76 protein-coding genes (2 of these 76 cut by a window edge) are annotated in these 115,343 nt (G+C 42.2%); 45 read left to right on the forward strand and 31 right to left on the reverse strand.

Going from position 1 to position 115,343, the window contains the following annotated elements; genetic code table 11:
• Both ACXZ1K_RS06235 and ACXZ1K_RS06240 read right to left on the reverse strand, forming a co-directional pair.
• Nucleotides 1-2,227, reverse strand: partial view of a TonB-dependent receptor domain-containing protein gene (locus tag ACXZ1K_RS06235; RefSeq protein WP_458972521.1) — the 5' portion only. It extends 539 nt beyond the left edge of the window; the window shows 2,227 of its 2,766 coding nt (coding positions 1-2,227); it begins with the start codon at nt 2,225-2,227; its stop codon lies beyond the left edge, outside the window.
• A 34-nt stretch (nt 2,228-2,261) separates the two neighbouring features.
• Entirely contained in the window at nt 2,262-2,822 is a 561-nt protein-coding gene (locus tag ACXZ1K_RS06240) for a carboxymuconolactone decarboxylase family protein (protein ID WP_458972522.1), read from the reverse strand.
• 179 nt (nt 2,823-3,001) lie between these two features.
• Here ACXZ1K_RS06240 and ACXZ1K_RS06245 point away from each other — a divergent pair, with 179 nt between their 5' ends.
• The 3 genes from ACXZ1K_RS06245 (at nt 3,002) to ACXZ1K_RS06255 (ending at nt 5,229) form a co-directional block, all read left to right on the forward strand.
• A complete protein-coding gene (locus ACXZ1K_RS06245) occupies nt 3,002-3,721 on the forward strand; it encodes a 3-keto-disaccharide hydrolase (protein ID WP_458972523.1) in 720 nt (239 codons plus the stop codon).
• A gap of 175 nt (nt 3,722-3,896) precedes the next feature.
• Entirely contained in the window at nt 3,897-4,283 is a 387-nt protein-coding gene (locus tag ACXZ1K_RS06250; RefSeq protein ID WP_458972524.1) for a DoxX family protein, read from the forward strand.
• Nucleotides 4,284-4,428: 145 nt separating this feature from the next.
• Nucleotides 4,429-5,229, forward strand: coding sequence for a murein L,D-transpeptidase catalytic domain family protein (locus tag ACXZ1K_RS06255; protein ID WP_458972525.1), 801 nt, complete (start codon nt 4,429-4,431; stop codon nt 5,227-5,229).
• 4 nt (nt 5,230-5,233) lie between these two features.
• Here ACXZ1K_RS06255 and ACXZ1K_RS06260 read toward each other — a convergent pair whose 3' ends face one another.
• The 3 genes from ACXZ1K_RS06260 to ACXZ1K_RS06270 form a co-directional block, all read right to left on the reverse strand.
• Nucleotides 5,234-6,784 (reverse strand): L,D-transpeptidase scaffold domain-containing protein, encoded by a 1,551-nt coding sequence (locus tag ACXZ1K_RS06260; protein WP_458972526.1) that lies wholly within the window; start codon nt 6,782-6,784, stop codon nt 5,234-5,236.
• 27 nt (nt 6,785-6,811) lie between these two features.
• Nucleotides 6,812-8,131 (reverse strand): PQQ-dependent sugar dehydrogenase, encoded by a 1,320-nt coding sequence (locus ACXZ1K_RS06265; RefSeq protein ID WP_458972527.1) that lies wholly within the window; start codon nt 8,129-8,131, stop codon nt 6,812-6,814.
• Between the two features lie 74 nt (nt 8,132-8,205).
• The gene (locus tag ACXZ1K_RS06270) at nt 8,206-8,892 is read right to left on the reverse strand and encodes an arylesterase (protein WP_458972528.1); all 687 of its coding nucleotides are present in this window, start codon (nt 8,890-8,892) and stop codon (nt 8,206-8,208) included.
• A gap of 44 nt (nt 8,893-8,936) precedes the next feature.
• On the opposite strand from ACXZ1K_RS06270, the gene ACXZ1K_RS06275 reads away from it, so the two are divergent.
• The 4 genes from ACXZ1K_RS06275 to ACXZ1K_RS06290 are packed head-to-tail and all read left to right on the forward strand — an operon-like array spanning nt 8,937 to nt 15,724.
• Complete coding sequence (locus ACXZ1K_RS06275; RefSeq protein WP_458972529.1) at nt 8,937-9,647, forward strand: ABC transporter ATP-binding protein; 711 nt, start codon at nt 8,937-8,939, stop codon at nt 9,645-9,647.
• Nucleotides 9,628-12,177: an ABC transporter permease gene (locus tag ACXZ1K_RS06280; protein ID WP_458972530.1), complete on the forward strand. Its 2,550-nt coding sequence runs from the start codon at nt 9,628-9,630 to the stop codon at nt 12,175-12,177. The genes ACXZ1K_RS06275 and ACXZ1K_RS06280 overlap by 20 nt, the downstream gene beginning before the upstream one ends.
• 30 nt (nt 12,178-12,207) lie before the next feature.
• Nucleotides 12,208-13,185: a GlxA family transcriptional regulator gene (locus ACXZ1K_RS06285; RefSeq protein WP_458972531.1), complete on the forward strand. Its 978-nt coding sequence runs from the start codon at nt 12,208-12,210 to the stop codon at nt 13,183-13,185.
• A gap of 46 nt (nt 13,186-13,231) precedes the next feature.
• Nucleotides 13,232-15,724, forward strand: coding sequence for a hybrid sensor histidine kinase/response regulator (locus tag ACXZ1K_RS06290; protein ID WP_458972532.1), 2,493 nt, complete (start codon nt 13,232-13,234; stop codon nt 15,722-15,724).
• Here the strand turns inward: ACXZ1K_RS06290 and ACXZ1K_RS06295 are convergent.
• Complete coding sequence (locus tag ACXZ1K_RS06295; protein ID WP_458972533.1) at nt 15,709-17,037, reverse strand: sigma-54-dependent transcriptional regulator; 1,329 nt, start codon at nt 17,035-17,037, stop codon at nt 15,709-15,711. The two genes, ACXZ1K_RS06290 and ACXZ1K_RS06295, sit on opposite strands and share 16 nt — an antisense overlap.
• Nucleotides 17,038-17,144: 107 nt before the next feature.
• Between ACXZ1K_RS06295 and ACXZ1K_RS06300 the strand changes: the two genes are divergently transcribed.
• The gene (locus ACXZ1K_RS06300; protein WP_458972534.1) at nt 17,145-17,576 is read left to right on the forward strand and encodes an RrF2 family transcriptional regulator; all 432 of its coding nucleotides are present in this window, start codon (nt 17,145-17,147) and stop codon (nt 17,574-17,576) included.
• Between the two features lie 6 nt (nt 17,577-17,582).
• Here the strand turns inward: ACXZ1K_RS06300 and ACXZ1K_RS06305 are convergent, their stop codons facing one another.
• The gene (locus ACXZ1K_RS06305; protein ID WP_458972535.1) at nt 17,583-20,114 is read right to left on the reverse strand and encodes an NACHT domain-containing protein; all 2,532 of its coding nucleotides are present in this window, start codon (nt 20,112-20,114) and stop codon (nt 17,583-17,585) included.
• Between the two features lie 269 nt (nt 20,115-20,383).
• Here ACXZ1K_RS06305 and ACXZ1K_RS06310 point away from each other — a divergent pair, with 269 nt between their 5' ends.
• The 4 genes from ACXZ1K_RS06310 to ACXZ1K_RS06325 all read left to right on the forward strand — a co-directional run bounded on the left by ACXZ1K_RS06310 (nt 20,384) and on the right by ACXZ1K_RS06325 (nt 36,257).
• Nucleotides 20,384-32,296: an Ig-like domain-containing protein gene (locus tag ACXZ1K_RS06310; protein ID WP_458972536.1), complete on the forward strand. Its 11,913-nt coding sequence runs from the start codon at nt 20,384-20,386 to the stop codon at nt 32,294-32,296.
• A 48-nt stretch (nt 32,297-32,344) separates the two neighbouring features.
• Nucleotides 32,345-33,340 (forward strand): PorP/SprF family type IX secretion system membrane protein, encoded by a 996-nt coding sequence (locus ACXZ1K_RS06315; protein WP_458972537.1) that lies wholly within the window; start codon nt 32,345-32,347, stop codon nt 33,338-33,340.
• An 18-nt stretch (nt 33,341-33,358) separates the two neighbouring features.
• A complete protein-coding gene (locus ACXZ1K_RS06320; protein WP_458972538.1) occupies nt 33,359-35,359 on the forward strand; it encodes an OmpA family protein in 2,001 nt (666 codons plus the stop codon).
• Between the two features lie 358 nt (nt 35,360-35,717).
• On the forward strand, nt 35,718-36,257 hold the full coding sequence (locus ACXZ1K_RS06325; protein ID WP_458972539.1) for a GAF domain-containing protein: 540 nt from the start codon (nt 35,718-35,720) through the stop codon (nt 36,255-36,257).
• Between the two features lie 15 nt (nt 36,258-36,272).
• On the opposite strand, the gene ACXZ1K_RS06330 is transcribed toward ACXZ1K_RS06325, so the two are convergent.
• Nucleotides 36,273-39,416, reverse strand: a complete 3,144-nt coding sequence (locus ACXZ1K_RS06330; RefSeq protein ID WP_458972540.1) for a DUF2341 domain-containing protein — start codon at nt 39,414-39,416, stop codon at nt 36,273-36,275.
• A 140-nt stretch (nt 39,417-39,556) separates the two neighbouring features.
• Here ACXZ1K_RS06330 and ACXZ1K_RS06335 point away from each other — a divergent pair, with 140 nt between their 5' ends.
• Nucleotides 39,557-39,709, forward strand: coding sequence for a PID-CTERM protein-sorting domain-containing protein (locus ACXZ1K_RS06335; RefSeq protein ID WP_458972541.1), 153 nt, complete (start codon nt 39,557-39,559; stop codon nt 39,707-39,709).
• On the opposite strand, the gene ACXZ1K_RS06340 is transcribed toward ACXZ1K_RS06335, so the two are convergent.
• The 4 genes from ACXZ1K_RS06340 to ACXZ1K_RS06355 are packed head-to-tail and all read right to left on the reverse strand — an operon-like array spanning nt 39,699 to nt 46,101.
• Entirely contained in the window at nt 39,699-40,553 is an 855-nt protein-coding gene (locus ACXZ1K_RS06340) for an N-acetylglucosamine kinase (protein ID WP_458972542.1), read from the reverse strand. The genes ACXZ1K_RS06335 and ACXZ1K_RS06340 overlap by 11 nt on opposite strands.
• 18 nt (nt 40,554-40,571) lie before the next feature.
• Nucleotides 40,572-41,888: a TolC family protein gene (locus tag ACXZ1K_RS06345; RefSeq protein ID WP_458972543.1), complete on the reverse strand. Its 1,317-nt coding sequence runs from the start codon at nt 41,886-41,888 to the stop codon at nt 40,572-40,574.
• A 4-nt stretch (nt 41,889-41,892) separates the two neighbouring features.
• The gene (locus tag ACXZ1K_RS06350) at nt 41,893-45,012 is read right to left on the reverse strand and encodes an efflux RND transporter permease subunit (RefSeq protein ID WP_458972544.1); all 3,120 of its coding nucleotides are present in this window, start codon (nt 45,010-45,012) and stop codon (nt 41,893-41,895) included.
• Between the two features lie 3 nt (nt 45,013-45,015).
• Nucleotides 45,016-46,101 (reverse strand): efflux RND transporter periplasmic adaptor subunit, encoded by a 1,086-nt coding sequence (locus ACXZ1K_RS06355; protein ID WP_458972545.1) that lies wholly within the window; start codon nt 46,099-46,101, stop codon nt 45,016-45,018.
• 158 nt (nt 46,102-46,259) lie between these two features.
• Between ACXZ1K_RS06355 and ACXZ1K_RS06360 the strand changes: the two genes are divergently transcribed.
• Complete coding sequence (locus tag ACXZ1K_RS06360; RefSeq protein WP_458972546.1) at nt 46,260-48,050, forward strand: M61 family metallopeptidase; 1,791 nt, start codon at nt 46,260-46,262, stop codon at nt 48,048-48,050.
• A 92-nt stretch (nt 48,051-48,142) separates the two neighbouring features.
• Here the strand turns inward: ACXZ1K_RS06360 and ACXZ1K_RS06365 are convergent, their stop codons facing one another.
• Nucleotides 48,143-48,613 carry a hypothetical protein gene (locus tag ACXZ1K_RS06365; protein ID WP_458972547.1) on the reverse strand — a complete coding sequence of 157 codons (471 nt, stop codon included), beginning with the start codon at nt 48,611-48,613 and terminating at the stop codon, nt 48,143-48,145.
• A gap of 90 nt (nt 48,614-48,703) precedes the next feature.
• Nucleotides 48,704-48,868 (reverse strand): hypothetical protein, encoded by a 165-nt coding sequence (locus tag ACXZ1K_RS06370; RefSeq protein WP_458972548.1) that lies wholly within the window; start codon nt 48,866-48,868, stop codon nt 48,704-48,706.
• Between the two features lie 194 nt (nt 48,869-49,062).
• Between ACXZ1K_RS06370 and ACXZ1K_RS06375 the strand changes: the two genes are divergently transcribed.
• Nucleotides 49,063-50,529: a sensor histidine kinase gene (locus ACXZ1K_RS06375; protein ID WP_458972549.1), complete on the forward strand. Its 1,467-nt coding sequence runs from the start codon at nt 49,063-49,065 to the stop codon at nt 50,527-50,529.
• Here ACXZ1K_RS06375 and ACXZ1K_RS06380 read toward each other — a convergent pair.
• On the reverse strand, nt 50,526-51,290 hold the full coding sequence (locus tag ACXZ1K_RS06380) for a hypothetical protein (protein ID WP_458972550.1): 765 nt from the start codon (nt 51,288-51,290) through the stop codon (nt 50,526-50,528). The two genes, ACXZ1K_RS06375 and ACXZ1K_RS06380, sit on opposite strands and share 4 nt — an antisense overlap.
• A 104-nt stretch (nt 51,291-51,394) precedes the next feature.
• Between ACXZ1K_RS06380 and ACXZ1K_RS06385 the strand changes: the two genes are divergently transcribed.
• On the forward strand, nt 51,395-52,729 hold the full coding sequence (locus tag ACXZ1K_RS06385) for a vanadium-dependent haloperoxidase (RefSeq protein WP_458972551.1): 1,335 nt from the start codon (nt 51,395-51,397) through the stop codon (nt 52,727-52,729).
• A 105-nt stretch (nt 52,730-52,834) separates the two neighbouring features.
• Entirely contained in the window at nt 52,835-53,302 is a 468-nt protein-coding gene (locus ACXZ1K_RS06390; RefSeq protein ID WP_458972552.1) for an Lrp/AsnC family transcriptional regulator, read from the forward strand.
• Nucleotides 53,303-53,315: 13 nt separating this feature from the next.
• On the opposite strand, the gene ACXZ1K_RS06395 is transcribed toward ACXZ1K_RS06390, so the two are convergent.
• Nucleotides 53,316-55,817, reverse strand: coding sequence for an alpha-L-rhamnosidase-related protein (locus ACXZ1K_RS06395; RefSeq protein WP_458972553.1), 2,502 nt, complete (start codon nt 55,815-55,817; stop codon nt 53,316-53,318).
• Between the two features lie 120 nt (nt 55,818-55,937).
• Between ACXZ1K_RS06395 and ACXZ1K_RS06400 the strand changes: the two genes are divergently transcribed.
• The 3 genes from ACXZ1K_RS06400 to ACXZ1K_RS06410 all read left to right on the forward strand — a co-directional run bounded on the left by ACXZ1K_RS06400 (nt 55,938) and on the right by ACXZ1K_RS06410 (nt 61,004).
• Nucleotides 55,938-56,318 (forward strand): DoxX family membrane protein, encoded by a 381-nt coding sequence (locus tag ACXZ1K_RS06400; protein WP_458972554.1) that lies wholly within the window; start codon nt 55,938-55,940, stop codon nt 56,316-56,318.
• Nucleotides 56,319-56,383: 65 nt separating this feature from the next.
• Nucleotides 56,384-59,626 (forward strand): SusC/RagA family TonB-linked outer membrane protein, encoded by a 3,243-nt coding sequence (locus ACXZ1K_RS06405; protein ID WP_458972555.1) that lies wholly within the window; start codon nt 56,384-56,386, stop codon nt 59,624-59,626.
• 7 nt (nt 59,627-59,633) lie between these two features.
• The gene (locus tag ACXZ1K_RS06410; protein ID WP_458972556.1) at nt 59,634-61,004 is read left to right on the forward strand and encodes a RagB/SusD family nutrient uptake outer membrane protein; all 1,371 of its coding nucleotides are present in this window, start codon (nt 59,634-59,636) and stop codon (nt 61,002-61,004) included.
• 24 nt (nt 61,005-61,028) lie between these two features.
• Here the strand turns inward: ACXZ1K_RS06410 and ACXZ1K_RS06415 are convergent, their stop codons facing one another.
• Together ACXZ1K_RS06415 and ACXZ1K_RS06420 are read right to left on the reverse strand one after the other, a co-directional pair.
• Nucleotides 61,029-63,677, reverse strand: a complete 2,649-nt coding sequence (locus tag ACXZ1K_RS06415; protein ID WP_458972557.1) for a DUF7133 domain-containing protein — start codon at nt 63,675-63,677, stop codon at nt 61,029-61,031.
• A 112-nt stretch (nt 63,678-63,789) separates the two neighbouring features.
• Nucleotides 63,790-64,416, reverse strand: a complete 627-nt coding sequence (locus ACXZ1K_RS06420) for a DUF6266 family protein (protein ID WP_458972558.1) — start codon at nt 64,414-64,416, stop codon at nt 63,790-63,792.
• Nucleotides 64,417-64,780: 364 nt separating this feature from the next.
• Here ACXZ1K_RS06420 and ACXZ1K_RS06425 point away from each other — a divergent pair, with 364 nt between their 5' ends.
• Nucleotides 64,781-65,095 carry a PKD domain-containing protein gene (locus ACXZ1K_RS06425; protein ID WP_458972559.1) on the forward strand — a complete coding sequence of 105 codons (315 nt, stop codon included), beginning with the start codon at nt 64,781-64,783 and terminating at the stop codon, nt 65,093-65,095.
• A gap of 23 nt (nt 65,096-65,118) precedes the next feature.
• On the opposite strand, the gene ACXZ1K_RS06430 is transcribed toward ACXZ1K_RS06425, so the two are convergent.
• Nucleotides 65,119-65,721: an RNA polymerase sigma factor gene (locus ACXZ1K_RS06430; RefSeq protein ID WP_458972560.1), complete on the reverse strand. Its 603-nt coding sequence runs from the start codon at nt 65,719-65,721 to the stop codon at nt 65,119-65,121.
• A 193-nt stretch (nt 65,722-65,914) separates the two neighbouring features.
• On the opposite strand from ACXZ1K_RS06430, the gene ACXZ1K_RS06435 reads away from it, so the two are divergent.
• Together ACXZ1K_RS06435 and ACXZ1K_RS06440 are read left to right on the forward strand one after the other, a co-directional pair.
• Complete coding sequence (locus ACXZ1K_RS06435; protein ID WP_458972561.1) at nt 65,915-66,847, forward strand: hypothetical protein; 933 nt, start codon at nt 65,915-65,917, stop codon at nt 66,845-66,847.
• Nucleotides 66,848-67,024: 177 nt separating this feature from the next.
• A complete protein-coding gene (locus ACXZ1K_RS06440) occupies nt 67,025-67,189 on the forward strand; it encodes a hypothetical protein (protein WP_458972562.1) in 165 nt (54 codons plus the stop codon).
• A 116-nt stretch (nt 67,190-67,305) separates the two neighbouring features.
• Here ACXZ1K_RS06440 and ACXZ1K_RS06445 read toward each other — a convergent pair whose 3' ends face one another.
• Nucleotides 67,306-67,812: a DUF6169 family protein gene (locus ACXZ1K_RS06445; RefSeq protein ID WP_458972563.1), complete on the reverse strand. Its 507-nt coding sequence runs from the start codon at nt 67,810-67,812 to the stop codon at nt 67,306-67,308.
• Nucleotides 67,796-67,948 carry a hypothetical protein gene (locus ACXZ1K_RS06450; RefSeq protein ID WP_458972564.1) on the reverse strand — a complete coding sequence of 51 codons (153 nt, stop codon included), beginning with the start codon at nt 67,946-67,948 and terminating at the stop codon, nt 67,796-67,798. The genes ACXZ1K_RS06445 and ACXZ1K_RS06450 overlap by 17 nt, the downstream gene beginning before the upstream one ends.
• Nucleotides 67,949-68,785: 837 nt before the next feature.
• Here ACXZ1K_RS06450 and ACXZ1K_RS06455 point away from each other — a divergent pair.
• The 6 genes from ACXZ1K_RS06455 (at nt 68,786) to ACXZ1K_RS06480 (ending at nt 79,335) form a co-directional block, all read left to right on the forward strand.
• Nucleotides 68,786-69,991, forward strand: a complete 1,206-nt coding sequence (locus ACXZ1K_RS06455; RefSeq protein WP_458972565.1) for a FecR family protein — start codon at nt 68,786-68,788, stop codon at nt 69,989-69,991.
• 209 nt (nt 69,992-70,200) lie between these two features.
• Nucleotides 70,201-73,515, forward strand: a complete 3,315-nt coding sequence (locus ACXZ1K_RS06460; protein ID WP_458972566.1) for a SusC/RagA family TonB-linked outer membrane protein — start codon at nt 70,201-70,203, stop codon at nt 73,513-73,515.
• A gap of 8 nt (nt 73,516-73,523) precedes the next feature.
• Nucleotides 73,524-75,011, forward strand: a complete 1,488-nt coding sequence (locus ACXZ1K_RS06465) for a RagB/SusD family nutrient uptake outer membrane protein (RefSeq protein ID WP_458972567.1) — start codon at nt 73,524-73,526, stop codon at nt 75,009-75,011.
• A 53-nt stretch (nt 75,012-75,064) separates the two neighbouring features.
• Nucleotides 75,065-76,339: a DUF255 domain-containing protein gene (locus tag ACXZ1K_RS06470; RefSeq protein ID WP_458972568.1), complete on the forward strand. Its 1,275-nt coding sequence runs from the start codon at nt 75,065-75,067 to the stop codon at nt 76,337-76,339.
• Complete coding sequence (locus ACXZ1K_RS06475) at nt 76,336-78,933, forward strand: alpha/beta hydrolase family protein (protein ID WP_458972569.1); 2,598 nt, start codon at nt 76,336-76,338, stop codon at nt 78,931-78,933. Before ACXZ1K_RS06470 ends, ACXZ1K_RS06475 begins: the two co-directional genes overlap by 4 nt.
• 21 nt (nt 78,934-78,954) lie before the next feature.
• Nucleotides 78,955-79,335, forward strand: a complete 381-nt coding sequence (locus ACXZ1K_RS06480; RefSeq protein ID WP_458972570.1) for a hypothetical protein — start codon at nt 78,955-78,957, stop codon at nt 79,333-79,335.
• A gap of 67 nt (nt 79,336-79,402) precedes the next feature.
• On the opposite strand, the gene ACXZ1K_RS06485 is transcribed toward ACXZ1K_RS06480, so the two are convergent.
• Nucleotides 79,403-80,245: a hypothetical protein gene (locus ACXZ1K_RS06485; protein ID WP_458972571.1), complete on the reverse strand. Its 843-nt coding sequence runs from the start codon at nt 80,243-80,245 to the stop codon at nt 79,403-79,405.
• Between the two features lie 357 nt (nt 80,246-80,602).
• Complete coding sequence (locus ACXZ1K_RS06490) at nt 80,603-81,076, reverse strand: pyrophosphohydrolase domain-containing protein (protein WP_458972572.1); 474 nt, start codon at nt 81,074-81,076, stop codon at nt 80,603-80,605.
• Between the two features lie 113 nt (nt 81,077-81,189).
• Between ACXZ1K_RS06490 and ACXZ1K_RS06495 the strand changes: the two genes are divergently transcribed.
• The 10 genes from ACXZ1K_RS06495 to ACXZ1K_RS06540 all read left to right on the forward strand — a co-directional run bounded on the left by ACXZ1K_RS06495 (nt 81,190) and on the right by ACXZ1K_RS06540 (nt 94,318).
• Entirely contained in the window at nt 81,190-82,965 is a 1,776-nt protein-coding gene (locus tag ACXZ1K_RS06495; protein WP_458972573.1) for an AMP-dependent synthetase/ligase, read from the forward strand.
• A complete protein-coding gene (gene ggt / locus ACXZ1K_RS06500) occupies nt 82,940-84,646 on the forward strand; it encodes a gamma-glutamyltransferase (protein WP_458972574.1) in 1,707 nt (568 codons plus the stop codon). The genes ACXZ1K_RS06495 and ggt overlap by 26 nt, the downstream gene beginning before the upstream one ends.
• Before the next feature lie 135 nt (nt 84,647-84,781).
• Nucleotides 84,782-86,116 carry an OmpA family protein gene (locus ACXZ1K_RS06505; protein ID WP_458972575.1) on the forward strand — a complete coding sequence of 445 codons (1,335 nt, stop codon included), beginning with the start codon at nt 84,782-84,784 and terminating at the stop codon, nt 86,114-86,116.
• Nucleotides 86,117-86,242: 126 nt separating this feature from the next.
• Nucleotides 86,243-86,701, forward strand: a complete 459-nt coding sequence (locus ACXZ1K_RS06510; RefSeq protein WP_458972576.1) for a MarR family winged helix-turn-helix transcriptional regulator — start codon at nt 86,243-86,245, stop codon at nt 86,699-86,701.
• Complete coding sequence (locus ACXZ1K_RS06515) at nt 86,682-89,042, forward strand: 3-hydroxyacyl-CoA dehydrogenase NAD-binding domain-containing protein (protein ID WP_458973240.1); 2,361 nt, start codon at nt 86,682-86,684, stop codon at nt 89,040-89,042. Before ACXZ1K_RS06510 ends, ACXZ1K_RS06515 begins: the two co-directional genes overlap by 20 nt.
• Nucleotides 89,043-89,091: 49 nt before the next feature.
• Entirely contained in the window at nt 89,092-89,451 is a 360-nt protein-coding gene (locus ACXZ1K_RS06520) for a four helix bundle protein (protein WP_458972577.1), read from the forward strand.
• Nucleotides 89,452-89,499: 48 nt separating this feature from the next.
• Nucleotides 89,500-90,678, forward strand: a complete 1,179-nt coding sequence (locus ACXZ1K_RS06525; protein WP_458972578.1) for an acetyl-CoA C-acyltransferase — start codon at nt 89,500-89,502, stop codon at nt 90,676-90,678.
• A gap of 210 nt (nt 90,679-90,888) precedes the next feature.
• Complete coding sequence (locus tag ACXZ1K_RS06530; protein WP_458972579.1) at nt 90,889-92,679, forward strand: acyl-CoA dehydrogenase family protein; 1,791 nt, start codon at nt 90,889-90,891, stop codon at nt 92,677-92,679.
• Nucleotides 92,680-92,931: 252 nt separating this feature from the next.
• Nucleotides 92,932-93,420 (forward strand): FKBP-type peptidyl-prolyl cis-trans isomerase, encoded by a 489-nt coding sequence (locus ACXZ1K_RS06535; RefSeq protein WP_458972580.1) that lies wholly within the window; start codon nt 92,932-92,934, stop codon nt 93,418-93,420.
• A 1-nt stretch (nt 93,421) separates the two neighbouring features.
• On the forward strand, nt 93,422-94,318 hold the full coding sequence (locus tag ACXZ1K_RS06540) for an FKBP-type peptidyl-prolyl cis-trans isomerase (protein ID WP_458972581.1): 897 nt from the start codon (nt 93,422-93,424) through the stop codon (nt 94,316-94,318).
• A gap of 1 nt (nt 94,319) precedes the next feature.
• On the opposite strand, the gene ACXZ1K_RS06545 is transcribed toward ACXZ1K_RS06540, so the two are convergent.
• Both ACXZ1K_RS06545 and ACXZ1K_RS06550 read right to left on the reverse strand, forming a co-directional pair.
• Nucleotides 94,320-95,627: a cryptochrome/photolyase family protein gene (locus tag ACXZ1K_RS06545; RefSeq protein ID WP_458972582.1), complete on the reverse strand. Its 1,308-nt coding sequence runs from the start codon at nt 95,625-95,627 to the stop codon at nt 94,320-94,322.
• Nucleotides 95,627-96,532, reverse strand: a complete 906-nt coding sequence (locus ACXZ1K_RS06550; RefSeq protein WP_458972583.1) for a TIGR01777 family oxidoreductase — start codon at nt 96,530-96,532, stop codon at nt 95,627-95,629. The genes ACXZ1K_RS06545 and ACXZ1K_RS06550 overlap by 1 nt, the downstream gene beginning before the upstream one ends.
• 156 nt (nt 96,533-96,688) lie before the next feature.
• Here ACXZ1K_RS06550 and ACXZ1K_RS06555 point away from each other — a divergent pair, with 156 nt between their 5' ends.
• From ACXZ1K_RS06555 to odhB, 4 genes are all read left to right on the forward strand, one after another.
• Nucleotides 96,689-97,969, forward strand: coding sequence for a DASH family cryptochrome (locus ACXZ1K_RS06555; RefSeq protein ID WP_458972584.1), 1,281 nt, complete (start codon nt 96,689-96,691; stop codon nt 97,967-97,969).
• 137 nt (nt 97,970-98,106) lie between these two features.
• On the forward strand, nt 98,107-98,985 hold the full coding sequence (locus tag ACXZ1K_RS06560) for a MerR family transcriptional regulator (RefSeq protein WP_458972585.1): 879 nt from the start codon (nt 98,107-98,109) through the stop codon (nt 98,983-98,985).
• 66 nt (nt 98,986-99,051) lie between these two features.
• Entirely contained in the window at nt 99,052-101,847 is a 2,796-nt protein-coding gene (locus ACXZ1K_RS06565; protein WP_458972586.1) for a 2-oxoglutarate dehydrogenase E1 component, read from the forward strand.
• A gap of 13 nt (nt 101,848-101,860) precedes the next feature.
• Complete coding sequence (odhB, locus tag ACXZ1K_RS06570; RefSeq protein ID WP_458972587.1) at nt 101,861-103,102, forward strand: 2-oxoglutarate dehydrogenase complex dihydrolipoyllysine-residue succinyltransferase; 1,242 nt, start codon at nt 101,861-101,863, stop codon at nt 103,100-103,102.
• Nucleotides 103,103-103,168: 66 nt separating this feature from the next.
• On the opposite strand, the gene ACXZ1K_RS06575 is transcribed toward odhB, so the two are convergent.
• Both ACXZ1K_RS06575 and ACXZ1K_RS06580 read right to left on the reverse strand, forming a co-directional pair.
• Nucleotides 103,169-104,836, reverse strand: a complete 1,668-nt coding sequence (locus tag ACXZ1K_RS06575; RefSeq protein ID WP_458972588.1) for a M1 family metallopeptidase — start codon at nt 104,834-104,836, stop codon at nt 103,169-103,171.
• 2 nt (nt 104,837-104,838) lie between these two features.
• Nucleotides 104,839-106,710, reverse strand: a complete 1,872-nt coding sequence (locus ACXZ1K_RS06580; protein ID WP_458972589.1) for a CocE/NonD family hydrolase — start codon at nt 106,708-106,710, stop codon at nt 104,839-104,841.
• A gap of 145 nt (nt 106,711-106,855) precedes the next feature.
• Here ACXZ1K_RS06580 and ACXZ1K_RS06585 point away from each other — a divergent pair, with 145 nt between their 5' ends.
• Together ACXZ1K_RS06585 and lpdA are read left to right on the forward strand one after the other, a co-directional pair.
• Nucleotides 106,856-108,526 (forward strand): ArnT family glycosyltransferase, encoded by a 1,671-nt coding sequence (locus ACXZ1K_RS06585; protein WP_458972590.1) that lies wholly within the window; start codon nt 106,856-106,858, stop codon nt 108,524-108,526.
• 73 nt (nt 108,527-108,599) lie between these two features.
• Nucleotides 108,600-110,006, forward strand: a complete 1,407-nt coding sequence (gene lpdA, locus ACXZ1K_RS06590) for a dihydrolipoyl dehydrogenase (protein ID WP_458972591.1) — start codon at nt 108,600-108,602, stop codon at nt 110,004-110,006.
• Nucleotides 110,007-110,037: 31 nt separating this feature from the next.
• On the opposite strand, the gene ACXZ1K_RS06595 is transcribed toward lpdA, so the two are convergent.
• The 4 genes from ACXZ1K_RS06595 to ACXZ1K_RS06610 form a co-directional block, all read right to left on the reverse strand.
• On the reverse strand, nt 110,038-110,859 hold the full coding sequence (locus ACXZ1K_RS06595; RefSeq protein WP_458972592.1) for a hypothetical protein: 822 nt from the start codon (nt 110,857-110,859) through the stop codon (nt 110,038-110,040).
• 91 nt (nt 110,860-110,950) lie between these two features.
• Entirely contained in the window at nt 110,951-114,145 is a 3,195-nt protein-coding gene (locus ACXZ1K_RS06600) for an efflux RND transporter permease subunit (protein WP_458972593.1), read from the reverse strand.
• A gap of 6 nt (nt 114,146-114,151) precedes the next feature.
• Nucleotides 114,152-115,219, reverse strand: a complete 1,068-nt coding sequence (locus tag ACXZ1K_RS06605) for an efflux RND transporter periplasmic adaptor subunit (protein WP_458972594.1) — start codon at nt 115,217-115,219, stop codon at nt 114,152-114,154.
• Nucleotides 115,216-115,343: the end of a TolC family protein gene (locus ACXZ1K_RS06610; RefSeq protein WP_458972595.1), read on the reverse strand. 1,216 nt of this gene lie beyond the right edge of the window; the window shows 128 of its 1,344 coding nt (coding positions 1,217-1,344); its start codon lies beyond the right edge, outside the window — the gene reads right to left on this strand; its stop codon occupies nt 115,216-115,218. Before ACXZ1K_RS06610 ends, ACXZ1K_RS06605 begins: the two co-directional genes overlap by 4 nt.

The following is a 115,343-nucleotide window of genomic DNA, read 5'->3' on the forward strand; positions in this document are numbered from 1 at the left end:
TAGCGGTAGGCTTTATCACTACAGTGTTGAGTAGGAAGTTGGTATAAGAACTGTGGTAATAATTAAGGTCTACCAATAATTTCTCATTGATCAGGCTTTTGTAACCAAATTCATAAGCTTTCTGTTGTTCGGGCTTAATGTAAGCCACATTTGATTTAACCAATAGCTGTTTGTTTTGGTTAATGGCATTTGGAGGTGTCGCGCCTCCAGCAATCGCTGCACCAACAGCGGGGCCGAACAGGTTAACAGATGCCGCCGTGAAAGAGTTCTCATAAACGTTTAAGCCTGCACTATTACTCGGAGCACCACCAAGAATCGTAATCGGCCCAACATTCAGGTGAATGAACTGATCAACAGGAGTTGGATTTCTGAAGCCTGTTTGGTACGAAGCCCTGAAATTGTGAACTTGATTAACAGTATATACACCAGAGAAACGAGGGGTAACACTTCCTTTAAAGTTCTCATTTTTATCATAACGGATGGATGCACTTAGTTTTAGTTTCTCATCCAAAAGCTTCTTACCTGCCTGCAGGAAAGCGCCATATTCTTTGATACCGATCTTGTTAGTCTTGTCGTCAAACAGACTTCCATTGGTAAACATTTTATAATTGCGGAAACTTCCTCCTGCAAGTAGTTCAACTACTTTAACGGCATTTGAAAAATCATACTGTGCGTCTGTATGGTAGAATTTACTGTTACTGAATACACCAGCACCACTTAGTCCGTAGTTGTGGATGGAAGCATCTTTTGATTTTTCGAAAGCATCCGATCCAGGCAAAAATCTTCCCTGATCTGCGAATGTGCGGGCTGCGGAATGATTGTTTCCTACAACTCCGGGTCTTGTTCCGTTAAACGCCGCGGTATATCGTGCAAACCAGGTGTCGTCTGCAAGGTTAGGGGCTACTGTATTTCCGTTGAGGTCTTTTACCCAATCACGGTTAATGAACTGAGCCAACGAACGGGTATTGTAAGAGTCGTGGGAGTTTTCTGTAACTACATAGCTGCGGACAAAAAAGTTACTTCCCTTCAATTCCAATCTATGATTTTGAAGTACAAAATTGTTAAGGTCAAAGCGGCTGCTGCCAGTGTAGCTTGCAGTACCTACTCCATAGTTGTATTGATAGATGGCCTCCAAGCCATTGGAAATGCGATAGTGCAATGCACCGTTTAACTTAAGGCTATATACATTATAGTTCATTAGGTTTTGCTCCTCATAACCTGTACGTGATACCACTCCAATACCAGGCAGGTTTCTTGAAGCCTCATCGCCGTATATATTCAGCCCGTCCTTTGCCGGATTATTCGGGCCTCGCAGTTCTGGAGCGGTAGTTGAACTTATGTCTGTGTAATCATTGGCGTACCAATCTACTCCCTGTAAATAGGATGCATTGATCTTTACCGCAAAGCGATCGTTAAAGGCATGTGCATATCTCAAAGCAAAATCATTGAGCTCCTTAGATCCTCCTTGATTTGAACCCAGGTGATTTATTCCAGTTTTTATCTGATAGGATAGGCCCTGATAAGTGAAAGGATCTTTGGTTTTGATGTTTAATAATCCATTAAATGCTACCGGACCATAGAGTGCTGAAGCAGCTCCCGGAATAACTTCCGCAGATTCGATGTCGAGGTCCGATGCGCCAAAAAGATTTCCCACTGAGAAATTTAGCCCCGGGGTTTGGTTGTCTACTCCATCTACCAACTGGAGAAATCTGGAATTCCCGGTAGTGTTGAACCCCCGGGTGTTAACCTGTTTGTAAGTAACACTACTGGTTACCGCCTCCATGCCTTTAAGACTTTGCAATCCATCGTAATAAGTAAATGAAGGATTCTCTTTAATCGTTTTAAGCGACATCTTTTCTATGCTTACAGGTGATTGCAGGATACTTTGGCTAACGCGGGCGGCGGATGTTACTACTTCGTTAAGCATAACAGGCTGCGGGTTTAAAGCTATCGTTGAGATTTGGCCGGCTGAAGATACTTCAATCTCTTTAGTTTCAAAACCTATTGCGGAAACGATCAGTGTCAGCGGGAGCTTGCCATTATAGTTTAACGTAAATGCTCCGTTGCTGTTGGTGGTGGTACCAGCTATTTTGTTTTTCACCTTCACGCTGGCACTAATGATTGGAGTATTATTTTCAGTTGAGTTTACGGATCCGGTGAGTTTAATGTCCTGTGCCAGGAGGTTAATTGAGCACAGTAGTAATACAAAAAGTAGAACTTTCTTCATGTTGTCTGATTTGGTTGGTTTATATTGGTTGTTGTTATTTTTTAAGGTGATCGTAGCCCTGAGGCAGCCTGGTATAACCATGATTAACCAGTCGATCGGCTAAAACATCGTAATACGCTGGATCCGCAGGCAGTGAGGTTCCCAGCCCATCCACGTATCGGTTATACAAACAGAAAAGAGCTGCGATGAGTACCGTATCATGTATTTCAATATCAGTTGCTCCTTCAGCTTTAGCTTGCTTGATGTGTGCATCGGTAACCTGTTTGCCGCCTTTTCCAGTTGCCTTGGCAATGTGAAGAAGGGCTTTCATTTTCTCAGTTACAGGTGCAGTATCAATGTCTTCTTTAACTTTCTGAGCAGTATGCGATTCCCCGGCAAGTAAATCTGCAGCGGCAGTGTGTGCCGTAGTACAGAATGTACACGCATTGCCATGAGAAACTACTGTAGCAATCAGTTCTCGCTCTGCCTCAGTCAGAGAAGAAGGCCCGCGTAATAAAAATTGGGTGAGATCGCGTATTGGCTGTGCAGTGGTTTTACTAAACTCCAGCAATCCGGTTATTCCAGGAAGATGGTCTTCAAGTGCAATAAATGGCATACAGTTGGTTTGGTTTAATTTGGTTATTCTAAAATAGAATATTATTTTTAATAATTCCAAATTATATTAACAGAATCGAAAATACTTTTATCCTTCAATACCTATTGAGTGTAAAAGTCGTTACATGGATAAAATATTGTTTTTTTGAATTACCTTAGTATTCCTAAATTTAATTACACATGAAGAAATCATTTACCGCTGTTGTAGCCTTGATGCTGCTATGTACTGCATCATTTGCGCAGCAGCCTAATTCCCTTACTAAAAAAGAAAAAAAGGAAGGCTGGAAATTATTGTTTGATGGCAAATCCACCAAAGGATGGCATACTTACCTGCGTGATACCGTAGGGTCTAAGTGGCAAGTTGTTGATGGTGCAATTATGTTCGATCAGACTAAACCAAGAAATGGAGGAGGAGACCTGGTGACTAACGAGGTTTATGAGAACTATGAACTGAACCTGGAATGGAAAGTTGCAAAAGGAAGTAACAGTGGGCTGATTTTCGATATTCAGGAAGATCCTAAATACGGAGCGACGTACACAACTGGTCCTGAAATGCAAGTTTTAGATAATATCAATGCAGATGATAACAAAAAAGAAAACCACCTTGCCGGTTGTCTTTATGACATGGCAGGTGATGCATCAGTGTCAAAACCTAAACCAGTAGGAGAATGGAACAAAGTTAGATTGATCCAGAATAAAGGCCACCTTACTTTTTACTTGAATGGCATTAAAACATTTGAAGGACAAATAGGTAGTGATGAATGGAACAAACTAGTAGCTAACAGCAAATTTAAAGATGCTTATTTTTCTGATTTTGCTAAAGTTGCAAAGGGAAAAATTGCACTTCAAGAGCATCCTGGTTCCAGCTATTGGAGAAATATCAAGATTCGTACGCTTTAATTTTAAGATATAAATTGCTTGCTGCGGCAGTAATGATTACGCAAATGCTAATTATTACTGCCGCATTTTTTGTTGCAGTTGTCGTAACCTACCCCATAAATTGTCGTTCATACCCTCATTAATTTTGGTTTTCGGTTCCTAATTTTGTTATATTCAAATTAAAACCAAAAAAACCATGACTAGAAAAAGCACAAAAATTATTTATTGGATTACTACAGGACTACTTGCGTTATTCATCCTGCCAGGAATCTTCTTTATGAATAGCCCCATGGCGCAGGAAGGAATGCGTCACATGCAAATTCCGCAATGGCTAGGAACTACGGTCGGTATTGGACAGTTTATCGGCGGTTTGATATTGATTATCCCAAAATTGCCGGTAAGGCTAAAAGAATGGGGTTATACTGCCATCGGTATTGTTTATGTTAGTGCCTTCATTGGCCATATTTACCTTGATGGATTTGGTAGAGACGCCATTACAGCAGTGATTTTATTCGCAGTATTACTGGTTTCATACATCACCTACCATAAAGTTTATGGTTACGATAGAGATGTCACAGTATAGTAAAAGACATAAAAGGGACATTTTGTTTTGTAACAATTTCGTATATTTGTTATACTTTTAAATATTAACATTCAACAAAACCCATCTATTTGACGCAAACTTACCTAATAAAGTATAAACACACAGAGTTACAAAAACAGATTCTATGAGAAAATACATTTTAGGCGGAGCAGGTGTTCTCTTAATCACTTTTTCGCTATTTACATTAAGCTGGAAGTCTCCTGTTGAGACAAGCCCAATCGTGCGTACTGCATCAGAAGATTCCTTATACAATAAATACGTAAGTGATCTTTATGATTCCGTTCATTTGGAAAGTTCTGGGTTAAGCAAAGTCGTGTTTGAGAAAGCCATCACGGGTTATTTCAATTTGAAAATGATGGGCAAGGTTTCAAATTCTAAATCAGTGATCAGTATTGCCGACATGGATAGACCAAGTACTTCAAAAAGGCTGTGGATTATCGATCTTGACAAGAAGTCATTGTTGTTGAATACCTGGGTTGCACACGGACAGGGAAGCGGATCCGATATGGCTACACATTTTTCCAACGTGAATGATTCTTTTCAAAGCAGTTTGGGCTTCTATGTTACTGGAGAAATTTACAGTGGCAAGCACGGCCGGTCTTTAAAACTTGACGGAATGGATGATGGTTATAACGATAACGCACGTAAACGCTCTATAGTCGTTCACGGCGCATCCTACGTAGGTCAGGGAACTATTAATGCGCTAGGAAGATTAGGTCGAAGCCAGGGTTGTCCTGCAGTAGCTCCTGAACTGGCAAATGAAGTGATCAATACCATTTCAGATAAAACCGTTCTCTTCATAAATGGTAGCGATCAGCGTTATGTTTCCAAATTTTTAGATACACATTTGGCGGCAGATCTTGCTCATGCTAACCCATCAAAAAACGCAGACAGTTTAACTAGAAGTGTTATTGCCAGTAATTAACAGGCTATAATTTTGCCGTTAGCCTTTGCAAATAACTATCTAATACGATATCAAGACCATAAACATCTTTTCTAAACTGTAAGGTGCCGTTATCATCTGACCACGCCGTTACATAGGTTAAGTACACTGGAACCTGAGGCTTAAGCACAATGTCTTTAGCCTCGGGGTTTTCACTTTGCATCTGGCTACTGATTGTTTTAAATTTATCTCCTTCACCAAATAATACCCTTGCTAATTCAAGCGGTTTTTCAAGACGTACGCAACCATGACTTACAGCTCGCATAGGGAGATTAAATGCTGCTTTCGCCGGAGTGTCATGCAGATATACGCTTTCGTCATTTTGGAAAAGGAACTTAATTTTTCCAAGAGAATTATCATCACCCGGTCTTTGCTTGAAGCTGTACTTGGTTCCGGCATCAGCTGCAGAAAAATCTATCGTTTCGGGATCTTCAACAATCTTACCATTTAGGTATACATCGATATTTTTGCTCGAAAGATAAAACCTGTCATTAGCAGCATACTTAACGATTTCTTTTGTTGCAATACTTTCTGGGATATTCCATATCGGATTGACCTGAACACTGTGGATCTTGCTATTTAACTGAGGTGTCTCTCTTGAAAATGGTCTATCCTTGCTCAAACCGGTTTCATCGTATTCTTTAAGTGAAGCGGTAAAATCTTTATTTCTTCCTTCTCCAACACATACTTTCATCTTTAGGGCTGATTTTCCATTTTCTATTACATCCAGACTGAAATCAGCGATATTTACTATCACGTATTTATTTTCTTTTGGCTTGTTTTTCCAGCGTAACCGTTCCAGGTTCGCTTTTAAGATACGGCTGCCATCCTCTGCCGATAGGCCAGTACCAGAAATCCCCGTCTGCAATGCCTTTTGTAGTGCAATGTATTGTGGGTCTTTGGGTTGGATGCTATCTAAGAAATTATGTATGTTATTTACTTCAAACACCTTCATCATGCTCACACTGTCAGGTCTCTTGGTTTCTGTGTAATAATTGGCGTAAATTTTCCTGGGGCTAAGTACTCCGAATTGCAATGCATTACTGTAGTCGATCAAAGAGTTGGCTATTAAAATTTCCAGATGTGCAAGGTCTTTATATGCCTCTTCTGGGGTTTTAATTGCTTTCTTGTCATAAAATTTATTTACGAGTTCCGAAATTCGGACTGCGTTAAATAGTCGAGGATCCAAACCATGTTCGGCCGACTTACTTAAAAACTCCGGCACATTTTTTAGTTCGCCCTTTGGGAAATGTTTAAGGACCAATTTAGGCTCAAAGTCGTTAGCGGTGTAATATGCAGTAATCAACTTTGGATTACCCAGCTGGGCTTTTTCTTCAACCAGCAATTTTTCCATAACTACTGCAAACGTATCGGCATTTAGATTCTTGAATGCTTTGTTTTTTGTCTCTGCAAACAAAACTTTTGAAATGTCAGACCTAACTTTTTTCTTACACGAAGTTAAAAAAGAAGTTGCAGCCAGAATAATAATGAGAATTGTTTTAATGCCGGAATAATGCGGCTTGCTTGATTTGATCATACCCTTTGTTACGAAAAATTATGCCACTTATTTCATAGCTACCCGCCACACGGTGCTGCTTACATCATCGGCAACGAGTAAAGCGCCATCTGGTGTAACGGCAACACCTACCGGTCTGCCATAAACTTCCCCTTTCTCTTCATCCGCAATAAATCCTGTTAAGAAATCTTGTAATGTTCCGTTTGGCTTTCCATTGCTAAAAGGCACGAAAGCTACTTTATAACCAGATAGCTCAGATCTGTTCCAAGAGCCATGCTGTCCGATAAAAGCGCCATTATGATATGGTTTTGGAAAACTTTGTCCTGTGTAAAATGTAAGTCCAAGAGAAGCGGTATGTGCGCCTGTTGCAAAATCAGGTACAATCGCTTTGGCTACGAGTTCAGGCTTTTGTCCTTTTAATCTAGGGTCCTGGTGTTGCCCGTAGTAGGAATATGGCCAGCCGTAAAATCCCCCTTGCTTAACACTCGTGATGTAATCTGGCACTAAATTATCGCCTAAACCGTCTCGTTCATTAACTGCAGTCCATAATGTTTTTGTACCGGGGGCCCATGCCATACCAACTGGATTACGAAGGCCACTTGCATAAATCGTCTCTCCTGTTCCGTCAGGATTAATCTCCAATATATTTGCCCTCCTCAATTCATTTTCCATCCCATTTTCTGCGGCATTACTTCCCGACCCAACGGAGACATAAATTTTTGAATTGTCGCTATTTGCAATTAGGTTTCGTGTCCAGTGATTATTATACCCCCCTGCCGGTAAACTCAATATTAGCTTGCCTTTCGCCGTGATCTTCGTATCTCCTGTTTTATAGGGGAACATCATTAGGCCATCTGTATTTGCTACATATAGCGCATTCCCGATAATTAAAATACCAAAGGGTTGGTTGAGTCCTTTAATTAAATCTGATCGCAATTCTGGTTTCCCATCATGGTCTAAATCGCGAAATAATACAACGGTATTTTCGCTCGCTCCCGCCACTTCAGATTTTGATTTTCCGGTAACTGTACTCACAATTTTTTCCTTCACTGAGCGCTCTGAATTGGAGAGAACAACAAGGATGTCCCCATTGGGTGCAACGTAAATGTTTCTTGGACTTTTTATGCCGGAAGCAAACTTTGTTACTGTAAAGCCTGCCGGTGCCTTTGGAGTAACGCCATCCGGCCACCCTATAACTTTGCTGAATTTCGTCTTTGCAGCATTGGTGTCCGGTGCGGGAAGTGCTAATTGTGCTGCGCTCTTTTCTGTCGATATAGTGTCCGCAACATCTTTAGGATTGGTCTTATTGGTATTGTTACATGCGCCTGCAATTGCGGCCGCTGCAAATAGGAGGAATAGCTTTCTCATAAACTTTGGTTGTTTCAAGATGTAAAATCTATAACACACTTATGATAAAGATGTTTTCCAGCGTGAAAAATCTGCTAGAGTAAATCTTTGAGCTTAGACCATACGTTTTTTGCGACAATGATTTGCCCCTTTGCTGTGGGGTGAATACCGTCGGCCTGGTTCAAGGAAGGAATGCCCGCAACATCCTGTAGTAGAAATGGCAAAAAAGCCATTTGATTTTCCGCGGCCAACATTTTGAACATATTCCTAAAATCTGTAGCGTACTTTTCGCCCATATTAGGTGGTACTTCCATACCAGCAAGCATTAATTTGGCATTTGGGTATTTTTGTTTAACCTTATCGATGATGTCTTGCAAATTTACAGTGGTTTCTTTAACTGGTACGCCCCGCAGGCCGTCGTTAGCACCGAGTTCCAGTACAAAAATATCAATGTGCTTCTTTAACATCCAATCAATTCTATTTTTTCCAGCTGCAGAAGTTTCGCCACTTAATCCCGCGTTTATCACCTCGTATGGTAGATTTAATGAGTCTATTTTTTTCTGGATCAACTGTGGGTAAGCTGCATCTATAGATTCAAGGCCATAGCCAGCAGTTAAACTTGTTCCAAAGAATAAAATTGATTTACGGGAAGCCACCTGATTTTCATTTTTCATCGTATCTGATCCTGTGTTTGGCTTTTCTTTTTCACTTTTCTTTCCACTACAGGCGAAAAGCATATTTAAAGCTAAAATTAATACTCCTAAGGTGCTGAGACGTGACATATTGGTGTGATAAAAGTATAAATTTACATTTTAACAATTAGATATTGAGTAAGTCAAATACTATGCCGTCAAATAAGATCCTAGAAATTGAACACGTAACGAAAACATATAAAAGTGCTGGTAAAAGCTTAACTGTTTTGGATGATGTCAACTTTACAATAAACGCAGGTGAAACTGTCGCAATTACAGGGCCGTCAGGTAGTGGGAAAACTACTTTGCTCGGACTTTGTGCCGGTCTGGATAGTACCTCCTCCGGCTCGGTCACTTTAAATGGTATAACATTAGATTTCCTCTCGGAGGATGAACGCGCAGCAGTTCGAAATCATCATATTGGGTTTATTTTTCAAAACTTTCAGCTCATTCCAACATTGACGGCGCTTGAAAATGTAATGGTTCCGATGGAGCTTCGTGGAGAAAGGGACGTAAGTGGCTACGCCTTGGATTTGCTGGATAGAGTGGGCCTCGCCAACCGATCTCATCATTACCCATTACAACTCTCTGGTGGAGAGCAGCAAAGGGTTTCACTAGCAAGAGCATTTTCCAATCGTCCGGCAATTTTGTTTGCCGATGAGCCCACAGGCAACCTCGATGCGGAAACCAGTGAAAAAGTGGAGCGATTGATGTTTAATTTAAATAGTGAAGCAGGGACAACGCTGGTTATTGTTACTCACGATCCAGAGCTTGCTAGCCGTACCGGCCGGGTGATCAAACTAAAGGGGGGTAAAATAATTGCTGATGGATCCGATGCAAAATAATCATTTGTCTACAACCCACAGTAAGGTCGGCTTTAACTGGCTACTTAAAATGGCTTGGCGCGACGCACGAAAAAATCGGTCGCGATTACTGTTGTTCGTTTCCTCAATTGTTCTTGGAATTGCTGCGCTTGTAGCCGTATATTCCTTTAAGGATAATATGGAGCAGGACATTGACGATCAGGCGAAAACCTTAACGGGAGCTGATTTAACGGTTGAGTCCCGCAAACCTGTTTCTGCAAAGACCATGCAGGTCCTGTCAAAATTAGGTGATGAAACTGCAACGGAGCGAAGCTTTGCTTCTATGGTTTACTTTCTGAAAACGGATCAGAGCAGGCTCGTGCAGGTAAAAGCGCTTGAGGGTAATTTTCCATACTATGGCAGTTTAGAAACTACACCTCTAAATGCCGCAGGTAAATTCAGGAGTATGGAAAGGGGCGCATTGGTTGACCGCACAGTAATGCTTCAATATAATGCCAGGGAAGGTGATTCTATTAAAGTTGGATCGCTCAGCTTTTTAATATGCGGGTCGTTGGACAAAGCACCCGGACAGTCTGGAATTTCCTCGACTGTCGCCCCCATTGTTTATATTCCATTAAGGTATTTGGAGCAAACAGGTCTCACTAAAATCGGAAGCAGGATTCAGTATAAATTTTACTTTAAGTACAATAGTGATATACAGCTTAAGAACGATCTAAAAAGGCTCCATCCTTTGTTTGAAAAAGAAGGGCTCGATACCGAAACTGTCGCTTCAAGAAAAGAACGGATAGGCAAGTCCTTTCAGGATGTTAGCAGATTCTTAGCACTATCCGGCTTCATAGCCCTTTTACTTGGATGTATAGGAGTGGGGAGTTCAATTCAGGTTTACATCAAGGAAAAATTGACTACAATTGCCACACTCAGATGCCTGGGTTTACGAACCCGGGAGGCTTTTTTAATCTATTTGATCCAAGTCATAGTGTTAGGGTTGATTGGCGCTCTAATTGGCGCCTTTTGCGGAACGATGCTCCAGTTTGTTCTTCCCGTTGTTTTTAAAGATTTCATTCCTGTTGAATTGAGTATGCAGGTTTCCTGGTCGGCAGTAGTTCAGGGAGTATTTTTGGGAGCCTTTATTTCCGTATTGTTTGCGTTGCCGGCATTGCTGGCAGTAAGAAGCATTTCGCCGCTAAACGCCATCAGGCAGTCCCTGGAAAAAGAACGGAAAGGAATGGATTACCTTTTGATAGTTGTGTACCTGGGTATCGGCCTTTTTGTACTTGGTTTTTCTCGTCTCCAAATGAACAACTGGATTGATGCGCTAGCTTTCTGCTTGGCTATTTTGCTGGCCTGTTTGGTGTTATATGGCATTTCAAAATTGCTAATGTTCCTTGTTAGAAAGCTGGTTAGCAGGTTTTCCTCTTATTTATACAGACAGGGATTTTCAAATCTTTACCGGCCAAACAACCAGACCCTAATGCTTACAGTTTCCATCGGTCTGTCAACAACATTAATATGCACCCTGTTTTTAATACAGCAAATACTGGTTCAACGGGTTCAGGTATCTTCTTCAAAGAGCCAGGCAAATATGATTCTATTCGATATTCAGAGCAGTCAAAAAGATGCAGCGGCCACGCTCGCAAAGAAGTTTGGACTGCCGGTAATTGCGCAGGTTCCAGTAGTCACGGTTAGGATTGATAAGATTAACGGCCGTACCTCAAAAGGAGAGGGGCGAGAAGCAAGAGCATTACAGGGAGAATTACGCGTCACGTTTCAGGATACACTCACTTCCGCGGAGAAGATAGTTAAAGGCAAATGGCAAGGGAATGTCGAAAAGGATGGGAACGTATTTGTTTCCCTGGAAGATGGCTATGCAAAGCGCATTAATGTAAAGATAGGAGATACCGTACTTTTTAATGTTCAGGGATTACCCATCTCAACAATTATTGGCAGTTTTCGAGAAGTAAACTGGACCAGGATGCAAACTAACTTTAGAGTAGTTTTCCCCAAAGGGGTCTTGGAAGATGCACCACAGTTCCATGTATTGATGACAAAAGTTCCATCCGAGTCTGTGTCAGCAAAGTTTCAGGGAGCGGTAGTAAGGAATTTTCCAAACGTTTCAGTAATAGATTTGGGATTAATTATAAAAGTGGTGGAGGACTTACTTTCTAAAATTACTTTCGTAATTCAGTTCATGGCCTCATTCAGTATGGCCACTGGATGGGTTGTATTGATATCTGCCGTGCTCACAAGTAAAAGTCAGCGCTTAAAGGAAATTGTCCTACTGCGGACTTTAGGGGCAAGTAAACGGCAAATTATCATTATCACCGTCGTGGAATATGCTTTTCTTGGGGTATTTGCTGCAGGTACCGGGGTTTTACTGTCATTATTTGCCAGTTGGGCATTGTCCATATTTGTATTTGATGCAGTATTGGCCGTACCGATTATACCTGTGATGATTATATTCTTATCTATATGCTTAATTATTGTATTAACTGGTGTAATGAGTAGTCGGAAGACACTCAATACACCACCCATTCAGATCCTGAATGCTTAAACAATGCAAATATTTCCCTAATTTTAAGTTATGAAGCATATTTCTATACTTGTTCCAAAGGGTGCCATTTTGGGTAGCCTTGAAGGCTCAAGACAGGTTCTTAGCCAGGTTAATTCATTTTACCAAATGCGGGGTTTAGATCCAATTTTCAAGGTGGAACTTATTGGCCTTGCCAGGGAGACTCCGGTAAGCGGTGGCTTATTTACCGTTAATGCAGACCGCACAATTGCTGACGTAAAGAAAACGGATTTGATTATTATTCCGGCTTTGGATGGGGACCTCAATCTCGCCATAGAAAACAATAGGGAATTTATTCCATGGATCATCAGCCAGTATAATTCGGGAGCCGAAGTGGCAAGTCTTTGCCTGGGCGCATTCCTATTGGCTTCTACTGGATTGCTGAACGGGAAGAAATGTGCTACACATTGGTTAGCCGAGAATGACTTCAAAAAGTTATTCCCAGAGGTGAGCCTGGTTACTGAAAAAATCATAACAGATGAACATGGCTTGTATTCCAGTGGGGGAGCCTTTTCTTATTTAAATCTTATTCTATACCTTATTGAGAAATATGCCGGCCGGGAAATCGCTGTGCTTTCGGCTAAAGTGTTTGCAATTGAATTGGATAGAGACAACCAACTCTCATTTACCGTTTTTCAAGGGCAGAAAGAACATGAAGACGAGTCGATTAAAAAGGTACAACAGTTTATTGAAACCAATTTCCAGGATAAAATTACCATTGATCAACTGGCATCTATGCTGGCAATTGGTAGAAGAAATCTGGAAAGGAGATTTAAAAAGGCAACTTCAAATACCATTGCCGAATATATTCAGCGGGTAAAGGTGGAGGCTGCTAAAATTAGTTTAGAATCTTCCAGGGAAAATGTCAACGAAGTGATGTACAAAGTGGGCTATACAGATAATAAAGCGTTTAGAACAACCTTCAAAAGGTTAACAGGTTTATCGCCAATTCAATATAGAAGTAAATACTATCGGCAGCAAGCAGGGTAAAACACAATGCCTGAAATTCCGTTATTAATGAAACTACTTTTGATTGATGCCCGAAAAAAGACAGTTCTTCAAAGGAATTAAAGGAAAAATCATATTGGCGCTGCTACTCGCTTGCGTATCACTATTGACCGCCTGGAGTGTAAGTAAATCAGTCTTCAAGGAAATGCTAACTACTGTAGATAATGTTTCCGCACCGAGCAGCAGGTTAGCACTTGTAAACTCCATTTCCAGAAATATTGGCACATTGGACCAGCAGCAGAAAAGCCAGGCCATATTGGAGCCAGGCAACTATAGCAAAATTTTTAAGGCATCAGCCCAACTGCGCAAACTTATTGATTCGCTCGCGATTCTTTACGCGACAGATTCAATTCAAACTTCCAGAATTGCCACTATAAAAAGATTGCTTATTGAACGCGACAAGCAATTTCTGAATTATTTATTGATCAGGGGCAGATTGATGAATAACAAGCCGCTGGCAGACAACATGAAGCAGCTGAGCATCGCCGTAGCAAGTCCGGGAAAAAAAGACAGCACTATTCTAGCTACCGAACAAAAAACCTCCACTACAACTTTTTTGCCTGATGATCAGAAACCAAGGAGTTTTCTGGACAAAATATTTGGTAAAAAGAAGGAGGGTAGAACCGGTCAGTCTTTTGTGATCAGGAGTGAAGAACGGATTAAACGGGATACCATAGCACTTGCTGCGCAAGATGCAATGATTAGGCGAATTGAGAAATCATTCAAAAATATAGAAGTAGAACAGCGACAAAAAAATGCGAGCTTCTTAAGTAGGGAGGCCGATTTGGCTCGGGTGAATAGTAAACTAACTGCCCAAATGCTCGAAGTATTAAGGATGGTTGAAAGCAAAGTGCTCACCCAGATTGATCTCAATGCAATCCAGGCAAAGCAAGTAGTTAATGCTGGTATAGATACGATCACAGCAATTTTGCTTGCATTCTTGCTGATCACCATCGTGTTACTTTACCTGATCCTGACAGACATTACCAGGAGTAACAGGTACAGACATGATCTTGAAATTGCAAAGGATGAGGCCGTATATCATGGGATGGCCAAACAGCGCTTCTTGTCAAATATGAGCCATGAGATCAGAACACCCTTGCAATCAATTGTAGGCTATACTGAACTCATCATGGAGGAAAAAGCTACTCCGGATCCTGATCATGTTCAAGCCATTCACAACTCCTCCGAACATCTTTTGCAAATTGTTAACGAGATACTTGATTATAACAGGATCATCTCTGGTAAGTTTACTTTTGTCAACGAAGCTTTCCACATGGACTTGCTTCTTGATGAAATCATCACCGTAATAAAGCCGGAAGCAGAAGCCAAATCACTGCAACTGAAAACGAGTTTTGAACTAAATGAACTGGGTTTACTTAGCGGCGACGCCTTTAGATTAAAACAAGTCCTGTTAAATCTGCTCGCAAATGCAGTGAAATTTACGGATCAAGGCGAAATCCGCCTATTGGTAAAGTATAAGAAGAAGGAGAACGACCATCATTTCACTTTCACCGTTGCTGATACAGGGATAGGGATGTCTGAAGAAGATTCGAAAAGGATTTTTGAGGAGTTTGAACAAGTTAATGCCAGCCAGACAGATCTGCGAAGGCAGTCAGGCGCCGGCTTAGGCCTTACAATTGTCAAAGCACTAATTGAGAGTCAGGGAGGTCGAATCTATGTAAAAAGCAAATCCAATATCGGGAGTACATTTACATTTTACCTCACTTTTGCAGCTGCAGTTGGAAGTGCCCCGCACCTCTTGGAAAGTCCTGCGCTAAAAAAGGATTTCCAGGGCAAAGTTTGGGTAGTGGATGATGATCCCTCGATACTCGAGTTATGCGGCATCATTTTTAGAAAAGCGGGTGTTGACTACCAATGCTTCAATAGCCCTATAGCATTATTGCAACAAGATCTTGACATCGGAATTTCGCACATATTGATGGATATCCGTATGCCTGGAATGAGTGGGGAGGAACTTTGCCGAAAAATAAGATTGAAAGGGAACCGCCACATAAAGATTGTTGCAATCACTGCTCAAGTGTTGCCTGATGAGCATGAAGCGCTCCTTAAAAGTGGTTTCGATGCTTTAATTACCAAACCGTTTAAATCTATTCAATTGCTAAACGTGATTAACGGCAATCATATCGACTTACCTGTAAATCTTAATGCTGATCTTGGGCAATTAAAAAAGATGACTTTTGGGGATCCAGTTCTGATGAGGCAGATATTAGATCAGTTCACCAAAGACAGCGAGGATGATTCGGAGGTGATCAGAGCTGCATTGAGCGAAAATAATGTTGAGCTCACCTCCCTGGTGCTGCATAGAATGGCAGGAAGGATTGCACAGATCGGAATTAACGAGCTTTCATCAAAATTCAGAGTTATGGAATTGAGGCTTAGAACCGAGAACTCAAACTCAATAGCCGAAAACCGCCTGGAAATATTGAATTTGCTTTCGTCTTTATCGCATGCGCTCAAAATGTTGCAGAAAGAAGAATCAAATTATTCGATCTCATAACGCTCCATTTTGCTATACAACGTTTTCCTGTCAATGTTGAGCAATTTTGCGGCTTTAGACTTATTGTACTTAACTTTTACGAGGGTTTCCAGGATGAGTGATTTTTCGTTGACCTCGTTAATTGCTTTCAAATCTGTTCCACTTGGTTTCTGAGCCTGATTTACAGCGATTATCATCTCTTCCGGCAAGGATGCTAACCCGGCAATTTCAGTAGTAGACAACAATACCATTCTTTTAATCACATTTTTTAGCTCACGTAAATTTCCAGGCCAATCATACCTCGTTAAAATATCACTCGCTTCCGGAGCCAGTGTCTTAACTTCCCGCCCAAGCTCCAGGTTTGATTGCTTTATAAAATGTTTAATAAAGATTTCTAAATCTTTTTCACGGTCGCGCAGGGCCGGGATTTGTATTTTAAATTCATTCATCCGGTGATACAGATCCTCACGGAACGAACCTTGAGCAACGGAGTTTTTCAGGTCGTCATTTGTAGCGGTAATCACCCTTACGTCTACCTTGATGTTCTTTGTGGTTCCCAAAGGCTGTATTGTTTTTTCCTGCAGCGCACGTAACAGCTTAATTTGTACGTCATAGCTGAGGTTACCTACCTCATCTAAAAATAATGTCCCTCCATTTGCAGCTTCAAACTGACCTTTTTTATCATTAATGGCACCTGTAAATGCGCCCTTTACATGCCCAAATAGTTCACTTGCAGCAAGTTCCTTAGAAAGTGCGCCACAATCTATCGCAACAAAAGGCTTGTCTTTCCTTTTGCTTTGCATATGTAAAGCTCTTGCGGCATATTCCTTTCCTGTTCCGCTTTCTCCCTGTACAATTACAGACATTTCTGTCGGCGCAACCAAAGAAATGTACTCATTAAGTTTATCGGCGATTTTGCTTTTACCTTTAATGGCATCACCATGTTCTACACCTGTACCTAAAGATTTTTTATCTGTTTTATTGAGCGTTTTGTTAATCACCATTAACAGCTCATCTGGGTTAACTGGCTTGGTAATGTAATCTATAGCGCCTAACTGAATAGATTTAACTGCAGTTCTCACATCATTAAAGCTTGTCATAATGATCACGCTGAATTCTATATTTTTTGACCTTAAGGAGGAGATGACATCAAGACCGGTGCCATCTGGTAATCTATAATCTGCAAGAATCAGGTCGTAACTATCACTTTCCAAAAGATCCAGGGCTTTCTTAACAGTATAAGCAATACTGGTGTGGTGTTGGTGCTTGTTTAAAAAGCCCTCTAATATTTGAGAGAAAGTTCGGTCGTCTTCTATAATTAGTATTCGTGCCATAGGGATTTCGCATCAGAAGCCGTAAAAATACGAAACAACACTGATATACCGTGAGCGGGTTAAAAAACGAACAAGTTTACTTAAACTTTTTATTAGCTTTGTTATATATGCTGTCTAAGAAAACTAAATATGCAATAAAAGCACTTGTAGCGCTTGGCAAAAACACAGGAAATCCGCCGATGCAGATTGTTAGGCTTGCGGAAATGGAAATGATACCCAGAAAATTTTTGGAGCAGATTTTACTCGATATGCGTAATGCAGGTTATCTGTATAGTAAAAAGGGAGCGGGAGGGGGTTATAGTTTAAATAAAGATCCCAAAGACATTTACCTGGCAGATATCTTAAGGATAACAGACGGGCCAATTGCCATGGTACCCTGTGCAAGTTTAAAATTTTACAGGAAGTGCGATGAGTGTCATGATGAGGTTACTTGCGGCATTAGGAAAACATTTATTGATGTGAGAGACGCCACACTAAACGTTTTGGCTCAAACCTCAATAGCAGATGTTATCGCAAGAGAAATAGAACCAATTGTTTAAGACAAGTTATTTTTTAACGTTTTTCATTTCCGATGGAATAAACGAATTTTTGCACTGAATTTTTCGGTCTTCAATAAAGCAGAGTCTTTCATACATCTTTTCATTGAGTTTTGTAGCGTCCTTACCTTCCTTAAGTAACGCTATGATCAGATCAAAAGCAATCAGTGCACAAATATTTAATTCAGCTTTTCTGAAAAATTGAAGGCAAATAGTCGCATCAAAAAGCGATTGTTCGTAATTGCCGGCAATTCTGCTATTACAGGCACTATTCAACTGAATGATGTGCGCAGTATAATTGCTGATGTTATACCTTTCTTTTTCGTCGTAAATTTCATTTAAGATTGATGCCGACTGCCTGGATTTCTTTGAAGGATCGTAGATGGTATACCATAACGACATTATACTTAACAAAAATATTGCAAATGGATTTCTGCTTTTAAATATTTCTGGATTCTGTATTTTAATCAGGTTAAAAAGCGCTTCTGTTTTTTGTCGGTCATTTAACAGCAGTCCAAAGTGAAGGGCAAACACAAGGATAATTGAATCATTCATCTCATGCCTCGAAACATGGGAAGGAATATTTTTCATCAATTCCGTATATATCTTGTCTTGTTCATTCAGGTAATCGCAAACTTTTAGTTCGCTGATGTTTTTTAATAAAACCAAAGCGCTGGATGAAGAGAGCAGCCTGTTTTTTTTACCCGATACAATTCGATCCTCATGGTTCTCTTTCAGTTTCAATAAATCCAAAATGGACAATAATGCATTGTATATGGTCGTATGGGTTTCATCGACAGAAATTTTCGACAGCATTTCTACAGATTCTCTGTAACAGGGATCACCAATGTCAAAATTTATAAGCGCTCTGATAATTTGGTTATGAAAAAGCTCTACCTGATCTTGTGCTATAGCATCAGTGCTATTTTTCATTCTATAATCGAGATTTTCAGCAGCAAAAAGTATCAGGTAGGTTCTTTCAGAATGATTAGGTTCTAAAGAAAATGCGTGTTTCAGATAACTGAAATCCCCGGATCGGACAAAATAGCGGATGGTCCACTGAATAATCTGGAGTTTAATGGGACCATTCCTGTATGTTTTTCTAACCTGATCAAAAAAGCCTTCATCTATCTTTAAATGAAACTGTTCCAATAATTCAATAAATAGAAAATATTCGAATACCTGTGGTTGGATAAAACGAACAAATTCCTTTGGATGAAATTCCTCAGATGATCTTTCCTCCATTAATATACCATCTGAAAGCAATTCTGAATACGCATTCTTAAATGCGGCAAGTTCACTGATCAGATCGTCTTTGGAAACTGCGTTTTTTTTCTTGCCATTGTCAGTCAGCTGGATAATTTTTTTAAGAAACAGTATTTTCTCGGTATAGTAATTCGACCTGTATATCTTGTCTTGTATAAACCGGGAAATTAACTCGTAGAACGTAATGTTAGAGGCATAATTGAAGTTTGGATCCTCCTCCTTTAACTGGTAATACAGCTGAACGTGAAAAGGAAATTTTAACTGACTTTTCAATCTTGGTTTTACAATCTCAGGATCCACATGATCAATTTTTGAAATGATCATGTCAACCTCTTTTTCTGTGAAAGGCGGCACATTAGATTGTTCATTCAAATTATAATAATTTCCAGGAAACCATTTGGTTTTCAAATAAGCAGACTGTCGCATACAGTCGTAAAATCTAACCCATGTGGTTGAACGCATGCTCATTACCAATTTGATTGCCTTGCTGTCTTCCAGTGCGCAAATAAAATCTATGATGCCATTAAAAAGATGTCTCCTGAGGTCTTTCAGTAAGGCTACATCAGAAAATCCGTCAAGAAAAATCAGGAATTTTCTTCCTGTCTTTTTAAAATGACTATCGGCTTGTGAGATCAGGTTTTCATGTTGAGGAATTCCCAATATCAGCTTGAGTTGGGATTCGAAACTTGCTTGTGGATTTTCTTTGTTAAATAGGCTATAAATGGTAATAAATGCTAAAGTGTCTTCTTTGTAGTTTGCATCTCTTCGAGAAATAATTTTCTCTGCAAGGTGACTTAAAATAATCGTTCGGCCGTAACCGGGCTGGGAGATGAATGACGTAAACGTGTAATCACTCACGTAGAAATCGTCAAAGTCGTGTTCAGAAAACTTCCTTTTAACAGTGATTTCATAAGGAACACCAGATCGGTTTTTTATACTCTTGATGGTAGCATTAGTTAGCGTGGCAGATCTTTCATGTACCTCAGACCAATTGAACTCTTTTGATTCTGCAGCCCGTAGTTCTAAATGGGAAGCGAAGGTCTGAGGATGGCTCGTTGCGTATTCTGTTAATGTGGATAAGGTAAATTTCGAGAAATTATGCCTCACCATAGCAAACCCAAACAGCCGCTTAATGGTCGTTTCACTAACATTTTTGTTTAGTGCTTTGCTGATCTCTATCGATATTCTTTTACAGTCTGCTGGAGTAATATTTCGTATTCCTGTTTTTGAAAGAATTTGATTTCTGAGATCATTTAAGACAGAGGGTTCGTCCATTTCGCAAATTTATTTAGGCATTTCATTTAGAGCTTAAACGAATATAATGCTTTATGTCAGAACATTGTTTGTGTTCACATCCTAAATCGAAACGGCTGTTTTGGGTAGAATCGTGCAATTGTTTAAATAACAGTTCTTTAAACCATCTGAGGGCGATAACTGCCCATTCATAAGATCAAAAATGAACAAAATGAACAGAAAAACGATCTGAGGCCATTTTAATGAACAATTCGAACGTGGCTAACAAGGCAATCAATGATTAAAATTGTATGAAGCAATCAAGAATCTCAATTCCCTCTGCCATGAAATGCACATCTACTTTAACCGAAAACGTAAAAAGAATTCTCTCCTCTTTGTTAGTAATTATTCTAGTAACGCTATTGAATTTAAATTCGTATGCGCAAACAAGAATATTTGCAAATGAAGTAAGTTATTCAAGCCCTGCCACAATATCTTCTTTATTGGGTTGTGGGAATTTGGGCCTTAGTCCTTGTTACACAAACGCTGTTGACAATCCTGCAAATGCAATAAGTACATCAACTTCCACTTTTGCAAGGGTAAAGTCCAGTGCGGGTTTGGCACTTGGGATTGCCGCATTTCAAGGAGAGATTGAATTGAAATTTGCCGCGGTCGTGCCAGCAGGTACCACCAGTTATATCCGGATTAACTCACCGAATGCCGATTTGCTAAATACTTTGTTAGGCGGCAACCTGGGGAATGTGCTTACAAATGTAGTAGGTACTGTCGCACTGGGCAACAGGTATTTTGAAGCCGGTGCCAGAATGGGAACTGGCGCTGCAAATAATGTATTCAATGGAAATAGCGCAAATCCCTTTTCCACCGACAACATAAAATTGATCAAAGATGCAAATGGATATTTTTATGTAGCCATAACTCCCGCACAAGCGTATGACCGCGTTTATATAAAAGATTTTACGAATGCGGTTCTAGGTTTGGGTGCAACTAGTTATACTGACGTATATTATGCTTTTCATGGTGGAACTATTGATCCCTGTGCGCAAGGATTCGCTACTGGATTTGAGGGTACCGGCCTTACGGCTGATCTTCTGGGCCTTGGAAAGGCTGGAGTTACAAATCCGGAACGGGCGATCGATGCCGATCTAACGAATTTTTCTCAAATCAGCCTTGGTGCTCTTGGGGTAGCTGGTACCATTAGCCAGATCATTTACTTTGAAACGCTCTCTACTCCGGGTGATGATTTTAATGTAACCATCCAAGCCCCGCAAGCGTTGATTAATGCTGGCTTATTGAACAATATTTCTGTAACTGCATACAATGGGGCTACTTCTGTGTATACCAGTAGCCTGTCGTCTCTTTTGGATCTTGACCTGCTAGGCTTGCTAAATACAGGACAGCCTGCCGCTATTCCGTTTAGTCCCGGTACCCAGTTCGATCGTGTTAAGGTTACGATTTCATCTTTACTAAATGCAAGTTTAACGCAAACGTTTAATTTATATGGCGTAACGCGATCAGCAGGCAGGCCAACATTTACTGCTCCTGCATCCAATAACGTAAGTATTTGTTCAGGAACGTCTGCAACGCTGAGGGCGACAACTCCTTCAAGTAATCAATTGCTTTGGTATGAAAGTGCAACTGGGGGTACACCTGTTACCACTTCATATAATGGAACTTTTGTTACACCGGTCCTTACCGCGAACAAAACCTATTACGTTTCGGCAAAAAATCTCTCTTGCGCTCAAGAATCAGCAAGAGTACCAGTAACAGTTACACTCAATCCAATTCCGGATTTACCGGTAATTACTACAAATAGTCAAACGATCAGTGCCGGTCAAAGTACCACATTGCAGGCTACGGCTACCGGCGGAAATACCATTCAGTGGTTTGCAAGTCAGGCTGGTGGAATACCACTAGCCACCGGACCGTCATTCACCACCCCAAGCCTGAACGCCACCGCCGTTTATTATGTCGGAACGGAAAGTGCATTGGGCTGCGCAAGTGCATCAAGAGTCCCGGTAACAGTAACTGTAACCAATGATCCGGTCAATCCAAACTGTAATGCAGCTACAATGCAACAATCTGGGATAGATGGTATATGTGTGTTGTGCAGCATCCAGGGTGCAGGCAACTCAATTGATAATGATCCCGCCAACTTCACAAGGATCAATCTTGCAGTGGGTGTCGGTGCGTCTGGATATCAACGTTTGTTATTTGCCAGTCCGGGTTCTTCAACAGACAGCATCAGATTGGATCTCGAAACTCCAACCGGTTTAACAGATTTAACAATTCTAAACGGTATTACGGTAAGGGTAATGAACGGCAACGTTGTTGTCGCGAGCTATCCGCTCAATTCAGCGTTACTGAACTTGCAACTTTTAGGAGGAAATCGTTTCAAAGCAACAGTTCCTGCGGGCGGAGTTTATGACCGGGTAGAAATCAGGTTAAATGCTTTGGTCTCTGCGTTAAGTAACCTCAACATTTATGGAGCGGAAATAATATTTCCCAATCCTACAGTAGCCAGTAGTGGTCTAAACGTTTGTGCAGGTAATGCGACAACCTTGTCCGCTACTCCAAATGGTGGTACCAACTTGAAATGGTATGATACCGCTACAGGGGGCACTGCTCTAGCTACTGGTAATAGTTTTACAACTCCGGTTCTCAGTGCTTCTGCTATTTATTACATAGAAGTCAGTAAGGGAAACTGTGCCAACCAACAACGTATCCCGGTAACAGTAAATGTTAATCCTCCCATCAGCTTTGCTGGTATCGCATTAACAAATGCCACACTCGGCGCCACCTACTCCAAACAAGTTCCTTTAGCTACAGGAGGTACACCTGCATTTACTTATACACTGGCTCCCGGTAGTGTGCTTCCCGCTGGTCTCTCCATTGCGAACGATGGAACTATAGCAGGAACGCCGACTGGCACTGGCGACTTCAATTTTTCTGTGTTGGCAACAGATAGTAAAGCTTGTGTTGCTTCGGCTAATTTTACCCTCAAAGTTACTCCTGCATTACTGTTGCCGGCGGCGGTGCTTCCAAACGGAACAACTGGAACGGTCTACCCGGTACAAACAATTCCGGCTGCAACAGGCGGTACAACCCCATACACCTATACTGCCAGCAATCTGCCTCCCGGCCTTACTTTCGATCCGGCAACAAGGCAAATTTCGGGCACACCTACGCAAATTGGGAACTTCATCATTCCAGTAACCGCTACTGATGCCAATGGAAATACTGTAGTAGGTAATTATACGATTGTTGTTAGAGATCCACTAACGCTTCCGGCGGCAACTCTTGCAAATGGTACGGTCGGCACAACTTACAGCACGCAAACAATACCATCTGCTGCTGGTGGTAATGGCCCGTATAGTTACAGTGCTTCAGCACTGCCTCCGGGTCTAACTTTTAACCCATCAAGCAGGGAAATCTCCGGCACGCCAACTCAAGTTGGAAATTTCACCATTCCGGTAACCGCTACCGATGCAGATGGGAAGACCGTAACTACAAATTATTCCATCACTGTCGGCGCACCGCTCGTATTAGCTCCAAAAATTATGGCAGATGGAACGGTGGGAAGCCCGTATGCAACTGAGACCATCCCAGCCGCAACTGGTGGTACTGCCCCATATACCTACGTGGCAACCAATTTGCCTCCAGGGCTTGCATTTAATGCAACCACCCGACAGATTTCCGGCACACCAACGCAATCAGGAACATTTAATGTAAATGTATCCGTTACTGATGCAATCGGTACAATGGCAAACCAAACCTATACAGTTAAAGTTAATGGCGTCTTGTCACTTCCATCAGCAAGTCTGCCAAGTGGAATAGTAGGTACTGTATATCCAAATCAAACTCTTCCGGCAGTAACCGGTGGAACTGCACCATACACCTATGTAGCAACCGGACTTCCTCCGGGAATCTCCTTTAATGCAACCACTCGTGTCCTTTCGGGAACACCTACTACTGGCGGACCATACACCATTAAGCTCACTGCTACTGATAATGCAGGATTATCTACAAGTACGGATTATGCTTTACAAGTTAATGTTGATGCGCCGGTAGTTGCCGCTGTAAGCACCTGTAGTGGTTCACCTGCAACATTAACAGTTTCTAACGTGATACCTGGTGTTATATACAAGTGGTATGCGTCAACAGGAAGCACGTCAATTGCAACCGGATCAAGTTTTACCACGCCAGCATTGAATTCTTCAACAACTTATTATGCAGAAGCTAGCTCCGGTACTGCCGTAAGCAGCAGAACTGCTGCAATTGTAACTGTTAATCCACCTGCAGCCCTTGCAGTGGTAGGTACCGCTAACCAGGTGGTGAGCCCCGGACAAACAACAACTCTCCAGGCAAGTGCCGATGCTGGAAATACGATACAATGGTTTGCCAACGCTACAGGAGGACCTGTTCTGGCAACCGGCGCCACTTTTACCACTCCGGCACTAAACGCAACAACAACTTATTATGTTGGTACGTTAACCGCTTCTGGTTGTGCCAGCAGCTCAAGAGTGCCTGTAACTGTAACAGTTACCAGTGGCCCGGTAAACCCGAATTGTAATGCGGCAACGAGTCAGCAGACCGGAATTGACGGGTTATGTTTGCTTTGCAGTGTTCAAGGCGCCGGAAATTCAACTGACTCCGACTTAAATAATTTTACAAGGATCAATTTAGTTGTCGGTGTTGGAGCCTTCGGCTATCAGAGACTGATCTTTTCTTCTCCTGGAACTGCAACCGACAGCATCCGTCTGGATTTAGAAACCCCTACAGGCCTGGCCGATGTAGGTGTTCTAAGTGGCATCACCGTTCGTGTGATGAATGGATCGACTGTTGTGGGAACCTATCCGCTTAATTCTGCCTTAGTAAACCTTCAACTATTAAACGGTAACCGCTTTCAGGTAACTGTGCCTGCTGCTGCGGTTTATGATCGGGTAGAAGTACGCTTTAGTGCATTGGTTGCCGCATTGAGTAACTTAAATATCTACGGTGCAACCGTAGTGTATCCAAATCCAACAGTTGCCTCAAGCGGACAAAATATCTGTTCAGGCAGCGCAACAACGTTAACAGCAACTGCAAACGGTGGCACTACTATAAGTTGGTTTGCAAATCCAACTGGTGGAACTGCCTTGGCTTCCGGCGGAAGTTTTACAACTCCGGTATTGAATTCAACAACAACATACTATATAGAGGTAAGTAAGGCTGGATGCGCAAATCTGCAACGTTTACCTGTTACTGTCACAGTTACACAAGTGCCAGCTGCACCTGTTTTGGTTAATGTACCTCCAATTTGTGCGGGCTCTGCTGTAACCCTTGCTATAAATAATCCGGTTGCCGGCCTTACCTACAATTGGTATAGCGCTGCTAATGGCGGTACGATACTGGGCAGCGGCCCCACCTTTACAACACCTGTGTTAACAGCAAATACTACTTATTATGCTGAAGCTGCTTCTGGTTCTTGCACCAGCGCCACGCGTACTGCTGTAAATGTGAACATCAGTCCGATTCCGGATGCCCCTATAGTTACATCAAACAGTGTTGTTATTAGTTCCGGACAAACGGCTACGTTAAGCGCAACTACTACCGGGAATAATATTATAAACTGGTATGCTGCCCCTACAGGCGGTGCAATTTTAGCCACCGGCCCTACTTTTGTAACGGCTCCTTTAACCGCTACTACCACCTACTATGCAGAAACTGCAAATGAGGCTGGTTGTGTTAGTGCGGCTCGTGTAGCAGTAACGGTAACTGTTTTGGGTGGTACACCCAATCCAAATTGTAATGCTGCAAATACACAACAAAGTGGAATTAATGGCATATGTGTACTTTGTAGTATTCAAGATGCCGGAAATTCTGTAGATGCCAATTTTACTAATTATACAACCATCAGTCTCCCTGTTGGTGTTGCAGGTTCGGGTTATCAGCGGCTGATCTTCCCTGCCGCCGGAGTAGGAACAGATAGCATCCGCCTGGATCTTGAAACCCCTGGTGGACTTGCAGATGTGGTCCTGCTGGGAGGTATCCAGGTCAGGGTAATGAATGGCAGCACAGTTGTCGCTACTTACAATCTTGGTGCTTCGCTACTCAACCTTAGCTTATTAAGCGGAAACAGGTTCATTGCCACACTTCCTGCTGTAGCTAACTACGACAGGGTGGAGGTGAGGGCAAATGGCCTGGCATCGGTGCTAATGAATCTTCGCATTTATGGTGCACAAGTCATCTATCCAAATCCAACAGTTTCTGCCAATGGCCAAACTATTTGTTCAGGTAGCGCTACTTTACTTTCAGCTGCTGCAAATGGAGGTACAACGCTCCGTTGGTATAGTGACGCAGTTGGCGGTACATTACTGGCCACAGGAGAGAATTTTACCACGCCAACGTTAACCGCAACAACCACTTATTACATTGAAGTGAGTAAAGGAAGTTGCGCAAATGCTCAGCGAATTCCTGTAACCGTAACAGTTACTACACCTCCTTCAGCGCCTGTAGTCGCTGCTGCGGCACCAGTTTGCTCTGGCTCATCTGCAATTCTGTCGATCACTGCTCCTGCGCCTGGCATTTCGTACAATTGGTATACCGCAGCTTCTGGAGGCAGCCCAATGTTTAGCGGCCCTGTGTTTACCACACCTGCCTTAACAGCAAATACAACGTTCTATGTAGAGGCAGCTAATGGGGCATGTGCTTCCGCATCACGTACAGCTGTTAATGTAACCGTTAATCCACTTCCTCCGTTGCCACAAGTCGCAGTTTCATCAACTACCGTGAATGCTGGTCAGTCAGCCACACTTACTGCTTCATCAACAGACCCTTCTGTTACGTCATTTAACTGGTATGACTCAGCAAGTTCGACTACCCCGGTGTTCACGGGTTCCACTTTTGTTACGCCGGCTTTATCGGCCAATGCTTCATATTTTGTTGAATCTGTATCTGCTTCCGGATGTACATCTGCCGGTCGTGTGCAAGTCAACATCACGGTAAATGGCGGTGGTACTCCAACTACAGTTCCTTGCGAAGCCGCCACATCGCAAACCAACGGTATCACCGGATTAGCTCTTTTTGCGAATGTTTTCAATGCCGGACAGGCTGTCGACAATGATACTCAAACCGCTTCTTCGCTGGTGATGCCAGTTGGATTGGTCGGCGCCTCCATCTACCAGCGTCTTGGCTTTACCAACCTATCGGGTACTGGAGATACTGTAAAAGTACTACTCAGCTCTCCTGCTCGTTTATTGTCTGTAGGTTTACTGGGCAATGTTACCATCACTTCCTATAATGGAGCTACCAGTAATAACGATGGGATAGCGATCAATAATCCTTTAGTTAATATTCAATTGCTGAGTGGGGGTGCTCAGGCGCTAGTGAGCTTCGTGCCTGCTCAACCATTCGATAATGTTGAGGTAAGACTAAACTCCGGAATAGCTGGGGCGTTGACCTCAATTAACGTTAATTATGGCCAACGCGTACTTGCAGCGCCACAAATTACGGTTCCTAATCCAACTGCTTGTGCCGGATCAGCTGCTACGCTGACTGTACAAAACCCAGTTGCCGGACTAACTTATCGCTGGTATGATGCTTCCGGAACCTTCACAGGGTCAACAGGAACAAGCTTTACCACTCCAGTATTGTCGGCCAATGCGGTCTATTTTGTAGAGGCAAATACTGCCTCTGGCTGTGCAAGCGCCAAAACACCAGTAAATATTACGGTAACACCAGCTCCGGTAACTCCGCAATTATTAGCGGCTGACGTAAAAGTTTGTTTGGGCAGTGATGTAGTCTTAACCGTCGGAAATCCTCAAGCCGGAGTGATTTACATTTGGAAAAATGGAGCAACAATAGTTCAGTCTGGCCCATCAAGCACCTATACAGTTACTGCTGTAGCAGGCCCTGCCACTTATACAGTTGTAGCACAAAATGTTGCCTGCTCAACGGTTTCTGCACAAGCTACTGCAACTGTTGATGTAGGTACACCTACGCCTCCAGTAGTAACACCAGCTTCCACTACAGTTAACAGCGGAGAACGCGCATTGTTAACAGCAACCTCATCTACCGCAGGTGCTACATTCACATGGTATGACAGAGATCCTGCGCTTCCGGGAGCTGTTGTTCTTTCTACTCCTGCCAATGGAGAAAACGGAACATTCCTTACAGATCCACTTACTGCCAATACAACCATTTGGGTAACCAGCACAGCTGGAGCTTGTATATCCGCAGGTTCACCTGTTACCATCACTGTAAATCCTGCTCCAACTCCAGAGAGTGTTCCATGTGAAGCGGCCACTGCCCAGGAAAATGGAAAATCGGGATTGTTAGCTGCGCTTGCCGGAGTAGACAACCCGGATCAGGTTTGGGACGACAACGTCAATACAGGATCATCATTGAGAATTCCTGTAGGTGTTGGTACCTCCGTTTACCAACGTGCAATATTTACCGGGCCATCTGTAATCGGGGATAAAGTCCGGTTAAAATTAGTTTCGCCTGGAACTATCCTTTCCCTTGGCTTGTTGCAAAGTGTACAGGTAACTACTTATCTTGACGCAACTAGTAATGGTGATACCAGAACCATCAGTGATCCGTTGCTTAATCTGCAATTGCTTTCCGCAAATACAGAAGCCTTAATAGAATTCACACCTGCATCTGTATTCGACAGGGTAGAGGTACGGCTCAATTCCGGATTGCTTGGTGCACTCACTTCAATAAACTTTAATTATGCTCAGCGAATTTTAACACCTCCAGTAGTGTTAGCAGCTAATGTAAATGCCTGTGCAGGTACTTCAGCAACTTTATCAGTTCAAAATCCTGATGCGAGCCTAACTTACAAATGGTATCTGGGAACTACCTATCAAACAGGTAAGGATGGCGCAACATTCTTGACTGATCCTTCACTTGCCGCAGGTAGTTACGACTACTTTGTATCGGCAAGCAGGAATGGTTGCGAAAGTGTGAAGACTAAAGTTACGGTAACGGTACTGAATGCGCCGGATGCACCTGTTCCTGCTGCCGGAAATCCAACAGTAGCTTGCCCTAACACTCCTGTTACTCTGGCTGTAAACACTGTTGCCAACGTTTCATTCAACTGGTACGACTCAGCTGGCAATTTGCTTGCTGCCAATACTCCGGTTTATACTACAGGAAACCTCACTGTGGGCAGTTATGATTTCTTTGTCGAAGCAGCAAATGCCAATTCCTGCACAAGTACAGCACCGCGTACAAAAATTACTGTTAAAGTTAATCCAGGCGCTACGGCTGCCGATTTAACCATTGCGGGTCTTCCTGCCTCGGTTTGCGCAGGCACAACGCTCAATTTAACAGCCAGTGCTGCAACAGTTGTTAATCCAATCTTTACCTGGTATTCTGATGCATCTCTTACAACTGTAGCTTTCACTGGTGCCAGTGTCAATATACCGGTTACAGCTACAACAACCTACTATGTAACCGTTAAGGGCGACAATAAATGTGAAAATTTACCTGGCGATGCAAAAGTGGTTGCTATCAACGTAAACCCGCCAGCTACTGCCGCCGATTTGGAAGTTGATGGGGCTAATGCTGCGCTTTGCGCCGGAAGCACCGCAACGCTGGTTGCAAAAACCACAACGGTAACCAACCCTGTATTTACCTGGTATAAAGATGCGGCATTGACTGATATTGCCTATTCAGGAGCCACTTTTACAACTCCGGTTCTTACCGCAACTACCACCTATTACGTTACCGTAAGGGGAGATAATAAATGTGAAAATCTAGCGGCAAATGCAGAGGTCATTACATTAGTGGTCAATCCTCCTGCAGTTGCTTCAGACATCAATATTGTTGGGGGTGGTTCTGCAGTATGTGCAGGTTCTGCCATCACCTTGAGTGCCACTACCAGTACAGTTACTAACCCGGTATTCACCTGGTACAGCGATGCAGGATTAACGACTGCAGTTCACACCGGCGCTACCTTTACTACTCCTGCTTTAAGCAGTACCACAACCTACTATGTAACGGTAAAAGGTACCAACAGTTGCGAAAATACACCTGCTACTGCAAAAGCAGTAACATTAATAGTTAACCCACCGGCAACACCTGCCGATATCAATATAGCAGGTAACAATGCATCCTACTGTGCAGGTTCGTCTGCCACACTTACTGCTACGTCCAGTACCGTTCTTAATCCGGTATTTACCTGGTACAGTGATGCTGCGCTAACCGTGCCGGTATATGTGGGGGCTAATTTCAATACGCCAACTTTAAATGTCAGCACTACCTATTACTTAACGGTTAGGGGTAGCAACAGTTGTGAAAATCTGCCTGCCACAGCCAAGGTGATCACCCTTGTTGTCAACCCGCCGGCAACTGCAGCTGATATCGACGTTGCAGGTGCCAATGCCCCATTCTGTTCTGGTAATGCAGGCCGACTCGTAGCGAGCAGTTCAACTGTAAATGATCCAATCTTTACCTGGTATAACGATGCCGCACTTACTGACGTCGCTTTTGTCGGCCCGGTATTTAACACGCCAGCACTTACTGCTACAACTACTTACTACGTAACGGTTAGGGGTAGCAACAAGTGCGAAAACTTGGCAGGCAATGCCAAGATCATCACCCTCGTTGTGAACACGCCGGCTACAACTGCTGATGTGATCATTTCAGGGGCAGACAGTCCTTACTGTTCTGGCGCAACCATTACCTTATCAGCCAGCAGCACTACCGTAAATGATCCGATGTTTATCTGGTACACTGATGCGGCATTAAACAATCCAGTATTTGCAGGCCCTGTGCTAACCATTCCTGCTGCTAATGCGTCTATTACTTACTACGTAACGGTAAGTGGCAGCAACAGGTGTGAAAACACCCCTGGCACTGCGAGAGTAGTCAACGTGGTGGTTAACCCGCTTCCTGAAGTGCCTATTGTCACCAGTGCGGGTACCAATATCTGCAGTGGCGATGCTACGGTGTTAACCGTACAGAATGCGCAGACCGGAGTTACCTATCAGTGGTACGATGCCGCTACGAACGGAACACTACTGTTCTCAGGCAGTCAGTATACCACCAACACGCTAAATGCCAACACTGATTTCTACGTGATGGCAGTAAGCGCTTCTGGCTGCGGAAATCCGACTGGCAGAGTAAAGGTTACGGTAACGGTATCTCCTAAGCCTGTAGCACCATCTGTTGCCGCAAATACCGTTAACGTTTGCTCTGGCAGCGCGACTGTATTGAGTATCTTAAATCCACAAGCTGGAGTAACGTACAAATGGTACAGTGCAGCTGTCGGTGGTAATTTGTTGGGTACCGGGGTCGACTTCATTACACCTGTGATCACATCCAGTACCACGTTTTATGCCGAGGCTTCAACAGCATCTTGTATAAGTACCACCAGAACCGCAGTAACTGTAATTCCTGCCGTTCCACCTGTTGCTCCGGCATCTGTTTCCGGAGCAACTGATCCTCAGTGTTCAGGTGCTGGTACGGTGCTTACTGTGAATAACCCCGATCCGCTGGTAAACTACCGTTGGTATACATTGCAGTCTGGAGGAACTCCTGTGTTCGAAGGCAACCCTTTCACCGTTTCTTCACTAAGTGCTACTACAACCTATTATGTAGAGAGCGTTAACAAATCATCCGGATGTGTAAGTATGACCCGTACCGCGGTAACAGTTACCGTGCTTCCAAAATTGGATGCTCCTGTTGTTACTGCACAAACTGCAACGCCTGGCGCAATTACTTTCCAATGGAACGCCGTTCCAGGGGCAACAGCTTATGAGGTATCGCTCGATAATGGTGCAACATGGATCAGTCCTACTGCAGGCCCATCTGGCACAAGCTACACGGTTTCAGGCTTGCAGCCAGATCAAAGTGTAACCATCATGGTCCGTGCTAAAGGTCAGCTTGCTTGTCAGCTAAGCAATGCAACAACACTTACAGACAGGGCTATAAATCCGCAGGGAAATACGGTCTTCGTTCCAAACACATTTACACCAAATAACGACGGTAAGAACGATGTATTCTATGTCTATGGCAACACCATCTCTAAAATGAAACTTAGAGTTTATAACCAATGGGGTCAGTTCTTATACGAATCAACATCAATTCAAAACGGATGGGATGGTACCTATAAAGGTGAGCTGCAGCCCAACGGTGTTTATGTCTACTATCTGGATGTGGTGTTTAACGACGGTAGTAAATCCATGAAGAAAGGAACAATAACATTACTGAGGTAGCAACTGAATATGAATCATTTACCCGTTAACCCGAAAAACAAATTTGTCATGAAAAATTTAGCAAAACTAATAACTACTGGAATGTTCATTTTAATGGGCAGCCTAAATGTTGCCGGACAAATAGACCCTCACTTTTCGCAATACTATGCACATCCACTTTGGTTAAACCCAGGTCTTACCGGCGTAACAGACGGAGAATATAGGGTTTCCCTGAATGCGAAACAGCAATGGGGATCTGTGTCTAATGCCTTCTTAACTGGGGGAGCCTCCTTTGATAAAGCACCTGTTAAAAATCTCGCCTTCGGCGCGATGGTGTTGAATCAAAATGCCGGAGACATTAGCTATAACCACCTCAGTGCGATGGTCTCTGGTGCCTACCGTGTGCATTTTGGGCGCATTGGGTTGAATATTCTAAATTTTGGACTGCAGGCAGGCATTCTAAATAAGAGTTTTGATCCCTCCAAGGTTACACTTGGCAGCCAATATAATCCGGTTACCGGTTATGATCCGGGTTTAGGTATAAACGAGTCCTTCACTTCCTCAAATACACTAGTCCCAGATTTTAATGCGGGTTTTATGTATTTCGACGGAAATCCTGATCAACGCGTAAATGTTTTCGGAGGGGCAATGGCCGGACACCTGACCCGACCTGTTGACAAGTTCCTGGGGAATTCCATTCGAATGCCAATCCGTTACGCAGCTCATGGTGGGGCAAGAATTAAACTTTCTGAGGCGATTGACATTACGCCTAACGCTTTATTCATGAAGCAAGGTAATGCCCGTGAAATTGCAGCAGGAGCATATGCGCAGCTGATGTTGGATCAGGAAATCGATCTGATGTTCGGGACTAACTACCGTGTCGATGATGCAGCAATCGCTTTTTTCGGTCTGCACCTCAGGAATATGGTGTTCGGACTCAGCTATGATTTTAATACCTCTACATTAAATAGGGCAACAAGGAGCCAGGGTGGTTTGGAACTTTCAGTTGCATTTACCGGTAGGAGAGGCATTGTAGGTCCAAACTTCTTTTGTCCAAGATTATAACTACATAAATAACTAACAATGAAATCGCTTAAAACACTTTTTGTCCTCTTCATCTTAAGTTGTTCGGCAAAAGCACAGTTCGTTACTAATAACAAAAAGGTTGCAGATGTATACTTTCAGAACAATGAATTTTACGCGGCTGCTGAATACTATAAAAAGGCCCTTCAAATTTCATCAGATAGTTCAGGATTTATAGTTCCTTACGGATTCGAAAACAAGATAAAAGAGGAAAGTCCGAAGCGGGAAGACTACGAATATTGTGTCTTCCAGTTGGCGGAGTCGCTAAGGGGGTACAAGAATTTCACAGATGCGGAACACTGGTATGCCCTCGCAAAGGCATTTAAAAATCCAAAGTATGTGCTCAGCTCTTTTTGGTACGCGGAGACCTTAAGAGCAAATCAAAAGTTTAATGAAGCCATTCTCGCATTCAACCAATTTGTAGACTTTTATAAGGTGAACGACAACTATACGGCAAAAGCAAAACTGGAAATCGCCTCCTGCCAGTTTGCGCTGTACGAACTGCGGTATCCCCGGCTCTACGCACTAACTAAATTACAGAATAACATCAACCAAAAAGGCTCCAACTATACGCCGGCAATAAAGGACGGAGATTTCTATTTCACCTCATCAAGACCCATTAACACGCTTGGTAAAAAGGAAGTATTATCGGGCGACGAAACCAATAACAAAGTTGAGAAGAAAGAGAGCCCCTATTTAAATGCTGTTTATGAAGTAAAGGGAAATCCACTGCAGGAGCGGGTTTCGGTAAAACGAGCGCTCGCGAGGGGAAAAGGCAAAGAATCTGCAGCACCTACTTTCCATCCAAACGGGAAGATGATGTACATCACCAGCTGGACGGCTAAAGGTAATAAGAAAATATACCAGCTCAACGCCGTTGATGGATCCCCGGAATGGTCGGAGCCGGTTGAATTGGGTGCGCGGGTTAATGTAGTTGGGTTTAACTCCCAGCAGCCCTTCATTTCCAAAGATGGCAAATACATGGTTTTTTCATCAGACCGGCCGGGGGGCTTTGGTAAGTTCGACTTATGGTATTGCTCCATCCGGCCAGACGGAACTGTTGGCCAGGCAGTCAACATGGGCAATACAATCAATACGGCCGAAGACGATGAAGCCCCATACTATAATTCGGCTACTAAAAAGCTAATTTTTAGTAGCAATGGAAAGATTGGACTGGGGGGCTTTGACTTCTTTGAAAGTGCAGGTGATTTTGGAAAATGGTCTGAACCAAGGAACATGGGTTATCCATTTAATTCCTCAAAAGATGATATTTATTTTACCTCCAGCAATGATGCAGATAGTGAAGGCTACATCAGCTCAGACCGGGAATCTTTGTGTTGTCTGGAGCTTTTCTTCGTTAAGAAAGAGTTTCTTTCTGTTAGTGGCATGGTATTGGATTGCGCGACGCTCAAACCTTTGGCAAATGCAACTGTCAATTTAACGGATTCCCTGGAAAAGTTAACTTTTAAAACGGATGCGACCGGCAGGTATGATTTTAAAGTGGAAACGAACAGGAGGCTCAAGCTAAGCGCAGAGAAGGACAAGTATTTCACAAAGATTGTGAATTATTCTTACGGTGACCTGGCAAAAAAGGATACGCTTTTCAGTCCGGATTTATGTTTAACCGCTTTTGAGATTGACAAGCCTATCGTGATCAAAGACATCTTTTATGAATTTGACAAAGCGGAGCTGACACCAGATTCTAAAGCTAAACTGGATAATTTATATACCATAATGGTTGATAACCCGCAACTTGAGGTTGAATTGGGCGCGCATACGGACAGCAAAGGGGTGGAGATTTATAACCTGGACCTTTCCAATAGAAGGGCAAGGTCTTGCGTAGAATATTTAGTATCCAAAGGAATAGCTGAAGCCAGGATGACGAGTAAAGGTTATGGTGAAACGATGCCAGTGGCCCCTAATACTTTCGCGAATGGAAAGGACAATCCTAACGGCCGAGCCTTAAACAGGCGGACAGAATTTAAAGTAACAAAAAAATAACATTGATATTCCTTATTATTCAGCCGCCGGCAGTTCCTACTCGCCGGCGGTTTTTTTGTTTTATTTGCTGGGGTGAATTGCATAAAATAATCCCCGTTTGAGTAATTTTTACCACTCTGAAAAAGTATTTCTGTAACTGTCGTCCGGGGATGGAAATTTTATTTTTTATCCCTTAAAATAAAGTCGGATGAAAAAGCTTATTGCATTTTGTTTAAACCGATTTTTTTCATTTTTAGCAAGAATCCATTTGTTCAGCGAACCGTTTATGCGATTATTAGGTATGGTAATTGCCCTGTAAATATTGGCTATTTGGTTTAAAAACGCGATAGCCAAGGGATAATGATTTGCTAAAGCACATATGACAAACGGGACTGATCTCGTTCCTCTTAATGAAGAAGAACGTTTAGAGAACTTAAAAAAGTACAAGATTATTTATACAAAACCTGAACCGATCTTTGATCAACTGGCTGCTATCGCGGCAACGCTTTTAGATGCGCCGGTTGCGATGATTAACTTTGTCGACAGGCATACGGTTTGGACGAAAGCAAATCAAAAGGGTGAGTCAGGTATGGAATCTGAACGTGAAAGTAGCCTTTGTTCCCTGGCCATCCTCAATCAAAAAGTAACGGTGTTTGAAGATTTACAAAAGGAGATTTCCATCCTTACTAATCCGATGATTGCCGGAGAACATGGATTCAGGTTTTATGCCGCTGCACCCATCACAACTGATGAAGGCTTCAATGTTGGATCGGTCTGTGTTGTGGATAAAACGTCCCGGGCATTCCATGTTGAAGAACAAAAAAAGCTGGAGTGGGTCGCCTCAATGGTTCGTGCCGAAATGAATAAAAGGGTTTCAAAGAAAAAATCTGCAGGCAAAGGTTTTGCCTTGCTGGTTTAATAATTGATAAGCCCGTCAATTTTTAAGAATCTTAATTGTTTTGATCTTTTTTCCTTCAGAAGAGATCAATTGCAGCAGGTACATCCCCACCGGAAGGTTATTTGTATTTACCTCCATGCTTCCTCTTAGTCCCTGACGCAAAACAGTATTGCCAATCACATTCTTAATTTCCAGATAGCAGGCCATACCTGACTCTACAGTTGTGCGGAGCTTTAATTGGTCGTGGAAAGGGTTTGGAAATACAGCGATCTCCATTTTATTTTCCGAGTCTGCTTCTTTTGGTTTTACCAGGAGCTTAAAGCGTGAGTCCCCTTCAGTAGTGGGGATATTTTTATCTGCCAAAAAATCGTAAAGTAGGGTGTCTGTTCCAATTTCCCGTTGAATTCCAAGATAATGGTCTACCAAAAAAGCACGAATCAAGTTTGAGTTGATCCCATCAATGCTTAGTTTGTAGTTTCCGGTAGCAGATACTTTAACGTAGATATCTATGTTTTTTAATGCTATAGGTAGCGAGCGCTCGTCTATCGCTAATTTAGCGTTTCCAGCAATTCCTCCGATGTTTACAATACCTTCACCCAGCTTCAAAGCATCCTCGTCAGTCACTTCATCTCGTCCGCCATCTTTCAGTTTAAGTACATAAGATTGACTAAAGTCTTCCTTGGAAATCTTTAGCCTAAATACGATATCAGGTAAACCATTCGCTGCGGTTGATTTACCTGACATGAGATAGGGTAAAGCGGGTATGGCACTGGTATACTTTGCGTTTTCGGTAAAAGTGAGTAGCCCTTGTGCGTCTGTCGTGACCACTTTAACAAAAAATGCTGATCCCAATGGGATGATCGTTTCGGGAGCGTCGCTCACGATATAGGCGTTGTTCAATGGGTCAAATTGCCATATAAAAGGCAAAACTCCAGATTTTGTAATACTGCCCCATCTTAAGGGAGATGCATAGGGATTTCCAACCAGGTTAAATCCGTCTCCTTCTGCACCTGTTTTACGATTAGATAAGGAGACAATGAGATTACCAGTAAACAATTGTCCCCTGTGTTGTATGGTATAGGAAGCAGGATTGGAAAAAGGGGCATGCTCAATTTGCTGCGCGTAAGCATTTTCAATAGTCTTGTTCCCTCTGGAGAACACGTAAATTCCTTTTCCCAACGGGATCTTATCGTTGGTGTTTTTAATGGGTATATATTTCTGAGATAGCGTACCCGGCAAAGATTGGTCATGGGTATAAATAGTCCCCCCGTTTAATGGGGAAGGGTCAAAGCCATTCAGCAGCCCTCCATTTCCAGTAATAAAGATTACATTTTTCAGTGCCAGCAAGTCAAATTCTTTATTTCCACCGGATATTCCGGTATATACTGGCGAACTTAAAAGTCGCCATCCCCTCGCAGTCGCCGGACTTGGATAGCTTCCTGATATAAATTGTTCAACGGTCACCTGTCCGATGATACTTGCGCTTGATGGATCAGCAATTGGCAATACAGCAGCTGTATTTGTGGCAGAGGTGGCCAGCAGCTTTAGATTGCCGTTCGCATTTAATATTCCTTTTTTTACGTCTACAAAGCCAGTTACTTGCACAGTCGAGTTTAGTAACAGATTAGATTGGGCAAGTAGCTGGTCTACTTTCAGTGACGGTATTTTTAGTGTTCCAATGCCGCCGTATTCCTGAAGCTCCTGGCTTCCGGCAAACTTTACCGTACCTCCCGAGTCATCGGAAGCGATCAGTCCGTTGTTGAGCAAATTTGACGAAAATGTGAGTGTAGCACCGTTGGTCAGCATAACCTTACCTCCGGCAGCAACCTGCGAGATACACCCGAATTGTAGGTCGGAAGACAAAGTCAAACTTCCGCCTTGTTCAACAATGAGTTTATTGAGCTGATTTGAACCTGTTCCGGAATAGCGAGCTGATTTTCCTGCAGCTATCACTACGTTTGCATTGGCTCCTGGTATACTTGCCGTACTCCAGTTCGAAGCTAAGTTCCATTGATTTCCAGAACCTGTAAATCTGTAGAAGCCAGAAGGATTGTATTCTTCAGCAGCGATGGTGTAGAAACTCGCGGGGTCATTCTGGTTGTTGTATTCCGTGGTGATCCATTCCGTGCCTGTGTTGATTTTTTGAACCCTGATTTCATCGATCATTCCGTAAAATTTATTCGTCCCCAATCTGCTTCGCCCAATTTTTAGCGTGCCGCCAGCACCAAGGCGGAATGTTGACACAGAGCCCGACCCCACAGCTGTGCCGTTCAAATAAATGGTGGCAACCGTTCCAGAGAACAGGGCATACACATGATACCATGTTCCAGCGCTTAAGGCAGTTAATCCGCCGGTTATTCCTCCCGGGGCAGAGGCGCCTCTAAAGACATCAAAAACCAGTTTGTTGGCAGAATTGAGCTTTAATTGGTAACCACCGCGCCCCAAACTGTCGTTGGTCATGATCACCTGATCTCTACCTACCGCTGCCGGTTTTATCCAGGTAGAAATGCTGACAGTGGTACTTTCTTCCAGACCGGCATTGAAAGCGTTAGATCCCTCATTCAGGTCGATGCCATCACCTACTTTTGCAGGTTTAAAAGCCTGTTCGCTGGAAGCGCCCGCACTGCTCAGGTTTTGTAAACCTGTTGCTTGATTCAATTCATTTAAATGCACCACTTTTGTATAATCATTGTTCCAGGCACCAAGTGCGGCGCTGCCATAGGGATTGTGCAAATTTCCTGACGATGAACTTCCATAGTACAGGTAAATGGATGTGGCGGTCGTAGCCGTCTTATTGGCCGCTAATGAGCTGATCTTAACCCAGCAAACAAGCCTCCCTGAAGTCGGCTCGTAGCGCTCCACCTGAAAATTTAATGGTGTTGCAGGGGCGGTACTCAAGGCAAACGAAATGTCTCTTCCATTGGCATCCTGTATTTTATTTCCACAGGTACCGGGGTAGTAAATCAGGTCGTTGTCAGTCAGGTCAATTAAAACCGGAAAGTCAACCAGATCATAATCTACGATGTTGCTTGGCGTGTAAACAATAGTTTTGGCCACGACTTTGCTTTTGTTGATCGTAATTTTCTTTCGGTAACTAAATCCATTCATCCATGTCTGGGCATTTGTGTAGCAGCCGCATACCATCAGGATGAGTATAAGTCCAAAGTGTTTCAGTTTCATGTCAGGTAATTCTGAAACCAAACTGGATGGATTTGAAATAAAAAGACCAGCTTATTTTAAAATATTTTCAAATAAGCTGGTATCCCTAAAATTAAACCAACCAGTTTGGACGTATGAAATACGGCTTACTTATTTTTTTAATGTTTCTTATCGCTGGATCTGCTATTGCACAATATGGTGATCCGGGACTTCCGGGAGGAGATCCAGATGTTCCACTGGATGGAGGTGTAACCTTAATGCTTTTGGCTGGTGCCTGTTATGGTGTAAAAAAGATACGAGACGCTAAGCGGTGATGCCTTCTTTTTTAAGGATGTAATTATAAATGCCTTCAATTGGTTTTTGGAAGATTTTTCCAACGTTGACCTGGTTTTTTCTACAAATCTCACGAAGTGTGTCCTGATAGTAATAGGCAATTGATCCTACAAAATGACAATTCAATTCTTTATAGTTTTCGAAGTCTTTAATGTTGGTATCCACAAATTCCTGAAATCCTTCGCGCAGGATGTTTAAGATAAAGGGGTGCTCCGTACGGTCGGCCATAAAGCGGCTAATGGATGCAAGAAATATATTGGGTGCTGGTTTTTGATAAACATTGGTAATCACCATTTCTTTGTCCAGGTCAAACTCAGCTTTAAATTCCGTACTTAAATCCGCCGGCATTTGGTTATACAAATAACTGGTGATCAATTTTCTGCCAAAATAAGTGCCCGAACCTTCATCGCCAAGAATGTACCCCAGGCCATGTGCGCCGTCATGTACATCTTTGCCATCATAGTAAGAAATGTTGGAGCCAGTTCCCAGTATACAAGTAAGGCCCTTTTCATCCCCGCAAGTAGCATATGCAGAGCCAATAAGGTCATGTTCCACCGAAACATAGGCATTGGTAAAATAGGAAGATATACCATTTGAAATCACCTCAATTTTGTCCGGCGATGAACAGCCGGCCCCGAAAAAATAGATCTCCTTTACCTGGTCTGCAAAACTAAGCAGTTCCTTTTTTTTGGAGAAAATCTTGAATATGTCGTTCGCATTTAGGAAATATGGATTTATTCCTTGTGTGCTAAAACTAATTTTCTCATTCGGACTATATCCCATCCAATCCGTTTTAGAAGAACCGCTGTCTGCAACCAAAATCATTTGCTAAAAATACTAATCTTATTGGATATTTAAAGTTCCGCTGATCTCTTTTAAACTGATCTCCGTAAGCTTCGCCTGATACTGCGCTTCCAGATATCTGACAATCGCATCTATTGAATTTCGTTGTGCTTCTCTAAGTTCAAGTGGCGCAATGCTTCCTAACCTGTACTTCTCCAAAGTAATGTCCAGGTTTTGCCTGGCCACTTCCACATTGCTTTTTTCAACCGACAACAAGTCAAGATTTGTTGCATAATTTTGAAAGGTTGAAGTCAGTTGCGCACTGATGTCTAATTTTGTTTTGTCTAGTGTTAACTCCGATGAATTAATCTCAATTTTGGCATTCCGCTCGTTTTGGCGCTGTAGGAAACCATTAAAAATATTCAAACTTGCGGTTAGGCCGTAAGTCAAACCGTTTGCGCGTTGTTGCGTGTTGAAGCCGGTCGGACTGGAGCTTTTCTGGTATTCATATCCGCTGTTCACGGCCACTGTTGGATAACGCTGACCCTTGATTTGCTTTAGGTTCAGCTCCGCTATCTTTTTGTTAATGAATGCGTTTTGCAGATTTGGGTTCAGTTGCTCAGTTTGTCCGAGCAGCGTACTGAAATCAAGCTTCGGATTGATGTCGAATACCGTGTCCACCGTAAATACAATATTTAGATCTCTGGCCATGACCTGATTGAGAGAAACCATCGCATTCCTGAACAGATTCTTTTCCTGCAGGTATGCCGATGTATCTGCGTTGTAATCAACCGTCGCACTCAGCACATCTAATTTTGAACCCCTTCCTATGCTCAGTTTACTGTTTGCAATCCTGAGGCGCAGCCTGGAAACATCCAGGGCGCTATCTCTGGCAATAACCAGCTGCTGTTCTTTGGACACTGTATAATAGGCATTGACCACATCACTAATTGTAGTTAAAATAGTGGCTTTTGAGTTTACTTCTCCTTGTTTTTGCAATTCTTTAAGACGTTCTAAATTCGTAAACATCTGCAATCCGTCAAAAATAGTCCAGCCAAGTGCCACACCATAACTCATGTTCGTATTGCGCACTCCGGTCAGTGTTTGTTGTGTTCCTGTACTTTGGGTTCTGGTGGTGTTTTGTATGCTTCCGCCTTCGCTAAATGACCCGTCCAGCCTTGGCAGTATCCCTGCATTGCCCAGGTTTACATTATTCTTTGCTATTTGAACATCATTGTTCACCAGCCTGATGTCGTAATTATTTTGGAGTGCTACGGTCACCGCTTCCTTAAGAGTAAGTTTTTCCTGTGCACAAACTGTGCTTAAAAATGCGACTAGCAGCAACGTTAAAGAAAGAGTGGACTTTTTGATCCTCATGTTCTTATGATTTAGCGATTTCATTTTTCTCATTTTCAATTGCAGTTCCTAAAGATTCCTCCAGATCTTTGTTTACTTTATGTTCTTTGGACCAGTACGAATACACAGCCGGAATAACAAATAACGTCAACACCAGGGAGAAGGTTGTTCCGCCAACAATTACAACACCCATACCGATCCTGCTGGTTGCTGCTGCACCTAATGCCATTGCAATTGGCAACGCGCCTATGGCAATTGCCAAACTGGTCATTAGGATAGGACGTAGCCTGGACACCGCTGCTTCCCTGATCGCATCATGAATACTCATTCCTTTTTCTTTCAGCTGATTGGCGAATTCTACGATCAGGATACCGTTTTTGGTAACCAAACCAATGAGCATGATCGTGCCGATCTGACTAAAAATATTCCAGCTTTGGCCAAACAGCCAAAGTGATAGGAATGCACCGGCCACCGCCATGGGTACCGTAATGATGATGATGATTGGGTCAATAAAGCTTTCAAACTGGGCACTTAAAATCAGGTAAACCAATAGGAGGGCAAGGCCAAAGGCAAATAGGGTATTAGAAGAACTTTCCTTAAAATCCCTGGATTCTCCGCCCAGGTCAGTAGAGAAGGTTTCATCCAGTACTTTTGCAGAAATCCGGTCCATTGCCTCAATACCGTCGCCAATGCTTTTTCCCGGTGCCAATCCTGCAGATACAGTCGCTGCCGTGAAACGGTTGTTACGGTAAAGTTGCGGCGGACTGCTTTCCTCTTTAGCGGTTACCAGATTATCCAATTGGATCAGTTCGTTCTTGTCATTTCTAACATATACAGAGCTCAAATCCAGTGGGTCTTTGCGGTCGCCCACTTCAAATTGTCCGATTACCTGATATTGCTTGCCATTCATAAAGAAGTAGGAAAAGCGCTGACCACTTAATCCAAGCTGTAAAGCAGAACCAATATCTGCCGCAGATACACCCAGATTTTTAGCCTTGTCCCTGTCAATGCTCAAGTTTATCTCAGGTTTATTAAATTTTAGGTTCACATCAGAAGTTGTAAAGGTTGGATCATTCGCAACCTCATCCATAAAAAGAGGCACCTTTTCTCTCAGCTTCTCAAAATTTTGTGCCTGAATGATGTAGTTAACCGGTAAACCTCCGCGTCTGCCCACTGCAATCGTAGGTTGCTGGGTCACCGTAACTTTTCCCTCAGAGAACTTCCTGGTCATAGCGGTTAATTTTGCAGCGATGTCTGCTTGCGAACGCTCCCTTTCGTCGGGATCAACAAGACCCATCCGTACAAAGCCGCTATTGGTAGATCCGGCGCCCCCAAATCCAGGCGAAGTGATGGTGATGTTTACTTTCTTTTCCGGAACAGAATCTGCAATCAGCTCTTGGATTTTCATGATAAAGCGATCTGTATAGGCGAACGAAGATCCTTCCGGGGTGCTCACGTTCATGTTGATCGCACTTCTGTCGTCATACGGCGCAGTTTCCTTCGGGATGATCGTCCAGAACAACGCAATTAATCCAATACATACGGCAATAATGGGAATCGCCAGCCATTTTTTGTCAAGAAATTTATTGAGGTTTTGTGCATAACCGTCATTCAATTTCACAAAATAAGGCTCCGTCATTTCATAGAATTTCGATTTTTTGTGCCCTGTTTTTTTCATCAAATAGGCATTCAGCATTGGCGTTAAAGTCAGCGAAACAAAAGCTGAAATCAATACCGCCGCACCAATGACAATGCCGAACTCCCGGAACAGCCGGCCCACAAATCCCTGTAGAAATATTACCGGCAAAAATACCGCGGCCAGGGTAATGGAAATGGAAATCACGGCAAAAAATATTTCGTTTGATCCTTTGATCGCTGCTTCAAAAGGAGAGTAGCCTTCTTCCACTTTTTTAAAGATATTCTCCGTAACCACAATCCCGTCATCTACCACCAGTCCCGTTGCCAGCACAATAGCCAGTAGTGATAGCACGTTTATCGAGAATCCGAAGATGTACATGATAAAAAAGGTAAACACCAGTGATACGGGTATGTCTATCAACGGTCGTACCGCAATCGCCCAATCCCTGAAAAACAAATAGATGATCAGGATGACCAGGATAAGGGATAAGATGATCGTTTCAGCAACCTCTGTAACGGACGACTTAATAAATTTCGTCGTATCCAGAGAGATGTTAAGCTTGATGTCTTTCGGTATGTCCTTTTGTAGTTGTTCAAAACGCTTGTCAAACTCTTTAGAGATATCCAGGTAATTGGCACCAGGCTGCGGTATTAATCCAACGGCAACCATCGGTTTGCCAGACTCCCTCAAAACTGTTTCCTCGTTTTCAGAGCCCAGTTCTGCAAAACCAACATCTCTCAACCTAACCAGGTTGTTGGAATCTGTTTTTAAGATCAGGTCGTTAAACTGTTCTGCATTGGTTAGTTTACCCAGTGTTTTTACAATAAGCTCGGTATTTGCCCCGGTAATTTTTCCTGAAGGAAGTTCTACGTTTTCTTTGTCGAGCGCGGTAACTATATCCTGTGATGTCAAGCCATAGGCGGCCAATTTATTTGGGTCTATGCGAACCCTCATGGCATACTTGCGTTGTCCCTGGATCTGTATACTGCTCACCCCGGAAATGGTTTGTAAACGTTCTGCAATCACATTCTCTGCGTAGTCGCTCAGCTGCATCACGTTTCTTTTATCGCTTTGCACCGTCATGGTAATCACGGCATCAGAATTCGCGTCAGCCTTACTGACTACAGGGTTACCGTCAATATCTTTTGGTAAACTTCTAGCCGCTTGCGAAACTTTATCCCGAACATCGTTTGCTGCATCATCAATGTTTTTATTCAGGTTGAACTCTATCGTGATGTTGCTCGTTCCCTGGTTACTGGAAGAGGAAATGTTCCTGATTCCATCAATACCGTTGATTGATTTTTCCAGGGGCTCGGTAATTTGCGACTCGATGATGTCCGAATTCGCTCCGGGATAGGAGGTCCGCACAGAAACTACCGTAGGATCTATGTTGGGGAATTCTCGTACACCAAGGAAATTGTAGCCAATCACCCCGAAAAGAAGTATGGCCAAATTCATGACAATGGCCAGAACAGGCCGTTTTATACTGGTAGTTGAAATACTCATGCGCTATTTTTTTACAACGGTAACCTTAACGGGTGCATCGGCTTTAAGCGCCATCGCGCCGGTAGTCAGCACAGTATCTCCCACTTTTAATCCAGAGGTAATCAAAATTTTTTCGGCCGTCCTTGTACCAGCTTCAACAGGTACCTGAACTGCCTTTCCATTTTTGCTGATGAATACAGTCTTGCCTTTTAATACCGGAATAATGGCTTCATTCGGGATCAGGATGGCATCTTTAGCGGTGTTGAGTGCCAGTTTTATTTTTGCAAAAGAACCGGGTAGCAATTCACCACTGGGGTTTGGTACCAAAGCCTTGATCTGCAACGTACGGGTTTGTGTATTTACGCCGGGCTCCAATGCAAAGACTTTACCGGTAAAGGTTTTTGAATACCCGTCAGTAGTAAAGGTAACTTCACTGCCTTCTTTGATTTGTCCGATGTATTTCTCTGGTACTGAAAAACTGATTTTTAGCGGGTTGATACTGGAGAGGTTCGCAATCATGGTAGCCGGTGTCAGGTATTCTCCTGCAGAAATCGACCTTAATCCGATCTTACCGCTAAAAGGTGCGTAGATTGATGTTTTTGCCAGTTGTGCCCGGATCAATTGGGTTTGTGATCTGAGCGACTGCAGATCGGCCAGAGAGGTATCGTATTCTTCCTGACTAATCGCTCCCTTTTCCAGCAATTGCTTTGAGCGGTTTTCGTTCGTGGCAGAAAGCTTCTGTTTGGTGATGGCTTCCTGTAATTGTGCCTGGATGTCGCGGTCGTTAATTTTCACCAGCAAACTGCCTTTAGTTACATTGGATCCCTCTTTGAAATTAATGCTGGTCACCAAACCTGATACTTCACTTCTCAATGATACTGACTCATTCGCTTCAATAGTCCCCGTTACTTCCAGGTCGTTGGTAAAGTCGGTTGTTTGCACAACAATTCCCTCTACCTGCATACCCTTTCCGGGACCTCCTTTTGCGCCTGCAGCGCCAGAACCACCTTTCCCTTCACCTTCTATTTTTTTATTGGAAGTAATTCTGTGGTAAATTAAATAAGCAAGGCCTAAAGCAAGAATAGTATAAATAATGTATCTTATTTTCATACAGTTGTTAAGTCAATATCTAATGGCAAAAATATTCAAATATGATGCCTTACCTATGTTGTATTAAGTATGTTACAGCGTTGTAAATGCATCGCAACGCTTTTGATTGCATTAAAGCGCTATTTTCTCTAGTTTTGACACGGTTAAATCAGGTAATTATGATCGGAAGAGCGTTAGGACTAGTATTAGTAATATTATCGATAGGTATGGCAGGTAAGTCACAAGTTAAAGTTGGTTTTGAGGTCAGTTTTGTAGAGCCCCAGGCACATTATGCAGAAGTAGAAATGAACATTTCCGGATTGGTTAAGGATTACGTAGATGTTAAAATGCCGGTTTGGGCACCAGGTTCTTATCTGGTCAGGGAGTTTGCCAAAAGTGTGGAGGGGTTCTCTGCAACTGCAAATGGTAAAGACCTTAAGTTTGAGAAGGTCCGTAAAAACGCCTGGAGGATACACTCCGCAAAAGCGAACCTGATTAAAATTAAATACAGGGTATACGCTTTTGAGCTGTCGGTAAGGACTTCCTTTGTAGACGATACACACGCTTTCCTTTCCAGCACCTCTATTTTTATGTACCCGGACGGTCAGCTGAAATCACCAAGTACCGTGGAGATCATTCCATTTACAGGATGGAGTAAAGTTTCTACCGGACTGGAGCCTGTCGCTGGAGAGAAATTTACCTACAGGGCGTCAGATTTTGATGTGCTGTTCGACAGCCCTATCGAGGTTGGCAACCAGGACGTATTTGAATTCACCGCTTCTGGTGTGAAACATGAAGTTGCCATGTATGGCACTGCGAATTACGATCAGGAACGTTTGAAAGTTGATATGCCAAAGGTGATTGAACAGATCACGGCCATCTATGGAGAGAATCCGAACAAGCACTATACTTTTATCGTCCATAACGTGAGTGTGGGAAGCGGCGGATTAGAGCACCTCAATTCAACTGTGTTGGGTGTGGCCAGAGATTCCTATGCTACAGAAAAAGGATATAAAGGCTTTCTTGGTCTTGTTGCGCACGAGTACCACCACCTGTGGAATGTAAAGCGGTTGAGGCCAATCGCACTTGGGCCATTCGATTACGACAATGAGAACTACACTACTAATCTTTGGGTTGCTGAAGGTTTTACCTCATATTTTGAAAATAAAATATTATTGCGTGCAGGATACCGTACAGAAGCAGAAACGGCCCAGGCCTTTGCAACGGGAATTGCAGCAGTCTACAATATACCAGGTGCCAGGATTCAGTCCGCTGCTTCGGCCAGCTATGATGCCTGGATAAAGAGTTACAGGCCCAATGAAAACTCCGGGAATACTTCCATTTCCTATTACACCAAGGGCGCTGTTATAGGCACATTAATGGATTTGGAGATTGCCAGGGCCACTAAAGGGGCCAAGTCGCTGGACGATGTGATGCACGATATGTACCACCAGTATTACAAAAAATTGGGAAGGGGTTATACAGACGCAGAATTTAAGGCAACGGTAGAGAAGATCAGCGGAATTAGTTTCACCGATTTCTGGGCTAAATATGTAAACGGGACAACACCGGTTGATTACCAAAAATATTTAGGATACGCCGGTATTTTGGTCAAAGATGACAATGCTGGAAATCAGGAGCCCTATATGGGCGTGGCCTCCAAAAAAGTAGAGGGTCTGTTTGTGGTATCTTCGATGTTGCGCGGCTCTGCAGCATGGAACGGTGGGTTAAACGTAAATGATGAGGTCATCAGTGTTGACGGCGTACCATTAACCGTAGTACTGGAAAAGATGCCTTTAATTGCTACAAAAAAAGTTGGCGATGTGATTACCTTGTTAGTCAGAAGAGACGGCATTGTCAAAGAAGTAAAATTGGTGCTAACAGCCAATCCAAATGTTAAGCTAACAGCTCAATTGGATGATGCGGCGACAGAAGAACAGCTTAAGATTAGAAAAGCGGTATTTTATTAAGCGCGTCAGCATACCAAATAAAAAGGGCCGGTAATACGAATTACCTGCCCTTTTTATATTTTGTTCCTAAACGGTTTTAGGAATTTGTCTTACTAAAATGCATATCTGATAGAGATACCAAATCTGGCTGCATTTACAGAATCATAATTGTCGTTCAATGTAAACATCGGTCTCCAGTCAAACGCAAAGTCAATTGGTGCACCAGGTACTTTCAAGTCTAAACCTGCAACTGGTCTTAGTTGAACTGCGGTTGCATTGTGTCCAAATAAGAAATTAGGACCCACACCTAAATACCAATCCAAACCTTTCACACCCTGAATAGGAGCGTTGTATTGATATTCCGCGCCTAGTCCTACCACATCGCCATCAAAAAAGATCAAGTTGGCATCAATAGCATTGTTTCTTGTAAAAAAGTGTTTCACGTCAAAACCTACACCTGTAAAACCATCTCCAGCATCTATTCTTAATCCCAGGCCAGTCTTGTAGTTTTGGGCATTTACCTTAGCGGTACTAAATGTTAGCAATGCAGCGCATGCAATAAAAGTAAAAAACAATCTTTTCATAAATTTTCAATTTTTGAGTTAAAGACTGGAGTTTAACAAGTATTATGCCGATTCCGGTTTTTGTTTAACAACTGGCTCAACTTATAGTTGTTATCGCCACATTCTCCACAGGGGCAAATCGCCGTCCTGCTGCGTCCAGAGGGCTTCATCAAATAAATCGTGCTCTTCAGTAGCGCTCGGCTCAACTCTCTGATTATCTGGTTCAAAATTAATGGTTTGAATATCGGCGTGTGATTGTTGTTCTTGAAATTCCATAGCAGCAGGGTTTCAAAAAGAACACATGAGTTTAAAAAAATGTTTCTGCAAATCGCAGAAACCGCAAATGTTTAACTAAATTATAACTCTTTAACAATTACTTAAGTTCAATTCTCTATATTACCAATGATTTCCGATCAATCCCTTGATAATTAAGACTAGTACTTAGAAAATCACTATAATTAAGACCGACGATGGTTAAGTTAAAGATTTTACATCTTGAAGATTCACCGGAAGATGCCATGCTGGTTCATCGTGCCCTATTGAAAGGTCAGCTGGCTTTTGATATAGCGGTAGTAGATACCAGGGCAGCTTTTGTAAACGGGATCAATGAATTTATGCCTGATGTGGTCCTGTCAGACCATTCCTTACCTGCATTTAACTCTTATGAAGCCCTCAGCGTTTTCAAACAAAGTGATTTAAATATTCCGTTTATTTTAATTACGGCATCAATGTCGGAAGATTTTGCGGTCGACATCATGAAAAGGGGTGCTGACGATTACATCTTGAAAGACCGGCTCGACCGCTTGCCTTCCGCGCTGCAAAGTGCACTCGCCAAATTCAAGCTTTCCAGATCTCATAAAGAGAACCTGAAGATCCTTGACGCCATCGCAGCAGAAAAGAACATTATATTAGAAAGTATACAGGATGGCTTCTATGCGCTTGATAAGAACTGGGTCGTAACCTATTGGAACAAGCAAGCGGAACAAATGCTCGGTAAAAAACGCGCGGATATCATTGGGAAAAATGTTTGGGAAGAATATCCGGAATCTGTCGGTTCTCTTTCCTACATCAATTATCACAAAGCTGTAGCCGAGAATAAGGTTCAACATTACGAAAGCTATCATGAAGCCTATGCTGTTTGGCTGGAAGTCATTGCTTATCCCTCCGAAATCGGTCTTTCCATTTACTTCAAGAACATCAATGAAAGAAAGCTTGCGGACATTGAGCGGACGAATATGGTAAACGACATACTGCAGCGTAACAAGGAGCTGGAGCAATTCTCATACATCGTTTCCCATAATTTACGCGCGCCGGTCGCTAATATTTCAGGCCTGGCAAATGAACTGAACCAGGAAAACTTAAGTGAAAGCGAAGTGGCTGATTTAAGTAAACACCTGATCAACTCCGCCGGAAAATTAGATAGCGTAATTATCGACCTGAACAATATACTCAATACCAAGAGGGACATTAGTGAGATCAAAGAAAACGTTGTGCTGTCTGTTATTGTAAATGACATCTTAAAAGACTTATTGTCGCCCGTTCAAGTCCCGGAAGTTACCGTGGAAATGAATGTGGATGCTTGGAACAGTATCTGGACGATCAAAAGCTATTTCTACAGTATCTTTTACAATTTGATCTCCAACAGCATCAAGTACAGCAGGGCAGATATACCCGTGATGATCAAAATAAAGACTGGGGAAACACCGAAAGAGAAAATGGTTGTTTTTGAGGACAATTGCCTGGGTATAGATTTAGATAAATATGGCGATGAGCTTTTCGGACTTTACAAGCGTTTTCACCAGCATGTGGAAGGTAAAGGAATGGGTTTATTCATGGTTAAAACACAACTGGATAACCTGGGCGGCAAGATTGATGTACAAAGCGAAGTCAATGTCGGCACTACCTTTCAGATCTCTTTTAAAACCGATGAGGGCTAGTTTTTCAAGCTTTGCTCCGGTTGTAAGGCAAAATATAAAGCAAGTAAAGTACCATAACTACCGCCGCGCTCTACCCATTCCACTAATCCCCATTGCGGATAAAACAGTTCCGTGCCCATTTTCCAAACCAGGAAAAATAGAACGACCGGGCGGATGGGGCGTATCAAAATAAACAGTGCAGCCACTATTTCTATAGTTCCCATAATGTTTGCGGTGAGGTCTGCGTTATTGAATCCCAACGATAGGTACTGGTTAATCAGGCCCTTTTTATGAAGCAGATTTAGCCAGCCATGCCCGCCAAGTAAAAGCGCCGCTGTTATTTTTAGACATAAGATGACACTTTTTAACTTTTCAGCACCGAGGATAAATGGAGCTTGAAGCGGTTTGTTCCAGCCTTTAAAACCCCGTTCTTTTGCGCACAAAATCAACAAGGCCAGTGGCGCGCCAAAGTTGCCTGCCCTTTCCAAGAATTCGGCAAAGTGTTCTCCGGATAGTGGTCGCATTGCTGCAGTAATTAAACTCCAAATTACCAGCCATATTGGGATAATTTTTAAGGGGTAAACCAACAGGCCAAGCCCTAAAATGATGTCTGCCAGTCCCACAACAGGCATGAGCTGGTAGGCCATGTCCTGCTCTATCCCTACTACCGCGAAGTAGTTACACCATACCTGCTTGGTAATCAGTCCAAAAATTCCGTGTCCAATAAAGCACATCGCCGAGGCAATGCGCAGTGTTAAATAGATTTTCTGTTCTCTTTTCAAAATGATAATCAGGACAAAGGTATTTGTTTCCGTTTATTTTATAAATATGGATATAATTAAAGAAAAGATTTATATTTATTGTCATCCAAGTATATACCAAACTAATGAAACATATTATAATTTGCTGTGCGTTATTGTTCTGCTTAACAGGCTGTAAGAAAGAAGCTGATCCCAAATTAACGAATAAGGATATCGCCAAGGTTCTGGAAGAGATGACACAGTTGATGATCCATGATGTGACCAATCCTCCTCTAGCAGCCAGATTTTATTCTTACACCTGTATTTCAGGTTATACCGTACTCGCTTTAAATGATTCCAGTATATTGTCATTTAAAGGGATATTAAACGAGTTTCCGGAGATCACTAAGCCTTTGGATTCCGGACAATATTCCGTACAGCTCAGTGCGATACTGGCCATGACCGGCACCGCGAAGAAAATGCAGCCATCCGGTAAGTTATTTAATGAATTTGAGAACAAGTTTTTAGATTCCTGCCGCAAAGTCGGTTTCTCAGATGACATCATCGCGCAATCAAAATCCTATGCCAACCAGGTGGTGAAGCAGATCATGCCATACGCGAAGAAGGACCGCTATAACCGCATCAGCAATTATCCGCGCTATACGCCAAAAAACACGGAAGGCAGTTGGTATCCAACCCCGCCTGCGTTTTTCGCACCTGTTGAACCTTACTTCAATACGGTTAGGCCGTTTTTTATTGATTCTGCAGCACAGTTCAGGTCCATTCCCCCTATTCCGTATTCCAAGGACAAAAACTCCGCATTTTTTAAATTGCTTACAGAAAATTACAGAGATGGAGGTAAGGGCCTGACCGAAGAAAATAGAAATATAGCGGCGTTTTGGGACTGCAATCCATTCGCTTTAAAAAATCAGGGGCACCTATTGGTAGGGATGAAGAAAATCTCCCCGGGAGCGCACTGGATTGGCATAACCGGCATCGCCTGTCAGAAAGCTAAGGTTAATTTCTCCAAGTCTCTGGAGATCTACACCGTGGTTTCCATGGGGCTTACCGATAGCTTCATCAGCTGCTGGGATGAAAAGTACAGGAGTAACCGGATCAGGCCAGAAACGGCGATTAGAAATCTTATTGATCCCAACTGGAAGCCCATGCTGCAAACGCCACCATTTCCTGAGTACATGAGCGGACATTCTCATATCTCTTCCACCACTGCGACTATCCTGACCTATTATTTTGGTGATCATTTTAAATACACCGATAATGTTGAGGAAAAATACGGCCTTAAATCGAGGAAATTTGTTTCCTTCAATAAAGCCGCGGAAGAAGCGGCCATGAGTAGGTATTGGGGAGGAATCCACTTTAAGGATGGCATTGTAAACGGGGTTAAAGTTGGTCTGGAAATCGGGCAGCACATCGTTAAGGAATTGCAGGAAAAAGGGATAAAGCCAGTTTCAAAAGCGTAATCGTCTATAGGAACGTATTCAGTGCTATGCTGTTATTCCATAAACTTTTTATAGTTTAGCCGCACTATTCTAATAAAACTGATTATTTCATTTACGTAGACTGATATGAGTACTAATACGCTGGACCCAACAGATCTGGAGATCTTAAGGCTTCTCCAAAAAGATGCTAACCTCACCAACAAGGAACTCGCTTATAAACTCAACAAATCTATTGCTACTGTACATGAGCGCATCCGTCGATTGAAAGATCAGGGATACATCAAAAGGATTGTGGCCATTTTAGACCGTAAAAAGATCAACAAGGGCTTGCTCGCATTTTCGCAGGTGCTGCTCAAAGACCATACTTCAGATACGCTATATGCCTTTGAACAGGAGGTGTCGAAATTCAGTGAGGTGATGGAGTGTTTTCAAATGACGGGTGCATTTGATTTTATCCTGCGCATCGCTACAGAAGACATGGAGGCTTATCATATATTTTTGCGAAATAAACTGGCAACGCTTCCTAACATCACCACGGTGCAAAGTTTCTTTGTATTGTCGGAGCCCAAAAGCGATACTGCGTATCCGATTTAATTGGTATTCCCTGTTAAAGCTGGTCGAAGAATATACCGCTCAATGGTGCATTATCGCCGCGTACCATATTGATGCGGAACTTCACGGACTTGTTATAGGCATAGGTAATGTAAACACCCCCTGTCGCTTTGTCCACTATTTTTACCGGGGCTATTAGTTTTGAGGTGTTTGTATCAAACATTTCAATCGCAATTTTTCTATCCTTATGGTCCCAATCCACAAAATAGAGCGAAACTTTAAAATCATGGGTTCCCTTAACTAGTATGCTTGAGGTGTAAGTGTAACCAATCTGATCTCCATCCATTGCAAACAAGCAAGCGGCGTTCCTGGGAAAAGAGTTGTTTGGATCGGGAGCCAAAGCGCGTGCATCATCAATGCCCCTTGCCCAAACTGTGTTCAGTGGTTGGTTATCGCCCTTAACTTTATAGTATGCGATGGCCGATACGTAGGATGGCAACTGCTGTTTGTCCTTTCCGTTTCCGGCGTAATTACACAATACATAACCGTCTTTTCCGTAGGTGTTTCCCCAATTGCCACTGGTTTTGGTATCAACACCTAGATAACGGGCATCATAATGCGCTATTGCTTCCCGGTAGACTGGAGTTTTGCCGGTATACTCGATGTTAACCAAATATCGACCACCCGACAGGCCCGTAAAGTAAACAAAATCTGCATCCTCAGTTGCGGCCTTAATTCCTTTCAGCGGATGATAGGTGCCATCCCAGGCCAATTGTCCATTAATTTTAATCCGCCTGATGTGCTTTTCCATTTTTGGGATGCCTATCCGGCCAATCGTACCGGCAGGGGAGGAAAAGCTGCAAATTCCTTTCAACACATCAATGCTGAATTGGATATCACCCAACTTAGTGGGCGTTTTTCCAGAAACCTGGGTAAGGGTACGCCCAAGATGCGGCAGGATGTCGAACGTTGTAAAGCCTGGTGACGTGGGTTTGATGCCCAATACTTCCTCGCTCAACCACTTGGTTACACCCGCTCCCCATGGATGGCACAAACTGGTAAAGCCACATTGGTTGCTGGGTACAGGGTCGTTTTTACCAAGGATACTGTTCCATGATGGTCGGTAATCTTCAAAAAATGTGGTGCCCCCGTAGGTGATTTGTCCGCCCCAGAGGTCGCGTATCCCACTCAAGGCATCATCATATTTGTTCATCCTGGCAAAGGCCTGTATCACAAAGAACTGGTTAAAGGGGGAATAGGAAATTCGGTTTACCTTGTCGGTAAAGTTCTTTTCATAAATTGCTTTTTTCTCCGGGTTGGTCAGTAGTCCTGTCGTCACCGCATCAGCTCCGGCATGCAATCCAAATGAGGCATACCAATTTGCATCCTGCTTAAGTAATGCCATTTTATTTTTTGCGTAGACGCTGTATTTGTTACGCAGGTCATTTCTTCCGCAGGCCTCCATTGCCTCCGCAAAGGCAGCCCAGGTGCGTATGGATAGCATTTTGTAGGCATTTTGTGGTTCCGGTAAATTTGGGTGTTCAAAGCCGGCCCCTAAGCGCTCGTCCCAGCCGAAATATTCCAGGTTCGGGTTTGTGCCATAAACCTGGTAAGCATCGTCCAGTTTTGCACAAGCATTGTTGATATAGGATTCCAGGGTTTCTTTGTCCCCGGTATAGTTGAAGTAGTCAATTAAGCTCAATACCCAATACAAGGTATAACTTCTAATGCCATTGCTTTGGGTAGAAGTGTATTCCAGGTTTTTCTTAATGAAATCGTAGTTTCCGAAAGCCACCATCGCTGCAGCCTGCGCAGGGTGGGCATCACCTGTCCACGAAAACCTGTCGCCCCGGTTCATTAAAATCGCGCCCAGGTAATCTTTTAGCAGGTTTAGTTTAACCGTGTAAGCACCGGTATACCAAATCCGGGTCAACATCGCGTCACTACAGGAAAAACTACCATTGTAATTTACAGGCCTGGTCTGGCATACCAGTCTCACCGCCGTCATGTGCCAGGACTTTTTGAAAGAACGCACGTGGATCCAACCAAAGCGGACACCTTCATATAATTCCGGATTCAGCTCTAGCCGGTAAGTATTGCCATACCTTTTTGGTTTGAATGTTTTCGAAGGATAATTAGCCGGATAATTGGGAGGTTGATTGTATTCGCTGATGCTCATTTCGATTTCCCCGCTAAGGTCCGGACTGTCAAACTCCAGCCATGCCGCATTTGTTTGGCCAAAATCAAAGCGAAGGTCACCTTCACCATTCACCACAATGGTATTGTTCTTTTTGAAATCGGCCAGATTGAAATGTTGAGGGATAGAAGCGGTCCAGCCGACCGGCTTTAGGGTATAGCTTTCCAGTCCGTCGCTTGCCCTGGGGTTTGCCCAGGTATAATTAAAAATAGGGTCGGGCGACAGGGGGTTTAACAATCCTTTTTTAACTGCCGATAAAGGAGGATAACGATCGATTTGCGCACCTGCCACTTGGGGTTGAGCATACAATAAGCCCAGGAAAATAATGCTCCCGCCGTAAAATTTACAAATTGACTTCATCACTGTTTCTTCAGGTGTTTAATTTGGTGCTTTAACAAAAGTAGATGGTTTCCCGAAAAATGAATTGTATTTAAACTAGAAATTCGTTACCTTTTCTGATAAAAATTAAGGGATAATTATATGAAAAGTAAAATTCTATTTGTAGTCAGCCTTTTATTCGGACTGATGATGATCAATGCCGGTTTAAACAAGTTTTTTAACTACATGCCAATGCCTGAAAAAATGCCTGCAGAATTGATGAAGGCCATGACGGCATTTATGCAGATAGGATGGCTGATGCCGTTGACCGGACTCGTTGAAGTAATTGGTGGTATCTTGTTTATCATTCCTAAGACACGGGCTTTAGGAGCAATAGTCATATTCCCTATAGTGATAGGAATTCTTTGCACCAATACCATCACAGACCGCAGCGGTTTGCCAATTGCATTGGTAATGTTGGCCATCAATCTTTGGGTGCTCGTGGAAAATCGGAGAAAGTATCTTCCAATGCTCGAGAACTAATACTTTAAGTTAATTTCCATCCAAATTATTGTGCTGAGTACGTAATTTTATCTATAAATTGGGGCATGTTTTTCCGTTCCCAGTTGGTACTGCTTTTTGCCTGCTTATTATTTGTTTTTTCTGCACATGCGCAACGCATGACTTACCAGAAAAAAGACGTCAGTTTAAAGCAGGTATTTGCAGCGTTAAAAAAGCAAACACAACTCAATGTCGTATGGAACGCAGAGAAACTGGATGTGCGGAGGGTCATTAGTGTAAATTTCAAACAGGCTGCAGTTTCTGAAGTTATGGATGCCATTATTGAAAACCTGCCGCTAAGCTATGTCATCATAGGGAGTACCATTATCGTGAAAGACGGTGAAATCCCAATAAAGCCTGATGACACTTCAATTGATTCCAATAAATTGTTGCAGGAAGTTGAAATTGTAAGCACCGGTTATCAGGACGTACCACGACAGCGGGTTACCGGTAGCTTTGTGCAGGTAGACACCACCCAGTTCAGACGGAAAGTAAGTCCCGATGTGTTTAGTCGCCTCGAAGGCATTACCTCAGGATTGCTGTTCAATAAAAATACGATAGCGAGTAACCAGGGGAACCTGGATTTTTCGATCCGGGGCCGGTCTACCATTTATGCAAATGATCAGCCTTTAATTATCCTGGATAATTTTCCTTTTCTCGGCAATTTCAATTCGATCAACCCAAATGATGTGGCCAGTATTACCTTATTAAAAGATGCTGCTGCAGCGGCGATATGGGGAGTCAGGGCCGGCAATGGGGTTATTGTCATCACCACCAAAAAGGGCGTATTGAAGCAGCCCTTAAAGGCCCAGTTCTATAGCAATGTGAACATTTCTTCAAAGCCGGATTTTAACTATGACCAGGGCCGGCTTTCTGCGGCAGATTTTATCGATCTGGAAAAATACCTTTTCGCAAACGGTCGCTATGATGCAGCATTGAATGATGTGACCAGTTACCCAGCGATTTCTCCGGTCGTGGAAATTTTGGAAAGGCAACGGAACGGACAATCCGCGGCAATTACGGAGCAGCAGCTGGATGTTTTACGGAAGAACGATTCCAGGAACGAGATATTGAACTATTATTACCGAAACAAGGTTGAGCAACAACATGCCCTGTCATTAAAAGGGGGTACGCACTATTCTACACACTATTTCTCGGTAGGGTATGACCAAAGCAGCACCTCACTCCAGAAAAACAACAACAACCGCATTAGCCTTAACAGTCAGAACACCTTAAAGCTTTTTGACCGCCTGGAGTTGGAAGCCGGTCTGAATTTAATCCGCAGCAAGGCGACGGTTGATAGTGCGATTTATCAAATCGCGCAGAATGTGTTGCCCTATTACCGTTTTAAAAATGCCGATGGAAGTCCCGCCACACTGGATTTGGTGCCCAACAGCAGGTATAAGGCATTGGCAAAAAATATGGGCTTCCTGGACTGGGATTACCGACCGCTGGAGGAGCTGGGTAAATCACCTGCAGCGTCCAATAATATTAACCTGCGACTAAACACCGGTATCAAATTTAAAGTGTTTGCAGGTCTTACTGCAGCAATAAAATACCAGTACCAGGAGATCACCGATCGCAGAAGCAGGTTGACCGGACTGGAAAGTTTTGAAACCCGTAACCAGATCAATCGTTTTGCACAGCTGGAAAACGGAAGGGTTAGCGCCTACCCAATTCCGTTGGGCGGTATCTATTATGCCAGTGTGGGTAAACTTGCCGCTAACAATTTGAGGTTCCAGCTGGACTATGAACGGACTTTTGGCAAGCATGGCATATCCGCAATATTAGGTCACGAGTTTTCTTCAGTAGGCTCTATCTTAAACGATGGTACAAAATATGGTTATCACGCGGCAGATGGAAGTTCGGTGGACGTAAACAGGTCCACTGTCTATGCCTTAAATCCATCTGGAAGCCGTAACATTGGAGAAGAATTGCCAGAAAGAGGCCGACTTGACAGAATCAGGTCTACCTACGTCAACGCCGCTTATACCTTTGATCAAAAGTATACGCTATCCGGAAGTGCGCGGGTAGACGGCTCCAACTATTTTGGCTTGAAGACCAACCAAAAATATGTTCCGCTTTGGTCGGCCGGCCTGCTTTGGAACGCCGCCCAGGAAGATTTCTATTCCATCTATTGGCTACCGGTATTGAAACTGAGGGCCTCTTATGGTTACAATGGAAACCTGGATAAAAGAACTACAGGGATCACCACATTCAGTTTTAACGGGAAATCCGTACTGACCGGACTGGATATTGCCAGCATTGGCAACATTGGAAATCCGGAATTGCGCTGGGAGAAAATTGGCATCGCTAACTTCGGACTGGAGTTTGGCTTAAAGAACAATGTGTTATCAGGCAGGATTGAATATTATAAAAAAAATGGAACCGATATCCTGGGCGATAAAGCCTTTCCCTCTACGGCAGGAATCAGTGTGTTAAGAGGTAATTTTGCGGAAATGAAATCGTCCGGCCTTGATGTACTCCTGAGTACGCAAATCTTTGCAGGCAAATTTCGCTGGAAAACCGACCTGATCATATCCACGTCAAAGGAGAAAGTGAGTGCGTATGATTTCATAGATTCCAATCCAACCTTGTTTACCGGCGCTACCAGCTATGCACCGATGCAAGGCAGGCCTGTGTACGGTATTTACGCCTACAAATGGGCAGGGTTGGATCCCCAAACAGGAGACCCGAGGGGATATTTAAACGGACAGCCCAGTAGCGACTATCAGGAAATTGCAAAAAATACGACGGTGAACGACTTGCAATATATGGGTTCAGCAACACCGACGGTCTTTGGGGGCATGAACAATATGTTCTCTTACGGGCGTTTTACGCTCGCATTTAACCTGGCCTACAAGCTGGGCTATTACTTTAAGAAGGTGGGTTTAGAATACGGCAGGTTGTATGATAATCCAAATCAATATCAGAGTCAGGATTACAACAAGCGTTGGCAGAAATCGGGAGACGAGGCCTTTACAGACATCCCATCCAGGCCAGCCTATGGTACAACAAGGGCACGCGATGACTTTTATCAGAAGTCCGCCGTGCTGGTGGCTAAAGGAGATCACGTCCGGCTGCAGGACCTCAGCCTCAGCTTTGATGTGAACGGCTGGAAAAAGCTGGCCATAAAACGCATGCAGATTTATTTGTATGCCAGCAATTTAGGATTGACATGGAAAGCAAATAATTTTGGAATTGACCCCGATGTAGCTTTATATTCGACTTCTGGTTTCCGTTTTCCGGAACCAGGGAGTATCGCATTGGGACTAAAAGCAGGGTTTTAAAAATAGTATGAAAAAGTTAAGTGTGTATTTAAGTTTGGTGGCGATTTTTGCCTTTACATTGCAGTCCTGCAGTGATTCCTGGTTGGAGGCGAAACCTGATAAATCTTTGGTTGTACCCACCAGTATTGCCGATTACCAGGCGCTGCTGGACAATAACCTCCAAATATTCAACTTCTATGGTACAGGGGGATTAACGGAGATCGCTGCAGGAGATTTTTTCATTACCAATGCTTCGTTTGCCTCCTTATTTACGGTGGAGGAGAGGAGCGCCTATTTATGGGCGCCGACAGCAACGTTCTATGGTAATGAAAACAGTTCAGACTGGCAGACTGCTTACCGCAGGATATTGAATGCAAATGTTGTGCTGGAGGGCATTAAAAAAATTAAAGCAACACCAGAGAATCAGGCTGATTGGGACCAGGTAGAAGGCAGCGCTTTGTTTTTCAGGTCTACAGATTTTTTTGGCTTAACCCAGGAATATTGTAAGGTATACCACCCGGCTTCAGCAGATCAGGATGCAGGCCTCCCATTGAGATTGGAGTATGATGTGAACATCAAACTGCAGCGGGCAAGCTTAGCAGCCACCTACAGGCAATTGATCGCCGATCTGAAAACCTCTTCCAGGTTGTTGGGCAGTAAACCAATCGTTAAAACAAGGCCATCAAAACAGGCAGCTTTTGCTACGCTGGCGAGGGTATATCTATCCATGGAAGATTATGAGCAAGCAGGATTGTATGCAGATTCCGCCTTACAAATTCAGTCGGAGCTGATTGATTATTCCACGCTAAACGCTGCAGCTACCTATCCATTGGTTAAACTTAATACCGAAGTTATTTTTCAAAATACCTTTACTTACGGCATATTTAGCGCAGCGAGGTTGATCACGGACCCAGCTTTATATGCCAGTTACCAGACCAACGACTACCGTAAGACAGTATTCTTCAAGGCCGTAACCGGTGGCTTTAATTTCAAAGGCAATTACTCCGGAGACAAAAATTTATTTAGCGGTTTGGCGACAGATGAACTTTACCTGATCAGGGCCGAGTCAAAAGCCAGGAAGTTGGAATTGACTGCTGCACTTAACGATTTAAATACGTTATTGAAGAAGCGCTGGAAAGGTACCTATACCGCTCTGGCGAGTAACAATGCAGAACAAGTATTGACCTGGGTGCTTACCGAGCGAAGAAAAGAATTGGCCTTTAGGGGAATAAGGTGGAGTGATTTGAGGCGTTTAAACCAGGATAGCCGCTTTGCGGTAACCTTAACCAGAACAATCGACGGGCAGGTGTATACCCTACCTCCAAACGATAAACGTTACATCATGCCGCTGGATGCCCAGGAGATTGCATTAAGCGGCATCACCCAGAACGACCGTTAGGCCATTCCGGGTAATGCTGCTGTATTATTTTTTCTGTAGAGAAAGGAAAGTGATCAGCGATGCAAATTCTTCGTACGACATAGAGTTTGCCATACCTGTAGGCATCATCGAAGTCTCCAGTTCTTTACGGCTGATGATATCTGAGGTCTTGATATTGGTTACCTGACCAGAGATGTCTCTCAAGGTAATTTTAGTAGCAGATTCTGCCGTAACAAATCCCATATAAGATTTATCACCTTTTGCTTCGATCTGTACAGTTGCAAAACCTTGTGAGATAGAGGCATTTGGTTTTAGAATAGATTCTGCAATGTGCTCGCGACTCATGATCGACCCGATCTGACCCATAAACGGACCTTTCAGCGGCTCACCTTTGTTTAAGCTATGGCATGCCACACAACCTTGTTTAGCAAAAAGCCCTTTACCCAAAGCAGGATCACCTTTGATTTTCGCCATGGCCAGCATAATGTCTTCAATAGAAGATTCGCCGATCTGGCCTTTTTTATTTCTGATCGATTCCAAATCAACTTTTACTTCATCTTTGGCAACCTGAGTTTCCTCGCCGCCAAATTCAGTAATACCCATTTGGTTCTTTTCATTCAGGTCGGCAAACCACTGCTTATCACCAACTGCACCTTGTGCGAAAACGCCGGTCAGGAATTTCTTGATCACCGGAGACTGCTCCCAATCCACAGCCTCATAATAAGGACCGTGACCATCAGGACGTGTACTCCACCAGGTGGTACCGAAGTACGGTGCCTCGATTTTGTACAATCTGGCAAGCGTAGTGACAATCTCTTTTTTAACAGCAGGTTTGTCGGCTTTTTGATAAGCAGAGATCAAACCATCTACCGCTTTCTGGTTGTGCATGTAGCGCAATGCCCAAAGTGCGATGGTAGAATTATCCGTATTGATTGCCTGCACACAAGCATCCGTAGCATTTAAGCTTACCAATGCCTGAACAGCAAGGTGCGACAGGATGATGGATGAGTTTGGTGTAGCATGAGGCCCTTCTGTGTTTTTAGCAGGAGCAACAAAAGATGCAGGAACTTTCACCTGTAACAAGGCGGGTATTGCTTCTGCATTGCCCAATCTGCCTAACGCGATGGTGGCAGCAGCCTGAACTCTTGGAGAGGCGTCATTTAACGCTGCTATAAAAGGAGCAACAGGAACACTTTTTACGGTAGGTTTTCTATCGGCCAATGCACGAAGTGCAAATTCTTTCACCGCATTATCTGCGCTCAGTTGCACCAAATTACTGATTCCTGCTTCGCCGGTTAATTGGGCATAAGCGAAGATACCAGCAACGCGGCTGTATAGCGGAAGACTTTTATCAGCGGCAATTTCCCAGGACGCCTTTGTCGCATCTTTAGCAGGGCGGGTTAGCAATTCCTGCTGTGCGTTGATCCTGGCAACAGCACTGTTAGATTTGATTAATGCAGCTAATGCTTTAACCGATGCTTTTTTAAGATCAGGGAATGCTTTGTATTTCCATCCTTTAGGAACAGCACGAACGATAAAACCTTTGTCCGGACTACCAGAATAACCGGCACCGTCCCATGCAGATAGGTATAATCGACCTGAACCATCCACATCTAAATCGGTGATCTGGTTTAACTTGATAAATTCTTCGTCTTTTTGCGTAAAACTTGCACCATCAGGTGTAACACGGTGAATATACAATTGGCTGTTACCCCAATCTGCCATCATTGGCACATTGTTGTATTTAGCAGGCCAGGTTGGCTCATCCATAAAAAGAGAACCTGTTCCAGAACCACCACCAACGTCAACTAGTCCGGGTAAAATCTCTTCCGTAAAGTTTTTAAACAACAATGGATAACCGTACTCTCCCGACTGGATATGGTGACTGAACCTGATGTTCCAGCCTCCGCCGTCGTTGGTATTGTCGCGGGTAAAAATATTCATATACGGGTCGATGGCCACATCATAGATGTTGCGGGTTCCATGGGTATACAATTCCATTTCCCTGCCGTTAGGTCTAACACGAACAATACCACCGCCATGCAGGGTAAGTTTGGTGCCGTCACGATCTACCGCGTTGTAAAAACCAAAATCTCCGGCAGCGATGTAGATCCAGCCGTCGATACCCAAACGGATTCCGTTGGTTGCGTGGTCAGTCCCACGGTCCTGTACGAACTTTGGAGAACTGATGTTTTCTATCAGCGGTTGCGAAGGGCCGTCGGCCACACCATCGTTGTCTTTGTCTTCAAAAACAACAAGGGCCATGCCGGTTGCGATACGAGTTTCCTTAGAAAAAGTAGTATGCAATACATACACCTTATTGCCGAGTGCGATGATACCCCTTGGGTTATCTACAGCAGCAAACTGAGTGTGTTTATCGACTTTGCCATCGTTATCACTGTCGATCAGTTTCACGATGCTGCCTTTTCCAGGTTCTTTACCCAGGGAGCCGATCTTGTCTACCCCAACGAAAACTTCGCCGGTTGGCGCCACTGCGATACAAGCAGGGCTGGGGGTAAGTTCTGAGGTTGCAAAGTTGGTCAGGCTTAATTCGCCGGGCCATTTAGAAGCATTGCGGGGCGTGTCTGCTTTGATGCCAGACAGGTGCCATTCAGAATTGAAAGTAGTTTCGCTTAACGTGAAGCCAATAAGGGCCAGGAAAGCATAAATGATTAGTAAATGGATTTTAAACATGGTTTCATTTGATTGTTAACCAAACTTAAAGAAAAATATCAAATTATTAAGAATCAATGCCAAATGTTGTAAAGTAAGGGTTAAAATTTGGGTAAAGTATCAGCGGTGTCTGCTATTGAGCAATGTAAACGCTGTCACTAACACTATTCACATCCCAGGCTAAAAAGAACATATAAGCTTCGAAATGGGCATTGAGCATTTCTTCAGGCAATTCAATTAGCTGCTTTCCATCAATACGGTTTGCTTCGCAATTAAAAATGCTCCTGCCACTTTCCGGATAGTAGATGAGCAACATGGCTTTATCACTTCTTCTAGCGTATTCATGGAGCACAGGAGTATCCCATTTAAATTCCACTCCGTCTTGCAATTTGTTGATTGAAGCGTTAACAGGCATGGGGAGTTCACCCTTGCTTACTTTAACTTTTGTGTAGTCGATGGTGAAGTTTGGATATTCTCCAACAACTGCATTTTTCTTTTGGTAAGATACTGCCTCATTGTACTGGTTTCGGTCTGTGTCTTCCACAACAAACTTAAAACCTACATTGACAACAGATTTTATATCTCTAACAAAATCGTTTGCAACTTTCATTTGCTGTCTGTTTGCCAATTGTTTTACTGTTGGAGGTTTAGTAATGACGCCGCACATCCTGATTACATTTTTGCCGTTCAACATGTACTGTACATTGTTGCCGATTTTTCCAATTGTTGGGCCATATGGCCCTGCTAGTAATTTTCCCATTTGATTTATATCTGGTTGTTTTCTTAGTTAGCTCGAAGTTAATTATTATTTAGTTTTCGAACCAACTTTGCGTAGTCATTAGGTAGATATTGGTTTGAATATAATCGAAGAAAACACTAATCAGAGACGAACCAAGGACGAATCAAGGACGAACCAACCCTTTAAAAAATGCTTTTTATATCAAAGAATCTCAGTTATGTTGGTCGCTTTTGGGAAAAGTTTTTATTTTTGTGCAACTGCTCAATTTTGCTCTTGCACTCTGAAAAGTTTTACTTAAATAATTACTGATTTTATAAATGTTTTGCCCTGATTAAGCGGGTAGAACAATGACTTTTTTTTTAAATTATCATTTAGCTCTTAAACAATGATTAAGCTTTCTAAAAATTTATTACCAATCATTTTCGTGGTTACGGTTACCCTTGGCTGTAAAAAACCTGTACAGGCATCTTTTGAATTGGAGAATTACACTTACAAAATCGCTGAGGGTGTGTACTTTGAAAATACTTCGCTGGACGCTAAGTCGTTTAGCTGGAATTTCGGCGATGGAAGTACATCCTCTGAGCGCTCTCCGATGCATGCCTACCAATATCCGGGGAAATACCGTGTTACCTTAACTGTTAACGGGATTTCAGAAATGTCGAAGGATATTTTAGTGGTTGAAACCGGATTGAAGAACTAGCTGTCTGCGGGAGGCATTCAAAGCTATTTTAAACTTGCAGCAATCATTACCGCAATTAACAAGGCGGTGTTGTTGCCGTCTGTTAATTTTGCTTTCAGTGTTTTGGTAGCCCGGCTGATGTGGGTATTGATGGTTGCTTTAGATATGCCCAATTGTTCGCTCACCTCCTCGTAGGATTTGCCTTCAATTTTGCATAGCGTAAACACCCGTTTTTGCATATCCGGGAGCCTGGATATTGCCTCAGCGATTTGTCGCCGCGCATCTTTGCCATCGATGAAATCTTCAATAGGAGAATGCAGCTCTGTACTTTGTTGGGCTACCTCTCTGGCTAGTCGTGCCTGCCGGGTTGCTTTGCGGTAATGGTCGTACACCATGTGTTCTGAAATTCGGTACAAATACCCCTGGAAGGATTGTTCCTCATCAATGCTTTCTCTTTTTTCCCAAAGTTTATAGAAAAGGTCTTGCAGGAGTTCTTCGGCAATCTCCTGGATGTGCACCATTTTGAGGAGCTTTTTATAGAGTTGCGGACTGTATCGGTCATAAAAAAATTTGAACGCGGTGTTGCTGCCGGACTTGAGTGCCGCCAGTTGGTTGGTTTCTTCCTGCGATTTAACTTCCCTGTTCAAGTTTTATGAATAATGCGGACAAGATATTATACTGAACGCTTCCCCGAACTAAATTACTTAAAATAAATTAGATAAACACACTGGGAATAAGCTTTACCCAACACATATTGCAGGGCAAGCTTTTCCCTATTAAGGAAAAGGCTCATTCATCAGAGTGCATAATATTATTTACTTTTATCTAAAAAACTAACATATGGGTGCAGCCGATGATTTTGTGACTTCCTTTTTCAAAGAATATCCACAGGCCCAGAGCGGTAAGCTGAGCATGGAGGAATTGAATGCACTCATGACTGAATATCAGCGAAAAATAAACAGCAGTCCTCTTGCTGATTTTGATGGTCTGAGTCCAGAGGATATGGAAGCTTTGCTCCATTCACCATTTGCACCAGGGAGTGTATTACAATTCAGTAAAGAAATGGATTACTATGTAGACCAGGTACCGATTTTTAAACTCTCGGAATTGCTGATTAACGAAATAAGGAATGCCGGTATATTGAAGCTGACTACAAAAAGCAATCTTCCTGTACGTGTATGTGAAATGCTTTACAATCAGGAGCTCATTAAGTGGGAGTACATGGAGTTCAATAAAAAAATACGGGAAGATGAGGTGCCCTATCTGTGGCCTTTGAAACAATATCTATTGGGTGAGGGGATTGTAAAGAAGCGTAACAATGCAATGTCCCTAACAAAACATGGAGAAAAATTGATGGAAGGGCCGAAGGCGGTCCGCTTTGTTACACTGCTGACTTACTTTACGGACCGTTTTTACTGGGGTAACTTTTACGGCCTTGAGGATGGTGGCAAATATGGAAATCTTGGATGGGCTTATTCATTGGTCTTGCTATCTAAATATGGATCAAGATCTAATACGGCTGTTTTCTACAGCTTTAAGCTGATCAGGGCATTCGAGAAAGGACTTTGGAACGCACATCAAAAAGACATGACAACCAAAGCTTGTGATAGCCATCACAGCGCATATACAGTACGCTTTTTTGAGTGCTTCGCGAACTGGTTTGGTCTGATCAAGATTGAACGCACAAGGGATTACAAAATACCATTATCGCATCAGGTGAAAATCACAAAATCGAGCCTCTTTGATCATTTATTCGAGGTAATTAAAGGCTAATAATAATCCACCCAAGTTTGAGTAGCTCGACATAATACGACCATCCCAATTGGCCAGACGGTGTCTGGCTTTTTGGATAAAAGAGATAAAGTTGTCTAACCTGAAGGCCTGGTATTTGGTGATACTTAAAGCATTACTTTTGCGGTATCTCCTGATTGTAATGAAGTGCTTTCCAGGTTGGATGAGACGAAAATCCCTTCTCTTGAGAATCTGGTAGATCTTTACTTTACTGGAACGATGGAGCAGGTATTGGCAAAAGTATCGACCAGGTATTTGAACGACTATAAGTTGGGAGTTGTTGACCGCAATAAACCCAAGGTATATACGGACTTATTGGGCTGATGGTAAATTCTATGTGATACAGAAAAGAATCTACAACATGTATGACAGCAAAGCAAGTATCAGAACGAAGTATCAATACACACCACTGGATTATTGGTATGAGTAAAAAATAAAAACTACTTATCAGATTGCATTATGAAACTAAACGCTTCAACAATGTTATTTGCAAAAGGATTTTCTGTGTTAACGATCAAGGAAACGTGTTCTGAATCTTCCGAATCGGGATTTTCTAATTTTCCCTCATGTTTAGCTATACTATCCCACGAATACCTTTTGTACCATTTGTCAAATAGTTTACTTCTTGCAGCTTGCTTTCCATCACTTTTATCGCATATGTATAACACTGCATTTTTTCGTGACTTTAGCACACTTTTCATAGAAGTTACTAAAGTTTTAGCAACACGCAAATCATTAATGGGCTTCGTGCCTTTATCAATAGGGACAAATTGAAATTCTAAAATTTCAGAATCTCCAATATCTGATGTTTCATCGAAATAATAATCGGTTGAGCTAATATAGCGTACCACATACTGAATATCGTGGTCAGTAACAAATGTGTATGACACATCGCTACCATCTTGACTTATTAAACTATAGGGTAGAACTTCAGACTGGTCTGACAACTTTTTGGTTTTCTTGAGATTTATAATCTTCTACTTTCCCTCCATTAGCAAAATGAGTTACAAAAGCTTGTTTTTCTTTAGCAGCTTTCTTAAAACCATCCTTCATCTTAGCTATTTGTTCAGCAGTGAGTTTCATAATATTCAAATGTAATAACTTAATTAATAAAAACAAAAACCGTGCTAAAATATAGTTAACACGGACGAAGAAACGTGTGATAAGTATTTTGGTACTAAGCCTTGGCTTAATACTCCATGCTGTCCACATTTTGGAAGTACTAAAGCTTATATAACCAACAGAGGCTTTAAGTGTGCAGATAAAGACTGTCACAAGAAATTCACTGTGAGAACTGAAACCATCTATGAGAACACAAAGATCGGCTTAAGAAACAAGGAAATTTTTAATCAGGCGAAAGTTTGTCCCAAGTGGGTATAGTTACCTTTTTTTTATTGTTTTTCCCTGAGGGCAATAGCACTTTTCGTAAAGAGAACTATCAATCTGTCTTTTCATTTCACGGAATGATCGTGTTGAACTAATGGTCTCCTTTTCATAAAAACTTCTTTTAGCCTTGTCCTCAATAATTAATAATTCGCACAAGCGTTACCAGCTTAAATGTCCAGACACTGTCTGGACATCGGAATATTCTATGCAAATCTTCTCATATTAAAAAGATTAGAACTGGAAAACCCCCTTCCTAATTTAGTTAGTCAGTGTTTGTGCTCTAACAATAACATTGTGTTGTGTTCTAACAATAACATTGTGTTGTGCTTTAACAATAACATCATGTTGTGCTTTAACAATAACATAATGCAAAACTAAAGAATTATAAAGGTACCGCCAAACGCAATAAACGGCAAAGCCCCCATGAGCGCCATAAGACCGTCGTACTCTATAAAGTGACAGTTTTTAACAATTATTTAACAATTATTTTTCATGCTTGTCATTGACAGTTGATTTTGAAACGTAATGTTAAATATGGAGCCGAAAGAATACTTAAGAACGTTGTACCCGAAGCTATTGGCCGGAGATATTTCTGATCAAGAACTGGAATGGCTGTCGGTTTATTTTGAGGGAAAGGATTATACAGACCTTACCCAAATGGTGAGAGAGGAACTTCTGCTTTCGGATGTAGATACGGTTACGTCTGCTGCGGATGAAGCAGTCTTAAGCAGGGTTTATCATGCGCTTGAAGGAAAAATTGGAACAGAACATGCCGGTAAGCGAAGCGTTCGTTTCTATCCGGCGGGCTGGTATCGATTTGGGATTGCCGCTGCGGTGGCATTGATTGCCATTGGTATTTACTTTTTTAAAGCACCCCGTCATCCTGAACGCGTTTCGGGATCTCAATATGTGAATGATGTAGCGCCGGGCAGGCATGGGGCGACCTTAACACTAGCCAACGGCAGGAAAATAAAGTTAACAGATGCTTCGAATGGTAAACTGGCTAATGAAGCAGGAGTTACGGTAACGAAGACGGCAAATGGGCAATTGGTATATGAGATCCTGACCCCGAAGGAGCTGAGAAGCAAATCAGTTCAGGATGCCGACAAAGTTTCATATAACACACTCACCACGGCTAAGGGAGAAACCTACCAGGTGAAGTTGCCCGATGGATCGGAGGTTTGGTTGAATGCGGCATCCAGTTTAACGTATGCTTCGAACCTGGGCGATGGATCGAAGCGAACAGTGAGTTTAAAAGGAGAAGGCTATTTTGAGATTGCGAAGGACCCCTCGCGTCCGTTTGTAGTAGAAAGTGCAGGTCAGCAGGTTAAGGTATTGGGTACCCATTTCAACATCAATACCTATGCAGATGAGCCGGAAACGAAGACTACTTTGCTAGAGGGAAAAATCAGGTTAAATGGCAAGCTAATCCTAAAACCGGGCGAGCAGGCGAGTACAACACGGAACGGCTTTGTTTCCGTAAAAGAAGTCAATGTGAGCAAGGCGGTAGCCTGGAAAAACGGCAAGTTTGTTTTTACGAGCGAGCCGATGGAGAGCATCATGCGTAAGCTATCGAGGTGGTATAATGTGGAGGTGGTATATGAAGGCGATTTCAGTGATATGCCATTTACAGGATCCATGAGCAGGACCGATCAGATCTCTAAAATTTTGAATAAAATTAGTTTAACCAATGCTGTACACTTTAAAATTGAAGAAAGGAGGATTACTGTAATGAGATAAACTTTACGTTTTTTGGAACAGTAGTCGCTAACCAGCATTAAAAAAAATAACGGGAGTTCTTGGAAAACCCCCGTTGATGTCCGGCGCTGTTCATCAATTCCTTGCGAGAAACAACAAAACTTAGAACCAAACAATCAAACTTAATGAAAATTCATGAAAGAATTTTTGGGCGATGTTATTCAGGCGTCCCGGAACAAATTATACGTATTATGAAACTGACCACGCTCATCATGATCCTATTCCTGCTACAAGTAGCAGCTGCAGGAAAGGCGCAGATCACGATCAATGCCAACAAGGCCAAATTGCAGGCTGTGCTGGAAAAGATCAGTGAGCAAAGTGGTTATGACTTTGTCTACTCAGACAACGATTTTAAAAATACCAGGGCAGTAAATGTAAAATTGAACAATGCTACCATTGAGCGGGCATTGGAGGTATGCTTTGCCAACCAGCCTTTGAGTTACCAGATCTCAGAAAAAACAGTTATCGTAAAGCGGAAGGAGGAAAAGGGTATTATCGAAAACATAGTAGACCGATTTCAAGCGATTGATGTACGGGGAAGGGTAGTAGATGAGAGGGGAAACCCATTGCCTGGGGTATCTGTGTCTTTGAAAGGCGGTAGAAGCACAAGTACGGATAAGGAAGGAAATTTTTATCTAGCAAAAGTGAATGAAGACGCAGTATTGGTGATCTCTTATCTTGGTTATTTGACTAAAGAGGTTGGTGCGAATATTGATTTGTCTAATATCGTTTTGGAGGTGAGTAATTCGAAGCTTGACGAAGTGCAGATTATCGCATATGGAACAACTAGCCGCCGTTTATCTACTGGAAATACGAATGGGATTACAACAAAGGATATTAATAATTCCCCTACTAATAACCCGATATTGGCATTACAAGGACGGGTACCAGGCATTTTCATTAACCAAAGTTCCGGCGTAGCTGGAAGCGGCATTGTAGTCAATATTCAGGGAGTAAATTCAATCTCTAAAGGAACCGATCCCTTTTATGTTGTAGATGGTGTACCATATACCTCACAACTTTTACCAACTATAGCCAATATTTTAGGTGGCCCATCCTTTAGTGGTGCGGAACAAATCGGTCAAGGGAGTCCATTAAGTTACCTTAATCCTGCGGATATCGAGAGTATTGAGGTGCTTAAAGATGCAGATGCCACCGCGATATATGGTTCGAGAGCTGCAAACGGCGCAATATTAATTACAACAAAAAAAGGCAGTTTCGGAAAAACTATAGTTGACGGAACATTTCAAGTTGGCGTAGGTCGTGTCCCTCATAAATTGAAAATGCTCAATACTCAGCAATATTTAGAGATGCGTAAAGAGGCTTACAAAAATGATGCACTAGCTATACCCAGTCAATTAATTCCTTCCAATCAAAAAAATTTAACAAATTATGATTTGACGATTTGGGATCAAAATAGGTATACTAATTGGCAGGAGGAATTGATTGGAAAGGCTGCTTCCTATAACGATGCCCAGTTATCGATTTCAGGAGGATCAAATCTAACCACCTTTAGACTTAATAGCGGATATCACCGTGAAACAACAGTATTTCCCGGCAAATTTTCTGATAATAAGGCTTCTCTAGGCCTGAATGTTAACCATAGTTCAATGGACAATAAGTTTAAAGTAAGCTTTTCAGGAACCTATCTCAATGATAAAAATGCATTACCCAATCAAGATCTAACACCTAGTGCACTCTCCCTGGCACCTAACGCGCCGGCCCTATATAGAAATGATGGAAGTCTGAATTGGGAAAGAATTCCGTCTGGAGCAGATAGCGTGTCCACTTTTTATAATAATCCTTTGCGTTATTATGTAAACACTTATCTGGTTCAGACTAATAACTTAATTGCAAATTCGACATTATCATATGAAATTTTAAATGGTCTGTCTTTGAGGGCAAATTTAGGATATACGGATATGACCAGCAGAGAAGTCGCCACGTTTCCACTCACTTCTAAGACACCGGAAACTCAATCGTTTTATTCAAGGTTATCTCAATTTGGAAATGGAAGAATTGATTCGTGGATAATAGAACCCCAAATATTATACAACTTGCAAATAGCCAAAGGAATTGGAAATTTCTTAATGGGAACGACTTTCCAGAACACTGAAAAGCAATTACAAAGCATAACTGCTTCGGGATATTCAAATGACCAAACGATGGCTGATTATAGCTCTGCTGCAACTATCACTACCAACCCAGGAATATTAAGTACCTATCGTTACAGTGCAATTTTTGCAAGATTTAATTACAATTGGGGAGATAAATACATTATTAATTTGACCGCAAGGAGAGATGGAAGTAGTCGATTTGGTGCCAAAAATAAATTTGAAAATTTTGGAGCAGTAGGGGGCGCCTGGCAGTTCACCAATGAAGATTTTTTGAAAAGCAAAATTAGTTTTATAAGCTTTGGCAAAATCAGAGCTAGTTATGGAACTACGGGGAATGATCAGATTGGTGATTATCAGTACCTAAATCAATATATATCTATTCCTGGATATATTGCTGCATTACCTTATCAAGGAATAGTTGGACTGCAGCCAAATTCGCTACCTAACCCGTACCTTCAATGGGAATTAACGAAAAAAATGCAATTAGGTGTAGACATCGGATTTTTTGACAACAGAATTCTTGCAGGAGTCGGCTACTATCGGAACTGTTCAAGTAATCAGCTTATCGGTTATTCCTTAGCTGATCAGTCAGGTTTTGAATCGATAACTAAAAATTTTCCAGCAAAGGTCGAAAACAGAGGCTGGGAGATAACTCTAAATTCAAAAAATTTTAATGGACGATACTTTACATGGTCAACCAACTTTAATATTACATCCAATGCCAATAAACTCATAGAGTTTCCGAATCTAAGTGAATCTTCATATGCAAGCCTTCTGATTCTAAACCAACCATTGGACGTAAAAAGAGTGTATGATTATGCAGGTGTAGATAGCAAAACTGGCTTATACCAATTTAAAGGCATAAACGGTAATTTAACTATAGCTCCTACCGCCGATGACCTTACGAAGTATGTGCACCCTAGCCCTAAATTCTATGGTGGTCTTCAGAATGATTTCTCATTCAGGGGATTTGAATTGAATGTTTTGATTCAATTTGTAAAGCAACAACGTCAAAATTTGCGATTAGGAACAACCTTTAGAAACGGAACTGCCTGGAACGAGCCAATACAGGTATTGGATCGCTGGCAAAAAGATGGAGACCTCGCTGAAATCCAAAAATTTAGTACAAGGTTATTATTGTCTAATATTGGTAATAGTAATTTTGCTTATACTGATGCCTCATATGCTAGGATTAAAAATGTCTCACTATCATACACGCTACCTGGAAAGGTTTTAAAGTCTCTAAAGATTGATCGGTGTCGGGTTTTTGCGCAGGGTCAAAATATTTTCACAGTTACCAAGTATATAGGATTAGACCCTGAAAATTCAACATTCAATAATCTACCACCTCTTCGTGTAATAACATTTGGTTTACAGGTTACTTTATAAGATTGATTATGAAAAAGATATCAAAAATAATTTTTAGAAAATACTTTACTTCGTTTGCGTGCTTGCTCATCATGTTAATTGGCTGTAAGAGGTTTATTGAGATAGATGCTCCAAAGAATAGTTTAAATGCCCAAAATGCATTTGCTAATGATGCCACTGCGATAGCTGTAGTGACTGGACTATATACTAATTTGAGTGCGGATAACATCAATGGAATACCATCTATCGGGGCCGGTTTACCGCTTATGAGTGTCTATCCATCGTTATCGGCAGACGAATTAACATTGCTCCCAGGTGCGAATAATGCCGAATTACTAGGGTACTATCAGAATAATCTTGTTGCTGGTAATGTGCAGGCAACAAACTTTTGGGTAAGATCTTATAATCAGCTATTCGTTATCAATACCGCTATAGAAGGATTAAATAATTCTACAAGCATTACACCGGTTGTCAAGAACCAATTGCTTGGAGAAGCTTATTTTATGAGGGCACTATATTATTTCTATCTTGTCAATTTATATGGAGATGTGCCGATAATTATATCCACAGACTATTCTTCCACCAGTCTCCAGCCAAGAAATGCGGTCTCGGAAGTTTATGAACAGATCAAGAGTGATCTTATTAAATCTCAGAGCTTAATTAGTGAAAAGTTTCTTGATGGAACATTATTTAAAACTACTCTTGAACGAGTCCGCCCAAATAAATCTGCAGCAACAGCATTGTTAGCTAGAGTGTATTTATATATGAAGGATTATCCAAATGCGGAAATTGAAGCCGGAAAAATCATAAATAATACTCTTTTTGGTCTCACCTCAATTAATAGCGTCTTTCTAAAAAATAGCAGAGAAACGATATGGGCATTACAGCCAGTGGGTATCGGCCCTTCTCAGAACACCGGCGAAGGAATATTGTTTAATCTTCCGCCAACCGGGCCAGATGGATTTACTTTTCCCGTATATTTAAGCAAAGAACTAAAAGAAAGTTTTGAAGCTGGAGATCAGAGGTTAGTAAACTGGATCGGCATGCAAGACATATCTGGTGAACCTTATTTTTTTCCAAACAAATATAAAATCGGTGCGGAAGACACCTCTCCTCAAGAATATTCAATTGTTTTGCGAGTAGCTGAACAGTATTTAATCAGAGCAGAGGCTTTGATTCAACAGGGAAAAGTTTCGCAAGGAATTGCAGACATAAATCTTTTACGCCATCGTGCGACAGATCTTGCTGCAAATGCGAACTTACAGTTGAAGCAGTTGTCATCATCAATATCTAAAGATTCAGCACTGATCGCAGTCGCTCATGAAAGGCAAGTTGAGTTATTCACTGAATGGGGTCACCGATGGCTAGATTTAAAAAGAACAAATACCATCAGCTTAGTTATGCCTGGCATAACTATCAAAAAAGGTGGCATTTGGAAAAGCAATTCAGCACTATATCCATTACCTTTTAGACAAATTCAAACTAATCCTAATCTTAATCAAAATCCGGGCTACTGATCTGTCCGAAAGTAATCGAGCTCCATCTTGGAGCTCGATATTTTTTAACATATATGAAAAAATTCATCCTACTGATACTGCTTTTTCAAAGAGCATTGGTTATTAGTGCGCAAGAAAAACAGGGTTTTAATTTTGAAAAAATGCCGGGTTGGGCGGAGTTGTTAAATATGGCTAAAGTTCGCAATAAGAGTATTTTTTTAAATATTGTCCCACGATCATGTCAGGAATGCGACCTAATGGATTCCAATGTTTTTACAGATCCTGAAATTGTTGGACTTATAAAAACCCATTTTATTCCTGTCCGAACCGTTTCAGACAATGTTGTTCCTCAATATCATTTTTTCAATCTCGTTGGGACTGCAATTTACAAATCAAAAGGTATAAAAGATGTTTCGACTATGAAGAATCTTCTTACACTAACGACAGATTCAGGTTGGCAAGCAATTAGAAATGCGTTGTTTGCATTTCAAAATGGAATGCGGGAATATAGGTACATGCCTGCACTTGCAAAGACAGCGAGAACATTTCTAGGCGAAGTTGAATTAGCAAAGCAAGTTTCGCAAAATTATAAATTGTTTTACCTAAATAGACTGGATCCCAGTAAACAGTTTACTAGACCGAATCTTGATTTTTTGGAAGAAAACGGACCAGCTACTTTGATAACACTTGACGACAATTTCTTTGCAGCAGCATATAATGATCCAATTAGAATTGATACTGTGCTGTCCGAAGGTACAGCGGACCGATGGTTAAAGGCAGTTCTACATTTACGTATTCTAGACTCATTTCTTTATAATAATGGTGCCGCAAAAACAAATAGACCTGATTGGTCCAATTTGAGAGGTATTTTAAAAATAAAATACCCAAAAATTCACGCTACAGAAAATTTTCTAAGGAGAGAGCAGATGTACTTCTATCGCAAGATTAATGATTGGAATAAATATAGTCGTTTGAAGTCAATTATTTTAAAGCACGATCCACCAAAAAATGAAGGGATGGATATTTATTTAAATGTAAATAATGCAGCTTGGGACGTTTTTCTTAACTCTAATAATAGAACCGCAATAAAAAGGGCTGTAAAATGGAGCACATTTGCAATACGGACAGAAAAAAATTTACTCTCAAGGCTACAGTATTATGATACTAAAGCAAACCTTTTATATAAGCTTGGAAAAATTAAAGAAGCTATTTCTTTGGAAAGTGAAGCCATTAGAATTTCAAAAGCGCTGCCTGATCGTGATTTTAATGGCCAACCCTATTTCATCGATCAATTTATCCTAACACTTAAAAAAATGAAAACCGAAGAACCAACATGGGATGTAAAATGAAAACAGCTATGAGAGTTGATAGCATATCGTACTCGTTATTATTCTGTCTGCAATTAGCTTGTCAAATATGTTTCTCTCAAGCTAAAATTAACAGACCAGTTCTAAGTAAGCAAGCTATTGATTCTTGGCAAAGTGTGCAGGACCCCGCAATTAGCAGTGACGGAAAATTTGCTGGTTACGTATCTGTTGAAAACTATATGCATAACCCCAGAGTACATTTGAAGTCTTTGTCAACGAACTGGGAATTAACAATAAATGGCGCAGCTGACTTTAAGCTAGCGGCAAAAAGCCAAAATGCAGTGTGCATTGATAGCAACAATAATTTGTACATTTTAAAACTTGGTCATCAAGTCGACAAAGTTATTTCAAATGTTAAATCTTATCATATAATAAATTTTAGGAACAAAGAGTTCCTTATAGTCCATGATTATTTGAATTCACTTTCATTTATAAACCTAGTAAATGGAGATATCAAGTCCTATGAAAATATAATTTCTTACCATTTGGGACAATCGTCCGATTTAATGGCCGTGATTTCAAAAAAAAATAATACTAAGAGTGTCGCCACTATAAATCCGGACAACTTTAGGTTTTCAGAACTAGGTATTTACAAGAATGTAGAAGATGTCGTTTTAGATGATGACGGCGAACAGGTCGCCTTTATTGCCGAATCTGGAGGCACTTCATCTGACGGCAAAATACTTTCTATTCATTCCGTCAATGGCTATGAACTTGTTCATACTTCCACCAAGCAATTTCAGTCACTAAGCCATGGAAAAACATTGGTCGGTATTGAAAAATTTAGCCGTGATGGCAAAATGCTTTTTATTAAAGTTTTGAATAACAATCCAAGAATTAAAAATATACCAGTACAAATTTGGAGTTATCAAGATATTCGTTTGCGATCTCAGATCACGCCGACTGAAGGAATATCTAGCGCAGCCTATATTTTAAATTCAAACTCAATCAGAGAATTGAGCCATGGTACGGAAGAAATAGAATTCCTTTTCAAAATGGATAGCATGGTTTGTATAAGCAATCGTTTGGGTGACTATTCAGAGAGAAACTGGAATAAGTATTCCGTTTCCCGTCATTATATTTATAATATAATCAATGGACAAAAAACTAATCTCGGCTTTGAAGCCATCTCCGCCTCTCCTGATGGTAAATATATCATTGGAAAAGATAGCGTTTTCACAAATCTTCTTGGATATAAGATAGCAAATAATAAAACGACTAATCTAACTGAAAGGCTTAAATTTACCCACCACCAGTATAACATTGCTTATAATGACCGTGAGCTATTTTTGTTTGCGGGTTGGATTGGTGAGCACACAGCATTCTTTTACGATAACTTTGACATCTGGAAATTAGACTTGGAGTTTCCTGAGAAATTAATCAACGTTACAGGGGGGAAGGGTCGCATTAATAATATTACTTTTAGATTTGTCAATAAGCCAAAAAATTTAAAGTTCAGCTATGAGAGCTGGAAACTATTAACTGGTTTCGATAATTGCAATAAGCAAAATGGGTTTTTTAGCATTACTTCTGACTATGGAAAGGCTCCAAAAAAGTTGTCAATGTGGGATTGCTTTTATAATTCGGCACAAAATAATCTCATTTTTGGGATGTATCCAATAAAGGCGCAAAATAAAAATGCCTGGATTGTGCGTAAGGAAAGAACAGATGAATCGCCAAATTATTATTTCACTACAGATTTCAAAACCTTTAAAGGCATAAGTAAGGTATTCCCTGAACGATGCTACAATTGGCTTACCGCTGAACTTTTGCAATTCCAGTCAGTTGATCAGAAGAAATTTAAGGCAATTTTGTATAAGCCAACAAACTTCGATAGCACAAAAAAATATCCTGTTATTATTCAATTTTATCAAAAACAGACTGATAAATTGCATCACTTTATTAGGCCCGAACTATCTTTCGACGCGATAAACATACCTTGGTTTGTGTCTCATGGCTATCTCGTTTGTACACCAGATATTGAGTATGAAAAAGGATCTCCGGGTCCAAGTGCTTTGAAAGTAGTAGAAGGGTTGGCTAGGTCCTTCTCGAAAATGCCGTTTGTTTTGGCTGACAAGTTAGGATTGGACGGACATAGCTTTGGCGGTTACGAAACAAATTTCATTATTACTCAATCAAAATTATTCGCTGCAGCACACTCGTCGTCTGGGTTTTCCGATCTGGTAAGCTCCGTAAATTCAATTACCCTTAGAAACGGAAATAACTATTTTAGAGAATGGGCAGAGATTGTACAAGGCAGACTTGAGAAAACTTTATGGAATGGACAAGACCTCTACATAAAGAACTCTCCTATATTTTTTGCAGACAACGTTTGTACACCTTTACTAATGATGAATAATCAGAAAGATGGAATAGTCAACTTCTCACAGGGTGTAGAGTTTTTTACTGCATTAAGAAGATTAAACAAAAAAGTCTGGATGTTGCAATACGATAACGGTCACCATTCTTTGACTGACAAAGCTGACATCCTCGATTATTCTGAAAGGTTACAAGGTTTCTTCGACCACTTTCTCAAAGGCGAACCAATGCCCGACTGGATGAGACAGCATAATTAACAGTAATAAAAACGAAAGCATATGCCAGAACATACCACTGACTTCCAATATTTCGAGGAACTATTGAAAAGACTAGACAATAATGCTCCATACGATTCTGAAAGAGAACATGAGTTAGTCGAATTTCATACAGAATCAGAAAAAAATATGTTGTTGATGCGTGCTGCACTGGATCCCTTTGCATTACTGCTGGAAATAAATAGGAAGAAGTTTAGGATTTGCACATTGCTGTTAAAGGCACTGGAACTTTTTAAAAGAGTTGATCAACTTAATTTGGTAAATCAGCCTACTGGGACTCACCGTTGGGCATTGATGGTGAAGAAAGTGGTCATAAAGTTGGAACATTTATATCAGTTTACCGTGGAGGTAGGCGATGATCCATTTCTTGAGAAGATGCAATAAATATTAATCGAAATGTAATAGTAGATTGGCCGGAGGTTGTTGGGAGACGCCTTCGGTTTTTTTATGCTTAGGACATTTTGTTCAAGATATCTCTGTAAAGTATAGACATTCTTTTACTCACCATAATTTCATAATCTTTCGGGATCTTCAGTATGATGAGGAACTGCCGGTCCACTTTTTTAACGGTCAGGATATTTTCCCAGGCGACGCGGTAAAAGCGGTTTGGTGTCATCCACTCATTTGTGAGGTCAATTTCTGTGAGGGATTTGAATAGCGTGATGATTTTTCTCCCGTTATTGAAAGTGCCCCATACCTGCTTGTCTTCCTTCGAATACAGCCATATCCTTTCTGTTTCCGTAACTTCCTTCTCTACCGTTTTCTGTGCCAGGGTCTTTAACTCTCTTTCCTTCGTCCTTCTTGCCTTCTCCTGTTTTTTCTCAAATACCTTGTACTTGTTGTAATAATAGAAGTTCAACAAACCCAGCATAAAAAGCGTAATGGGCAGGTACAGTGTTGGCCAGCCGGTATAAAAGATGTTATAGCCAAAGTACCCGAAATAAATGGTCATTGCTATGAAATCAAATAGTACCGGAATACCCACGCCGTACAGGATCTGTTTCTGTTGGCGCTTTTTTGTCGCTCTATCCCAGGGCACTTTATGATCCAGGTACACGGTTAACAGGTATGCCCACTGCATAATGGCAAAGGCAATTCCGAAGGTAATTAACCAGGTCCGGTGGAAGGTCCAGTCCAGATAGGAGTCCAGCCCATGCCGCTGGCGCAAAATGTGTACCATCATTTGGGCGACTAAAAATGCCACCATTACCCGGAGCCAGATGCTTTCGTAGGCTACTACGGGGTTTTTCACGAACTTGATTGTTCGGCTGATTTGTTGTTTGGTTTTCTCCATTTTTTAAAAGTTATAAGTTAATTGTTATGTCTTTAAAAATTAGACATTTTCTGGCAATTGGCGGTAATGGTTCGTCTAAAAATTTAGATTTTTATTAAGGTTTTTTGAATGGCAATCCTGTAATGTAACGTTCCACTTAAATATGCCTCGCTTAACAAAGTATAGGGCTTCAATTCCCCAAGATTTGGAGAAATTCCACAAGAAGGAACAACAGGAAGAAAAACCCAGATAGGAAAAACTAGGGTAGAAACAGCAGAAGCGGAAATAGGGATATAACTCTAATTGTCAAGTTTAAGAGTAGTTGTTAACTAGTCAAATCTTATACAATCACTCATTTTTCTATTGTTATTAAGTAGGTTATAATTCTTGAAGTATACGCTTCAAATCAGCTGGTGAATAGTTGATGGATTTCAATGTTTTATTGTCGTTTTTACGATAAACTAAAAACAGTGATTCTTCTTCCTGATGGTAAGCATCGCACTGGTGATTTTTGCGGTAGTGCTGGATCGTTTCTTCGGCCTCTTCTTGTGTTTTACAGGCTTTGCTCATGTTGGATCTGTGCACCTCATCAAAGAGTTCTTTAAATTTTTCACCCAGTCCAAATTCGAGTACCGCCCCGGATAAAACATACTGCAAATCGCAAAGGGCATCTGCAATTTCTACAATATTACGGTCGTCAATGGCCTGTTTCAGTTCCTGCAATTCTTCTGCAAGTAAGGATACCCTCAAGTTACATCGGTCTGTAGATGGGAGTCCGGGTTTGTCTTTTATGGGATGTTTAAACGTGGTATGAAATTCCGCTACCTGGTTAAGTGGATGAGGTTCCTGCATAATTTTGTGCTTATTCTGCAAGATATGAATATTGCATTTCTTAAAGAATTTCCAAAAGAATAATTATTAGCTTTAACATCAATAACCAAATTCATAAATATAAGCTGCAAGGTATGGCCGTAACGATAACGAGGGTTTTTGATCTGCTCCAGTATAACCTGGAGAATTTCCCAAAGGAGAATTTTATAAACGGCAAAATTAACGGCGAATGGAAGAGTTACGGAACTGCAGATTTTTGTAATACTGTAGATAACTTAAGCAGGGGCCTGGCGGATATTGGAGTGGGTAAAGAATCCAGGGTTGCCGTGATGTCTCATAACCGTCCGGAATGGAACATCAGCGATTTCGCCATTATGCAATTGGGCGCATACCAGATCCCGCTATATCCAACGCTTGCGGCTCATGATATCAAATTTATACTGGAAAATGCTGAGGTGACCGTGGTCTTCGTAGCGGATGCAGACTTGTATGCTAAACTTAAACCGGTGTGCGACGGACTGGCTACCGGAATAAAGATCTATACTTTTGATGAGGTTGACCAGGCGGAAAACTGGAAACAATTGGCCGACCATGGCGCAACACTGCAACACATCAACCTGGATACCTATCGCGATCAGGTAAAGCCGGACGACATCCTGACACTGATCTACACTTCGGGTACAACGGGCACCCCCAAAGGGGTCATGTTAACGCATGATAACCTGGTAAAGAATTTCCAGAATTCTGCTGTGTTACTTCCTGAAGGGATCAATAAAGGACTGAGCTTTTTGCCGCTCTCCCATATTTTTGAACGTATGGTGGTTTACCTGTACCTGTACTGCGGTACTGCCGTGTACTATGCGGAAAGCATGGAAACCATTGTGGCCGATATTCAGTTTGTAAAACCCAATGCTTTTTCTACCGTTCCGCGCTTGCTCGAAAAGGTTTATGAAAAGATCATGGAGAAAGGTAAAGCACTTACCGGAATCAAAAAAGGCTTGTTCTTTTGGGCCGTAGGTTTAGGGGAACAATTTGAGTTTGAAAATGGCTGGTTCTATAAATTAAAGCTCGGCATTGCCAGGAAGCTGATTTTTAAGAAATGGCAGGAAGCCCTGGGAGGCAACATACTCGTGATCATTTCTGGTGGCGCAGCGCTAAACCCAAGGTTGGCCAGGATATTCTGGTCGGCCGATATGCCCGTCTTTGAGGGTTACGGTTTAACAGAAACCTCTCCGGTAATTACCGTAAACCATTTCGGCAATACCAAGTTTGGTACTGTGGGACCGGTGATTAAAGGCATGGAAGTAAAAATTGCTGAAGATGGTGAGGTGCTGGCCAGGGGCCATGCCATTATGAAAGGTTATTACAGGCGTGACGACCTAACAGCGGAGACCATTGACCAGGATGGCTGGTTCCATACTGGTGATATCGGTCAGCTGCTGGACGGCAGATTTTTAAAGATCACCGACAGGAAGAAAGAAATATTTAAAACAGCTGGCGGTAAGTACGTGGCGCCGCAAATGGTAGAGAACAAATTTAAGGAGACCATATTGGTGGAGCAGGTGATGGTACTGGGCGAAAACAGGAAGTTCCCGGCGGCATTGATTGTGCCTAATTTTGTGGCGTTAAAAGCCTGGGCCGAGAAAAAGGAAATTCCATACACTACCGATCAGCAGATGGTAGCTAATCAGCAGGTTATCGATAAGTTTCAACAAATTGTAGAATATACCTGCAAGGATTTTGGTAAATGGGAACAGGTAAAGCGCTTTGCCCTGTTGCCGAAACAATGGAGCATTGACGGCGGGGAACTTACCCCAAAATTAAGTTTGAAAAGGAAGGTAGTTCTCGAGAAAAATAAAGATATTATCGAAAAAATCTACGCCGATGCCGAAAACTACAAAACACCTTAATGTACTGCTGTGTCTATTGATTTTTAGCGGGGTTTTACCTGCTTGTGTAAACGGACAACTGGACAAAGAAAACAGTACCGAATACAGGAACGGTATGGTGGTTACGGCCAGTCCATATGCATCGGCAGTCGGACTCGAAATTTTAAAAAAGGGTGGTAATGCAGTAGATGCTGCGGTGGCGGTGCAATTTGCGCTGGCCGTAGTATATCCCAACGCGGGCAATATTGGCGGAGGTGGTTTTATGGTCTACCGCGCTGCGGATGGTGAAAGCAATACTTTAGATTTTAGGGAAAAGGCACCTGAACGCGCATCGAGGGATATGTATCTGGACGGTGCCGGTAATCCTATAGTGGACAAGAGTTTGTATGGCAGTTTGGCTTCCGGGGTTCCGGGTTCTGTAGCAGGGATGGCCGAGGCGCATCAAAAATATGGCAAATTGAAATGGGAGGAGCTATTGCTGCCTGCTATTAAACTGGCAGAGCAGGGTATCAAAATTTCTGCAAGGCAGGCCAGGGAAATGAACGCGCTGAAGAGTGAGCTGAGCCGGCTAAATCCCGACGGTACCGCATTTCACAAAGATGCCGACTGGGTTAAAGGTGATCTGCTGGTGCAAGCTGACCTGGCTAAGACGTTAACATTAATTAAGGATAAGGGTGCTGCTGGTTTCTATGAAGGTGAAGTTGCAGCTCATCTGATTGCTGAAATGAACAGGGGTGGCGGAATCATCTCTCAAAAGGATTTAAGCGCCTACAAAGCAATATGGCGTAAGCCGGTAACCGGAACTTATAGAGGCTTTAAGGTAATTACCATGCCGCCGCCATCGAGTGGGGGTATTGCGCTTGTGCAGCTTTTGAATGCCGTTGAGCCTTTTCCTTTGAAACGCTGGGGCTTCAATTCGGATTCTACGGTACAATTGATGGTGGAGGCAGAACGCAGGGTGTATGCCGACAGGGCCCAGTATTTGGGTGATCCGGATTTCTTTAAGGTACCAGGAGTACAGCTAATGGCCAAATCTTACACTGCAAAGCGCATGAGCGATCTGAACTGGAACCATGCATCGGCAAGTGCCACGGTGAAAGCGGGCGTAGTTGCTAAAGAGCACGAAGAAACCACCCATTTTTCTATTGTAGATAAGGCTGGTAACGCGGTTTCCATCACCACCACATTAAACGGATCTTATGGATCATTGGTCGTAGTAAAGGGTGCCGGGTTTTTACTGAACAACGAGATGGATGATTTCTCCGTTAAACCGGGATCACCCAATAAGTATGGTCTGGTGGGCGGCGAAGCGAATGCCATCGCGCCAGCTAAACGAATGCTAAGTTCCATGACGCCCACAATAGTGGAGAAAAATGGCGAACTGTATATGGTGGTGGGCACGCCCGGTGGATCGACCATCATCACTTCCGTTTTTCAAACGATATTGAACGTTATTGATTTTGACATGAAAATGCAAGCCGCAGTGGCTGCCCGGAAATTTCACCACCAGTGGCTGCCTGATGAGGTGGCCGTAGAGGAGGGGGCACTGGACAGTGCAGTTACCTCAAAACTGACCGCCAAAGGTTATCTGCTGATCAATAGGGGAGAAATAGGCAGGGTAGATGCCATCTTAAAAACCAAATGGGGATACTATCAGGGTGGGGCGGATCCTCGCGGGGATGATCAGTTTTTGGGTTGGTAGTTGCCGACCGTTTGTATAGAATTAAGCACAGTGAAAACTACTAAATAGATGTTTAAACGTGGTTTATCTAAATGGCCTGAGTATTGAATTATAGGGAGTAAAATAAAACCACCTATAAATTAAAATACTTTGATTATGAAACAAAATCTATTGAAATGTCTGCCTCTTGCTGCTGCAATGCTGATAGCCGGAACCACTCAGGCTCAGGAAACAACAATGAGTTCTGGTCCGATGCCTTTAACAACTTGGTCGATAGGCGTAAATGCTGGTGCACTTACACCAATTTCACCACTGGGAGGTAAGAATGATTTTTCTAACTGGAAAACAAACCTGGGCTACGGCTTATATATTAAGAAACAATTCACTCCATATTTCTCTTTGCGCTTAGACGGTGTTAGAGGAAAACTAAGTGGTGACAACAGCGAACCATTTGACGGAGGTACAACACCAACGGGTGCTGTAAATGCTTTTAAAACCGACCTTTCTTATTCTGGTAGTTTAAATGCTGTGGTGAATCTGTTTAACATCGATATGTTTAACAAAGAGAACAGTTTGCAACTATATGCTTCGGCAGGTGCTGGTTTAGCTGGCTATAAGGTAGAAACTTCAGCTTCTGCGTCTGGCGGTACTTTTACTGATTATGCTGGAGGCAATACCATTAGTGAATTAATTATTCCGGTTGGTTTAGGTGCTAAATTTAAGGTTGCAGAAAAAATTAATTTCGATTTGGGATGGACTGTGAACTTTGTTGACGGTGATAACCTGGACGGAGTTTACAAATTAAATAGCGACAGATACTCTTATGCTTATGCAGGACTTGAATTTGCATTGGGTACAGGAAAACAAAAAGCATGGCACAATCCGGTAGCGTTAACTTACGACGAAGCCTTAGCTGCTAAGCGTACTGCTGATGGTTTGAAAAGCGATCTTGATGCACAACGTGCTGAAAATGCAAAATTGCGTTCAGATTTGAACGACTTGTTAAAAGATACTGATGGCGACGGTGTTGCTGATAAATTGGACAAGTGCCCTGGTACACCAGCCGGTACTGTTGTAGACGGTGCAGGTTGCCCGCTTAAAGCTCCAGCTCCTGTGGTTACTGAAAAAGTGATCATTACAGAGGCCGACAGAAAAGTTGTTGCTGATGCGATTAAAAACCTGGAATTTGATTTGGGTAAGGCGACCATCAGGTCTAAATCTTACAGCACATTGAACAGGGTTGCTGCTTTGTTAATGGAGAAAAACTTTAGCTTGAAATTAGCAGGACATACAGATAACACTGGTTCTGACGCCTTGAACATGAGGTTGTCTAAAGACAGGGCAGAATCGGTTAGGTCTTACCTGGTTTCACAAGGTGCCAATGCATCCAGAATTGAAGCTACTGGTTACGGTGAGGAACAACCAATTGCCACCAACAAAACTGCTGCTGGAAGACAGAAAAACAGAAGGGTAGAATTTACTTTATTCTAGTCTGAATTTATAAAATTACTGAGCTGTCCTGATCTTTCAGGGCAGCTTTTTTTTGGGAAAAATTTAAGATAATTTGTTTGCATAATAATTAATTTATAGATAGCTTTGTTATGCAAGCATAGTAAAATGAAACAACAGGAAACGATAGATTATTTTTTAAAAGTGGTTTGGCAGAACATGGCCAACAGTTATAATCAGATTGCTTCCGGCTTCGGAATTACCCAGGCAATTGGCTATGTATTGATCAATATTGAGAAGGAAGGAACGGCGGTTTCTAAGCTGGCGGGCCTGTTGGGTGTTAAGGCAACCAGTCTCTCCAGGATGCTCAACAATATGGAGGAGCTTGGTCTGATCTACCGGGAAGCTTCTGTCGGCGATAAGCGCTCTGTGAAGGTTTTCCTGACAGATTTTGGGGTAGAAAAGCGCCATCTGGCCAAAGATGTGGTGATCTCTTTTAATGAGTATTTGAATGAGAACTTAACGAACCACGAAAAAAGCAGCCTGATCAGCACTTTACAGAAATTGAATAAATTGACACTGGCATATACAAATACGATTGTAAATGATGAACAAAAAGATAAATAAGGTTGCAGTATTGGGTTCCGGAATTATGGGATCGAGGATTGCCTGTCACTTTGCCAATATCGGGGTAGAAGTTTTACTGTTGGATATCCCTGCAAAGGAGGGTGCTAGGAATGGTATTGTAGACGCCGCCCTGCAAAGTGCCGTCAAAACCAATCCTTCTCCAGTTTATTCAAAAAAAGTATTGAGCAGAATTACCACAGGTAATTTTGAAGATGACCTATCAAAAATTGCTGCGGTGGACTGGATCATCGAGGTGGTGGTGGAGAACATTGACATCAAGCGGAAAGTTTTTGAGCAGGTAGAACAGCACAGGAAGGCTGGAACCCTGGTTTCCTCAAATACATCGGGCATACCCATCCATATGATGGCTGAAGGTCGCAGTGCTGATTTTCAAGCGAATTTTTGTGGTACGCACTTCTTCAATCCGCCGAGATACCTGAAGTTATTAGAAATTATACCAACACCATATACCCGACCTGAACTGGTTGAATTCTTAATGCATTATGGCGACCAGTTTTTGGGTAAAACTACTGTTCTGTGTAAGGATACCCCAGCTTTTATTGCCAACAGGGTAGGCGTATATTCCATTATGTCCCTGCTTCACCTGGTAGAAAAAATGGAGCTTACGGTTGAAGAAGTAGATAAATATACTGGTCCGGCTTTAGGCCGACCTAAATCTGCTACTTTCAGGACAACCGACGTGGTGGGACTGGATACCATGATTAAGGTGGCGAAGGGGCTTTATGAAAATTGTCCGGACGACAAAGCCCATGATTTATTTAAGCTGCCCGCTTATGTGGAAAAGATGGCCGCCAATAACTGGCTTGGCGATAAAACTAAACAAGGATTTTATAAAAAGACAAAAACAGCGGACGGGAAAACTGAAATCCTGGCGCTGGATTTAAAAACACTGGAGTACAGGCCACAGGAGAAAGTGAAGTCGGCCACCCTGGAAATGACAAAGTCCATCGACAATGTAAAAGACAGGATGAAGGTTTTTGCTGCCGGAAAGGACAAAGCTGCAGAACTATTCAGGGCTTCTTTTTTTGGCTTGTTTGAATACGTGTCTGACCGCATACCGGAAATTTCAGATGAACTTTACCGGATTGACGATGCCATGCGCGCAGGATTTGGCTGGGACCTGGGTCCGTTTGAAGTTTGGGATGCGGTAGGTGTGCAGGAAGCAATAACGGGAATGAAAGCTTATGGACATGCACCTGCTGCATGGGTAAGCGAAATGCTTGCTGATGGTCATACAAGCTTTTACAAAGTGGAGGCCGGAGTTAAAAAATATTACGACATCCCTACTAAAACCTATAAGGCGATACCTGGTACGGAAGGGCTCATTGTGCTGGACAATTTGAGGACCAGCAATGTGATCTGGAAGAACTCCGGGGCGTCAATTATTGACCTGGGAGACGGCATTATCAATGTGGAGTTTCACTCCAAGATGAATACCATTGGTGGCGATACGCTACAGGCCATAAACAAGGCCATTGATCTTGCTGAAAAGGAATACCGTGGCGTGGTGATTGGTAACGATGGTGCCAACTTTTCTGCCGGTGCGAATGTAGGGATGATCTTTATGATGGCCATTGAGCAGGAATGGGATGAACTGAACATGGCGGTACGCTTGTTCCAGAATACCTCTATGCGCATCCGGTATTCTTCTATCCCGGTAGTAGTAGCCCCGCACAGCTTGACGCTTGGGGGAGGTTGTGAGTTTAGTTTGCATGCCGACCATGTGCAATTGCATGCGGAAACTTATATGGGTTTGGTGGAATTTGGTGTAGGGGTGATACCGGGAGGTGGTGGAACCAAAGAATTTGCACTTAGGGCTTCTGATGAATACAAGGAAGACCAGATTATACAAAATGTGCTGAAAGACAGGTTCCTGACTATAGGTATGGCCAAGGTGTCTACATCAGCTGTGGAAGCATTTGAATTGGGATACCTCCAAAAAGACAAGTATTCGATTACCATGAACCGGAGCAGGCTGATTGCTGATGCCAAGGCTAAAGCGCTGGAACTTGCAGATGCAGGGTATACCAAACCTGTACCGCGTAAAGACATCCGCGTGCTTGGAAAGCAGGGTTTAGGTATTGTATATGCCGGAGCGAACACCATGTATTCAGGCCACTACATTTCTGAACACGATAAAAAAATCTCGGAAAAGCTGGGTTGGGTAATGTGCGGAGGAGATCTTTCAGCCCCGACCGAAGTAACGGAACAGTATTTACTGGACCTGGAAAGAGAAGCATTTTTATCGCTATGCGGAGAGCGCAAAACGCTGGAACGTATTCAAAGTATTGTAACGAAGGGTAAGCCACTTAGGAATTAGGTTATTAATTAGTATTTAGTAGTTAGATGTTAGTATTTAGATATAGGAGATGCATAAATATAAAGAGTTGAAAGTTTGGCAGAAATCAATAGAGCTTGTTACGGAAATTTATAATGTGACAGCGGATTTTCCTGACAAGGAAAAATTTGGATTGATTAGTCAAATCAATAGGGCTTCTGTTTCCATTCCTTCTAATATTGCAGAAGGCGCAGGACGGAGTTCCACAAAGGAATTTTTGCATTTTTTATCAATTGCACATGCGTCTTCCTACGAAACAGAAACACAATTAATCATATCAAAAAATTTAAATTATTTATCAATGAACCAGCTGGATGTACTGACGGATCGAATAAATGAATGGCAGAAAATGAGCTACGCTTTTCAATCAAAACTTCGCTCCTCTATCTAACCACTAATTTCTAAATACTAACATCTAACTACTACTAAATACCATAAAATGGAAGCTTATATAATTGCAGGATATAGAACCGCTGTAGGAAAGGCGCCACGTGGCGTGTTTCGTTTTACGAGAGCTGATGATTTAGCTGCTGAGGTGATCAGGCAACTGGTGGCATCTGTGCCCAACTTGAATAAAGAAGAGATTGATGATGTGATTGTGGGCAATGCTACGCCGGAAGCTGAACAAGGATTGAATGTGGGTAGGATGATCTCGCTGATGGGACTGGATACCGATAAGGTACCGGGTGTAACTATAAACCGTTATTGTGCATCTGGCCTGGAGACTATTGCCACTGCTGTTGCTAAAATTAGGAGTGGTATGGCTGATTGTATCATAGCCGGAGGAGTAGAGGTGATGTCGGGCATGCCTTTTGGCGGCTGGAAGCTGGTACCGAATGCCGAGGTTGCCAAAAACAATCCGGATTGGTATTGGGGTATGGGTCTAACTGCCGAGGCTGTTGCTAAAGAGTACAAGGTGAATCGGGAAGACCAGGATGAGTTTGCCTATCAATCTCATCAAAAAGCAGTGGAGGCCATTAAAAACGGTCACCTGAAAGCTGGTGTTTTACCCATCACCATCAATGAAACCTATTTGGATGAAAATCTGAAGAAGAAAACAAGGAGTTATATCGTAGACACGGATGAGGGGCCGAGGGCAGATACATCTATAGAAAAGCTGGCGAAGCTGAAGCCTGTCTTTGCTGCGGACGGTTGTGTTACGGCGGGTAATTCTTCTCAAACATCTGATGGTGCTGCTTTTGTATTGGTGGTTTCGGAGAGAAAGCTGAAAGAACTGGGCGTAGAGCCCATAGCCAGATTGGTGAGTTATGGCGTTGCAGGTGTACCTCCCCGCATTATGGGAATAGGTCCGATTTACGCCATACCTAAAGCTTTGGCCCAGGCGGGTATGACGCTTGACCAAATTGACCTTATTGAATTAAATGAGGCTTTTGCGTCACAATCTCTCGCCATAATCAGGGAATTGAACCTGGATACCGCAAAACTAAATGTAAACGGCGGAGCAATAGCGCTTGGTCACCCCTTGGGTTGTACCGGTGCTAAACTATCCGTGCAATTGTTTAATGAGTTAAAAAGAAGAGATCAGAAATACGGGATGGTAACAATGTGCGTGGGAAGCGGGCAGGGTGCTGCAGGAATATTTGAAATGCTGAGTTGAGATTAGATTTTAGTATTTAAGATTAGATTTTAGTATTTAGTAGTTAGTATTTAGACAGAGCGCATATTGATGGTCTCTAATTACTAATATCTAAATATTAACTACTACAACGCTATCTAAATACTAATATCTAACTACTAAATACCAACGACTGCAACGCTGTCTAAATACTAACATCTAACTACTAATTACTAAATACCTACTACTTCAATGGAAGCTACAGACAAAAAAACGATTAAAGGAGGTGAGTTTTTAATAACTGAAACCAACTATCAGGATGTATTTATTCCTGAAGAATTTGATGAAGAGCAAAATATGATTGCCCAGACTTGCAGGGATTTTCTTGCTGCAGAGGTTTTTCCGCAACTGGATAGGATTGATACGCAGGAAGAAGGGTTAATGCCATCGTTGATGGATAAGGCAGGAGAATTAGGCATACTTGGCGTATCTATACCAGAACAATATGGAGGTTTCGGCAAGAATTTCAATACCTCTATGCTGGTGGCTGACGTGATTGGTGCTGGTCACTCTTTCGCGGTAGCATTGTCTGCACATACCGGAATTGGTACGCTACCGATCCTCTATTATGGTAGTCAGGAGCAAAAAGATAAATACATCCCTAAACTGGGGACAGGGGAGTGGAAAGCTGCCTATTGTTTGACGGAGCCGAACTCCGGCTCTGATGCAAATTCAGGAAAGACAAAAGCGAAACTGACGGAAGATGGTAAACATTATGTGATCAATGGTCAGAAAATGTGGATCACCAATGGTGGTTTTGCTGATATTTTCATCGTTTTTGCCAAGATAGATGACGATGCCAACCTGACCGCATTTATTGTGGAAAGGGAGTTTGGAGGCATCAGCATGAATCCGGAAGAGCATAAGATGGGCATTAAGGGTTCATCTACCAGGCAAGTATTTTTTAACGATTGCCATGTGCCTGTAGAGAACATGCTTTCTGAACGCCAGAATGGTTTTAAGATTGCTGTGAATATCCTAAATATCGGTCGGATTAAACTCGCGGCAGCAGCTATTGGGGCCTCTAAATCTGTAATCAATACCGCAGTAAATTATGCGAATGAACGCATTCAGTTTGAAAGACCAATTTCTAAATATGGCGCCATCCGTTACAAGATTGCTGAAATGGCAGCGAAAGTGTACGCAGTGGAATCGGCGAACTACAGGGCCGGGCAAAATATTGACGATGCATTTGATGCGCTGGTGGCAGGAGGAATGGATGAAGGAAAAGCAAAGCTAAAATCTACGGAGCAATTTGCGGTGGAATGTGCGATACTTAAAGTTTGGGGTTCTGAGGTGCTGGATTACGTGGTGGATGAGGGTGTTCAAATTTATGGCGGTATGGGATTTTCTGCAGAGGCGCCTATGGACCGTGCTTATCGCGATGCGCGGATCAACAGGATTTTTGAAGGTACCAATGAAATTAACCGGCTGCTGACTGTAGACATGATGCTGAAAAGAGCCATGAAGGGGGAATTGGATTTGATGACGCCTGCGACTGCTGTTGCGTCAGAATTGATGTCGATCCCTGACTTTAGTGAGGAGGATGATACCCTATTTGCTGCGGAGAAGAAAATCATCGCGAATTTGAAAAAAGCCACGCTGATGGTTGCAGGTGCCGCTGTTCAGAAATTGATGATGAGTCTCTCAAAAGAGCAGGAGATATTGATGAATATCGCGGATATGGCCAGTTATGTTTATGTAGCTGAATCAGCCATGCTGCGGACCGAAAAATTGGTTAGCTTAAAAGGTGAGGAAGCGTGTGAAGGACAACTGAATATGATGAGGGTGTATTTTGTTGAAGCCGTAGACGGCGTAAATAAAGCTGGCAAAGAAGCGCTTTGGGCATTTGCGGACGGCGACGAACTGAGGATGATGATGGTTGGCTTGCGGAGGTTTACCAAAATGGAGGCCTTTAACGTGAAGAATGCCCGCCAGAAAGTTGCCCAACAAGTAATTGCAGCTAATAAGTATTGCTATTAGTAGTTAGTATTTAGATATTAGTATTTAGAGAGCGTTGCGATATTTAGATATTAGTAGTTAGAGAGCGTTGCAGTATCTAGTATTTAGATTTTAGTAATTAGAGAGCATGAGTTTTATAGCGTGTGTGTTACTTGATCCGCTAACATGCATCCTGTCTAAATACTAATTACTAACATCTAAATACTAACTTCTAATTTGTTAAAATTGGTTAAAAATTGTTGTATCCCTAATAAAAGACTATTTTTGTGCGATATGTTGAAAAATGGGCTTTTATGGGTAGTGCTGCTATTTGCAGGTATTGTTGCCTCTTGCGAAAAGCCCGAAGTTTACAATGAGGAAGAGCAATATAAAAAAGATGAGGCCCTAATAAAAAAATGGTCTGATTCTACCAAAATTGATCTTGTTAAACACGAATCCGGCTTGTATTATAAAATTCTTAGTCCGGGGACAGGTACAGTGCCTATTGAAAAAACCGATATATTAACGGTAACGTATACCTGCAGATTGCTCAACGACACTTTGGTAAACCAAACAACTGACACCCTTGGATATAAATTTGAGTTGGATAAAAGCATACCTGGTTGGAGGAATGGCTTGCCGCTGATAAAAGAGGGTGGGCGGATCAGGTTACTGGTTCCTTCCGGTCAGGCATACAAAAACTATATTGTGGTATCGAACATACCTAAAAACTCGGTACTCAATTTTGAGATTAATTTAAAAAAAGTAGATAAAGAAAAATAATATGTTAAAGAAATTATCATCATACGCCTTTTTATTAATGGGGCTGATCGTTCTTCTCAACTCTTGTAAGAAAGATTACGAAAGCGTTCAAAGTATTGATGACCAAAAAATTGAAGATTACATCGCAAAAAATAATATTTCCGCCATTAAGGATCCTAAGGGCACTGGTTATTATTATCAGGTAACTAGTCAGGGTACAGGTGAACTTTATAAAAACACGGATTCTGTACGTTACAGCGTGGTTGTAAAGTCACTTTTAAACGGTACGGTTTATTATACCACACCAGAAACTTCCAATCTTGGTACGTTTGTAGGCTATTCAACTCAGTTATTAGGCATCAACGTTAAAGGCATGCTGAATGTATTGAACCAGATGAAAGCGGGCGGATCTGGAAGGATTATCTTGCCGTCCTATTTGGCATTTGGGAAGAATGGTTATGAGACCCTGAAGGTTCCTTCTAATGAGATTCTGGACATTACCATTCAAACTTATACAGAAAGCCAGGCCGCATTAGATGATAAACACATCAATGTATTCCTGACCGCCAATAAGTTAACCGCTACTAAAGCTCCATCAGGAGTATACTATATTGTTTCCACTGTTGGTGCAGGTTCACAGATTACAAAAGCTTCTACCATCACATTCAATTACACAGGTAGGGCTTTAAATGGACTTGTATTCGATTCGGGCACAGGTGCTGTAAGTACGCTCACTAGTTTGGTACAAGGCTTTATGGTGTTTACCAATTTTAAACAGGGTACTGCAATGCGATTGATCATACCTTCCGTACTGGGATATGGTGCTGCCGGTAATCGTAATGCGACTACTGGTGCTACAATAGTTGCTGGTAATGAATGTTTAGATTTTGATGTGGAGGTAACTGCAACGGAAGATTGATTTATTGATCCTTCAAGGCATCTTTAAAAACTTTTAGAATTCTTTCTCTGGCAAAAGCATGGTCGACAATAGGTTGGACATGCTTTTGTTGTTTTATTTCGGGTACCCATTTGTTGATATAGGCGTTCTTTGGGTCAAATTTCTTTGCCTGAAGTTCAGGATTGAATACCCTGAAATAGGGTGCTGCATCGTTACCACAGCCGCAGGCCCACTGCCAGCCGCCAACATTGCTTGCCATTTCATAGTCCAAAAGTTTTTCAGCAAAATAGGCCTCGCCCCAACGCCAGTCGACCAATAAGTGCTTAGTCAGGAAGCTGGCCACCACCATTCTTACCCTGTTGTGCATAAAGCCAGTTTCGTTGAGCTGACGCATCCCTGCATCCACCAGCGGATAACCAGTTAAGCCTTTGCACCATGCCTCAAATTCTTTTTCATTATTTCTCCAATGGATGTTGTTATAGGCTGGTTTGAAGCAAGAGTTGCTGGTATGCGGAAAATGCCACAGGATCATCATGTAAAAATCTCGCCAGGCCAGTTCAGAGAGCCATTTATGTGCTTTGTGTTTAATGGCCTGTGAAACTGCTTCACGAATACTAACGGTTCCAAAACGAAGGTGCAGACCGATTCGGGTAGTCGCCTCATCTGCCGGATAGTCGCGCCGCTCCTCGTAACTATCCAGTTTTGCTGCAAAGTTGAGTTTAGGGAATTCACTGGTTGATTGGGTGAAACCCATGCTGTTGAGACCTGGGATTTTGAGTGCCGGAGAACTTAACAAATTTTTCAGGTACTTTTTTACCGGGTATTCCTTGTAGTAGAATGGCTTCAATTTCTTTTCCCATTGTCGGTAATAAGGAGTGAAAACGGTATAAGGCTTTCCATCAGCCTTTATTACTTCATCTTTTTCAAAAACCACCTGGTCTTTAAATGATTTAAAGCCAATCCCTTCTGAGGCGAGAAACTCTGCGAGAGACTCGTCTCTTTGTCGCGCATACGGCTCATAGTCATGATTGACAAAGACAGATTTCACCTGGTATTTCTGCATCACCTCCCTCCAGATTTCTTCTGGTGTGCCGTAGCCGACAAATATGGAAGATTTGTGTTTTGATAGCTGTTCTTGCAGGCTACAGATGGTTTGGTAGATGAAGGTAACACGCGCATCATCTTTGGCATTCAGTTTATCCAGGATATTCTTATCGAATATGAAAAGCAATAGCACTGGATGGTCGCTCTTAAGTGCATGATAAAGGGCTGCATTGTCCTCCAATCTGAGGTCTCTTCTCAGCCAGCAAATACTAACTTCCTTGTTCATTATTTGTAAATTTCTTTTAAGGCTTCTTCCAGGTTAACATATTTGAACTTGAAGTTATGGTCGAGTAATTTCTGAGCAGAGGTATTGGTACTCACCGTAGCGATAATGCTCATTTTTCCAAGAATCATTTCCAATACCTTTTCAGGTACATTGATTGGCCAGACCGGCCGGTGTAATTGTTTGGCTATGGCCTTAGTTAGTGTTTCGTTGGTAACGGGAAAGGGTGCGCATCCGTTGAAAATCCCTGAATAGGTATTCTTTTGAACTGCATCCACATAAATGTTTACAATATCATCAACATGAATCCATGGGATCCATTGCTTACCGCTGCCTAAAGCCGCACCCGCAAAAAAGCGAATGGGCTTGTCTAAAGAAGCTAGTCCGCCATCTCCCTTACCCAGGACAAATCCTGTTCTGATCTTGACAATTCTCATATCGAAAACCTGTCCTTTATCTACCGCCTGTTCCCATAAAACACAGCATTCTGCAAGGAAACCTTCACCGGGATCGGAATCCTCCGTTAGCAATTCATCTTGACGATCGCCGTAGTAGCCAGTCGCCGAAGAAGCTATAAAATGCTTAACGCTGGCTTTCGTTTTTTCTATGGTATGATAAAGCAATTCGGTGCTGATCACCCTGCTGTCGATAATTTGTTGCTTACGTTCTTTTGTCCATTTTTGATCAGCTATGCCTTCTCCAGCAAGGTGGATGATGGTGTCAACACCGTTCATGCACGATTCGTCGATCTCTCGCTTATAAATGTCCCACAAGAAAGTCTTCACGTTTTTAATCTGGACGGGTTTTCTTGATAAGATAGATACAGTGTGGCCCAATTTTAAAAGTTGTGCCATTAATCTTTTTCCGATCATCCCCGTAGTTCCCGTTATCAGTATGTGCTGTTTCATGAATTAATAACTGGATTCTGAAGTTTTGGTTTGCTTTAATGATGTGCTAAAATAGATAATAATTGTTTTGTTATGTAAATATTGCTTTTACTTTACTTTTTAACCTGAAAAATCGTATATTTTTGTATTCCTAACAAATACGCGACGAGTAAATTAATGAGGATTAAAAAGATTTTGGTTTGGTTCAGAAATGACCTGCGCCTGCATGATAATGAAATGCTGGTGGAAGCAATTGCCAAATCTGACGCTATTTTGCCCGTTTATTTTTTTGACCCAAGGTATTTTAGCAAGACCAAGTTTTTAACTTCTAAGACTGGCGCTAACAGGGCTCAGTTCCTGTTGGAAAGTGTTGGTGCGCTCCAGGACGAATTTAAAAAGCTTGGGGGTAATTTATTGGTGGTTTCGGGCAGGCCTGAGGACCATATCTTAAAAATTGTAGAGCAGTTCGATATTGCAGAAGTTTACCACCACAGGGAGGTGGGCGTTGAAGAGACAGGAATTTCTGCTCTGGTAGAAGATATCCTGTGGACGCAAAAAATAAATTTAAAGCACTTTATTGGGCACACACTTTATAATAAAGAAGATTTACCATTTCCAATTAAGGATATTCCTGATGTTTTTGCGCAATTCAAAAAGAAAACAGAGCGCGATGCGATTGTTAAGGAATGTTTTGAAGCCCCTGTTGAAATTACTTTTGTTGAAAACAGCGATTGGGGCAAAATGCCGGCCTTATCGGATTTGGGATTTGAATCAGAATTTAGTCCCGTAATAAATAATTTCGGTTGCGGTGGTGAGGCAGCGGGTGTTGCACATTTGGATGAATTGCTGCATGTAAACTCTGATATTTATCATAAGCCAAATGGTAAAGCTGCCGGCAAAAAGGCGTATAGCTCGAAGCTTTCTGCATGGTTGGCATTGGGTTGCCTATCCCCTAGAAAAGTTTACTGGACCATTAAATCTGCCGAGCAACGATTTGGCAACAATTTAAATTTTAGTCAGATCTTATTAGGACTGCTTTACCGGGATTATTTCCGGTTCATGTTCAAGAAACATGGTGTAAAATTCTTTAAAGAGCCAAACTTATTGTCGATTATCGATGATTCTCCTTCCGGTGAAGAAGAGCTTTTGATCGAAAATTGGAAGACAGGAAGGACCGGACATGCCGCGGTAGATGCCTACATGAGTGAGCTGAATGAGACAGGCTTTATTCCGCATGCCGGGAGACTGCTAGTGGCGACCTACTTAATTCATGTGCTACATTTGCACTGGACCAGAGGTGCTTTTTATTTCGAGGAAAAATTGATTGACTATTCTGCAGCAAGTAATTGGGGCAACTGGGCCAACGTTGCGGGAGAAGGATTGGATCTGAAATCCAAATCCATATTTGACCTGGAGAAGCAGTTAAAGGCTATTGAAGCCGAACTTCCTGAAGTTTAAGCAAAAATTCACATAATAAACTGAATATTAGCTGGTTAATTCTTGCCATTTGGTATATTATATCATTCTGAGGAATAAAATGTTAACAAAAGTTGGATTTTAAACAAACTTGTTTAACATTTGTTGTAAGAATTGGCGTGAAGAATTTTTCAATTAGTGATATCGAAGCCTTGATTGGCATAAAAGCTCATACCATCAGGGCATGGGAAACGAGGTATAACCTGGTGCCGCCAAAAAGAACCGTTACGAACATTAGGTATTACAGCGAAGACGACCTGAAAATGTTGCTGAATATCGTTGCTCTCAACGAGAACGGCTACAAAATCAGTAAAATAGCGAAGATGAGTCACAGCCAGATCACGAACCTGGTGAAACAACTGAAGAGTGATTTGAAAAACGATTCTATACAAATGCTGCACTTATCCAACGCCACTATAGCATATGATGAAGCGCATTTTACCGATATATTAACGGGATGTGTGGCAGAATTGGGTCTGATCAGGACCATGGACGTGGTACTCTATCCTTTTATGAAGAAAGTGGGGATGTTGTGGCAGACAGGCACAATTGATCCTTCACATGAGCATTTTGCATCCAACCTGATCAGGGAGCGGATCATCGTGGAGATTGATAAAATTGAAATGCCCGTTAAAAAGGAGCCGAAAAGATTCGTTTTGTTTCTGCCTGAGGCTGAAATGCATGAGACCGGCCTGTTATTTACGCGTTACCTGCTGAAAAAATGCGGTCATGAAACCCTGTATTTAGGCCAGGAAATTCCTTATAGCGATATTAAAAAAGTAATTGAATCTTATAAACCTGACTACGCTTTTATTACCCTTACCTCCCTCAACCTGGGGAAAGATATCAATAAAGTGATCGGTAAGGTTATGGATAATTTGAACATTCCGCTTATAGTGGCCGGAAGTTTGATATCTGAATTTGATATTCTTGTTAAAGATCAACTTACACCACTTAAGAACGTTTGCGATATGGTGGATTTTCTTGAAGATTTATAAAGAAGTTTACCTGTATATTAAGGTAAAAAATCCTAATTTTGCAACACTTATAGCAATTCAAAAATAATGGATAATTTATCTTATCTCAACGGTGCGAATGCCGAATACATAGAATCCTTATATCAATCTTATAAAGAAGACGCCAATTCAGTTGAATTTGGCTGGCAAAAATTTTTCGAGGGTTTCGACTTCGGTCGCGGCTCATCAGGTAATGCGGTAACTGCAGAGACGCCAGAACATTTTTTAAAGGAAATTAGTGTCCTGAATTTGATAAACGGTTACCGGCAGAGAGGTCACCTTTTTACCCAAACCAATCCGGTAAGGGAGCGCAGACAACATTTACCAACGCTGGATCTGGAGAATTTTGCATTAGCAGAAGCTGATCTGGAAACAGTTTTTAACTCAGGCATTGAAATTGGCATAGGCGCAGCCAAACTAAAAGATATTGTTGCTTTTTTAAAGCAGACCTATTGTAAATCGATAGGTGCGGAATACAAATATGTACGTACCCCGGAGATTTTGCATTGGATTGAAAATAAGATGGAAAGTGTGCGTAACACACCCAACTTTTCAATTGATGAGAAAAGAAGGATCTTAAAAAAGTTAAATGAAGCAGTAAGTTTTGAGAACTTTTTAGGAACTAAATTTTTAGGACAGAAGCGGTTCTCTTTGGAAGGTGCTGAAGCATTGATACCTGCGCTTGATTCTGTAATAGAAAAAGGAGCGGCATTGGGTATTGAAGAGTTTGTAATAGGGATGGCACATCGCGGTCGCCTGAACGTACTTGCCAATATTATGCAAAAAACCTACAAGGATATTTTTGCAGAATTTGAAGGTAAAGGCTACAGTGCAGAATCTCCATTTGGCGGAGATGTGAAGTATCACCTTGGTTATTCTACTGATGTAACAACCAATAGCGGACGTAGCGTGCATTTAAGTTTGTGCCCTAATCCATCTCACCTGGAAACCGTAAACGGGGTAGTAGAGGGGATGACACGTTCTAAAATTGACTTTAAATACGGTGGCGACAATGCGCGCATTGCACCGATATTGATACATGGTGATGCTTCCGTTGCTGGTCAGGGTATTGTTTATGAGGTAATTCAAATGGCCGGACTGGATGGTTATAAAACAGGTGGAACAATCCATTTGATCATCAACAACCAGATTGGTTTCACTACGAACTATAAAGATGGTCGTACCAGTACTTACTGTACTGACATTGCTAAAGTAACGCTATCTCCGGTGTTTCACGTAAACGGAGACGATGTGGAGGCTTTGGTGTATGCCATTAATTTGGCCATGGAATACCGCCAAAAATATAAGAACGACGTATTCATTGACATACTTTGCTACCGCAGGTTTGGACACAATGAGGCAGATGAGCCTAAATTTACCCAACCATTGCTTTACAAGACGATAGAAAAACATGCAAATCCCCGTGATATTTATATTCAGCAATTGATTGGTGAAGGTAAAATGGAAGCGAGTTTGGCTAAGGAGCTTGAAAAAGAATTCCGCGGCATTTTGCAGGAAAGACTAAATGAAGCTAAGGAGATCACTTCCACCTATCAGGATGTGAAATTTGGAGGTGCCTGGTCTGACATGCGAATTGCTACGCCAAAGGATTTTGAAACATCGCCGAACACGGCTGTAAAAAAATCTACCCTGCTGGAGATTGCAAAAAGAATAAGCACACTGCCAGCTGACAAAAAGTTCTTCAAAAAAATTGAAAAGCTTTTTGACGAGCGCAGCAAGATGGCAAGTACTACGCATGTATTCGATTGGGCCATGGGTGAACAACTTGCCTACGGTACTTTGCTTGCTGAAGGTAAAAGAGTACGGTTGAGCGGTCAGGATGTTGAGCGTGGTACGTTTTCACACCGCCATGCTGTATTGACATTAGAAGATTCGGAAGAGGAGTACATCCCTCTGGCAAATGTTTCAGATCAGCAAGCTACTTTTGATATTTACAATTCACACTTGTCTGAATACGGCGTATTGGGATTTGAATATGGTTATGCCATGGCCAACCCGAATGCCTTAACAATTTGGGAAGCACAATTTGGAGATTTCTTTAACGGCGCTCAGATTGTAGTAGACCAGTACATCGCCAGTGCGGAAACCAAATGGCAAAGAGAAAATGGCTTGGTGATGTTGTTGCCACATGGTTACGAAGGTCAGGGTCCGGAGCATTCGTCGGCCAGGATTGAACGTTTTATGGAATTGTGCGCTGATTATAACATGCAAGTAGTGAATTGCAGTACACCTGCTAACTTCTTCCATTCCCTAAGAAGACAATTTAAACGCGACTTTAGAAAGCCGTTGGTGGTATTTACGCCAAAAAGCTTATTGCGCCATCCAAAATGCGTATCTCCGCTCGAGGATTTTACTGATGGAAAATTCCAGGAAGTTATTGCTGACGTGAATGTTAAGGCGGCAGACGTTACCCGGGTATTGTATTGCAGTGGTAAGATCTATTACGAATTGCTGGAGAAGCAAGAAAAGGATCAGATCAAAGATGTTGCGATCGTTCGTGTGGAGCAGTTGTATCCAACTCCGCTTGCGCAGATGGAAGCAGTGTATAAGCAATATAAAAATGCCAAAGAAGCCGTTTGGGTACAGGAAGAACCAGAGAACATGGGCGCATGGCCATACTTGTTGCGGAAAGTTAGAAGAACGATCTTTAACGACATAGAGGTGATATCCCGTAAAGAAAGCAGCAGTACCGCAACCGGATTTGCCAGGCAACATGCCGATCAGCAGGCCTTTATTTTAGCAAGGGCTTTTGAAACGCCTGTAACTGAAAAGGAGCAAAAGATCGCGAAAAAATCGGTGAGTAAAGTATATAATGTAGATTAAGAAAATAGTCATTATGAGTATAGAAATAAAAGTTCCGCCAGTTGGAGAATCAATAACTGAAGTTGTTTTATCGCGCTGGGTGAAAAATGATGGTGATGCAGTAGAGATGGATGAAGTAATTGCTGAGCTGGAATCAGATAAAGCAACATTCGAATTGACTGCAGAGCAAGCTGGAACTTTAAAAGTAGTTGCAGCCGAAGGCGACACATTGGCCATCGGAGCTGTTGTATGTAAGATTGAAGACGGCGGTGCTGCGCCTGCTAAACCAAAAGAAGAAGCTGCTGCCCCTGCAGATGAAAAACCAGTTGTGGCTGCAGATAAAACTGCCACCCCTGTTGCTGAAAAATCTGCTGATACTTATGCTTCAGGCACGCCATCACCTTCTGCAGGTAAAATATTGGCAGAAAAGGGTGTTGAGGCATCTGCTGTTAAAGGCACTGGTGTTGATGGCAGGATTACCAAGGAAGACGCATTAAACGCAGAAAAAGCTGCACCTAAAGCGGAAGCTCCAAAAGCTGCTACTCCAGCACCTGCTGCCCCTGCCGTTGCGGGAGCGAGGAACGAGCGCAGACAAAAGATGTCTCCGTTGAGAAAAACTGTTGCTAAGCGTCTGGTTTCCGTAAAGAATGAAACAGCGATGTTGACCACCTTTAATGAGGTTAACATGAAGCCAATTATGGACTTACGCGGAAAATACAAGGATCAGTTTAAAGAGAAATATGGAGTTGGCCTGGGCTTTATGAGCTTTTTTACGAAAGCGGTTTGTGAGGCATTGAAAGATTTTCCTGCTGTAAATGCAAGGATAGATGGCGAGGAGTTGGTTTACAACGATTTTGCTGATATCTCCATTGCAGTTTCTGCACCTAAAGGATTGGTTGTACCGATCATCCGCAATGCTGAAAGCATGAGTTTGGCGCAGATTGAAAAAACGGTGATAGAATTGGCTACAAAAGCAAGGGATAGCAAATTGACCATTGAAGAAATGACCGGTGGGACATTTACCATTACTAATGGTGGTGTTTTTGGCTCTATGATGTCTACTCCGATTATCAATGCACCACAGTCGGCCATATTGGGCATGCACAACATCATTGAGCGTCCAATAGCAGAAAAAGGGGAAGTGGTCATCCGCCCGATGATGTATCTGGCATTGTCTTACGATCACCGCATCATTGATGGAAGAGAATCTGTTGGGTTTTTGGTAAGGGTTAAGCAATTGCTTGAGGATCCTGCAAGATTACTTTTAGGAATTTAACAGCTATTACATACTGTATAAAAAGCCCGCGATTATGTCAATTGCGGGCTTTTTTATGGTATTTGATTATTGAGGTTTACCTGGCCGGATGTTAATGAAGTAGTTGGAATCGACCTTGAAATTTTGATTCGTCAGGTTCGCATCAACCTTAATTGACTGCCATTTATTGGTAGGGTAGATGGTACTGAAGGTTCCATCCTTCAGTGTTACTTTCAGCGGCATATCAAAGCCCTGAACTTCGGTCACCCAACGGTAGGCTAATTTTCCTGCAGGATCGATGTTGTATTCCAAAACAGGTACTTCAGAAGTTCTTAAATATTGGTCAAAGAACTTGGTTAATTTAAGACCAGTAAATTTAGAAATGTAGCTTTCCACCTGATTGGTGGTAACAGTTTGATGATAAAATGTTTTGTTAAGCCCTCTCAACAATCCCCTAAACTTTTCATCGTTTCCGATCAGTTGCCTAAGCGTATGAATAACATTTGCCCCCTTGTAATACATGTCTGATGAGCCCTCGGTATTCACATTGTACGGACCAATTATCGGCTGATCGTTCCTGATAATTTTTCTGCTGCTGATCACATATTCAGATCCGGCTTGTTTGCCATAATAGGTCTCCAGAAACAATACTTCCGAATAACTGGTAAATGATTCGTGGATCCACATATCCGCAATATCTTTTGAGGTAATGTTGTTCCCGAACCACTCATGTCCGCTCTCGTGTATGGTGATGTAATCGAATTTTAAGCCCCAGTTGGCGGCCGACTTACTGTAGTCCCTACCCAAATAACCCATCTTAAATTTATTGCCATAAGCAACGGCACTTTGATGTTCCATTCCAAGAAAGGGAGCCTGAACCAGTTTGTAGCCATCTTCATAGAACGGGTAGGGGCCGAACCAGTGCTCAAACGATTGGAGCATGCGCCTGGTATCTGCCTCCCAGTGTGGTCTGGCCTGAAGGCTATCCTCTGCCAGCGACCAGTAATCCAGCGACAAGCTGCCTTTTTCGCCCGCATATTTATCAGTCCAGTGTGCGTATTTGCCGATATAAAAAGTAACGTTGTAATTGTTAATTGGATTGCTCACGAACCAGTTGTACTGCACCCATCCGTTGTCTTTGTTAACGATGCTCCTTAAACGGCCATTTGAGATTTCATTTAAGCCTTTAGGGATGGTAATGCTGATTTGCATGCTATCAACCTCATCACTTTGATGGTCTTTTGTAGGCCACCAGGAACTAGCACCAAAACCCTGACAAGCTACGGATATCCATGGATTACCAGACCTGTCCTTGCTGAAGATAAAGCCGCCATCCCAGGGTGGGTTTCTGGCGGTGTTTGGTGAGCCGGAATAGAAAACTTTAAAGCTTTGTTTGCTGCCTTTTTTAATTAGTGATGGAAAGGCAAGGAAGACTGCATTGAGTGTTCGTTGATAAGTGATCTCTGTACCATTAAAAACTATCTTATCAATCTTCAAATCAGAAAATAGGTCTATTTGAAGCTGACTAAAATCTGTAACCGCAGTGAAACGAAATTCATTACTGCCCGAGACGGTTTTTTCTATCGGGTCAATACGCACATCAAGGTGGTAATAGTTGATGTCATAACAGCTCCTCAATGAACCATACTGACCCCTTAGACTATCTTGTTTGCTAAATTGTTTTGCGCCTACCTGGGCATTACTAACCAGTGCGGCAAGTGACAACCAGACAAGCGCTAGTGCAAATCGCTTCATGTTTATTTTAAAACAGTTAAGGTTATAGAAGATGAGTTGTTTACATCATGGAATATCCGATGGGTGGCTTTTTGGAAATCGGATGGCCCGGCCTGGTAGATGTCCATAAATTTCTGAGGATTTCTATCTGCCAGTGGGAACCATGAATTTTGTACCTGTATCATTATTTTGTGTCCCTTTTTGAAGGTATGGGCGACATCAGGTAAAGCATAGTTTACCTTGGTTACCATGCCTGGTACAAAGGCTTCCGGTTTTTCGAAACTGTTACGGTATTTTCCGCGCATGATTTCACCCCTGACCAGCATTTGATAACCACCCATTAGTAAGTTTTTTGGATTTGGGATTGGGGCGGGTGCATCTTCAGGATATACATCGATGAGCTTGACTACGTAATCTGCATCAGTGCCAGTTGTGGAAACAACCAGGTTAGCCAAAACAGGACCTGTTAGGGTGATGTCTTCAGTGAGTGCATCAGTCTGATAAACTTTAACATCAGGTCTTCTTGCCGCGAAACGCTGATCATCTATCATGTACTCTCTTGTTCTTTTTGCTTGGATACCATCCTGGTAGGGCACGGGGTTGTTGGGGTCACTCACATATTCATCCCAGCTGTCGGTTCTGCCAACTTTTTCAAAGGCGAGTTTGCCATTGGGCTGTAGGTATAGGGTTTTCTGTTCAGTTTCCTTAGGAGGCCATGCGGAAAAGCTTTTCCACTGGTTGCTGCCGGTTACAAAAATATTTGCTTCTGCGGGATTAAAATCACCTTCGCCTTTTAGGTAGTGCTTAAAGAACGGCAGTTCATATTTTTCCTGGTACTGCGTGCTGGTAGGTTGGCCAAATTCGATATCTCCGAAAGCGCTGCCGGTACTTCTTACCCATCCGCCATGGAACCAGGGCCCCATAACCAGGATGTTGTTTGCTCCCGGGTTTTGTCGCTCTATGCTTTTATAGGTTGCAAAGGTTCCGTACGCATCTTCGGCATCAAAGAAACCGCCAACCACCATTACGGCTGGCTTTACGTTTTTCAGATGAGGTTGTATGTTCCTTGCTTTCCAAAAGGTGTCCAGGTTTGGATGTGCAAATAAATTGTTCCAGAACCTGATGCTATCGGCAAAGTACTGATCCTTTAAGCTTTTAACGGAACCAGCTTCCAGATAGAATCTGTAATTGTCTGCAATCGGGAATTTAAAGGGCTTTGGTCCTTTATCAGGAGTGATGGGCATTGGTCTAGGCACCCCAAAGGTGGTCATGAAGCTAAAGGCGTCCATCAGGAACAGCACCCCGTTGTGGTGAAAATCATCGCCCACAAACCAATCGGTTACCGGGGCCTGGGGCGAGACCGCTTTTAATGCCGGATGTGCTGCCGGAAGGGATGTAGTAGAATAGAAGCCAGGATAGGATATTCCGTAAATCCCTGCTTTGCCATTGTTGTTCTTAATGTTTTTAACCAACCAATCGATGGTATCGTAGGTGTCGGAACTCTCATCGATATCTTTTTTAGTTTTTTTGTTGGCTACCTGTGGTCTGATGTCGTCAAACGTCCCTTCGCTCATCCATTTTCCCCTGACATCCTGATAAACAAAAATAAAGCCTTCGCGCATCATGGCGGGAAAATTACCGAGACTGGTTTTAAACTTATCGGCCCCGTATGGTGCAACGGTGTACGGTGTCCTGTTGATCAGGAACGGATATTTCTTGGTTTGGTCCTTAGGGATATAAATGGCAGTGAAGAGTTTTACCCCATCTCGCATTGGAATGCTGCGTTCAATTTTTGTATAGTTTTCAAGGACATAAATGGAGTCCAAATTTTGAGCATAACTGGCGAAGCCGGTACTAAAAAGTACGGTAAGTAAAAGGAGTTTTAAACGTGCCATGGTGATTCAGATTTATTCGATAAACCTACAAAAAATATAATTTTATAGCTCCATTAAACGAAGTTGTCTTTAAAAATTTACATCTGCACTTGAAAAGCGGTTTTTAGTTACTTTTGCATCCTGACGCAGATGTAAATAATTAACAATGGAAACAATGGAGCACCAGGTTTCAGGGCAAAAGGCCAAATGGCTGTATCTATTTATTGGATTGGCAGTTTTTGTTAACCTAAGCGGACTATTTGTTACTATTATTGGACCCGATGGTGCGTTATATGCTTCCATAGCCAAGACAATGGTGGTTAGGAACAATTTTGCAGACCTGTTTGTAGAAGGTCGCGACTGGTTGGACAAACCCCATTTCCCGTTTTGGATGGCTGCTTTATCCTTTAAACTGTTTGGGATGAGTTCCTGGGCTTATAAGTTGCCGGCTATTCTTTTTACTTTTATTGGGGCTATCTATACTTACAAGCTGGCGTTAACCATTTACAATAAGGAAATTGCGTTGTGGGCTGCGCTAATTCTCCTGACCGCGCAACACATCATTTTGTCGGACATGGACGTAAGGGCAGAACCTTACCTCACCGGATTAATTATTGGCAGCGTTTATCATTTTTATAAAGCACAGTCAAACAAATGGTTTGTTCATCTGCTCATTGGCTGTTTCTGGGCTGCTTGTGCCGTGATGACCAAAGGGATTTTTGCGTTAATCCCTGTTTTCGGTGCGATTGCAGGTCCGCTCATCATCATGAAGAATTGGAAAATGTTATTCAATTTCAGGTGGTTGCTTTCAGTTGTACTTATTTTGATTATGGTGATACCAGAATTGTGGTGTTTGTATTTGCAATTTGACAAGCATCCAGAAAAGCTGGTCTTTAATCAACATGGTGTTTCGGGGATTAAGTTTTTCTTTTGGGATAGCCAGTTTGGACGTTTTTTTAATACTGGCCCCATAAAAAAGTCCGGAGGTGATCCATCATTCTTTTTGCATACTATACTTTGGGCTTTTCTGCCTTGGTCGGTCCTGTTCTATATAGCTGTGGTCGACTTCTTTAAGAATAAAAAGCGAAGACTAAACGAAGCAAGCTGGCTGTGCATCAGCGGTTCGATCTTGACCGTCCTGGTGCTTTCCTTATCCAAATTTCAGCTGCCGCATTATATCATTATTATCTTTCCGTTTTTTGCCATAATTACCGCCAGTTATTTCAATAAAATAGAGGTGCCTAAAGTGCTGCGGGGTATAGCTATTACTCAAAAAGTGATTATGGTGCTGGTTGTACTGCTATTGCTGGTCATACAATTTTTGTTCAGCGCGAGTATAACTTTGCTTTTCAGCATATTGCTGGCGATTGGCATTGCAATTTTTAGCTACGCCAGCTTCACAATAAAAGACAGGCATAAGATATTTTTTCAAACTGCGGCACTGATGATCATCGTTAATGTTTACTTTAATCTTGCTTATTATCCAGGTTTAACAACATATCAATCAGACAGTGAAGCGGCTACATGGCTCAATGCGAACAATCCCGAACACCTGCCGGTGGTTAAAATGGTGAACAACTATGCTTACGCGATTGATTTTTACAGTAAAGAAGTGGTGCACGATTATCGCTTAGGCGAGGAAAATGCACTGCCTGCAAAGCCCTATTATTTATATGGAGAAAAAGAGGCGGTGGATGAACTGATGAAAGCGAACCCGAAGATTGAAGTTGTTAAATCTTTTGAAAGTTATCAGATCACCAGGATGAAGTTGAAGTTCCTGAACCATGCTACCCGTAAGGACGCGGTTGGTATTGCCCAGCTTGTCATAGTAAGATAGAACTTTATAATAAACCAGTACGCCATGCGGTTATTCTTTTGAGGTTTCTTAACTTTGCAAAAAAATATTTCATATGCAGTACGATGTAGTTGTAATTGGTTCCGGTCCCGGCGGATATGTTGGCGCAATTAGATGTGCCCAACTAGGCATGAAAACAGCGGTAATAGAAAAATATAAAACTTTTGGTGGTACTTGTTTAAATGTTGGATGTATTCCATCTAAAGCATTGCTGGATTCCTCAGAGCATTTTCATAACGCAGCCCATACGTTTAAAACACATGGGATAGCGCTTAAGGATTTGAGCGTGGACATGCCGCAAATGATTGCTCGTAAAAACGATGTGGTTAACCAAAACACAGCAGGCATACAATATCTTTTCAAAAAAAATAAAATTGATAGTTTTGAAGGTGTTGGATCTTTCGTAGACAAGAACACCATTAAGGTGACAAAGGCAGATGGCAGTACAGAAACCATCACTGCGAAGAATGTAATTATTGCAACTGGATCTAAGCCTACGGCTTTGCCTTTTCTTTCTGTTGACAAAAAGCGCATCATTACCTCTACCGAGGCATTAAATATTCAGGAAGTTCCTAAACAAATGATTGTAATAGGTGGCGGCGTAATTGGACTGGAATTGGGTTCTGTATACGCAAGATTGGGTACAAAGGTTTCTGTTATTGAGTTCTTGCCATCCATTATTGCCACTATGGATGCTGGTTTGGGAAAGGAATTGCAACGGGTGTTAAAAAAATCCCTTGGAATGGAATTTTACATGAACCATAAAGTAACCGGGGCGACTACTAAAGGTAAGAAAGTTACAGTTACTGCTGAAAATTCAAAAGGAGAGCAAGTTAGTCTGGACGCCGATTACTGCATAGTTGCGGTTGGCCGTACAGCCTATACTGCCGGTCTTGGTTTAGAAAATATTGGGATTAAAACTGAAGATAGGGGAAATAAGATCGCGGTAAATGAACATTTGGAAACTAGTGTTCCTGGTGTATTTGCCATTGGCGATGTGATCAAAGGCGCTATGCTTGCCCACAAGGCGGAGGATGAAGGCATTTATGTTGCTGAAAGACTAGCAGGACAGAAACCGCACATTAACTATAATTTGATTCCCGGAGTTGTATACACCTGGCCTGAAGTGGCGTCTGTTGGTTTTACAGAAGAGCAATTGAAAGAAAAGGGAACTGCTTACAAAGCCGGTTCTTTTCCCTTCAAAGCTAGTGGAAGAGCAAAAGCAAGTATGGATACGGATGGTTTTGTGAAGGTGTTGGCCGATACGAAAACTGATGAGATTCTTGGTGTACATATGATTGGTCCGCGTGCTGCCGACATGATTGCCGAAGCTGTTGTTGCCATGGAATTCAGAGCATCTGCAGAAGATATTGCAAGAATTTGCCACGCACACCCAACTTATACAGAAGCACTAAAAGAAGCAGCGATGGCCGCTACGGAAAATAGGGCAATACATATTTAATTAAATTCGTTACAATACAGAAGGCTGCAAATTATTTTGCGGCCTTTTCTTTTATCTGAGGGTATGTTTCGTATAGTGCTTTAACTGCAATCTCAATAAGCCGCAGATGTTCATCCTGATGGCCATGTTGCACTTCTACATTTACATAAGGAATATTTTTTTGCATCGCATATACAGAAAGCGATCCGTCATCAGGTACTTCAGCGGCTTGAAGCACGACATTTATATTTTCCCTTTTAAGCCTGTTGAAAAGCTTTAAATCTGTAACAAATATCAGGTCGTCAGGATCGTTGAACGGATTAATACAAACAGAATCAGCAGCAGCAGCCATTTCGTTACCCTTTAAGTAGGAAGACACACCAAAACCGCCATCGGCATTGTTATGAAGGGTAAAAAAGTAGCCTTGCTTGCTGGCATCGTAGGTTTCTAGTATTGTTTTTGACACATTTTCCAACTGTTTCAAAACCTGATCATTGTCTGCATTGCCAAATTTGAAAAGTCGGGTTACCAAGCCTTCATAAGTGTAGATACTATTGGGATCCGTTATAAAGTCGTTCCCATTATGGGAGAACTTGAAATTCCTGCCGTTACCATATTGGCAATCGATGATGCTTCCACCACTGAATTGAATGTACTCAAAGGCTGCTTTTACTCCGGTATCCTCATCATCATGGATGGCTAAGAAATTAATATTTGGCTTGCCGTAACTATATTTTACCAGGTTAACCCTCAGGTTATTCCAAACAATTTTTGTGGTGTCTGTTCGCATTCCCTCAAAGACAGGGGGGTGCTGCGCTTTGGTATTGATGAAAAAGCTCAGAAAAATAACAAATAACCAGTTGTACTTCAGCATATCAAGTGGTTAAGATAGTAAATTTGACTGAAGCTCGAAAAACAAAAAGAGGAACTTTTTAGGGTTCCTCTTCAAAATGATTACTATTTAATTAGTGACTCGCATCGATGTCATATTCCAAAACATCTTTGTGGTCGTATGGTTCAGCCATTAGTTCGTCAATGCTCTTACCCTTTTTATTAAATCCTAGCTTATCCAGAATGATATCAAAGATTAAGTAAACTACAGGCACCACGATTAGTGTTAAAAATAGTGAACTGGTTAGTCCCCCAACAATAACCCATGCCAAACCGTTCTTCCATTCTGCACCGGCACCACTTGCCAAGGCAATCGGTAGCATACCAAAAATCATGGCGATGGTAGTCATCAGGATTGGACGCAAACGGGCATGATTGGCTAATATTAACGCCTCTATTGTAGTTTTTCCTTCTGCCTTCATGTGGTTGGTAAAATCGACCAGGATGATCGCATTTTTTGCAACCAGACCCATTAGCATAATCAACCCTAGAATGGTGAATATACCGATTGAGTTGTTGGTGAGTGCTAGTGCCAAGAATGCTCCGATTAGCGCAAGCGGAAGCGAGAACATTACCACCAGGGGATAAACAAAACTGTCGTACAACGCTACCATGATCAGGTAAACTAAAATAATTGATGCCAATAAGGCAATACCTAAGGTTCCGAAACCTTCAGCCTGGTTTTCCTGATCTCCGCCCCAGGCGTAGCTAACGCCAATTGGTGCTTTAAGTTTTCCGTCTTTTTGCAGGTCTTCTAATTTCTTTTGAAACTCAGCAACTACAGTACCTGTTGGCCTTCCAATAGACTGGGCTTTTACGGATACGGAAGTGGATTTATTTAATCGCTCTAACTGACTAGGTCCAGAACCTTCAGTAATGGTTGCAAATTGCGATAATTTTACCTGAGCGCCGTTAGAGTTAACGAAAACCAGGTTACGTACATCATCCACATTCTTTCTATTGAAATCCTGGTACTGGATATTGATGTCATATTCGTACTCGCCTTTTCTGTACTTACCATCTGTATTACCGGCAAAAGCAGTTTGCATGGTTGATCCTACAGTTTGCAATGTTAAGCCCACTGCCGACATCTTATCGCGGTCTACCTGCACGTTAATCTCAGGAGTTCCTTTTTCAACAGATAACTTGATTTCAGTTGCACCAGGTATTCCTGCAAGTACTTTTTGAGCACCTTCTGCATATTTTAAAGCACTATCCAGATTAGAACCCATTACAACGAGTTGAATTGGTGCGTTCTCTGCGATACCCAAAATACTAATCGGTACTGTTTTTACCTTTGCACCTACCAATTCCTTTGCCAGGGCACGACTCATTTTGGTTGCGAAAATGTCGGATGACACGTTATTACGTTCCTTACGATCGACAAGCTTTACGTTGATCTCGGACTTGTAGGCAGTTGCCTGTGTTCCTCCAAAATCTCCACTCGCTTGTCCCACAGTAGTAATTTGTTGTACTATCTCTGGTTGTTTAGCCAAAAATGCTTCAGCACGCTGCGTGTAGAAGTTGGTTTGTGATAGCGGCGCATCTTTAGGCATTTCGATCTGAATTAGAAACTCTCCCTTGTCAGATTTAGGAAAGAACTCAGAACCGATAAAGCCTGCCCCGGCTAACCACATTGCTGCCACAAACAAAACTACAACAGCTGCCATGGTGCGTCTTTTATGATTTAACGACCAGGTTAGGATTGAAGTAATCCATAGCGTGAATTTTTTCAACTGCTTCTCAAACCAAAGAATAAAGCGGCCAAATACATTTTTACCTTCGATATGTTCTAATTTTCCATACCTGGAGAACAATAACGGTACGATGGTAAAGGATGCAAGTAATGAAAGCATTGTTGCAATGATAACAACCACACAGAACTGGCGTAAAATATTAGATACCAGACCTGAACTAATGGCGATAGGGAAGAATACCACGACAATTACCAGGGTAATGGACACTACGGTAAAACCAATTTCCCGGGTTGCATCTGAAGCCGCCCTTACTTTATTTTTACCCATCTCCATGTGTCTCTGGATATTCTCCAGCACCACAATGGCATCATCCACCAAAATACCGACTACGAGTGATAGGCCTAACAGTGACATCAGGTTTAAAGTGAAACCAAATAAGTTGATGCCGATAAAAGTTGCAATTAATGAAGCCGGTATAGATACCATTACGATTAACGCGTTTCTTAAACTGTGCAGGAAGAAAAGCATCACAAACGCAACCAATATCACAGCAAGGATCAAATCGTGAATTACTGCGTCTGCAGACTCCAACGTGAAAATTGAACTATCGTTTACAATCTTGATGTCCAGCTTGTTTGCTGCATATTCTTTTTTAAGTTTTTCAATAACGGCGTGTACACCCTTACTTACTTGTACCGCATTTGCATCACTTTGTTTGATGATTTGTATCGCGATTGCTCCCGCTCTGTTGATACGTGCTAATTTTTCGGTTTCTTTTTGAGCATCCTGTACATCGGCAACATCACCCAAACGAATTTGGGCGCCATCTTTTGAGGTGGTTAGTACCAGGTTTCTCAATTCCTCTAAGCTGGCGTATTTACCAGACAAGCGGATTAATACATCTTGATTTGCAGTCTTAACACTTCCGGTAGGGAAATCAAGATTTGAACTCAAAATCATCTGCTGAACCTGTGGTACAGAAAGTGCGTATCCCTGAAGTTTATTGGCATCCAAAGAAACTTGAATTTCCCGTTCAGAACCGCCAATTAGATTCACCTGCGCAATACCACTTACCCTTGAGATCACTGGAGCAATTCTTTGATCGATCAGATCATAAAAGCTTACATCATCCATGTTTGCGGAAGCGGACATCGTGATTACAGGAAGGTCATCCAAGGAGAACTTACTTAATGAAGGAGCTTTTACATCTTCTGGTAAATTTGACAGTATCGCATTTACCTTCCGTTGTGCATCATTCAATGATATGTCGATGTTTGCTGCATCCGTTAGCGTAATCGTTACCGTTGATAAACTCTCGAATGAAACGGAGTTTATCTTTTTGATATTCTCCATTGATGATACTGCATCTTCAATTTTCTTAGTTACGGTATTTTCTACCTCCGATGGTGAAGCCCCAGGATAGATGGTTGAAATTGAAACAACGTTGTTGGAGAATTTTGGTAACAACTCATAGCCCAACGAAAAGTAGCTTAATAGCCCCAATAAGGTAAGCGCGGTAAAAACCACAATTACCAGGGAGGGCCTCTGTATAGATATATCTGTTATCTTCATCTCTTTCTATTTTACAATACTTACTGCAGTGCCGTCAGCTAAATTGATCTGTCCACTGGTGATCACAGTTTCTCCTTCAGTTAATCCCTCAAGAATTTCCACAAAATCACCTAAGATGCGTCCTGACGTTACTTTACGAACTTTAGAAGTATTATTTGATTTATCGTATATAAACACCTGATTGCTGCTTACACTACCCACAAATGAGGTGCGTGGAACTAAGATTACAGGAGCCTGTTTAGGGAAGTTAAATACAGCCGTTCCGTACATACCCGCTTTGAGGGTGTTCTTTGCATTATTTCCTACTTCAATTTCTATTGGGAAATTTAAGGTGGCGTCTGCTTTTGCGGCGATGAAAGTAACCTTACCACTAAATTTATCTGTAGGAAATACCGACGATTTGATGTCGATCCTGTCGCCCACCTTAAGATTAGCCACTTGACTTTCATTTACGGTCACTTTCAATTTCAAACTGGAAACATCAACCAGTTCAAACATTTGCGTTCCCTGCGCATTTACGAAAGCACCAACTTCAACATATTTTTTATTTACAATAGCGTTGATGGGAGATTTAAGGTTGGCATCGCTCACTTTCTTGGTTGCACTTTGTAATCTTAAGCGTGCATTTTTTACAGATAGTTTTGCATTATCCAATTGCTGTTGGGTTACGCCTCCTGTGGCAAATGCACTGCTGTATCTTGCCTCATCTTTTATTGCGTTTTCAAGAGTAGCTTCGGCAGTTTCTTTGTCTGTATTGATGATCTCGGCATCGATGCGAGCCAGCACTTGACCTTTGCTAACATAATCGCCCTCTTTAACGAAAATCTTACTCACACGGCCAGCGCTTTCAGCCATAAAATTGAGTTCCTGTTTCGGCGCAAATACACCGTTAACACTAAAGTCAAGGTCAACCACTTTCTTTTCTACAGTTGCAACGCGAACGGCAACCGCTCCACCACCCTCTGCAATGAAAGCAGTTTTGGCTTCATTTTTCTTCTTGTTATTGGTTAATATGAAGGCGATAACTGCTATAGCGGCAGCAATTACCAGGACTGCTATAATTATTCTTTTCATTGTAATAGTGATTTTATATTTCCGTTTGATTTGATTAATTGTATTTCAGCAATTTTATAGTTTAAGAGTGCCTGAGTATAACTGTTCTGTGCCTCGGTTAGCGAACTTTCTGTGTCCAGCAAAT

The sequence above is a fragment of the Pedobacter jaeyakensis genome (genome assembly GCF_054461315.1).

Coding starts and splice junctions, on each gene's coding strand:
- ACXZ1K_RS06545 (WP_458972582.1), bottom strand. CDS start 95,627: ATGAACAAGGAAGTTAGTATTTGCTGGCTGAGAAGAGACCTCAGATTG.
- ACXZ1K_RS06585 (WP_458972590.1), top strand. CDS start 106,856: ATGGAAACAATGGAGCACCAGGTTTCAGGGCAAAAGGCCAAATGGCTG.
- ACXZ1K_RS06470 (WP_458972568.1), top strand. CDS start 75,065: ATGAAAAAATTCATCCTACTGATACTGCTTTTTCAAAGAGCATTGGTT.
- ACXZ1K_RS06305 (WP_458972535.1), bottom strand. CDS start 20,114: ATGGACGAACCCTCTGTCTTAAATGATCTCAGAAATCAAATTCTTTCA.
- ACXZ1K_RS06240 (WP_458972522.1), bottom strand. CDS start 2,822: ATGCCATTTATTGCACTTGAAGACCATCTTCCTGGAATAACCGGATTG.
- ACXZ1K_RS06340 (WP_458972542.1), bottom strand. CDS start 40,553: ATGATTTTGGTTGCAGACAGCGGTTCTTCTAAAACGGATTGGATGGGA.
- ACXZ1K_RS06395 (WP_458972553.1), bottom strand. CDS start 55,817: ATGAAGTCAATTTGTAAATTTTACGGCGGGAGCATTATTTTCCTGGGC.
- ACXZ1K_RS06580 (WP_458972589.1), bottom strand. CDS start 106,710: ATGGCACGTTTAAAACTCCTTTTACTTACCGTACTTTTTAGTACCGGC.
- ACXZ1K_RS06600 (WP_458972593.1), bottom strand. CDS start 114,145: ATGAAGATAACAGATATATCTATACAGAGGCCCTCCCTGGTAATTGTG.
- ACXZ1K_RS06280 (WP_458972530.1), top strand. CDS start 9,628: ATGGATCCGATGCAAAATAATCATTTGTCTACAACCCACAGTAAGGTC.
- ACXZ1K_RS06450 (WP_458972564.1), bottom strand. CDS start 67,948: ATGAAACTCACTGCTGAACAAATAGCTAAGATGAAGGATGGTTTTAAG.
- ACXZ1K_RS06605 (WP_458972594.1), bottom strand. CDS start 115,219: ATGAAAAGAATAATTATAGCAGTCCTGGTAATTGCTGCCGCTATAGCA.
- ACXZ1K_RS06290 (WP_458972532.1), top strand. CDS start 13,232: ATGCCCGAAAAAAGACAGTTCTTCAAAGGAATTAAAGGAAAAATCATA.
- ACXZ1K_RS06535 (WP_458972580.1), top strand. CDS start 92,932: ATGTTGAAAAATGGGCTTTTATGGGTAGTGCTGCTATTTGCAGGTATT.
- ACXZ1K_RS06345 (WP_458972543.1), bottom strand. CDS start 41,888: ATGAGGATCAAAAAGTCCACTCTTTCTTTAACGTTGCTGCTAGTCGCA.
- ACXZ1K_RS06335 (WP_458972541.1), top strand. CDS start 39,557: ATGTTTCTTATCGCTGGATCTGCTATTGCACAATATGGTGATCCGGGA.
- ggt (WP_458972574.1), top strand. CDS start 82,940: ATGCCGAAAACTACAAAACACCTTAATGTACTGCTGTGTCTATTGATT.
- ACXZ1K_RS06530 (WP_458972579.1), top strand. CDS start 90,889: ATGGAAGCTACAGACAAAAAAACGATTAAAGGAGGTGAGTTTTTAATA.
- ACXZ1K_RS06420 (WP_458972558.1), bottom strand. CDS start 64,416: ATGGGAAAATTACTAGCAGGGCCATATGGCCCAACAATTGGAAAAATC.
- ACXZ1K_RS06390 (WP_458972552.1), top strand. CDS start 52,835: ATGAGTACTAATACGCTGGACCCAACAGATCTGGAGATCTTAAGGCTT.
- ACXZ1K_RS06270 (WP_458972528.1), bottom strand. CDS start 8,892: ATGTCACGTCTCAGCACCTTAGGAGTATTAATTTTAGCTTTAAATATG.
- ACXZ1K_RS06410 (WP_458972556.1), top strand. CDS start 59,634: ATGAAAAAGTTAAGTGTGTATTTAAGTTTGGTGGCGATTTTTGCCTTT.
- ACXZ1K_RS06515 (WP_458973240.1), top strand. CDS start 86,682: ATGAACAAAAAGATAAATAAGGTTGCAGTATTGGGTTCCGGAATTATG.
- ACXZ1K_RS06355 (WP_458972545.1), bottom strand. CDS start 46,101: ATGAAAATAAGATACATTATTTATACTATTCTTGCTTTAGGCCTTGCT.
- ACXZ1K_RS06475 (WP_458972569.1), top strand. CDS start 76,336: ATGAAAACAGCTATGAGAGTTGATAGCATATCGTACTCGTTATTATTC.
- ACXZ1K_RS06370 (WP_458972548.1), bottom strand. CDS start 48,868: ATGGAATTTCAAGAACAACAATCACACGCCGATATTCAAACCATTAAT.
- ACXZ1K_RS06315 (WP_458972537.1), top strand. CDS start 32,345: ATGAAAAATTTAGCAAAACTAATAACTACTGGAATGTTCATTTTAATG.
- ACXZ1K_RS06565 (WP_458972586.1), top strand. CDS start 99,052: ATGGATAATTTATCTTATCTCAACGGTGCGAATGCCGAATACATAGAA.
- ACXZ1K_RS06325 (WP_458972539.1), top strand. CDS start 35,718: ATGACAAACGGGACTGATCTCGTTCCTCTTAATGAAGAAGAACGTTTA.
- ACXZ1K_RS06300 (WP_458972534.1), top strand. CDS start 17,145: ATGCTGTCTAAGAAAACTAAATATGCAATAAAAGCACTTGTAGCGCTT.
- ACXZ1K_RS06245 (WP_458972523.1), top strand. CDS start 3,002: ATGAAGAAATCATTTACCGCTGTTGTAGCCTTGATGCTGCTATGTACT.
- ACXZ1K_RS06295 (WP_458972533.1), bottom strand. CDS start 17,037: ATGGCACGAATACTAATTATAGAAGACGACCGAACTTTCTCTCAAATA.
- ACXZ1K_RS06480 (WP_458972570.1), top strand. CDS start 78,955: ATGCCAGAACATACCACTGACTTCCAATATTTCGAGGAACTATTGAAA.
- ACXZ1K_RS06540 (WP_458972581.1), top strand. CDS start 93,422: ATGTTAAAGAAATTATCATCATACGCCTTTTTATTAATGGGGCTGATC.
- ACXZ1K_RS06465 (WP_458972567.1), top strand. CDS start 73,524: ATGAAAAAGATATCAAAAATAATTTTTAGAAAATACTTTACTTCGTTT.
- ACXZ1K_RS06550 (WP_458972583.1), bottom strand. CDS start 96,532: ATGAAACAGCACATACTGATAACGGGAACTACGGGGATGATCGGAAAA.
- lpdA (WP_458972591.1), top strand. CDS start 108,600: ATGCAGTACGATGTAGTTGTAATTGGTTCCGGTCCCGGCGGATATGTT.
- ACXZ1K_RS06595 (WP_458972592.1), bottom strand. CDS start 110,859: ATGCTGAAGTACAACTGGTTATTTGTTATTTTTCTGAGCTTTTTCATC.
- ACXZ1K_RS06460 (WP_458972566.1), top strand. CDS start 70,201: ATGAAACTGACCACGCTCATCATGATCCTATTCCTGCTACAAGTAGCA.
- ACXZ1K_RS06510 (WP_458972576.1), top strand. CDS start 86,243: ATGAAACAACAGGAAACGATAGATTATTTTTTAAAAGTGGTTTGGCAG.
- ACXZ1K_RS06320 (WP_458972538.1), top strand. CDS start 33,359: ATGAAATCGCTTAAAACACTTTTTGTCCTCTTCATCTTAAGTTGTTCG.
- ACXZ1K_RS06385 (WP_458972551.1), top strand. CDS start 51,395: ATGAAACATATTATAATTTGCTGTGCGTTATTGTTCTGCTTAACAGGC.
- ACXZ1K_RS06555 (WP_458972584.1), top strand. CDS start 96,689: ATGAGGATTAAAAAGATTTTGGTTTGGTTCAGAAATGACCTGCGCCTG.
- ACXZ1K_RS06285 (WP_458972531.1), top strand. CDS start 12,208: ATGAAGCATATTTCTATACTTGTTCCAAAGGGTGCCATTTTGGGTAGC.
- ACXZ1K_RS06435 (WP_458972561.1), top strand. CDS start 65,915: ATGGGTGCAGCCGATGATTTTGTGACTTCCTTTTTCAAAGAATATCCA.
- ACXZ1K_RS06405 (WP_458972555.1), top strand. CDS start 56,384: ATGTTTTTCCGTTCCCAGTTGGTACTGCTTTTTGCCTGCTTATTATTT.
- odhB (WP_458972587.1), top strand. CDS start 101,861: ATGAGTATAGAAATAAAAGTTCCGCCAGTTGGAGAATCAATAACTGAA.
- ACXZ1K_RS06495 (WP_458972573.1), top strand. CDS start 81,190: ATGGCCGTAACGATAACGAGGGTTTTTGATCTGCTCCAGTATAACCTG.
- ACXZ1K_RS06425 (WP_458972559.1), top strand. CDS start 64,781: ATGATTAAGCTTTCTAAAAATTTATTACCAATCATTTTCGTGGTTACG.
- ACXZ1K_RS06375 (WP_458972549.1), top strand. CDS start 49,063: ATGGTTAAGTTAAAGATTTTACATCTTGAAGATTCACCGGAAGATGCC.
- ACXZ1K_RS06525 (WP_458972578.1), top strand. CDS start 89,500: ATGGAAGCTTATATAATTGCAGGATATAGAACCGCTGTAGGAAAGGCG.
- ACXZ1K_RS06330 (WP_458972540.1), bottom strand. CDS start 39,416: ATGAAACTGAAACACTTTGGACTTATACTCATCCTGATGGTATGCGGC.
- ACXZ1K_RS06265 (WP_458972527.1), bottom strand. CDS start 8,131: ATGAGAAAGCTATTCCTCCTATTTGCAGCGGCCGCAATTGCAGGCGCA.
- ACXZ1K_RS06255 (WP_458972525.1), top strand. CDS start 4,429: ATGAGAAAATACATTTTAGGCGGAGCAGGTGTTCTCTTAATCACTTTT.
- ACXZ1K_RS06520 (WP_458972577.1), top strand. CDS start 89,092: ATGCATAAATATAAAGAGTTGAAAGTTTGGCAGAAATCAATAGAGCTT.
- ACXZ1K_RS06360 (WP_458972546.1), top strand. CDS start 46,260: ATGATCGGAAGAGCGTTAGGACTAGTATTAGTAATATTATCGATAGGT.
- ACXZ1K_RS06365 (WP_458972547.1), bottom strand. CDS start 48,613: ATGAAAAGATTGTTTTTTACTTTTATTGCATGCGCTGCATTGCTAACA.
- ACXZ1K_RS06350 (WP_458972544.1), bottom strand. CDS start 45,012: ATGAGTATTTCAACTACCAGTATAAAACGGCCTGTTCTGGCCATTGTC.
- ACXZ1K_RS06455 (WP_458972565.1), top strand. CDS start 68,786: ATGGAGCCGAAAGAATACTTAAGAACGTTGTACCCGAAGCTATTGGCC.
- ACXZ1K_RS06505 (WP_458972575.1), top strand. CDS start 84,782: ATGAAACAAAATCTATTGAAATGTCTGCCTCTTGCTGCTGCAATGCTG.
- ACXZ1K_RS06485 (WP_458972571.1), bottom strand. CDS start 80,245: ATGGAGAAAACCAAACAACAAATCAGCCGAACAATCAAGTTCGTGAAA.
- ACXZ1K_RS06310 (WP_458972536.1), top strand. CDS start 20,384: ATGAAGCAATCAAGAATCTCAATTCCCTCTGCCATGAAATGCACATCT.
- ACXZ1K_RS06490 (WP_458972572.1), bottom strand. CDS start 81,076: ATGCAGGAACCTCATCCACTTAACCAGGTAGCGGAATTTCATACCACG.
- ACXZ1K_RS06575 (WP_458972588.1), bottom strand. CDS start 104,836: ATGAAGCGATTTGCACTAGCGCTTGTCTGGTTGTCACTTGCCGCACTG.
- ACXZ1K_RS06260 (WP_458972526.1), bottom strand. CDS start 6,784: ATGATCAAATCAAGCAAGCCGCATTATTCCGGCATTAAAACAATTCTC.
- ACXZ1K_RS06400 (WP_458972554.1), top strand. CDS start 55,938: ATGAAAAGTAAAATTCTATTTGTAGTCAGCCTTTTATTCGGACTGATG.
- ACXZ1K_RS06250 (WP_458972524.1), top strand. CDS start 3,897: ATGACTAGAAAAAGCACAAAAATTATTTATTGGATTACTACAGGACTA.
- ACXZ1K_RS06415 (WP_458972557.1), bottom strand. CDS start 63,677: ATGTTTAAAATCCATTTACTAATCATTTATGCTTTCCTGGCCCTTATT.